This is a genomic window from Vibrio clamense, assembly GCF_050337905.1.
Taxonomy (GTDB): domain Bacteria; phylum Pseudomonadota; class Gammaproteobacteria; order Enterobacterales; family Vibrionaceae; genus Vibrio; species Vibrio cortegadensis.
Genome location: NZ_JAKJTJ010000027.1, coordinates 57,672 through 152,769, shown reverse-complemented (window position 1 = coordinate 152,769; position 95,098 = coordinate 57,672). Strand labels below are relative to the sequence as shown.

Annotated in this window: 77 protein-coding genes and 1 pseudogene (1 of these 78 running past the window's edge); 32 read left to right on the top strand and 46 right to left on the bottom strand. The window is 41.6% G+C overall.

Annotated features, from left to right (window positions below):
- From L4C39_RS15790 to L4C39_RS15780, 3 genes are all read right to left on the bottom strand, one after another.
- A partial coding sequence (locus L4C39_RS15790; RefSeq protein WP_429746819.1) for a VCBS domain-containing protein occupies nucleotides 1-2,255 on the bottom strand: 2,255 nt, incomplete at its 3' end.
- 503 nt (nucleotides 2,256-2,758) lie between these two features.
- Entirely contained in the window at nucleotides 2,759-3,985 is a 1,227-nt protein-coding gene (gltS, locus tag L4C39_RS15785) for a sodium/glutamate symporter (protein WP_171755624.1), read from the bottom strand.
- Between the two features lie 297 nt (nucleotides 3,986-4,282).
- Complete coding sequence (locus L4C39_RS15780) at nucleotides 4,283-4,639, bottom strand: YibL family ribosome-associated protein (protein ID WP_171755623.1); 357 nt, start codon at nucleotides 4,637-4,639, stop codon at nucleotides 4,283-4,285.
- 225 nt (nucleotides 4,640-4,864) lie between these two features.
- Between L4C39_RS15780 and L4C39_RS15775 the strand changes: the two genes are divergently transcribed.
- The 3 genes from L4C39_RS15775 to L4C39_RS15765 all read left to right on the top strand — a co-directional run bounded on the left by L4C39_RS15775 (nucleotide 4,865) and on the right by L4C39_RS15765 (nucleotide 8,267).
- On the top strand, nucleotides 4,865-5,632 hold the full coding sequence (locus tag L4C39_RS15775) for a DUF4344 domain-containing metallopeptidase (RefSeq protein WP_429746816.1): 768 nt from the start codon (nucleotides 4,865-4,867) through the stop codon (nucleotides 5,630-5,632).
- A gap of 237 nt (nucleotides 5,633-5,869) precedes the next feature.
- Nucleotides 5,870-7,531 carry a methyl-accepting chemotaxis protein gene (locus L4C39_RS15770; RefSeq protein ID WP_371729804.1) on the top strand — a complete coding sequence of 554 codons (1,662 nt, stop codon included), beginning with the start codon at nucleotides 5,870-5,872 and terminating at the stop codon, nucleotides 7,529-7,531.
- 232 nt (nucleotides 7,532-7,763) lie between these two features.
- Complete coding sequence (locus L4C39_RS15765) at nucleotides 7,764-8,267, top strand: prepilin-type N-terminal cleavage/methylation domain-containing protein (protein WP_017052373.1); 504 nt, start codon at nucleotides 7,764-7,766, stop codon at nucleotides 8,265-8,267.
- A 188-nt stretch (nucleotides 8,268-8,455) separates the two neighbouring features.
- Here L4C39_RS15765 and L4C39_RS15760 read toward each other — a convergent pair whose 3' ends face one another.
- Both L4C39_RS15760 and ohrR read right to left on the bottom strand, forming a co-directional pair.
- Nucleotides 8,456-9,691, bottom strand: a complete 1,236-nt coding sequence (locus L4C39_RS15760) for a RidA family protein (RefSeq protein WP_017052372.1) — start codon at nucleotides 9,689-9,691, stop codon at nucleotides 8,456-8,458.
- Nucleotides 9,692-10,381: 690 nt separating this feature from the next.
- Nucleotides 10,382-10,828: a transcriptional regulator OhrR gene (gene ohrR, locus L4C39_RS15755; RefSeq protein WP_113798692.1), complete on the bottom strand. Its 447-nt coding sequence runs from the start codon at nucleotides 10,826-10,828 to the stop codon at nucleotides 10,382-10,384.
- 140 nt (nucleotides 10,829-10,968) lie between these two features.
- On the opposite strand from ohrR, the gene ohr reads away from it, so the two are divergent.
- The 3 genes from ohr to L4C39_RS15740 all read left to right on the top strand — a co-directional run bounded on the left by ohr (nucleotide 10,969) and on the right by L4C39_RS15740 (nucleotide 13,326).
- Nucleotides 10,969-11,391, top strand: a complete 423-nt coding sequence (gene ohr / locus L4C39_RS15750) for an organic hydroperoxide reductase Ohr (RefSeq protein ID WP_429746813.1) — start codon at nucleotides 10,969-10,971, stop codon at nucleotides 11,389-11,391.
- 96 nt (nucleotides 11,392-11,487) lie between these two features.
- Entirely contained in the window at nucleotides 11,488-12,417 is a 930-nt protein-coding gene (locus L4C39_RS15745; RefSeq protein ID WP_113798690.1) for an NADP-dependent oxidoreductase, read from the top strand.
- 243 nt (nucleotides 12,418-12,660) lie between these two features.
- Nucleotides 12,661-13,326: an SDR family NAD(P)-dependent oxidoreductase gene (locus tag L4C39_RS15740; RefSeq protein WP_429746811.1), complete on the top strand. Its 666-nt coding sequence runs from the start codon at nucleotides 12,661-12,663 to the stop codon at nucleotides 13,324-13,326.
- Here L4C39_RS15740 and L4C39_RS15735 read toward each other — a convergent pair.
- From L4C39_RS15735 to L4C39_RS15715, 5 genes are all read right to left on the bottom strand, one after another.
- Nucleotides 13,323-13,685 carry a ribosome recycling factor family protein gene (locus tag L4C39_RS15735; RefSeq protein ID WP_429746809.1) on the bottom strand — a complete coding sequence of 121 codons (363 nt, stop codon included), beginning with the start codon at nucleotides 13,683-13,685 and terminating at the stop codon, nucleotides 13,323-13,325. The genes L4C39_RS15740 and L4C39_RS15735 overlap by 4 nt on opposite strands.
- 140 nt (nucleotides 13,686-13,825) lie before the next feature.
- A complete protein-coding gene (locus L4C39_RS15730; protein ID WP_429746807.1) occupies nucleotides 13,826-14,179 on the bottom strand; it encodes a rhodanese-like domain-containing protein in 354 nt (117 codons plus the stop codon).
- A gap of 337 nt (nucleotides 14,180-14,516) precedes the next feature.
- Nucleotides 14,517-15,731: a quaternary amine ABC transporter ATP-binding protein gene (locus L4C39_RS15725; RefSeq protein WP_261889994.1), complete on the bottom strand. Its 1,215-nt coding sequence runs from the start codon at nucleotides 15,729-15,731 to the stop codon at nucleotides 14,517-14,519.
- On the bottom strand, nucleotides 15,724-16,623 hold the full coding sequence (locus tag L4C39_RS15720; RefSeq protein WP_429746804.1) for an ABC transporter permease: 900 nt from the start codon (nucleotides 16,621-16,623) through the stop codon (nucleotides 15,724-15,726). The genes L4C39_RS15725 and L4C39_RS15720 overlap by 8 nt, the downstream gene beginning before the upstream one ends.
- A gap of 97 nt (nucleotides 16,624-16,720) precedes the next feature.
- A complete protein-coding gene (locus L4C39_RS15715; RefSeq protein WP_429746802.1) occupies nucleotides 16,721-17,710 on the bottom strand; it encodes an ABC transporter substrate-binding protein in 990 nt (329 codons plus the stop codon).
- A 439-nt stretch (nucleotides 17,711-18,149) separates the two neighbouring features.
- Here L4C39_RS15715 and L4C39_RS15710 point away from each other — a divergent pair, with 439 nt between their 5' ends.
- Nucleotides 18,150-20,057, top strand: a complete 1,908-nt coding sequence (locus L4C39_RS15710) for a bifunctional metallophosphatase/5'-nucleotidase (RefSeq protein ID WP_429746836.1) — start codon at nucleotides 18,150-18,152, stop codon at nucleotides 20,055-20,057.
- A gap of 115 nt (nucleotides 20,058-20,172) precedes the next feature.
- Here the strand turns inward: L4C39_RS15710 and L4C39_RS15705 are convergent, their stop codons facing one another.
- From L4C39_RS15705 to L4C39_RS15660, 10 genes and pseudogenes are all read right to left on the bottom strand, one after another.
- Nucleotides 20,173-20,976 carry a LytR/AlgR family response regulator transcription factor gene (locus tag L4C39_RS15705; protein ID WP_371729808.1) on the bottom strand — a complete coding sequence of 268 codons (804 nt, stop codon included), beginning with the start codon at nucleotides 20,974-20,976 and terminating at the stop codon, nucleotides 20,173-20,175.
- 54 nt (nucleotides 20,977-21,030) lie between these two features.
- Nucleotides 21,031-22,083: a sensor histidine kinase gene (locus L4C39_RS15700; protein ID WP_371712376.1), complete on the bottom strand. Its 1,053-nt coding sequence runs from the start codon at nucleotides 22,081-22,083 to the stop codon at nucleotides 21,031-21,033.
- Complete coding sequence (locus L4C39_RS15695) at nucleotides 22,083-23,393, bottom strand: hypothetical protein (RefSeq protein WP_429746834.1); 1,311 nt, start codon at nucleotides 23,391-23,393, stop codon at nucleotides 22,083-22,085. Before L4C39_RS15695 ends, L4C39_RS15700 begins: the two co-directional genes overlap by 1 nt.
- A gap of 73 nt (nucleotides 23,394-23,466) precedes the next feature.
- On the bottom strand, nucleotides 23,467-24,240 hold the full coding sequence (locus L4C39_RS15690; RefSeq protein ID WP_429746799.1) for an outer membrane lipoprotein-sorting protein: 774 nt from the start codon (nucleotides 24,238-24,240) through the stop codon (nucleotides 23,467-23,469).
- Nucleotides 24,233-25,576 (bottom strand): ABC transporter permease, encoded by a 1,344-nt coding sequence (locus tag L4C39_RS15685; protein WP_429746797.1) that lies wholly within the window; start codon nucleotides 25,574-25,576, stop codon nucleotides 24,233-24,235. The genes L4C39_RS15690 and L4C39_RS15685 overlap by 8 nt, the downstream gene beginning before the upstream one ends.
- A 98-nt stretch (nucleotides 25,577-25,674) precedes the next feature.
- Nucleotides 25,675-26,331, bottom strand: a pseudogene (locus tag L4C39_RS15680) (ABC transporter ATP-binding protein); the annotation flags it as partial.
- A gap of 29 nt (nucleotides 26,332-26,360) precedes the next feature.
- Complete coding sequence (locus L4C39_RS15675; RefSeq protein WP_429746832.1) at nucleotides 26,361-27,020, bottom strand: hypothetical protein; 660 nt, start codon at nucleotides 27,018-27,020, stop codon at nucleotides 26,361-26,363.
- 336 nt (nucleotides 27,021-27,356) lie between these two features.
- Complete coding sequence (locus tag L4C39_RS15670; RefSeq protein WP_113798670.1) at nucleotides 27,357-28,073, bottom strand: YebC/PmpR family DNA-binding transcriptional regulator; 717 nt, start codon at nucleotides 28,071-28,073, stop codon at nucleotides 27,357-27,359.
- Between the two features lie 94 nt (nucleotides 28,074-28,167).
- On the bottom strand, nucleotides 28,168-28,377 hold the full coding sequence (locus tag L4C39_RS15665) for a DUF3283 family protein (protein ID WP_017053874.1): 210 nt from the start codon (nucleotides 28,375-28,377) through the stop codon (nucleotides 28,168-28,170).
- Nucleotides 28,378-28,656: 279 nt separating this feature from the next.
- Nucleotides 28,657-28,854: a PA3496 family putative envelope integrity protein gene (locus L4C39_RS15660; RefSeq protein ID WP_113798668.1), complete on the bottom strand. Its 198-nt coding sequence runs from the start codon at nucleotides 28,852-28,854 to the stop codon at nucleotides 28,657-28,659.
- Nucleotides 28,855-29,213: 359 nt separating this feature from the next.
- Here L4C39_RS15660 and L4C39_RS15655 point away from each other — a divergent pair, with 359 nt between their 5' ends.
- Genes L4C39_RS15655 through L4C39_RS15645 form a run of 3 tightly spaced genes read left to right on the top strand, consistent with a single transcriptional unit; the run spans nucleotide 29,214 to nucleotide 31,459 of the window.
- Complete coding sequence (locus tag L4C39_RS15655; protein WP_113798666.1) at nucleotides 29,214-30,038, top strand: ABC transporter ATP-binding protein; 825 nt, start codon at nucleotides 29,214-29,216, stop codon at nucleotides 30,036-30,038.
- 9 nt (nucleotides 30,039-30,047) lie between these two features.
- Nucleotides 30,048-30,980, top strand: coding sequence for an ATP-binding cassette domain-containing protein (locus tag L4C39_RS15650; protein WP_429746794.1), 933 nt, complete (start codon nucleotides 30,048-30,050; stop codon nucleotides 30,978-30,980).
- Nucleotides 30,977-31,459, top strand: coding sequence for a transcriptional regulator (locus L4C39_RS15645; RefSeq protein ID WP_113798662.1), 483 nt, complete (start codon nucleotides 30,977-30,979; stop codon nucleotides 31,457-31,459). The genes L4C39_RS15650 and L4C39_RS15645 overlap by 4 nt, the downstream gene beginning before the upstream one ends.
- 320 nt (nucleotides 31,460-31,779) lie before the next feature.
- Here the strand turns inward: L4C39_RS15645 and L4C39_RS15640 are convergent, their stop codons facing one another.
- Nucleotides 31,780-33,756: a replication initiator protein RctB domain-containing protein gene (locus L4C39_RS15640; protein WP_261889998.1), complete on the bottom strand. Its 1,977-nt coding sequence runs from the start codon at nucleotides 33,754-33,756 to the stop codon at nucleotides 31,780-31,782.
- Nucleotides 33,757-35,194: 1,438 nt separating this feature from the next.
- Between L4C39_RS15640 and L4C39_RS15635 the strand changes: the two genes are divergently transcribed.
- The 3 genes from L4C39_RS15635 (at nucleotide 35,195) to L4C39_RS15625 (ending at nucleotide 39,655) form a co-directional block, all read left to right on the top strand.
- Nucleotides 35,195-36,412 (top strand): ParA family protein, encoded by a 1,218-nt coding sequence (locus L4C39_RS15635; protein ID WP_113798658.1) that lies wholly within the window; start codon nucleotides 35,195-35,197, stop codon nucleotides 36,410-36,412.
- Between the two features lie 7 nt (nucleotides 36,413-36,419).
- The gene (locus L4C39_RS15630; protein WP_429746791.1) at nucleotides 36,420-37,394 is read left to right on the top strand and encodes a ParB/RepB/Spo0J family partition protein; all 975 of its coding nucleotides are present in this window, start codon (nucleotides 36,420-36,422) and stop codon (nucleotides 37,392-37,394) included.
- Nucleotides 37,395-37,486: 92 nt separating this feature from the next.
- The gene (locus tag L4C39_RS15625) at nucleotides 37,487-39,655 is read left to right on the top strand and encodes a tRNA(Met) cytidine acetyltransferase TmcA domain-containing protein (RefSeq protein ID WP_429746789.1); all 2,169 of its coding nucleotides are present in this window, start codon (nucleotides 37,487-37,489) and stop codon (nucleotides 39,653-39,655) included.
- A 380-nt stretch (nucleotides 39,656-40,035) separates the two neighbouring features.
- Here the strand turns inward: L4C39_RS15625 and L4C39_RS15620 are convergent, their stop codons facing one another.
- The gene (locus L4C39_RS15620) at nucleotides 40,036-40,104 is read right to left on the bottom strand and encodes a hypothetical protein (RefSeq protein WP_353958745.1); all 69 of its coding nucleotides are present in this window, start codon (nucleotides 40,102-40,104) and stop codon (nucleotides 40,036-40,038) included.
- Between L4C39_RS15620 and L4C39_RS15615 the strand changes: the two genes are divergently transcribed.
- A complete protein-coding gene (locus L4C39_RS15615; protein ID WP_429746829.1) occupies nucleotides 40,084-41,760 on the top strand; it encodes a flagellar assembly protein A in 1,677 nt (558 codons plus the stop codon). The two genes, L4C39_RS15620 and L4C39_RS15615, sit on opposite strands and share 21 nt — an antisense overlap.
- Before the next feature lie 95 nt (nucleotides 41,761-41,855).
- Here L4C39_RS15615 and L4C39_RS15610 read toward each other — a convergent pair whose 3' ends face one another.
- The 6 genes from L4C39_RS15610 to L4C39_RS15585 form a co-directional block, all read right to left on the bottom strand.
- On the bottom strand, nucleotides 41,856-43,970 hold the full coding sequence (locus L4C39_RS15610) for a type I secretion system permease/ATPase (protein WP_113798649.1): 2,115 nt from the start codon (nucleotides 43,968-43,970) through the stop codon (nucleotides 41,856-41,858).
- An 18-nt stretch (nucleotides 43,971-43,988) separates the two neighbouring features.
- Nucleotides 43,989-45,899 (bottom strand): bifunctional diguanylate cyclase/phosphodiesterase, encoded by a 1,911-nt coding sequence (locus L4C39_RS15605; protein WP_136995004.1) that lies wholly within the window; start codon nucleotides 45,897-45,899, stop codon nucleotides 43,989-43,991.
- Nucleotides 45,900-45,904: 5 nt separating this feature from the next.
- On the bottom strand, nucleotides 45,905-46,579 hold the full coding sequence (locus L4C39_RS15600) for a transglutaminase-like cysteine peptidase (RefSeq protein ID WP_371712380.1): 675 nt from the start codon (nucleotides 46,577-46,579) through the stop codon (nucleotides 45,905-45,907).
- Nucleotides 46,580-46,729: 150 nt separating this feature from the next.
- A complete protein-coding gene (locus tag L4C39_RS15595) occupies nucleotides 46,730-48,121 on the bottom strand; it encodes an HlyD family type I secretion periplasmic adaptor subunit (RefSeq protein ID WP_017053860.1) in 1,392 nt (463 codons plus the stop codon).
- A 124-nt stretch (nucleotides 48,122-48,245) separates the two neighbouring features.
- Nucleotides 48,246-49,496, bottom strand: a complete 1,251-nt coding sequence (locus L4C39_RS15590) for a sigma-54-dependent transcriptional regulator (protein WP_429746785.1) — start codon at nucleotides 49,494-49,496, stop codon at nucleotides 48,246-48,248.
- Nucleotides 49,496-51,340: a sensor histidine kinase gene (locus tag L4C39_RS15585; RefSeq protein ID WP_429746783.1), complete on the bottom strand. Its 1,845-nt coding sequence runs from the start codon at nucleotides 51,338-51,340 to the stop codon at nucleotides 49,496-49,498. Before L4C39_RS15585 ends, L4C39_RS15590 begins: the two co-directional genes overlap by 1 nt.
- A gap of 200 nt (nucleotides 51,341-51,540) precedes the next feature.
- On the opposite strand from L4C39_RS15585, the gene pdxH reads away from it, so the two are divergent.
- A complete protein-coding gene (gene pdxH, locus L4C39_RS15580) occupies nucleotides 51,541-52,176 on the top strand; it encodes a pyridoxamine 5'-phosphate oxidase (RefSeq protein WP_017053857.1) in 636 nt (211 codons plus the stop codon).
- A gap of 146 nt (nucleotides 52,177-52,322) precedes the next feature.
- Here the strand turns inward: pdxH and L4C39_RS15575 are convergent, their stop codons facing one another.
- From L4C39_RS15575 to L4C39_RS15565, 3 genes are all read right to left on the bottom strand, one after another.
- Nucleotides 52,323-53,060, bottom strand: coding sequence for a PAS domain-containing protein (locus L4C39_RS15575; RefSeq protein WP_429746780.1), 738 nt, complete (start codon nucleotides 53,058-53,060; stop codon nucleotides 52,323-52,325).
- A gap of 371 nt (nucleotides 53,061-53,431) precedes the next feature.
- A complete protein-coding gene (locus tag L4C39_RS15570) occupies nucleotides 53,432-55,249 on the bottom strand; it encodes an SUMF1/EgtB/PvdO family nonheme iron enzyme (RefSeq protein ID WP_429746778.1) in 1,818 nt (605 codons plus the stop codon).
- A gap of 195 nt (nucleotides 55,250-55,444) precedes the next feature.
- Nucleotides 55,445-56,548, bottom strand: a complete 1,104-nt coding sequence (locus L4C39_RS15565) for a PEGA domain-containing protein (protein WP_017052377.1) — start codon at nucleotides 56,546-56,548, stop codon at nucleotides 55,445-55,447.
- A gap of 421 nt (nucleotides 56,549-56,969) precedes the next feature.
- Between L4C39_RS15565 and L4C39_RS15560 the strand changes: the two genes are divergently transcribed.
- The 5 genes from L4C39_RS15560 (at nucleotide 56,970) to L4C39_RS15540 (ending at nucleotide 63,958) form a co-directional block, all read left to right on the top strand.
- Entirely contained in the window at nucleotides 56,970-57,797 is an 828-nt protein-coding gene (locus L4C39_RS15560; protein WP_429746776.1) for a helix-turn-helix domain-containing protein, read from the top strand.
- A 183-nt stretch (nucleotides 57,798-57,980) separates the two neighbouring features.
- Nucleotides 57,981-61,133: a bifunctional proline dehydrogenase/L-glutamate gamma-semialdehyde dehydrogenase PutA gene (gene putA / locus L4C39_RS15555; protein ID WP_429746774.1), complete on the top strand. Its 3,153-nt coding sequence runs from the start codon at nucleotides 57,981-57,983 to the stop codon at nucleotides 61,131-61,133.
- 20 nt (nucleotides 61,134-61,153) lie between these two features.
- Nucleotides 61,154-61,891 (top strand): 1-pyrroline-5-carboxylate dehydrogenase, encoded by a 738-nt coding sequence (locus L4C39_RS15550; protein ID WP_429746772.1) that lies wholly within the window; start codon nucleotides 61,154-61,156, stop codon nucleotides 61,889-61,891.
- Between the two features lie 86 nt (nucleotides 61,892-61,977).
- The gene (putP, locus tag L4C39_RS15545; RefSeq protein WP_429746827.1) at nucleotides 61,978-63,468 is read left to right on the top strand and encodes a sodium/proline symporter PutP; all 1,491 of its coding nucleotides are present in this window, start codon (nucleotides 61,978-61,980) and stop codon (nucleotides 63,466-63,468) included.
- A 235-nt stretch (nucleotides 63,469-63,703) separates the two neighbouring features.
- Nucleotides 63,704-63,958, top strand: a complete 255-nt coding sequence (locus L4C39_RS15540; RefSeq protein ID WP_113798629.1) for a hypothetical protein — start codon at nucleotides 63,704-63,706, stop codon at nucleotides 63,956-63,958.
- A 25-nt stretch (nucleotides 63,959-63,983) separates the two neighbouring features.
- Here L4C39_RS15540 and L4C39_RS15535 read toward each other — a convergent pair whose 3' ends face one another.
- The 3 genes from L4C39_RS15535 to L4C39_RS15525 form a co-directional block, all read right to left on the bottom strand.
- Complete coding sequence (locus tag L4C39_RS15535) at nucleotides 63,984-64,193, bottom strand: hypothetical protein (RefSeq protein WP_371712367.1); 210 nt, start codon at nucleotides 64,191-64,193, stop codon at nucleotides 63,984-63,986.
- A gap of 404 nt (nucleotides 64,194-64,597) precedes the next feature.
- A complete protein-coding gene (locus L4C39_RS15530; RefSeq protein ID WP_429746770.1) occupies nucleotides 64,598-65,302 on the bottom strand; it encodes a DUF445 domain-containing protein in 705 nt (234 codons plus the stop codon).
- Between the two features lie 278 nt (nucleotides 65,303-65,580).
- Nucleotides 65,581-67,053, bottom strand: a complete 1,473-nt coding sequence (locus tag L4C39_RS15525; RefSeq protein ID WP_429746768.1) for a C69 family dipeptidase — start codon at nucleotides 67,051-67,053, stop codon at nucleotides 65,581-65,583.
- A gap of 362 nt (nucleotides 67,054-67,415) precedes the next feature.
- Here L4C39_RS15525 and L4C39_RS15520 point away from each other — a divergent pair, with 362 nt between their 5' ends.
- On the top strand, nucleotides 67,416-70,139 hold the full coding sequence (locus tag L4C39_RS15520; RefSeq protein WP_429746766.1) for a DUF2339 domain-containing protein: 2,724 nt from the start codon (nucleotides 67,416-67,418) through the stop codon (nucleotides 70,137-70,139).
- 78 nt (nucleotides 70,140-70,217) lie between these two features.
- On the opposite strand, the gene L4C39_RS15515 is transcribed toward L4C39_RS15520, so the two are convergent.
- Nucleotides 70,218-72,068, bottom strand: a complete 1,851-nt coding sequence (locus L4C39_RS15515; protein ID WP_429746764.1) for an ABC transporter ATP-binding protein — start codon at nucleotides 72,066-72,068, stop codon at nucleotides 70,218-70,220.
- A 146-nt stretch (nucleotides 72,069-72,214) separates the two neighbouring features.
- Complete coding sequence (locus tag L4C39_RS15510) at nucleotides 72,215-72,388, bottom strand: hypothetical protein (RefSeq protein ID WP_429746762.1); 174 nt, start codon at nucleotides 72,386-72,388, stop codon at nucleotides 72,215-72,217.
- Between the two features lie 36 nt (nucleotides 72,389-72,424).
- Between L4C39_RS15510 and L4C39_RS15505 the strand changes: the two genes are divergently transcribed.
- Nucleotides 72,425-72,808: a DUF3319 domain-containing protein gene (locus L4C39_RS15505; protein ID WP_429746760.1), complete on the top strand. Its 384-nt coding sequence runs from the start codon at nucleotides 72,425-72,427 to the stop codon at nucleotides 72,806-72,808.
- 83 nt (nucleotides 72,809-72,891) lie between these two features.
- Here the strand turns inward: L4C39_RS15505 and L4C39_RS15500 are convergent, their stop codons facing one another.
- On the bottom strand, nucleotides 72,892-73,446 hold the full coding sequence (locus tag L4C39_RS15500) for a peptidase M16 family protein (protein WP_429746825.1): 555 nt from the start codon (nucleotides 73,444-73,446) through the stop codon (nucleotides 72,892-72,894).
- Nucleotides 73,447-73,632: 186 nt separating this feature from the next.
- Nucleotides 73,633-75,594 carry a glycogen debranching protein GlgX gene (glgX, locus tag L4C39_RS15495; protein WP_371711632.1) on the bottom strand — a complete coding sequence of 654 codons (1,962 nt, stop codon included), beginning with the start codon at nucleotides 75,592-75,594 and terminating at the stop codon, nucleotides 73,633-73,635.
- A gap of 457 nt (nucleotides 75,595-76,051) precedes the next feature.
- Here glgX and L4C39_RS15490 point away from each other — a divergent pair, with 457 nt between their 5' ends.
- The 3 genes from L4C39_RS15490 (at nucleotide 76,052) to L4C39_RS15480 (ending at nucleotide 79,244) form a co-directional block, all read left to right on the top strand.
- On the top strand, nucleotides 76,052-77,323 hold the full coding sequence (locus L4C39_RS15490; protein ID WP_170961634.1) for a carbohydrate porin: 1,272 nt from the start codon (nucleotides 76,052-76,054) through the stop codon (nucleotides 77,321-77,323).
- A gap of 107 nt (nucleotides 77,324-77,430) precedes the next feature.
- Nucleotides 77,431-78,303: a MalM family protein gene (locus tag L4C39_RS15485; protein WP_240697150.1), complete on the top strand. Its 873-nt coding sequence runs from the start codon at nucleotides 77,431-77,433 to the stop codon at nucleotides 78,301-78,303.
- Nucleotides 78,304-78,377: 74 nt separating this feature from the next.
- Nucleotides 78,378-79,244 (top strand): alpha/beta hydrolase, encoded by an 867-nt coding sequence (locus L4C39_RS15480; RefSeq protein ID WP_429746757.1) that lies wholly within the window; start codon nucleotides 78,378-78,380, stop codon nucleotides 79,242-79,244.
- 134 nt (nucleotides 79,245-79,378) lie between these two features.
- On the opposite strand, the gene L4C39_RS15475 is transcribed toward L4C39_RS15480, so the two are convergent.
- Together L4C39_RS15475 and L4C39_RS15470 are read right to left on the bottom strand one after the other, a co-directional pair.
- Nucleotides 79,379-80,353, bottom strand: a complete 975-nt coding sequence (locus tag L4C39_RS15475; RefSeq protein ID WP_136994988.1) for a DHH family phosphoesterase — start codon at nucleotides 80,351-80,353, stop codon at nucleotides 79,379-79,381.
- Nucleotides 80,354-80,728: 375 nt separating this feature from the next.
- The gene (locus tag L4C39_RS15470; RefSeq protein WP_429746755.1) at nucleotides 80,729-83,503 is read right to left on the bottom strand and encodes an amylo-alpha-1,6-glucosidase; all 2,775 of its coding nucleotides are present in this window, start codon (nucleotides 83,501-83,503) and stop codon (nucleotides 80,729-80,731) included.
- 360 nt (nucleotides 83,504-83,863) lie between these two features.
- Between L4C39_RS15470 and L4C39_RS15465 the strand changes: the two genes are divergently transcribed.
- The 4 genes from L4C39_RS15465 to lpxL all read left to right on the top strand — a co-directional run bounded on the left by L4C39_RS15465 (nucleotide 83,864) and on the right by lpxL (nucleotide 87,130).
- A complete protein-coding gene (locus L4C39_RS15465; protein ID WP_429746753.1) occupies nucleotides 83,864-84,169 on the top strand; it encodes a hypothetical protein in 306 nt (101 codons plus the stop codon).
- A 665-nt stretch (nucleotides 84,170-84,834) separates the two neighbouring features.
- The gene (locus L4C39_RS15460) at nucleotides 84,835-85,218 is read left to right on the top strand and encodes a hypothetical protein (protein ID WP_141707842.1); all 384 of its coding nucleotides are present in this window, start codon (nucleotides 84,835-84,837) and stop codon (nucleotides 85,216-85,218) included.
- A 379-nt stretch (nucleotides 85,219-85,597) separates the two neighbouring features.
- A complete protein-coding gene (locus L4C39_RS15455) occupies nucleotides 85,598-86,035 on the top strand; it encodes a TetR/AcrR family transcriptional regulator (protein WP_017052397.1) in 438 nt (145 codons plus the stop codon).
- A 159-nt stretch (nucleotides 86,036-86,194) separates the two neighbouring features.
- Nucleotides 86,195-87,130, top strand: coding sequence for an LpxL/LpxP family Kdo(2)-lipid IV(A) lauroyl/palmitoleoyl acyltransferase (lpxL, locus tag L4C39_RS15450; RefSeq protein WP_017052398.1), 936 nt, complete (start codon nucleotides 86,195-86,197; stop codon nucleotides 87,128-87,130).
- An 85-nt stretch (nucleotides 87,131-87,215) separates the two neighbouring features.
- On the opposite strand, the gene L4C39_RS15445 is transcribed toward lpxL, so the two are convergent.
- Both L4C39_RS15445 and L4C39_RS15440 read right to left on the bottom strand, forming a co-directional pair.
- Nucleotides 87,216-87,986, bottom strand: coding sequence for a ferredoxin--NADP reductase (locus L4C39_RS15445; protein ID WP_429746751.1), 771 nt, complete (start codon nucleotides 87,984-87,986; stop codon nucleotides 87,216-87,218).
- Nucleotides 87,987-88,309: 323 nt separating this feature from the next.
- Nucleotides 88,310-89,200: a LysR family transcriptional regulator gene (locus tag L4C39_RS15440; protein WP_429746749.1), complete on the bottom strand. Its 891-nt coding sequence runs from the start codon at nucleotides 89,198-89,200 to the stop codon at nucleotides 88,310-88,312.
- 151 nt (nucleotides 89,201-89,351) lie between these two features.
- Between L4C39_RS15440 and L4C39_RS15435 the strand changes: the two genes are divergently transcribed.
- Nucleotides 89,352-89,735, top strand: coding sequence for a MaoP family protein (locus tag L4C39_RS15435; RefSeq protein ID WP_017052401.1), 384 nt, complete (start codon nucleotides 89,352-89,354; stop codon nucleotides 89,733-89,735).
- A 90-nt stretch (nucleotides 89,736-89,825) separates the two neighbouring features.
- Here L4C39_RS15435 and L4C39_RS15430 read toward each other — a convergent pair whose 3' ends face one another.
- From L4C39_RS15430 to L4C39_RS15420, 3 genes are all read right to left on the bottom strand, one after another.
- Entirely contained in the window at nucleotides 89,826-90,251 is a 426-nt protein-coding gene (locus L4C39_RS15430; RefSeq protein ID WP_170961633.1) for an ATP-dependent zinc protease family protein, read from the bottom strand.
- Nucleotides 90,252-90,298: 47 nt separating this feature from the next.
- Nucleotides 90,299-91,204: a 30S ribosomal protein S6--L-glutamate ligase gene (gene rimK, locus L4C39_RS15425; RefSeq protein WP_017052403.1), complete on the bottom strand. Its 906-nt coding sequence runs from the start codon at nucleotides 91,202-91,204 to the stop codon at nucleotides 90,299-90,301.
- A 364-nt stretch (nucleotides 91,205-91,568) separates the two neighbouring features.
- Nucleotides 91,569-92,768, bottom strand: a complete 1,200-nt coding sequence (locus tag L4C39_RS15420) for an MFS transporter (RefSeq protein WP_429746747.1) — start codon at nucleotides 92,766-92,768, stop codon at nucleotides 91,569-91,571.
- A gap of 83 nt (nucleotides 92,769-92,851) precedes the next feature.
- On the opposite strand from L4C39_RS15420, the gene soxR reads away from it, so the two are divergent.
- Nucleotides 92,852-93,295, top strand: a complete 444-nt coding sequence (gene soxR / locus L4C39_RS15415) for a redox-sensitive transcriptional activator SoxR (protein WP_113798586.1) — start codon at nucleotides 92,852-92,854, stop codon at nucleotides 93,293-93,295.
- A gap of 57 nt (nucleotides 93,296-93,352) precedes the next feature.
- Here soxR and L4C39_RS15410 read toward each other — a convergent pair whose 3' ends face one another.
- Nucleotides 93,353-93,742 (bottom strand): VOC family protein, encoded by a 390-nt coding sequence (locus L4C39_RS15410; protein ID WP_371729834.1) that lies wholly within the window; start codon nucleotides 93,740-93,742, stop codon nucleotides 93,353-93,355.
- Between the two features lie 301 nt (nucleotides 93,743-94,043).
- Between L4C39_RS15410 and L4C39_RS15405 the strand changes: the two genes are divergently transcribed.
- On the top strand, nucleotides 94,044-95,098 hold the 5' portion of the coding sequence (locus L4C39_RS15405; RefSeq protein WP_429746744.1) for an SgrR family transcriptional regulator. The gene runs 796 nt beyond the window's last position; the window shows 1,055 of its 1,851 coding nt (coding positions 1-1,055); the start codon lies at nucleotides 94,044-94,046; the stop codon falls past the right edge of the window.

Here is a 95,098-nt window from a genome sequence, read left to right as displayed (position 1 = left end):
TACTGTACTTTGTCATTGGCGACGGAGTAATCCCAGTTGCCTAATTCATCAATGGTGATACTGCCAAGTGCGTCAGTGGCAGGTGCGACACTGCTAATATCAAACTTCGCTTCGTCAGTGCCATCAACATCAGTGATCTCCAACTTGCCCGAATCACTGAGCGTTGGGTTGGCGGCATCTTCAATTACGGCACCTGTATCGACACCCGTAATGACTGCGGCATCATTCACGCCCGTAATGGTAACGGTAATAGTATGCTCAGTGCCGTCTAGCGACTCTACGGTGAACAGTTCGGATTTAGTCTCACCTTCACCAAGATATTGCACTTTGTCATTGGCGACGGTGTAATCCCAGTTGCCAGACTCATCGAGAATAAAGCTACCTAATGCGCCCGTACTGGCCACCACGCTAGTGGTATCAAACTTCGCTTCGTCAGCGCCATCCACGTCAGAGATTTCCAACTTACCGGAATCACTGAGAATTGGGTTGGCGGCATCTTCTGTTACTGCACCAGTATCAACACCTGTAATTTCAGCGGCATCATTCACACCCGTAATGATCACTGTAATGGTGTGCTCAGTGCCGTCCAACGATTCAACGGTGAACACTTCTGATTTGGTCTCACCTTCTCCGAGATACTGCACTTTGGCATTATCGACGGAGTAATCCCAGTTGCCAGATTCATCAACGGTGATATTGCCTAATGCACCCACACTGGCCGTTACGCTAGTGGTATCAAACTTGGCTTCGTCAGTGCCATCAGCATCGGTGATCTCTAGTTTGCCAGAGTCACTGAGCGTTGGATTGGCGGCATCTTCAATTACTGCACCTGTATCGACACCCGTAATGACAGCGGCGTCATTCACGCCCGTGATGGTAACGGTGATGGTGTGTTCGGTACCGTCTAAAGATTCAACGGTGAACACTTCGGATTTGGTTTCACCTTCTCCGAGATACTGCACTTTGGCATTATCGACGGAGTAACTCCAATCGCCCGCTTCCGTTAAAGTGAGCGCACCAAGGGTTCCAGTTGCAGCAACCACGCTATTAGTTTTAAAGCTGGCTTCATCATCTCCATCGAGATCAGAAATGCGTAAAGAACCACTGTCTTGCAGAAGCGGTAACGATGTATCCTCCGTTACCGCACCAGAATCATCCCCAGAAATAGAAGCCGGATCATTTAGGCCTTGAACCGTGATCGTCACTGTTTTTGTTTCACTCACACCGCCCTCATTATCCGTAGCGGTATAAGTAAACGTTAGCTGACTACTTTCACCAGCCGCAAGAAAGTCAAAATCAGTACCGGGATCGAAAGAATATGAACCATCAGAGTTAAAGGTAAGCTGGCCTTGGGTTACATCATCAACGACTTGGTATGAACTAATCGTCCCATCAACATCAGTTGCATCAGACACTTGTGCTGTAAGAATTTGGTTTTCATCTGTGGTTTGAGAAGAATCAGAGGCAACTGGGAGATCATTAATTGGGTTGATACGAAACTGAACTTCACCTTGCTGGATAGAGTTATCTTCTCCTTGATTATCATCGACAGAATAACCAAAGGCACCAGCGTCATCACCCGGAACATAATCATCTGGAGCGTCGTATTGAAGGCTATCAAATTCTGCAAGAGTCAGCTCTTGGCCGATAGAAATCGGGGTTCCGTCGGCAAGGGTTATTTGCCCTAAATTGGGCAACTCAGTCACGGTTATAGTTAATGCATCACCATCTGAATCGACTGGTAGGGTGAGGTTTAACGCGCTGTCTTGTGACTCCTCATCAAAAGATCTGATTTCCGTTGCCGCGAAAGGCGTCGCATTAACGAGTAAATCAAGGAGTGCCAGACTCTGAGTTTCTGAAAGCGCGACTTCTGAATTCGCGGTTGTTTCAAAAAACGTTTCGGCAAGCGTCTCTAGTAACGTTGCTTCAATTGATGCAGCCAAAGTTACGCTGGAACTCAAACCTGCACCCGCTGCTGCCGCTTGTTCTTCATTTAATGTAGGGTCAATACCATCTTCAATATCTTGTAGGATTTGGGCTATATCATCCCCAAGTGGAAGCGGTTGAATATCATTATCTTCCCCTACAATTTCGACATTTAACGACGAATTATTATCTGGAGTAGTCGTTGTGCCAACAATTACATCACCAGCGCTTGGGGATACACCATCTGCGAGAATCAATAATTTGCCATTTTTGTCTATAACGAGTGTATTCGAGACACTTTCCAGCATTGAAAGTAATTGAATTCCCATATGTCCCCTTAAACGCCTCTGGTGCGTAATTTTATAAAACTAGCTAGTATAACCTTCTTATATAACAATTTTATCATTAAATAAAATCATAAAATTTTCACTCTGTACAAACACAAAGGTATGGAGCAAACAGACAGAGCTACTAGCATAATTTCTTTTGTCTTAATTAATCATAGCAAAAATCAAACCACTCAAACCAGAAGTGCAATCACAAGCATATCAAGGTCAGCAAGGCACTGAATTTAAAATTAAAATTATTTACAAGAGCGGAGACGGGAAGTTCAACGGTTAATGGTAGCTTCTGATTAGAAGCCTTTCTCTGGATTCATGCCACTATTTACCTTCCACTTTCGCAACAGGATTTTTGAGTGTTACAAACCAAGAATCTTAGTTCTTCCTAGCCCTACCTCATTAATACCGGCCTATAAAAAAAGCTCTGCTAAATCAGCAGAGCTTTTATGTTTTGTATCCTAGCCATTTTAATCAAAGGCTAAATTTACCGCTTATCCAATAAACGAAATGTAACCTTGAAGAATGATCAGGTTTACGATATCAATAAAGAATGCACCGACAATAGGCACCACCATAAATGCTTGTGGTGATGGACCAAAGCGATTAACCAATGAGCCCATATTCATTACAGCAGTTGGTGTAGCACCTAGACCAAAACCACAATGTCCACCAGCCATAACCGCCGCATCATAATTTGAACCCATGACTTTGAATGTCACGAAATAAGCGAAAATACCTAGAATCACCGCTTGAACAGCTAAGATCATTAAGAATGGAATCGCTAAATCGAAGATGTTCCACAATTTAAGGCTCATTAATGCCATAGCAAGGAATAAAGACAAAGAAACAGTACCGAGAATATCCACCGTTTCGGTATCAATCTTATGAGCTTTCGTCACTTCCATCACGTTGGTAATAAACACACCGATAAACAGTGCATATACAAAGTCAGGAATCATTAACCACTTGATCTCAAAGGTACTTACCCATTGTTCAAGGTACTTAGCACCCGTCACACAAATAAGAAGAATAAACAGCACTTCAATCACTTTCTTTGCGGTGACTTTATCTTCTTCATATTCGTTATAGGTAACTAACTCAGGAAAACGTTCATGTGTGTGAGTTCCAGTACCGTAGTCTGATTCAAAGTTATTTTTATCGATCAACTTCTGCGCGACTGGGCTGCCAATAATACCGCCAATAATCAAACCAAAGGTCGCGGAAGCCATCGCTATTTCTAAGGTATTAGACAAACCGTAATTTTCAGCAAAGGTTTGTGACCATGCGGCACCAGTACCGTGACCACCAGATAGAGTGATGGATCCAGCAATCAACCCCATTAAGGGATCGAGTCCTAAAGCGGTTGCCAATGACACCCCGACACCGTTTTGAATAATGATGTATACCGATGCAATGCCTAAGAAGATAAAGACCTTCGCACCACCTTTCATTAACTGAGTATAGTTAGCGGCAAGCCCTACAGTGCTGAAAAACATCAACATGAAGGTATTTTGTAATGGTAGAGAAAATTCAAGATCTAAGCCATTGAAGTGCAGCACAGTGATAATAATGGCGACAATAAGTCCACCAACAATTGGCTCTGGAATGTTGTATTTCTTTAACGTAGGAAGCTTAGTATTAACAAAGTGGCCGAGAAATAGCACGCTGATGGCAATAAGAAAAGACTCTAATGCCCCTACTGAAATTAATTGATTCATATAACCTCTTATATTTGCTCAATCATCATCCTTAATGAGAGTTGTTGTAATAGTTAAGTACCTTGGCTGGTATGTGTCCTCAGTTTGGTGTGGTTATTTCAATCGAAATGAATAAAAATCACACCACAGTACAAAGTTAATTGCGCACAATGTTACGCGCACGTTAGGTATGTATCAGCGATAGCCTGTTTATGATCTCCCTCATAACGCCTTGGCTACGCCTGTATGCTTGTTTACTCATAAGTAAAAAAGCAAAAAAGGAGCTATTAAGCTCCTTTTTTCGCACAATCTAAAGAATTAAAATGCTTTAGGTGCAAATCCTGTCATTTCTTCAATACGTAGCTCTTTGCCTAATTTGGTCATTGGATGAACAATGATTAGGTCTTTCACTGATTTTTTCAATTTACCAATATCAGCTTGCTCTGCTTTAGTAATTGCACGCTTGAAAGGCATATCAACTAAACTTTTACGCTCTTGGTTCACGTCATAGCTCTGCTTATGCTTAAGCTGTGCAACTTTTTTGGTTAACTTTTTAATCTCTTCTTCAAACTGACGGACCACAGGGCGATCTTGACGAGTTTTAGCGGCAGCCATTTTGTGACGGCACTTATCTAGACGATTGTTAATTTCTTGAAGTTCGTTTTTAACACTCATAAAAATACCCTAAGTTATGCTCCAAATCGGATCGGGCGCGGATTATAGCACATCGTCTTCATCTGCCGAAATTTATCTTCACCTCAGCTTTAAACGAAACATTTCTCCAAAAATCAATACCGTTAAATGATGTTGTTTATAAAAAAAACTCACCATACCGCCATTTGTTTAAATGATAATAATGCGGTATAGCTATAACATTGAAAATAAAAGGGACTGATTTTGATGAAACGATTATTTAGCACGATCACTTACTCTTGTTTATGCATTTCTCCTGCCCTCGCAGCCAAACCAAATATGATCATTCAATTTTCGGCTCCTGACAACTCTGCAGAGCAGGTAGCGAAACAGCAAATAGAAGCTAGTGGCATCAATCAAACGGTAATAGAGCTGTCCAATCAATCCTTCCCTTTCAATAAGACATTAACCATTCAATATGGTGGTACTGAAGGGCCATTATATGATCCTGATAAACATACTATTTATATCCCCTACCGCTTTTATCAAGAATCTTTATCTTACTTTCAAAAAAATAAGTATGAGGAAAAATTTCAGAAATCTGCGCAACTGGGGGCAATAGACACTCTACTGCACACTTTATTGCATGAGACCGGGCATGCGTTTATTGCTGATCAAGATATTGCAATACTAGGAAAAGAGGAAGATGCGGTCGATAACTTCGCGACTATCCTGATGCTTAACTATGTAGATCAAGGAGATGATGCAGCAATCAGTGCCGCTGATATGTTCGCTTTCGAATCTGACGACAGGCCTGACTATTATGATTTCGGTGAGTATATCGATGAACATAGTTTCGATTTGCAGCGCTATTTTTCTACCTTATGCCTAGTATACGGGAGTGATCCAGAGAAGCACCAAGCACTGCTCAATGAAGTAGAAAATGATTACTTAACCGATCGTAAAGACTTTTGCACCTTCAACTATGATCAGATCAATGGCAGCTGGCATCGCTATTTCCTACCGTCAAACTGATCACCTATTGAACTATGATACAGTGACGCGTATCACTGTATCGAATGTTACACACGCTTCTTATCTCTTGAAATCAGCCTCGATTTCTCACTTCAAACAATACTCCTACAACTTTAGTTAAAGTTACATTTCCTTCACATCTATATTACTTATAACTGGGTAGACTATATTTAAAATATAAAAAATAGCTCATTGATTGAGTAATGTCAGCCTTATTACATTTTTCAGGAAGCAGTTATGAACCTCACTATACGTAAACGCCTTTATATACTCTCCATGATTCCATTATTTGTTATTGCTATCAGCATGATGTCTCTCACCTACAACGAACTTAATAAGCTAAATCGACAGCAAATTGATTCGACCCGAGACAGCATGATGAACATGAAAAAAGCGGAACTAAAGTCCTATATTCAGATCGCTCAGACAGCAATCACGCCCATCGTAAATTCAAATGGAACACTTGAAGAAGTTATAGCAACGTTAAAAGAGATCAAGTTTGGCAAAAGTGGTTATATCTTCGGGTACACCTCTAGCGGGATCCGAGTCATTCAAGGTCAATCCACAAAAGGACTTGGAGAGAATTTTATCAACCTTCAAGACAAACAAGGTAACTACCTTATTCAAGATTTGATTAAAAATGCTAAGCGGGAACAATTTACTACCTATTACTTCCCTAAGCCGGGAGAGACACAGCCTCTACCGAAACTCAGTTTCTCTGCTTATTTTCCACAGTGGGATCTGATAATAGGTACTGGGTTTTATACTGACGACGTCGATAGAGCGGTTGAAGAGATGCAACTTCTTTCGACTGCCAGCATGAATCGAAGCATTACATCCATTGGGTTATTCTGCCTTGTTATTGCCATCATTGTCGCGCTATTCGCAGTATTGGTGAATCGCAGTATAATGCGTCCATTAGAGCAGTTTGATTCCTCAATTCGCTCATTTGCCAGTGGTGATGCCGATTTAACAGCCCGCATGCAGGAATCTAATGTTCCAGAGTTTTCTGAACTCACTAAAAATTTCAACACCTTCGTTGCCAGCCTTCAGTCAATCATCTCTAGAGTGAGCCAAGTCGGCCAAGAAGTCGTCGATGAAACGAATAATATGAGCAATCGTGCAGCACAAGTGGATGAACTCGCCTCAAGTCAACATACCGAAACCGACCAAGTCGCCACCGCAATGACAGAAATGACGACGACAGCTCATGAAATTTCTAACAATGCACATCAAGCAGCTCAGTCTGCTAAAAACGCAGAAGATAATGTCGATCAAGCAAGTGCGATTGTCCTTTCAGCAGCCGATTCCGTGCAAGCGTTGGCAAACGAAGTCGCTGAAGCAAACAATGTGATCTCTAGACTTGAAGGTGATGTGCAAAATATCTCATCTTCTTTGGAGGTGATCCAAGATATAGCAGAACAAACGAACCTCCTTGCTTTAAATGCCGCTATAGAAGCAGCACGAGCTGGCGAACAAGGACGTGGATTTGCCGTAGTTGCCGATGAGGTTCGGAAATTAGCCAGTCGCACACAAGATAGCACAGGCGAAATCCATACGATGATCCAACAACTTAAAGCGGCGTCAGACAACGCAGTCACAGCCATGGATTCTAGCCAAAGCCGAAGTGTCAAAGCCGTTGATGAAGCGAATTCTGCCAGTCTAGCGTTGGCCAAAATCAAAGAGTCAATTGATACCATCATGGATATGAATTCATTGATCGCGACCGCCACAGAAGAGCAAAGTGTTGTCGGACAAGAGATATCTGAGCGTATAGTGGTGATTTCTGACCAAAGTAACCAATCAGCGGGGCTTGCCAATGAAAATCGCTCTGGCAGCCAAGAATTGAATGGTAAAGCGCGTGAGTTATATAACTTGGTTGACCGATTCACCGTTTAGAATACTGAATAAAATATGCTGATATAACAAAAAGCCCAGATCTGAAATTCATATCTGGGCTTTTTTATCAAACCCGGAACATTGAAGGAAAAATTAGATTTGAGATAAAACCAAAGTTGTTCATTCATCTCTTCAGGTTCTCTTTACAGCTGATATCAACCTATTCTCATTTGAATTAATGGTAGTATAGTGCTCATATATTCACCTTTCTTTGTATTTTAATGGAATAAACATGAAAACCAGAGGATTTACCCTTATTGAGTTAGTCGTCGTTATTGTCATTCTTGGTATTATTGCAGTCACAGCACTACCTCGATTTTTAAATATCCAAACCGATGCAAGAATCAGCACCATCCGTTCAATGCAAAGCAGCATGCAATATGCCAATGAGCAGGTTCATGCCAAAGCTTTGTTAGGCTATGTAAAAGTGAGAGATCCAAGTTCATCAAGCACTCGACTCACTTTTCTTGATCTCAACAAAGATGGGATTCAGCAAGAGCACCAAGGTGAGTGGGACTTAATCTATAACTACATAGACAATACACACATAGACGATGCAATCATTATTGACGGTAGCTTTTCAACCCAAGAAGAGGGGGCGGCTAACTTGTATGTAGGTTATGATAAGAGTAGCTCTGGGGATGTAAAAAGTGGTAATTGCTGGGTTTTATATACTCAAGCAACGGCTGGAAATAATGAATTACCAGAGTACCAGCGCGAGACTTCTGGATGTTAGTTCATTCCTATCGATCGAAAAAAGCCACAATAATAGTGGCTTTCAATAAAGCGTCATTTCTGTAACCAATCCCGTTAGCTAAAACAGTAGGATCACTGAAACGCCCCCTTCTTTCCATTTCGAATGCTACTGAACCGTAATTATGCTCATCACAATTTAATCACGATTCAGCCGTAATCGAATACAGATTATGCTTGTGGAGGCGTACCTTCACAGTTAGAAACAACAGCATCAATTTGTACTAGAGCATTCATTGGAATCGCTGAAACACCAACAACTGTTCTTGCAGGAAGGTCGCCTTTGAAGAACGTTGTGTAAACTTCATTTACAGCGTCGATATCTTCGATGTTTTGAAGTTGGATGTTAATTTTCACAGTGTCGTCCATTACATGGTCAACACTTTCAATGATTGCTTGAATGTTTTTCAGGCACTGTTCAGCTTGAGCTTTTACATCACCAGCAACGATTTCATTTGTTTTAGCGTCAACAGGTAATTGACCAGCAATATGATTGTAGTGAGAGAATGCAACAGTGTGCGAGTATGGTGCTGCTGGAGCATTGTCTGTATTGTTCGCTTCGATAACAAGAAGGCTTGTATCTTCAGGAAGTTGTGGTGGAGTTCCGTCGCCATGTGACACAGAAGTATCGATTTGAACCAATGCGCCCATAGGTAAAGCTGATGCATTAACAACAGTGCGTGCTGGAACGTAGCCTGGGAAGAATTTAGCACAAACTTCATTCACGATAGCAGCATCTTCGATATCTTTAAGGAAGATTGTTGTTTTAACGATATCACCCATCACGTGACCAATGCTTTCTAGGATTGCATTGATGTTGTTCAAACACTGCTCTGTTTGCTCTTTAACGCCACCAGCAACCAATGCGCCTGTTTTTGGATCAACAGGTAATTGTGCTGCTAGGTTGTTGTAGTGAGAGAATGCAGCCGTTTGAGAGTATAAACCCTTAGGTGCATTTTCAGTATTTCTTGATACTTTAATTAGCGCGCAAGGTGCTTGAGGCGTTGTGCCTTCACCGTTTGAGATAAGAGCATCAATCTGTACCAAAGCATCGCTCAGAGGTAATGCAGCGACTTCAACTGTTACACGAGTTGGAAGATCGCTTTGGAAGTAAGATGTGTAGATTTCATCGATAGCTTCAATATCTGCGATATTCTTAACAAAGATATTCAATTTTACTACGTCGTCCATTACGTGGTCGATACTTTCTACAATCGCTTTAATATTGTCTAAACACTGTTTTGCTTGATCTTTTACAGTGCCAACTACAATGTTACCTGTTTTTGGGTCTACAGGTAATTGAGCTGAAATATTATTATAATGAGAAAAAGCTACTGTTTGAGTAGATACAGAACTTTGTGGTGCATTTTCAGTGTTTCTTGAAAACTTAATGATATCGCCGCTCATTAGACATTTATCCTTTTTATAGAGTACAGAAATACGTCTTTATTTTTAATAGATCGTATTGGAATGAATGATTAAAGTGGCGCTATGTTAAGTAAAATTATCTAGGGGAAATGTGATAAATGTCCGAATATCATTTCACTAGAATGCCTAGAAATATGGCATAAATAGTCATTATTCGATTAATTATCCGTAGTTTCACTCATATTCGAGCTTTAATGTCAGTTTTCACTGTGAACGATTCGCTTATTGTGAATATAATCTCAGAGAGATAATGGCTTCTTCTTATGGTTTTTGTTCATTTTTGATAATTCGATCACGATAAATTCCATTTAATCCAAAATAACACTCAATTAATGCGTAGTTTATGTCGTTTTAAGTGAATAAATTCCCCAACGCGTCTAAAAATTATATTTATGTTAATAGAATTCATTCGTTAATTAAGTAATTATTCATGTCCATTATTATCAAAGTGTTGATTAATATTTATTAACTGGCTATTAAGTCGACATCTATATTTATTATTAGATGTGGAAGGAGATAATAGAAGAGTATAAGGATGTAAATATAACAATATATAAACATCAAACTATAAATAAGCCGAACATTTAACACATAGCGCTAAATCTCAGCACCTAATGAAACACATTAATCAGGGCAAGGTCGCCGCTCACCCCGATTCAACTTTTTCATTCATCCGCCAGTTAAGTTTGCTAACAGTTGCTCACAGTCCTTCTTCAGCTTAAGAAGATCATCAATATTCATTTTGGACATGCACAGCATTTCGCTAGGAACACTTTTAGCCTGCTCACGTAACTCCGCCCCCAAATCGGTCACTGATATCACTCGAACTCGCTCATCTTCCAAACTACGTGTTCGAGTGACGTAACCTTTCACTTCTAAACGTTTTAGCAGTGGCGTCAGTGTTCCTGAATCTAAATGTGTTTTATGGCCGAGCGCTTTAACATTCATCACTTGCTCTTCCCACAGCACCATCATCACTATGTATTGCAAGTATGTGAGATCTAGCGCTTTTAGAAGAGGTTGGTAAGCTCGCCCCATCGCGTTAGAAGCACTATATAAAGCGAAACAGACCTGATTATCCAAACTTAGGTACTCATCTTTTCCTTGCTCACTCATGTAATCACCAATAAAAATTAATTAATTGTGCGCAATATACTTGCGCACTTATATTATTTCAATTAGTATTAATGAAAATCAAGTTGCGCACAACCTAATTGTTAGCAATTAAAATGACTATCTATCATAGGACTCAAAACATGACAGCACTATACACAACTTCAGCAACAGCAATGGCAGGTCGCAGTGGTCAAGTAAGCACAGATGACAACATGCTTTCTCTAGCTCTTAGTTACCCAAAAGAGATGGGCGGATCTGGCGACGCGACGAATCCAGAGCAACTATTTGCAGCGGGCTACTCGGCATGTTTCTCAAATGCAATTTTACATGTTGCCCGTGAAACTAAGGTGGCGATCAAATCAGCACCAACAACGGCTACAGTAGGTATTGGTCCTAATGAAAACGGTGGCTTTGCGCTAACGGTTAGCTTATCTGTTGAGCTTGATCTTGACCAAGAGCAAGCAACCGCTTTAGTTCAAACCGCTCATCAAGTATGCCCTTACTCAAATGCAGTGCTTGGCAACATAGATGTTCAACTGACGGTTAACGGTTTCGCAATTTAGTCGACATTACCAAAGTACAAAATCAGATACGGGTGCTTTTCTTTGCATACCACTCGTATCAGTAGACTCACGAAAAAATGTTAAAGGGAATAATCTATGCGCGCAGTCCGAATTCACCAATATGGTGGCACTGAAACACTAAAGCTAGAGAACATTACTAAACCAAAAATCAATGATGATGACATTCTGATTGCCGTAAGATCAGCAGCGATTAACCCGGTGGACTGGAAAATCCGCGAGGGCTACTTGCAAGCATTCATTCCATATGAACTACCTGTAACGCTAGGTTGGGATGTCGCGGGTATTGTGGTGGAAGTCGGTTCGAAGGTCAGTGAATTTAATGTTGGTGATGAGGTATTCAGCCGCCCAAACATTGCTCGTGATGGTAGTTATGCTGACTATATTGCAGTAAAAGCAGACGAAGCAGTTTTAAAATCCCCTAAACTGAGTTTCTCAGAAGCCGCCGCTTTACCGTTAGCAGGGATCACGGCTTGGCAATGTCTTGTAGATGTTGCCAATGTGCAACCGGGTCAACGAGTTCTCATCCATGCTGGTGCTGGTGGTGTGGGTCACTTAGCCATTCAAATCGCAAAAGCAAAAGGCGCGACGGTGATTGCTACGGCTTCTGCTGCGAATCAAGATCTGCTAATAAACCTCGGAGCTGATCAAGCGGTTGATTACGCAAAATCATCGCTGAAAGAGCAAATTGAGCCCGTAGATATTGTTGTTGATACCATGGGTGGCGATGTTCAAAAGCACTCGTGGGAATTACTGAAAGAAAATGGCATTCTTGTTTCTGTGGTTGATCAACCTGATGAAGAGTTGGCACAGGCACATAATGCTCGCGCTGCCTTTGTCTTTATTGAGCCAAGCAGTCGCATATTAAAAGAGCTAAATAGCCTAGTTGAAGCCGATCTTCTTAAGCCTCTGATCGAGCATCACTTTACTCTTGAGACGATTGTTGATGCGCACTTGCAGAGCCAATCAGGCCGAACTCGCGGTAAGATAGTCATCGATATTAATTAGAGTCACATCTCTATTTTTTAATTGATTCAGATAAGAACTTGATGACCACTCCATCTCCCTATGCAGTATGCAATGGAGGATGGAGTGACGACCTTCCCTCATTTGTCCTTCTCTTATCTCTCCTCAAAACCCTAAATTCCTTCGATAATAAATTAAGAAATGTGAACTGCCACTCTCTTAATAGAAGAAAACGCTCCACTGACGCGATACATTAAACACTCTTTACATTACCTGAGATATTTCATGATTCTAATTACTGGAGCAAGTAGTGGGTTAGGCGCGGCACTGGCTAGTTTATATAGCGATGATAATGAGAAATTAATTCTAACAGGACGCAATCAACAACGATTAGAGCAGATAAGTGCACCACTAAACCCTCAGGTAACCACTCATGCGAGTGACTTATGTGATCCTCAAAGCGTTGCCGAGCTATTCGATACGATAGAAGAGGCTCCTGATACCGTGATCCATTGTGCTGGTAGTGGGTACTTTGGAAAGATTGAAGATCAAGAGCCAGCAGCAATCAAACAGATCCTTGATAACAATGTCACTTCGACCATTCTTTTTTTGCGAGAGTTAATTCAACGTTATCGTGATCATAAAGTTAATGTTGTCGTCGTTATGTCCACCGCCGCCCAAGCAGGAAAAGCGGGAGAGTCGACATATTGCGCGGCTAAGTGGGCTGTCCGTGGATTGATCGAATCGCTAAGGCTTGAGCTTAAAGATTGCCCAATGAAGATTATTGCCGTGTATCCAGGAGGTATGGCGACAAGCTTCTGGAAAACCAGTGGTAAAAATCTCAACACCTCAAGCTTCATGACCGCAACAGAAGCCGCATCCATGCTAAAACAAGCTTTAGTCGGTACTGAGCATGGTTACATCTCGGACATAACGATAAACCGAGGCTAGTCTAAATCTAAGCTTTCAAAAGCATCAATGGCTAAGCGAGCTTCAGAAATGGTACAGCCAGACACTGTCATTAACTGATTAAGCGTGATATTTGGGTTGCACTCTATTAACTCGGCAAGACAAATATCCCGTTTTGGCAGTGCCTTATCGATTGCTTGCTTCACCCATAAATAGTGCTCATCTGATAACTCATTTCGAACCTGGGTGAGCCGATGTTCTTTACCTAAAAGAGTCCAGTGGCGAGAGCGTCTGATCCGTTTTAAGCTACAGTCTAAATTTGATACGAGATCAGAAAACCATAATTTATCATGGACTCGATGCACGAAACTGTTCAGCGGGACGCTAATTTCGCTCTCCAAAACGGACCTCTCATATTCGTAATCGTATCTATTTGCAACGCTTATTCATTACCGCTCTGGTTTACACCTGAACAATCACTAACTCGTCCAGGAAATACACACTATGTTCTTTCCTTTACACCAATAGTGATTATTTAATGTTAAGGTTTCGCTGCTAGCATTTCATTGAGTCCACCACCATTATGCAAATTGGTAAAGCCAGCAGCTTGTAAGTGTGCTTCTGCTTGCCCTGAACGATTACCGCTACGACAGTAAAGCACGATTAATTGATCTTTATCGATGTGGGCAAAAGATGAATTAATGGTATTTAGTGGGTAATTCACCGCAGCATCAAGATGACGAACATTAAACTCTTGAGGTGTTCGAACATCTACCAACAAGGCTCCATCGCCAATTAATGCCCATGCAGAATCTGCACGCTCAGATGCAATACTGGCGCTTGTGGTAAACAAAATCGCACACAATGTCATTAAGCTAGCTAAAAGTCTCTTCATAAGCCTCGACGCTCCTTCAGCAAGTACAGGTAATTATTGGTGTTGTTTCTCGAACACCAACTATAACGTTAACCATGATTGAAATATATCAGGCAGATTAAATACTGTTGCAATAGAAAGTGATAACGGCTGAAATTCGGAAGGTGAGGATGGGAAGTGATCATCAAGGTTTGTCACCTAAAAGCGCTCAATATTGTTAAGAGTACGATCAAATAGGGCGAGTTGTGCTTTCAAACTGACTATCGCAGTAAAAGTTCAACACGCCCTAGTGGCCAAGTAAATTAAAATGAATACCTACATTCAGTAATCAGTTCATCAATTTATCAATTTATCAATGCTATGACGCTTTCTCGACATCAGGTACAGGTTCACTCGTTTCAGAAAAGATATCAGCAACGGCACTGCGCTCCAACTCACCTTTTAAATTACCCTCTTCATCAACCACTGGTAACGAGTAGTCGCATGACATCGTATCTGGCAAGATCTCTTCAATAACGGCATCAGGTAATACAGCCGGAACTTCTTCATACATCTCATCGCTAAAATCATGTACTGTCACATCTTCAACAGCATCTTGTAAGCTCTCTTGAGTGACCAAGCCTTGATAGCCTTCATCGGTAACATGATAACCATAATCATGCTTCGATTTTTTCATTTCACTTAACGCACCTTCAATGGTTTCAGCAGTAATACGCAACGCAGGTGGCTGCATCACCGTTTCAACCGTCAACGCTCGCGCTCGGTTGACATCTTTTACAAACGCCTCAACGTAATCATCAGCTGGATTAAGAAGAATTTCATGTGGAGTACCTTGTTGTACCAATACGCCATCTTTCAAAATTGCAATGCGATCACCAAGTCGTAAGGCTTCATCTAAATCATGGGTAATGAAAACAATAGTTTTATGCAGCTTCTCTTGTAGTTCAATCAATTGATCTTGCATTTCACTACGGATCAAAGGGTCGAGAGCCGAGAAAGCTTCATCCATCAATAAGATTTCAGCATCAGTACAAAGTGCACGAGATAGACCAACACGTTGCTGTTGCCCACCAGAAAGCTGCGATGGATATTGTTGTTCATACCCTTTCAAGCCTGTTGTTTCTAGCCACTCTTCTGCTTTTGCTAAACGTTCACTTTTATTAATGCCTTGAATCTCTAAACCATAGGCAACATTTTCAATCACCGTACGATGTGGCATCAACCCAAATCGTTGAAACACCATCGACATTTTATGGCGTCGAAACTCTTCCAGCTCTTTCGTATTCAGGCTCATGACATCAATGCCTTCAACGATAATTTTCCCTTCAGTGGGATCAATCAATCGGTTGAAATGGCGAATCAAGGTTGATTTACCCGAACCCGATAACCCCATGATAACGAAGATCTCACCTTTTTCGATTTCAAGATTAATATCTTTCAGGCCAACGGTATGACCCGTATCGGCAAGGATTGTATCTTTGCTTTCCCCATGTTTAATACGGTTCATGACAGATAAAGGTTTCGGCCCAAAAACTTTAGATAAGCCACTGATTTCAATTAAAGGTTTAGTCATGTTTAAGATCTCCCAAATGGGCATTGGTACGTTTTGCGTATGCTTGCGATGCTCGATCAAACAAGATGGCCAGTGCCACTATCGCGAAACCATTGAGTAATCCCAAAGTAAAATACTGGTTGGTAATTGATTTTAGTACTGGTTGACCCAAGCCTTTAACACCAATCATTGAAGCGATAACGACCATAGAGAGCGCCATCATAATGGTTTGGTTAATACCAGCCATAATGGTTGGCATTGCAAGTGGCAACTGAACGCCCCACAAGCGCTGTTTCTGACTAGCCCCAAATGCAGTAGCCGCTTCTAACACTTCTTTATCAACCAAGCGAATACCAAGGTTGGTCAAACGAATAACTGGAGGAATCGCGTAAATAACCACAGCGATCAAACCCGGAATTTTACCGATACCTAACAGCATCACCACTGGGATCAAATATACGAAGGCGGGCATGGTCTGCATCACATCAAGCATCGGAGTAACGATTGATTGAGCGCGGTTAGAACGAGCCATCGCAATTCCAATAGGAATACCGAGCAAAATTGAGACCAGTGTACATACGGTGATAATGCTCAAGGTTCTCATCGTATCTTCCCACATGCCAAAATATCCAATCAGCAGTAGAGAGCCTACACAGCCAAGCGCAAGTTTCCATGAACGACTTGCCGCATAGACCAACCCGGTACAAATGGCTAAAACGATAAACCAAGGTGTCGAAAGCAGGAGTTTTTCAAACCAAACAAGAAAAGTGAGGAGCGGATCGAATAGTGACTCGATGAATTCACCGTACTCACGAGAAAATTCACGATAACCACCATCCAGTGTTTTTTTGATTGTTCTTAGAGTAGAACGATCCATTTCTGGAAAGCTAGTGAACCAATTATTATCAGACATGTTATATCCTTTTATACCGGAGCCACGATTGGCTCCGGCTTACTACTAAAACGGTACTTCCTGTAACGCTGCTAAAATGATTCTTTAAACCAGTAAGCTATAACGCACTTTCAATTTTCTTCGCCACATCGGCAGGTACCCATGCATGCCAAATTTCAGGTGACTCGGTTAAAAAGTGTTGCATCGCTTCCACACCATCGGCTTGGTTGTCTTCCATCCATGCAAGAAGTTCATTCATTTTTGCATTGGTAAAACCACGTTTAGAAAAATAGTCGTAAGCTGCTGGAGAACGTGAAGCGAATGCTTCGGTTGTAATGGTATGAACAGGAGAAGGCGGATACATTGTGACGGTTGGTGTCTCACAGTCTTCTTTCGTCACGCAGTTAGTAAAAGCATCTACATCGACACCGCTACCAAAATCAATTTTAACCATGTCGTACTTACCTAATACCGCAGTTGGTGCCCAGTAGTAACCAAACCACGCTTCTTCACGTCCGTACGCTTTCGCAATGGAACCAGATAAACCAGCACTAGAACCAGGGTCAACAATCGTGAAACCGGCTTTTTCTAGGTTCAGAGCTTCAAACAAGTTTCCAGAGCTAATCTGACAGTTCCAACCAGCGGGACAAGTATAGAATGCAGAAGTATCTGGATCTTCTGGGTGCTTAAATAGTTTGGCATGTTTACGTACCCCTTCAATGGTTGCCATTTCAGGGTATTTATCTACCAAGTAAGCTGGGACCCAAAAGCCCTCTTCACCACCATCGACAAGCGCCGAACCAGCGAATCTAAGTCTCTTCTCTGCGACACCCTTATCCAGAGCATCTTTCATTGAGTTACTCCAAAACTCAGGAGCAACATCAGGTTGACCTTTTTCGATCATTGATGTGCCTGTTGGCATCGTATCACCAGGGATCAATTCAGCATCACACCCGTATCCGTGTTCTAAAATAAACTGGTCAACATTGGCAATTAAACTAGCAGAACTCCAGTTCATATCAGCAATCGTTACGCTTCCACATTCACTTGCTTGTGCGCCACTCGCCGCTGACATTAATAGCAACATTGCACTTAGTTTGTATTTCATTTTGAGGCATCCTTTCTCTTAATAACATATATAGGGTAACTGAATAAGTCATTACTACTCAAACCATTTTTTATTACTAGTGCAATTTAAGACCTGTAAAAACAGTCTAACCCTTGATACAGAAAAAATGCAAACTACTGATTTAAAACAAGTAAAGTTGATGAGATATATTCACAAAAATCCATTAACAATTTCGTAAACGACAAAAAATACTTAGAGTTCGATGTAATTCTCAGGTGAATTTTATCCACTAAATTGTAATTAGGTTAATTAATAAACGAGTATTCAATATCTGTTTTGTTTGCGATTACTCTCACAAACTTGCAATGAAAGACATCCCGTTGCATAAAAAAAGAGACCACCGTCGACTCAATTATCTTTAATTAGAATTATCATTTGCCAACTCTAATTCCGATAAAAATAAGCAGTGATCCCTATGATTAAAAAACACTTTTTAGCGTCAGCCATTCTCCTTTCTCTTGCAGGCCAAACTTTTGCAGCCGATGGCGATATGGTCGATGTCACCATTTTAGGTACTTCTGATATTCACGGACACTTCATGCCGTGGGACTATGCCGCAGATAAACAAAACATGCGTGGCAGCTTGAGCCAAATTGCAACCAAAGTGAAAGCGATTCGTAACGACCAAGATAATGTCATTCTTGTTGATGCTGGCGACACTATCCAAGGCAACTTTGTGGAGACATTTAAAGATGAACCCGTCGATCCTATGATGCTTGGCTTTAATGAAATGGATTATGACGTCTGGGTGTTAGGTAATCATGAATTCGATTTCGGCTTAAAAGTTTTCAACCGATCTCTTTCTCAATTTGAAGGTACAGCACTTGCAGGAAATATTGAGCGAGCTGATGGTAACCCGTTCTTACCTTCTTATAAAATCATCGAAAAACAAGGTATTAAAATTGGCGTTATCGGTATGGATACTCCGATGACTCAGGTGTTTGCAGAAGGAACGAACCGACTTGAAGGTATGACGTTCACCAATCCTTCATTGGAAGTAAAAAAAGTCATCAAACAGATTGATGAACAAGTCGATGCGATTGTTCTCGTTGCCCACATGGGCTTAGACAATGAGAACAATATTGAAGCAACAGGCGTCCGTGATATTGCCAATGCTAATCCGGAACTCGATGCGATTGTGGCTGGACACATGCATACGCGCATTGATAAAGAAGTAGTGAATGGCGTAATCGTAACGGAACCAGATAAATATGGTCGTGCGCTTTCAAGAATTGACCTTCAGTTTGAAGAGAAAGGCGGCCAATATACGCTCGTCAATAAAGACAGCTTCACCTATAAGATAAAAGGGATTGAATCAGATCCTAAAATGGAATCTCTGTACTCTCCTTATCACAAGCGTTTACGTGAGAATGCAAATCGTGTTGTCGCACAGCTAACAGGAGTTGATCTTGTTCCTGAAAATGAAATCAAAGGCATTCCTCAAGTTCACATTCAAGACACTGGCGTTAGTGCTCTCTTCCAAGAAGCCAGTATGTACTATGCGCCAAAAGCAAATGTCATCGCACTTCAAATCGACAATGATCGTGCAGAGTTAGATGTAGGTGCAATTAAAGCGAAAGATATCGCTTACAACTATCAATATGCTGGTGGCGAGATCACAGTTTACGAAATGACGGGCAAAGCACTCAAAACCTACATGGAGTGGTCAGCAGGGTATTTCAATAGCGTAAAAGAAGGCGATATCACTTATAGTTTTAATCCAAAGCGACGCGCTTCCAAATACTCGACCAATGATTTTTTTGCTGGAGTGACTTACACCATTGACCTTACTCAACCGGCAGGCAAGCGAATTACTGATCTTAAATTCTCAGATGGCAATATGATTACTGAGGCGACTCCAATTCGTCTTGGGATGAACAGCTATCGCATGGGGCACCTAACCAAGTCTGGTGGTGTATTAGAAGGCCAAAAATTCCCAGTTATCTTTGACACTGAAGTCGAATACGGTGAAGACGAAGGCACTATCCGTAATTTAACGATCCGTTACCTAACTGAAGTTAAAAACGGCCAGTACCAAGGTAAGCCAATGAAACGCTGGTCACTGAGTGGTTTAAACGGTTTTGAGCAACAGCGCGAAGTGGTAAAAGCATTGATTAATGATGGCACTATTTCAGTTCCAACCAGTGATGATGGCCGCTACACAAACATCTCATCGATTAATGTGAAAGATAAGCTTTTCGCTACTTCAGGTGAGTTGGACCAATATCTGACTCAGATGAAACAGAAGCTATCAAACGCTGAATCAGAGAGTGAAAAACTGAACATTCAACGTGATATTGCTATAGCAAGCGCACTGAATAAGTAACTATTCTTTCGCTTTAATGGTTTAGACGCCTCTTTTAGTCATATAGAAGAGGCGCTTTCATTTCTGATACCTGTCGAGGAGCAAACGTTAAATGTCGATATGAAAATATCGCCAGTCACATCCCTTTAAATAACCCTTGAGATGCGCGACTGACCGGAAGTTTTTTTCCAGCAATAACCACATTCATTCTGCCTGCTAAATCTTTTTTCACTTTATCAATCGCAGCAACATTCACGACTGTCGAGCGGTGAATTTGCCAAAACTGATGAGGATCTAACTGTTGTAATAGCTCTTTTAAGGAAGTTCGAATAATGAACTCTTGGCATTGTTGATCCGCTTCTCGCTTGAACACAGAAACGTACTTATCTTCTGCTTTGAAATACAACACATCAGAGATTGAGATCAGATGTAAATCATCTCCCGCGTTCGCTTTAATCCACGTTAGATATTCAGGCACTGCCGGGGTTGAAAGTTGCTGTAATTGAGTCATCAAAGCGGAGAGATCGGAATTATCGGCTGGTGGCTCTTTTGCCGATTGAATCTCCGACAAACGTGACTTTAGTTTTTCACAGGTGGCGATCAGTCTTGATTCTGATAAAGGCTTGAGTAGGTAATCCACGGCACACTGTTCAAAAGCTTTAACCGCATATTCATCATAAGCGGTAACAAACACCACCAGCGGGGACTGAGGCATCTTCTGAAGTTTTTCGGCAAGCGCAATGCCATCAAGCTCTGGCATACGAATATCAAGGAAAACCACATCAGGTTGATGATCCTCTATCTGACGCCATGCCTCTCTACCATTTTCAGCACTGGCAACAATATTCAGTTCAGGCCACGTTTCAGCAAGTGTCTTATTTAAGTGATGCCTAAGCAAAGCTTCATCATCAGCAATAATCGCGGTATAAAATTGTGGCATGTTTGCTTTTTCCTTAGCAACCGAATGGTGTGATTGGGTAATTAAAAGTGTGGGCTAACCATCTAACTTATCACAGGGAAGTACTAATATTGCGCTCACGCCTCCTGAGCTTTGTTCTTTTACACTCATTGAAGCTTGTTCTCCAAATAAGGTCGTAATACGCTGACGAATATTGTCTAGACCTACCCCACTACCCGAGGTCTTCAGATTAGGATTGAACCCTGCCCCGTTGTCACTCACAGTAATCATTATCTGATCATCAGATTGACGGATCTCAAGCGCGATATTTCCCCCTTGCGCCAGAGGCTCAATACCATGAGTTAATGCATTTTCCACTAGAGGCTGGATTAGAAGTGGAGGTAAGGATCGGCTTACATCTACGGTTTCTGTTTGAATAGAAAACGTTAAACGTTGCCCTAGCCTAACTTGTTGAATCTCTAAATACGCTTGTACCAATGCCACTTCTTGCTCGATAGTCGTCTGCTGGTGGCGAGTGCTATTGAGCGTAGCGCGGAGCAACTCTGTCAGTTTTTGCAGCATCAATTTAGCTTTATCGCTGTCCGTTTCAATTAAGACACTAATGGTTGCTAATGTATTAAACAAAAAGTGCGGTTCAATCTGGCTTTGTAACTGCTTTAGCTGGCTGATCACTAATGCTTTTTCTTGTTCTGACTGTTTCCTTTTCATCGCTTCGAGTTCGCGCTCAGCAACCAACTGCTGTTCTTTGGTGTAAAAATAATAAAAACAGACGATGGTGAAAATGAAACCTAAAAATACAACGGGTCTCAACTGAGCAAGTCCAGTTTCTGAGCCGATGACATCCTGAATCCAGTACTGAGCATTCCAAGTACCAAAAAGCATAGAAAAACCCAGAGAGCAGATCACTTCGATGCGACGAGGTAATGCAGGGAAAACAACATCAATAAACTTAGCTGAAAAAATGGCACTATAGCCAAAGCCACAACTGATCATCAAGTGCTGATAAATTAAGCCTCCCCATACCGATTGAGTTGCAAACGCTATCACGACACAAAATAGTGTTGTGAATAGTGCCGTTCTTAGCCATGTTTGGCCACTTGATTCTCTATCCACTTTAGCGTTGATCATTAAAATCGTCCTTTTAGATTAAGTAGAATCATATGTTTATCTGGCAAGTTAGCGTAAGCAGAACTCGACTTTCCATTTAAGAAGCGTGCTGCAAGTTCCAAATCAACCGATGCCTCCCCCGTATCCATCAAACCAACGTTCAACCATTGTGTGGCGATAAAACCCGTATCTTGCGGAGAATAAAGTAGATCAAATGTAGGAGTCACATCTTGCAACCAGTTATAACCTTGGCTCCACTCCCACTGTGACCACGCCGAAGAATCAAGTGTCCAGTGAAACATGACATTGTGCTGGACCAAATTCGCCTGTTGATACGCTTGGGTATAAGAGGCACTAATTGGCGCGGTTAAAGGACTCTGATTCAGTATGTTTGCTTTATTCATTGCCTTTTGCCAATCAGAATGACTCCATGCTCGACTATCGTACCAATATTCCAAAACAACACTATTGCCGACCTCATTTGCCCAAGTCAACCCCACTAAGGCTTGCACGGCTTCCCCTTGTTGATCCAAATATACTGACTGAGTCAATGATTCAGGTTGGCTGTACCCTAAACTATCACGCTGATAAACCAGCGAACCGTGAAACTCCCAAGCCAAACTGAGTACCGATACAACACTAGCCCCCAGCAAGCCGTGACGAACATCATCATAATACGCGAGCCACTGATACTCGGTTTCATCCAACATCGCGTATCGACGGACCCCAACGCCTTGCTGCTGCGATTGACGCTCAATATCATTGGTTGGTTGAGAAGACCAAGATGAATCGGTATATAACAGAGTCCATTCACCTGTCGCATCGAACAAAGAGACAGAAGCGACTCCCGTGCCCTCTTCAGCGACAATACCAACCGGGTTTCGACGGTAAGGTTTGAACACATCAAGTGGCCGATAACCGTAGCCAACCCCCCAATCGAGACGAATTTTCCCAAGCGTGATATCTGCGTACTGTTCACTCAGCCCAATAGAATCTAATGAGAGTTCACCTTGCCAAAATAGCTCTCGCACCACGAACTCAGCGTCAATATCATTGGTTTCGATTCTTGAATCATTCGAGTGGGCATAAATATCCGTTGCCTTGATTGCAAATAACCCCAACCATTGCTGGTACGTCGCTTCAACATCTAGCATGGCATTGAGGCTTTGATGCTTACCTGTCTGTACAGCTGTCGATAGCGTATCTTGGTGATCAATAAGTCCCTGTAAAAAAATGGAATCCCGAGACTGAACGCTTTCAGCACTCACTTGCCAATCCCAATCAAAGTTAAGCTCTGAATCGTTAGCACTCACCCCTGAACTGAACAGCATCAAAGCACAGGTTAAATTTCGCCCTAATAGATAAAAACATGAATTCAAGTCCCTACTCCTTACACTTAATTCGCTATAGATCCGATACACTATTACGAGATAAATAGGCGGGGTTGTAATACTTATCATCAAGGCTCTGAACTGAGATATCTTGGTACTCAATGACCGTTTTTTTACTCGGTTGGATCTTATCGAGTAAGGTCATCGCGACCACGCTGGTTAACCCATCACGTAACCCTTTCTTAAACCATGCTTGCTTCGCCATTTTTCCCGATCTCAAGTACAGATCAGCCTTGATTGGAAAATCACGTTCCGCGCTTAACCAAAGAGTAATCACTTGATAGCTTGCCCCTTTAGTGATGGCGGTAAGTTTGAGTTGGTGTGCGCTCACTTCTTGTCCTGAACCTGTTTTTATTTGCTCTGCATTGACCCACTCACCTTGATAATCTTCACTCCACGTTAGCGTAGAAATATCTCCGACAGAGGCTTCTCCAAGCAATTTTTGCATGGGTGTAATCCGAATTGGGCGACGACTTTTCGGCATGAGAAGCCAGTAATTGTCCTCTTTCATCAGCATTTTTTGCCCCGCTTCTACTGGCGATTTAAATACCACCAGAGACTCTCGGTTTGGTCGCGTATAGACATTGTACTGGCGAGTACTATCAAGCTCGTCATGTTTATAAAGGCTGACAAAAGAGATCACTTTAGACGCGCCAGGCTGAATTCGATACTGATCAGCATTCGCGATCATAGTCGTGACAGCTTGCTTGTCTGGCGTTGACGCTGCCAGTGCATGTCCAGAAATCAGTAGCGTACTCATCAGTAGTACAGATGAATAATTAAACATAAGTTAACGCCTCCGTGATAGGTTTATTGACTCCTTTTCTTGCTGACAAAAATGCCGCAATAATACAAATGGCCATCACCCCTACGGTTGCCATCAGCACAAGTTCATAGGAGAAGTAAATATTCAGTGGGTAGCCTTCCGTTCTTCCCGGTGGTGGCGGCATTTGAACATCGACCACCAGCAAAATAACACTCACTGCGGCCGTTGATATTGCGCCAACCACACTGCCGATTAAGGCCAGTAATCCCGCCTCGCGTAAAAAACCACGCACAATTTCTGATGGGTAACTTCCTAGAGCCGAAAGCGTACCTATTTCACGGGTTCTTTCGGTTACGGACATGGTCATGGTGTTGAACAGTGCAACAAAAACGACTAACGCCATCACCGCTCCCATGATCCCAAAAATACGGTCATAAAGATCTTTCACTTTCTTATAGAAAAAAGCGCGATCTTGCCAAGGGGTGATCTCAAGTTCTTGACTCAAAGCGATGTCTCCTTGCTCCTGAGATCTCTCTTTTAAGTTATTTAATTGAGCATCTAAACGTGCTTGTACGGCTGCTGTTTGAGAAGTTTCAAATAAGAACACAGACAGAGTGCTGACCTTTTCTGATGCTAAAAGCTCTTGCGCACTCGTAATATGCACATACAACTGGCGCTTATCGAGATCAGGCACGCCAGTAGAGTAGACACCACGGACTTTAAAATCGAACGCATTCAACGCCCCATCGCTGGTGGTCGCGAGCAGTGTTACCCAATCCCCAATCGACACTTTTAAATTACGCGCTAAATCAACACCAAGCATCACTTCAGGTTCTGCTGCATCATAACGACTCGAATTCACATCAGAGAGCGTGCTTCCCTCTCTCATATCCAAAAACGGCCCTTTCATATCAAACTCACGCTCGTTCACGCCGGTTCCCATAAAGATGGTCGACTTGGTGCCATTCGAGACTAAGCCACTAAAATAGACCCGAGGTTGAACACCGCGAACCGCTTCATCGCCGATGATATGTCTGATTAAGGCTTGCGTATTCTCCAAGCCATTACTCAATGGCATCTCTTCATCTTGTTCAAAATAACCCGGTAGACTCAAGGTTAAATGACCTGTGTCTCTCGCGGTAGATTCTTGCAAAGATTCGTAGGTATACAAACCAAAGCCACCAGCACTAGTAAGAGCAAACACAGCAATCGCGATGATCAACACGGATAAAAGGCTACGACGACTATTCCTGCGTAAATTGAGCCATGCAAGTCTTAAAGAGGTAGGGAGTAATTTGATCCTCTTCGGAGCAACATTAATGGTTTTTGTCCGTTCAGAATCCGTTGATTGACTCATAACATCCCCTCCATTACATTCACTTGATGTTGATCTAACTGACGCTCGACGCTCTGAGCGTTCAATGATTGGTGACTCATCAGTGATGACTCTCCATGATTAATCCTTCCATCCAGCAATTCAATACTTCTATCGCAGCGTTGCGCCATACGAGGATCATGAGTAGCGACAATGAATGTGGTGCCCATTTCATGGCATAAGGTCTTCATAATATCGATGATCAAATTCGCGGTTTGGCTATCTAAGCTTGCTGTCGGTTCATCGGCGATCACTAAAGCAGGTTTATGAACCAATGCGCGGGCAATCGCCACTCGCTGCTGCTGCCCTCCAGATAAGTTATCTGGACGATGGTGGATGAATTCCCCAAGCCCTACCTTTTCTAACATCAACTTCGCCTGTTCATCTTGCTGTAGCTTATTCACACCATTCAGATGCAAGGGATAAGCGACATTTTCCAACGCTGTCATTACGGGTATTAAGTTGAATTTTTGAAAGACAAAACCGAAATTATGACGGCGGATCTTGGCGGCGGCTAAACGCTCTTTCGGGTAATCGATCCCGTTTAGAGAGAGCTCTCCTTGGTATTCCATATCCAGCAAACCTAGGATATTCAGCAGCGTGCTCTTGCCTGATCCAGATGGTCCACACAGTGCAACCATCTCACCTTGCTCAATGAGCCCATCAACGCATTGCAATGCCGGAACTGACTGCCTGCCTAGTTGGTACTTTTTCGCAATTTGATTAAATTGAATCATAGTTAACTCCCAATATATGCCAATGACCCTTAACCACGACTTTGACCGACGAGTGCTCTTGCAGTCTCAGTTTCTAAATTCTGAGGATCCTTAGACTCCATCAGTGCCATCCACTTTTGTGCTTGATCCAGATCATTTGCTCTTAATGATGCTTGAATCGCATAACGATAGATCCATGCCGTTGCCGCAAAAGGTTGTTGCTCAAATTGAGGCTCCATCAGTAGTGCTAAATAAAGATCGTAACCGCGTTCAAAATGATTAAACATGTCTGGTAAAGAGGAGTAAGTAACCGCTGCCATTGCGCGAGTCAGATAGCTCTCAGGAATCCCCTGAATACGTTCTTGCTGCACAAGAGGGATAAGTTGACTATCGAGTAAGGTAAGTCCCTTATTTATCGTTGCGAGCCCTTTCTCAACGTATTTCATTTTATTCCAAGGTAAGAATGCATCCCGTCCTTGTAATGTTTCAGTGCTGCCTAAATAGACCAAATTGAGTGGTGTCGCGCCTTGCTGTTTAATCAGCGAGTTCAGTTGCTGGTGTACTTGCTCAACTTTTTCTTCATCCCCTTGTGCTGCTTGGTTATATAAGTTGATTAATTCCGCTGGTGGGTTCGCCTTCGCAAGGTTACTTCCTAACAATACGAAGCAACTTGCACCAATAACGGCTGCTGTCAGTATTCGGCGAGCCATATTTCTAAATGGTGAAAAAATTGAAGATGATAAATTGATGTGATTGGCCATGATTGCAGTCCCTTTCAAATATTGATGTTGAAAGGTTACCGACAAAAATGGAATGCCGCAGTACAGTGCGACGAATGGCAATAAATGAGGATGAACGGATTGTACTAAGCGCGAATGGGATTCTAGGGAAGTAAATACGCCCCACCCTTTATATTACCCCTGATGGCTCTGCCACATATGCAGCTTGACGATCTCAACGAAGGTATTCAGACAGAAGCATGATCAAGGTGAAAGTGAAACACAAAAAAGCCGAGCAAATTGCTCGGCTAAAATAGAGATGCGTTATTACAGCTCAGCGTTATGGTAAACCTGCTGAACGTCATCACAGTCGTCTAGCATGTCTAAGAATTTTTGGAACTTCTCAGAATCTTCTTCAGCAACCGGCGCTGTAGTTTGAGGAACGAAAGTGATTTCCTCAACATCTAGTGTTAGGTCTGGAAACGCAGTGTTTAGTGCTGTCTTCGTTTTGAAGAACTCAGTCGTTGGAGCGAATACAGTGATCACACCGTCTTCTAGCTCAACGTCTGTTACGTCTACATCTTCCATCATTAGCGTTTCTAGGATGATCTCATCATCTTCACCAGCAAACTGGAATACAGCTTGGTGAGCGAACATGTGAGAAACAGTACCTTCAACACCGATTTTCGCACCCGTCTTAACGAAACATTGGCGAACATCTTGGAAAGTACGGTTACCGTTGTCTGTTAGGCAGTCAACGATTACGCTTGTGCCACCAGGGCCGAAACCTTCGTAACGAGCTGGCTGGAAGTCTTCACCACCACCACCGTTCGCTTTATCGATCGCTTTGTCGATAACGTGTGCTGGAACTTGGTCTTTCTTCGCTTTTGCGATTAGGTGCTTAAGAGGTAGGTTCATGTCCGGGTCAGAACTGCCATTCTTAGCCAGTACGTAAATCTCTTTACCGTATTTAGAATAAACTTTAATTTTTGCGCCTGCAGTTTTCGCCATTGAGGCCTTGCGCACTTCAAAACTTCTTCCCATCGGGATCTTCTCTCTGATTCAATTTAACAGGGCAGATTCTAGCAAAAAGTTAGATCATTAAATTCCAACTAATGCAGAAGAAAAAGCGTTTCGCTTATGCGACGCCCATTACTCGCTTGTATTTGTCAACAGACTGCGCAAACCATACTTTTTCTTGCTCATCGACAATTTTGTTGGCTTGCTCGGTGATTGCTTCAGGACCCGCTTTAGCTTGTTTTAATTTCCAAACTAAAAACGATGCCTGTTTATCCAGCTCGATCTTATTTTTCTCATCGGGAGGAAGCAATGACAGGTTAATCGACATAGGCAGCCCATTCAGTAATACATTTGGGCTGGAAATATAACATAGAGCAATTAAGATTTCAGAGTAGAAAATACGATTAACAGCAAGAAAACCGCACCTTTTCCACTTCTTTTTATTCTAATCGCACTCAATTGAACAGCAAATCAGCAGAATGAATCTTAATATCATTGCACCATTACACGGCATCAAGCTGATACATTTTCCTTCAGGCAACAAAAAAGGTGGACTCGGCCACCTTTTGAATTCTCGTTTACTGCAACGCGGTATCTCTATATTTGATTAATGAAGTAATCCTAATTCTCTCGCCTCATCCATACTCAAACCACTTTCTCGAATCTCTCTCATCGCTTCAATGCGTCTGCGAGCTTCCGCTGATTTTAGTTGACGTTCAGGCTTACGGTTCACTTCTTCTTCCGTGATATCCCACGTATTTGCAATATTTGTCATTTCGTCATGGTTGATTGAATTGATCGACATGTTTTCCTCCGAAGCACCATGTAGCGGACAGGTAATCTGTAGCAAATGTGGTTTTCGTTGTTAAGACAATCTGTACTGAAATGTGATGATTCCGACGCTTCACAAACCTAATTAATAAATGCCTCATTTAAACTTTGCCAAAAGCATTTTCTGCAATTACATTTAAAAGATTCCCCATAAGAAATGTGGTTTGATCCAACTCTCATTTTCCCTCTCACCATTCTTCTTCTCCGCTGAAAATTCGTGTAACAACTCAAGATAAATTTCGAGCTACTTCATTATTTTTGTGCTCACCGCTTTCACTAAATTCAACACATGCTAATGATAATGGTTATCAATATCATAACTGGGTATTTATCATGTCTGTGGGAAATTCAGATACACCACTTCTCGAAGTGAAGAATTTATGCGTCGACTACATCACCGATGATGGTGATTTCAACGCGGTCAAATCCGTCAGCTTTAGCATTGGCCAGGGTGAGATTTTTGGGCTAGCCGGAGAGTCTGGCTGTGGCAAAAGTACCATCGCGTTTGCTATTAACCGTCTGCATAAGCCGCCCGCGTTCATATCTGGTGGCCAAATACTCTTTGGCGGACAGGATCTGTTGAGCTTATCAGACAACCAATTGAATACCTTACGTTGGAGCGAGATTGCTATGGTGTTCCAGAGTGCGATGAATTCACTCAATCCCGTGTTAACCATTGAAGAACAATTTGCCGACGTGCTGCGCCATCATAAAGGAATGGGCAATAAACAAGCGAAAGATCGCGCAGAAAAGTTACTCGACTTGGTCAACATTCCGCGCCACCGACTCACCGAATACCCTCACCAATTCAGTGGGGGAATGCGCCAACGTTTAGTCATTGCCATTGCCCTCGCACTTAACCCTAAACTGATCATCATGGACGAGCCAACAACGGCTCTAGATGTGGTAGTACAGCGTGAGATTTTACAGCAGATACACCAACTCAGAGAGGAGTTTGGCTTCTCGATACTCTTCATTACCCACGACTTGGCATTAATGAGTCAACTATGCGACCGCATTGCCATCATGCGTCACGGCCAAATCGTTGAAGTCAACCAAGCCTATAAGATTCGTAACAATCCACAGCACTCCTACACCCAAAAACTATGGAGTTCTTTCCCTAATATTCACGAACATGCTCACGCGACAGCCTGCTAGGAGAGCTCTATGTCACAACCTATTTTTCAAGTAAAAAACCTCGTTAAAGAATTCACTGTCGGCGGTGGATTTGGCAAAGAAGAAATATTCAGAGCCTTGCACGGCGTAAGCTTTGACCTATATGCAGGAAGAACGTTGGCACTGGTTGGCGAGTCTGGGTGCGGGAAAAGCACATGCGCGAGGCTGATGACCAAGGTTTACCCTGCAACTGAGGGAGGGATCCTATTCAACGGCAAAGACATTTCTACACTCAACAGCCGCAAAGACATCTTGGATTACCGCAGCCGTGTGCAAATGGTGTTTCAAGACCCATTTGGCTCACTCAATCCTACTCACACCATAGAGCACCACTTAACGCGCCCGCTTAAGATTCATAAGCAAGTCGCCAATAAAGCGGCTCTAGAAGAACGCCTTAAAGAGTTATTAACGCTGGTGGAGTTACCCGTCGAAACTCTCGCGAAATACCCTCATGAACTCAGTGGCGGCCAAAGACAGCGGGTTAACCTAGCCAGAGCGCTTGCGGTTGGGGCTGAAGTCATTCTTGCCGATGAACCGACCTCGATGTTGGATGTTTCAATTCGACTTGGCGTGCTCAATCTCATGCAAAAAATGAAGAAAGAGCTTGGGATAGGCTTCTTGTACATTACTCACGACCTTACGACCGCACACTACATAGCAGAAGAAACCGCGGTAATGTATAAAGGACAAATCGTCGAATGGGGATCAACCCAGTCGATCTTAACTAACCCGCAACACCCATATACGAAATTGTTGATCTCTGCGGTGCCAGATCCCGATCTGCCATTTGGTGAACTCGTAAAAAATGAGCCAAACTATTCCATAGACGCAGATCGTATTCGAAAACAGAGCAGCGAAATACAGCATGAAATTAAGCAAGTCGCAGATAATCACTTTGTTAAACAGTGGGATAATGTTGCATGAATGAACTTGACACTTGGTTAGAGCCCGTCGGCGATTGGTACAAAAACCGAAAGCATGATCAAGTGGAATGGTTAGAACCTTTGATCTTAACGCCTCCAGATGCACTCTGGGGGCCTTTGATCACGGATGAACAAAGCAAAGGCATCGCATGTTGGTTAGACGGCTGCCTGCGTATCTTTACTTTCTACCGAAATTCAAACCAAAATCCACATCATCAAGAAAAAGCCTACCAATATCTGATGTTCGCTTACAGCAAGCTTCAGGCGGTATGTTGTGACACGAGAGCGGAGCCGGATTTACAAGAGTGGTGTACGCAGAGAGTACAGCATTTGTGTGTACTCGCTTTGGAGTTTGCGAATCAACAGCAAGGGTCGCGCTGGTTACAAGAGTCCGAAAAATTGATCGAATCGCATGTCCGCTTTATGACAAGCCAGTCTCAGAACGATGATCAAGGTAGTGTGAAACATCAGATTCACTGATCATCCCCTATAGATCCAATATCAACTCATCAAAATGACAGTCCACTTAAAACAACAAGATCCATTGAAAGTATGATCTGAACTTGATCATGCTTCGGCATCTAATAATGTAAAATTTTGATTTTTAATGGTGAATGGAATTTAGGGCAAAAAAAAGCGAGCTCCGAGGAACTCGCAAAATCAATTCAGAATGAATGTAACAATATGAGCCAATCTATTAATTCATCAGAAAGGACAAAAGGTTGTCTATTCGGGATAAATAATAAGCAAGTATCACATTGGCTATGTCAGTTCATCGTCAAGGTTATGTCTGATTATCATCAAATACCAATCGCCACTTCATCCAATGCGCGGAAAACGGCTTCATCTAAATGTCCATCAAAGACTTGCTTGCAAATTTTACGTCGAACCGCCAAACCAGAAATTAAGCGTTCAATAGAGAGGTGCTTGTTTTCACTTTGATCATTATAAAGTTCAATCATCTTACTCAATGTTTCGTAAGGAATAACTTGTTCTCCTACGCGAAGCCAATCTAACTTATCAATAAGCTCTGAACACTCATCTTTGATTGAGTTAGGTGAATGGCCTGTCATCGCAGCTAAAGCCATTATGCTGCGTTCTAGCGCCTCTGGAGAGGTGTATTTAGAGAGTGTGATCGTAATTTCGTCAGCGTTGATTTCAACCAAGTGTTTTCTTTGCTTAACTCGACGACCAAGTTTGCCACGTGGAGATGGCGATTTACGTTGAATTGGTTCAAACTCTCCATCAATGATCTCTGAAAGCTCTTCGAGTTTCTGTTTAGACACCATTTCATTCCGCAGCGGATTTGGCAGGGTTGGCGCCATGTTTCGCTTACCTGCATTCGTGGTACGAGCACGTGAATAACGCAATACTTCTTCCACATCGCATTTGATATCGACTTGATAATCTGTTGGCTTGCCTTTTTCTTCGATCGTCTCGATCGTTAAGTGGTAACCCCACAAATTTACGACAAATAGATCATCTGACTTTTTACCTTCAGACAGCCTTTTCAATTCACGGATCAAATCCATTGAAAAACGACGCCATTCGATATTTCTAGCCAGTTTTTGGTTCAGTTCGCTGAGTAACATACTGTCAGTATGACGACGTGCCATACGAGTCCTAAAGTACGAATACAATTGGAAAACAAGCGTATGTTGTCTCAAGATTTCTGGTGGAAATAGGAAGAAATAATCACGAGTCATTAGCTCTTCATAGAATGATGGCTCCCAAACTAAGATATATAGGTTCGGTTTAATGCGTATTTCGCCGTCAGAGCCTTCTGTAGGGGCTTCTTCTGATGCAGTAATAGTACGAGCTAGAAATCTAAAACGATCGCTCTTAAAGCCTTCTGGCATGTTTTCACTTAACCATCGGCCAGTGAGTTCATGCAGTTGAAAATCGGTGAATTCAATTCTGTCGATACTGTCTCGAATCGAATCACGTGCAGGACCACTATCCTTCTTACCTCTAAGAGATAAAATATCAGTAATATACAGGGGCGTTTTATTTGGCGTCGGTTTCGCATCAAGGTGGTAGTCATCTTGATGATGATCGTGATATTGAACAGTGAGTGTAAACAACGCGAAAAGCGTCATAAGATCATCAACGGTCATAATGTTTTTAGATGATCTTGTTTCGATCACAGCTCTAGTGCCTGAGATCGATACCATCGATTTCTGGTAACTTTTTCGAGTTCTTGGCGGAGCAAGTGCTTGATCTATGATTCCGGCCCAATTCGTTGGAGATACAACAAATTGATCGGCCTCATCTTTCATGCTTGGTGGTGTGTTCAACCCATGTTCATTGAGTAAACGCTTGTTCACCTTCGTTTGGGCTAGTGCTTTAGAACGTTTCTGTTTTTCGTTAAATTTAGCAGATTCAGTGATCAAGCTTGTTGCACCCAAAACAGAAATCAACTGATTTGGATTTACAAATTTATGTAACATCGTCTTACCAGCAAGGCCCTCTTCGAAGCGAACTGGTGTTTGTGAGAATAAACCGATATTCACCGCTGCTCTTAATCTTTGCTGTAAAGCTGCTCTTGTTAGTTGACCTTCGGTTGCTTCAACAATGTCTGTTGTTGAAACATAACCATCTTTGCTGGTAAAACTCCTTAAAGAGATCAAATTAAGCAATTCAATAATGCTTTTAGTTACTCCTTTGAAGTGTTGATATTGTTCTATCCAATCAACAGCAGCTTCAGAAACTTCAAACATGTGACCATCTTTATGGCTACGCGGGGCTTTAATTAGAATTTTTTGCACAGAGGTCATGATTAGATCCGTATCACACTAGCCGTAATGTCATTATAGTTCCCAAAGAATAAAGAAAAATAGATCATAAATAAAGAAAAAATTTATTGTTTTTAAATAACTGATCTTTCTGATTAATATGATTATATTGATAATATGATCTAATGATCTGGACGTGGATTCGCTTGTAAGCCTTTGTAAATAAAGAGGTAAAATAAATGGCCTTCAGAAGCATGATCATAAGATGATTGAAACGATGATCATTTAAACAGTGAAAAGATGATCACTTAAATCTAGAAGCATGATCATTAAAGCAAGTAAAGAATGATCAAGGTGATTTCGAAACAATGATCATCTGCGCTACACATGTTATCCACAGATCTTTTTTATCCACGACAGATATTTTTTACTTATCCAACGCGATTGACCCTAATTTTCATTAAAACCGATTCAAATGCCTGGGAAACATGATCATGATAAGTGGATTGGAGGGGATTTCCATTCTAGTTGGTTAAGTTTACATCAAATTTGACTTTGGATTTCTGATTTTTGGTTAACTTGATATTTGTCTTTATATTGAAAGCATGATCAAGGACTTATTCTATTGATTTCTGGTGAGGTAACTCTACGTTGATGTGCGTATTATCGAGGCGATTTATCATGAAGCCTTATTCTATCTGCATTTGCCCGTAGTTTGTGGTCAGAAACTCATGCTTCCGTATATTTATATGGTGATCATTGTTCCGAATGTTGATCATTAAGTTATATGATCAACGTTCTGTGTGTGTTAGGTAATATTTCCCTTGATCATCGTTCGATAATGCCGTTAAACCCCCGTAAGCATGATCAAGGAAGCTTTCATGATCATGCTTCCTAATTTTTGACAGGATTTACACGGTTTAAAGCTGATCTTAGTTGTCGTTGTCTGACTATGACGTTGCTGTTTTTTTAGATTTCTTGTCGTAATCTTTAGGTTTTTTGGTCTGTTTATTATGAAAATGATGATATTTTTACGAGTAACGAAGCGGTTTATGATTAATTTATTAGGCTTGTGACATGCTATATTTTATAGCTTGTGTGTTTTTGTGTGAAAATTCACCAGGATAGTTTCTTATGCCGATGACTGAATGTGCGACATATTGTTAGCTGGCGGTTCTTTCATGCTTAAAGTGAAAAAAGTTAGAAATACATTAGCCGTAAGTTGTGAAGGAAAAGTAATCGTTCCGATGATTGTATATTTTACACTGTAAATGAGTGACGCTGTAACACTTTCGTTTTATGAGTTTTTGGAGCTTGTTCTCCTAGTAAATTTGTGCATAAATAGTGAGATTTCACAGTATTTGACGTTAATGTTTAATATTTATTGTGATTAAGCTCAAAAATGTATGTTCACCTTTTTGTTGTTTTGCTTTTAATTTGCTGTACAATTTGTTCAAGGTATTTTTAACGGAATTTGGCAATGAAAAGAGAACAAACAATAGAAAATCTCTATAGGCTAGCCGAGCAAACACAACAGGTTCAAGCTGATCGCATTGAAATTGTGCTAGAAGAGCGTAGTGATGATCGTTTTCCTCCGATGTCTAAGGCATTAATGGAGACTCGTTCTGGGTTAACTCGTCGAAAATTGGATGATGCAATCAGTAAATTAGAAGCTCAAGGGCATCAATTTACGAAAAATAATGCCAATCACTACTCTATATCACTGCAAGAAGCGCACATGATAATGGATGCTGCTGGCGTTGATAAATTCCACCAGCGTAAAAAACATGGCAATAATAAGCCTTGGGTTATTAATGTTCAGAATCAGAAAGGTGGGACAGGCAAGTCAATGACCGTCGTTCACCTTGCTGCGTGTTTGTCTTTGAATTTAGACAAACGTTACCGTATTTGTCTTATCGATTTAGATCCACAAGGCTCTTTACGTCTATTTTTGAATCCACAAATTAGTGCTTCTGAGCATGAGAATATCTACTCTGCTGTCGATATTATGCTGGATAATGTTCCCGAAGGTGTCGATGTTGATGCTGAATTCCTACGCAAAAATGTGTTGTTGCCAACTCAATATCCGAACTTGAAGACGATTTCTGCTTTCCCTGAAGATGCGATGTTTAACGCTGAAGCTTGGCAGAACCTTTCTCAAGATCAATCACTAGATATTGTTCGTCTGTTAAAAGAGAAACTCATCGATAAGATTGCGGACGATTTTGATGTCATCATGATCGATACCGGTCCTCACGTTGACCCGCTGGTTTGGAATGCGATGTATGCCTCTAATGCACTGCTTATTCCATGTGCGGCAAAACGACTGGATTGGGCATCAACTGTGAACTTCTTCCAGCATCTACCTACGGTATACGAGATGTTCCCTGATGACTGGAAGGGCTTAGAGTTCGTTCGTTTAATGCCTACCATGTTTGAAGATGATAATAAAAAGCAACTTTCAGTACTGACTGAAATGAACTATTTGTTGGGTGATCAAGTTACGATGGCAACGATTCCACGTAGTCGAGCATTTGAAACTTGCGCGGATACTTACAGCACCGTTTTTGATTTGACGACAAGTGATTTTGAAGGTGGTAAGAAAACCTTAGCGACCGCTCAAGACGCAGTCCAAAAGAGTGCATTAGAAATTGAACGCTTATTGCATAGTAACTGGTCGTCATTGAATCAAGGGTAATTAGAATATGGCTATTAAAACTTCTGACTTGAATGCTAAATTATTTGGTAAAGCAAATAAGCGCCGAGTTGTCACTCCTCAAGAAGCACAAACCGCAGCAAAAGATAAGACTCAGATTATTGAGTTGGCGGTGGCCGGAGAGGAACTTGTTTCATTCGAATTGATCCGAATCCCAGCGAATAGCATCACAGAAAAGACGGTTGTTTTTGCGGAAAATGCCCGTGAACAATCATTTTTAAATGAACATGCTTTGTCTGATGTTTTAACGACATTGCGTGAACGTGGACAGCAATATCCTGCTGTTGGTCGTAGAACTGAAGATGGAAGAATCGAAGTTCTAGACGGTAGCCGTCGTCGCATGTCATGTATTCTTGCGGAAAAAGAGTTTTTAATCTACGTCGCTGATGATATCAATGCCGAACGCGCTAAGTTTTTGTCTGATGTTGCAAATGCTCATAAGCCACTTTCTCTGTATGAGAAGGGTAAAGAGATGCAAGCTAAGCTCGATAGTGGTGAAGTGGAAGATCAAAAAGCATTAGCAGCAATGTTTCAATGTAGCGAAGCATTAGTGAGTGGGGCACTGAAAGCAGCGTCATTGCCACTCGAACTGTTGCAAGCATACCCAAATGTGGGTGACTTGGGGCGTCCTACAATTGTTAAGTTACACAAGCAATTTGGCGAGTTAAGCACACAAGAACAGTCAACTTTACTTGATAAGTGTTTATCTGAAGACGGCTTTGTTTGGCAACGTAGCCAAGCTCAAGGTGTCGCTCGCTTAACAAAAGATGTGACTGAAACGATTGAAGAATGGATCTATCAGTTATCGCCACCTAAGAAAAATGCGACGACAGCAAAAGTAGAGTTTGTAAAAGGCAGAGCGAGCTATAGCCGAAAAGGTGCTAATTTAGCGTTGAATTTGAAAAAAATTGACGATGCGACCATGCAGGAAATTCTAGATTTTGTTCAAACAAAATTAAACTAGTTTCAATATTTTACTATGTTCTCAAAAGCCGCCAAGTGCGGCTTTTTTTATGTCTTGTGATAATATTATCGTAGACTAACTTGAGAACCCTTATGAATTCACAACAATCCTTTCTAATTGATCTTGTCGATATCGCAAAGAAAAACAATCACCGTTATGGTGTTGTGTTAGATGGCGACGCCCGATGGCAAGATACGCTTCTTTCATACCACTTGGCGGATACTTTACAATCCACTCAGTTAAACGAACCTACATTTTTTCAGCTTGGTGGAACAAAGAGAACAAATTGCGAATCTGTTAGTTTTAAACAAGGTAAACGCTTTTTAGGGAGAGAGTGTCAGCGGTTGATCTGCGACTTTCGCGATGGGTTTGATGCCAATAGTTTTAGCTCTGCGCTTGGTTCGTTAGTTGGGGGAGGGCTGTTATTCATCTTAATCGCAGAAAATGAAGAACAGTCTATCGCGCAGCATTGGTTGAAGGGTTGTTTGTCTCAACTCTATTTGATTGATTCAGAGGGGGGCTTGCCAGCTCTTCCTTCTGTCATTGTTGATGATGCCCTAGGTGATACTCCTCTTTCTATTCCTACGCCCTTTCGCCAGCAAACGGAAGCGATAGACATGATAAAAAATGTCGTGTTCGGACATCGTAAGCGGCCACTCGTATTAACAGCAGATAGAGGCCGTGGTAAGAGTAGTGCACTTGGTATCGCTGCATCTCAGTTGATGAGTGAACGCCCTCTTAAGATAATGGTCACGGCTCCTAATTCTCAAGCTGTTGCTCCTATTTTTGAGCATGCTTTTAAGGGCTTACCAAGCTCCACTTTTATCACAAAGCATCATTTGCAGACCTCATCGTCATCACTTGAATTTATTGCGCCCGATGAGCTTCTAAACCGAATTAACGAGTGTGATGTATTGTTTGTTGACGAAGCCGCGGCCATTCCATTACCCATGCTCAAAAGATATGTTCAGCATCATCACCGAATTGTTTTTTCTACCACAGTTCATGGATACGAAGGGAGTGGGCGAGGCTTTGGACTAAAGTTTCAAGCGTGGCTTAATGAGGTAAGACCGGGTTGGAAGCCATTTTATTTAGAGCAGCCTATTCGTTGGAATGTTGGTGACCCTTTAGAAAAGTGGCTCTTTGATAGTTTTCTTCTCAATGTCGAACTTGAGCCGATAGATGTTGAGCGCTCTAAGCGTTGGATTGAAGAACAGAGCTTAGAGAGGATGAGTTGGCTACATTTGGATAAAGCTAAGTTAATTGGGGCTAAGTTAGTTGAAGCTGCGCTTAGCCGTCATGCTGTTCCTGAAGTGGATATACTGAATGAACAGTGTCATGGAATCCATAATCCTCTACGGGCGTGTTTTGCATTGTTGGTTAATGCCCATTATCAAACAACACCAAATGATTTGATCCAACTTCTAGCCGATGACTCAATTCATCTATTTGGACTTTTTTCTGGCACAGATTGTATTGGCTGCCTTCTTGTTGTTGAAGAGGGAAATCTCTCTGATGATTTAATCGATGATATTCAACGTGGCAAACGACGACCTAAAGGACACTTAGTCCCAACGACTCTTGCTAACCATCTTGGAGCCACTGTAGCGGCGAAGCAGAAGTGTTTGCGTGTCATGCGTATTGCGGTTCATCCTGAGTTGCAAGGATACGGATTGGGTTCTTTCATGCTTAATAAACTCGAATCTTCAACTCTTGATTTTGATTATCTTGCGACGAGTTTCGGGGCGACTCAGCAACTTGTCTCATTCTGGAATCAGGCTGGATACGAAGCATTACATATTGGTCATCAACGCGATCAAGCAAGTGGTTGCCACTCTTTACTCATGGTTAAGCCGTTTGGTGCAGCCACTGAGGTTTGGTACGAAAAATCACATCAACGGTTTATTCAGAATCTGAGTTATCTTGTTTCCGATTCATTATCTGCAATGGAAGTGGATTTGGTTCTCACTCTCCTACCATCCCTTTCTATTGATTCAATTTCATCTGATGAGATTCATCTTCTTGATTGCTATATTTCAGGCGGTGGTAGTTTTGATGGGATTGCAGTTATCGCGTCTAAGTTCATTATAGAGATGTCGCTGAGTCACAAAGATGAAATCAGTGATTTGCTCATACTGAAAGTGATCCAAAAACATCGCTGGGTTCAGTGTTGTGATATGTTGGATCTGTCAGGCAGGAAACAGGCTGAGCGTTATGTTCGAGATCATCTCCAGTTATTGCTCAATTTACACTGTAAATAAATAGCCGAAGGGGCGATTTACACTGTAAAACGCCTCGTTATTCTAGAACGTCACTGCGCCAATAATTAACATCAAAAGTTTAACCTTATTCCTATCTCATCTTGATGCCACTTCAGTACTAACCTACTCAAAGATTCACCGATGGCTAATGATCTATTGGCATATTTATGACGTCAATAATTTGTAAAAAATACGAATACTCAATAAGTTGAGGAAAGTGAAGAGACAATAGATACGATTAATCATGGTATAAATCGTATCCAATCAATGCGCATAATTATTTCGTTTTTTCCACAATGAAAGTAAGTGATGTAACGCTGATTATTGATATGACAGCATTCTAACTATTTTATAATTTGGATAGACTGATTCCATAATGTCTAAGTTGTCTGTATGAGAGCGTAAATATGTGGAATAAAGTTGTCTCTATGTCTGAAGACGATAAGCAGGTCATTGCGAAACTGCCATCGACGGTTGTCGTTGAAAGCAATTTCGATCAGACAGGGTTAGATGAAGCGCTTGATGCTTTAGATGCCCAAGACTTATGCTTATTAGAATCAGAGGTAACTCGTTTCATTAATTGCGCAAAAGATGGTAAAGGTGATGCTTATGAAGGTTTCGTCATTGCTGAGTCTCGTAATGCGACATCGGTTGTTGAAGTCACTGATAACGATATGCTTGCCACCATGGTGATTACAGGTGCTTATCGTGGGCGAGGTTTACGTGGTAACGAAATTGTTCATGCGCTCGCAACTGCTCATGTAACGAAAGGCATAAATAAGTTAGCCCTAAAAAAAGTCATGGCCGTAAGCGCAAGTTTAGCTGGAGGTGAGGTTTTCAATCAACCCGTTGCTCAGGGGAAAATGCCGATTCAAGGGACTGACAGCCAGTTTATCCCTTTGGTGGATGATGTTACTAAACAAGTTCTTAAGCCTCAGGGCGATAAAACTAGCACTGGTAAGTTGGATATGCGTAATCTAGGTGAGACGATTACGGTCGCTGAAAACGAACAAGTAATGAAAAGAATCCCGTCAACAAAAGGTGAGGCTGGATTTACTGTTCAAGGCAAAATTATCCCGCCTCAGCCAGGAAATGATGTCGCACTCCAGCCTGGTAAGGGGACTCATATCTCCCCAGATAACCCCAACTTATTACTCGCAAGTTTTGCTGGTATGCCGCTAATCAAGCCTAAAACCATTGATGTAGATAACGCCATGTGTGTGAAAAATGTAAGCGTGGCTACGGGGCATATAAAATTTAAAGGTAGCGTCGTTATTGCTGGAGATGTCGAACCGGGGATGATTGTCAAAGCGACGGGTTCAATCACTATTGGTGGTTTTATTGAGTCGGCCGATGTTCGTGCTCAAGGCGACATACAAGTAGGAAAAGGGATCATTGGTCACACCGTAAGTGATGGTGAGGAAAAAACCTGTCACGTGAGATCTAGCGGCTCAATAACGGCTAACTACGCTCAATTTTCAGATTTGCAAGCGGGACAAGATATAAGACTCAGCGTGCATAGCATGAATAATGAAATTCGCTGTGGTCATGATTTAATTGTTGAAGACGCTAACCAAAAGCAAGGTACCTTAAACGGTGGTTGCGCTAAAGTTGGACGCAAAATTCAATGTGTGCATTTAGGTGTTGAAGGGGACAATGCAACAAAAGTTATCCCTTTTGCTCGATACGACATGTATAAAGAGAAAATAGCTAAGTACAAAGAGCAGTATAAAATCGCGCAAGCTGCAACAATGGATGTTATTCGTAAAGAGATGGAGTTTAAGAAAAAACCAAAAGCAGAGCGGAGTGATGAAGAGGCGCACATTATTGAACAGATGAAAGCTCAAAATAGTGTGACTTTGGAAAAAGTGAAAAAACACCTTGAAGGACTTGAGTTAGAATTTGATGGCTTACTGGAAACAGCGACGGTAGATGTGATTGATAAGGTGTACACCCGAGTGAGTGTTCATTATGGCGATGAGTTTATTACGACGAAACGAGTACATGGGCCGAGTGTTTTTTCATTTAATCATTACGAGATATCTTGTGAGTCCAAGTTGGCAGAGGGAAGTGACGCTGAGTCAGATGACGATATTTCGATGTAATCAATACTTAAAAATAAAGCCCTTATCAAGTGATAAGAGCTTTATTATCAATAATTTTTTAGATACCCATATTAACAATACAAGTAAGATCAGAGTTAACTTGCTGCTTTTACTTTCCCTCTCTTCAAATCAGCTAATACTTGCGTTTTTGGTCCATCGGCAATGATGTTGCCTTTTTCCATAACAATAACGCGGTCGACAATATCTAACATTGAAGTTTTATGAGTAATTAGGATTAATGTCTCACTTGGCATTAATTGGCTCAACTGGTGCTTGATATGCATTTCAGAGCGATTATCCATGGCACTTGTGGGCTCATCCAATAGCAAAATTGGAGGTCGACCTAAAAATGCTCTCGCAATGGCAACGGCTTGTCGCTGGCCTCCTGATAATTGCAAACCACCTTCGCCAACTTGTCGCTCTAAACCCGCAGGGTCTTGTTGAGTAAATACCGTGACCCCAGCTCGGTTAGCGGCATCCATTACATCGCGATCGTCCACTAATGTTCGGCCTAAAGTAATGTTATCTCGAATCGAGCCGAAGAATAGATTACTGTCTTGTGGAACACAGCCTATATTGCGTCTGACATCTACGTGATGAAGTTGCTCAATATCGGTCTCATCAATCCTTACATGACCCTCTGTTGGCTTATACAGGCCCATAATCAAGCGTTCTAGCGTTGTTTTTCCTGAGCCTATTCTGCCAATGATGGCGACCTTTTCTCCTGGGGTAATGGTTAAGGAGAGCCCGCGAATGGATGCGACTGGCGAGTCAGGGTAATGGAAAGTAACATTATCGAGTTCGATTTTCCCTTGAATGACTGGACGATGAATGTAGCGTTTTCCTTCTTCTTGTTCATCAGGCATGGACATCACTTGTTCAATGATGGTCATTGACGATTTAGCTTGGTTGTATCGCGTTGATAGTAGGGATAGTTGAACCAGTGGGCCAATGGCACGACCGCTTAACATGGTTGCTGCAATCAGCCCACCCATTGTCAGTTCGCCTTCAGCAATGAGGTAGACACCTAAGATAATCATTCCCACATTTGTGCTTTGTTGAACAAACCCTGCGGCATTTTGGATGCTGTCGGTTAAGCGACGGCTTTTAATATTCCAGTTCGCCATATGAGCGACGGCTTCTTCCCAGCGGTACTGAAACTGGCTCTGCGCACTAAGAATTTTAACCGTTTCTAACCCTGCCAAGCTTTCTATTAAATTGGCGTACTTCTGTGAGGCAAGTCGGGATCCCTCTTCAATGGTTTTCTTCAGCGGGCCTTGGATCAGTAAAGAGTGGATAATTAAGATGACCACACCAACGATGGGTACTAATACTAAATTGCCAGCCATCAGCCAGATTAAGCCTAAAAATAACAGAGCAAAGGGCAAGTCGATCAACGATGACATCGTCGCTGATGTGAAAAATTCACGAATGGATTCAAATTCTTGTAGATGGCGAGCGAAAGCCCCAACGGATGGAGGTTTTGACTCCATGCGGATCCCCATCACTTTACTGAATAGTTTGGATGAAATCAGAATGTCCGACTTTTTACCTGCAACATCAATGAAGTAACTTCTGAGTAACTTTAAGCACAAATCAAAAGTGAATATGACAAAAATACCACTCGCGAGTACCCACAAGGTTTCAAATGCAAGATTAGGGACGACTTTGTCATACACTATTCGTGTGAACATAGGAGCGGCTATCGCAAACATATTGATTAAGATTGAAGCGATCAATACATCACGGTAAATGTTGCGTGATTCCCATAACGTACTCCAAAACCAGTGACCTTCTCTAGTTTTGAGTACTTCCGGCGAACGTTCATCATAACGAAACTGTTTTTTTACTAGAAAGTACCGTTCAGTGTATTGCTCTTCAAGTTCAGCCAAAGGCAAGTTCACGGGGATCATGCCAGATTCATGGGTGATCACCTCCGCTTCCTGCGTCTCTTTGTTTATATTGATGAGCACACACGCTCCACCGTTCTTGAGAAGTAGAACAGCAGGAAGAATGAGAAGAGGAATGTCCAATAGTTTGGACCGGTTTTCTTTTGCTACTAGGCCTGCGCGTTCTGCTGAACGCGGAAATAGGAAAGGCGTTAACCTTCCGTCTGTTAGCGGTAGGCCATTGATTAGCGCTTCAGGTGAATTCGCTAGTCCGTAATAACGGCTAACATAGATAAGCGAATTGAGTAGCGGATCTTGCATTCAATTGAACCTTAATTCTTATTTATCAACGATGAAGCCTTGGAACACTTCAACAAAATTTTCTGACAAGAAATCTAATTGGGTTTGAGTTTCCACGCGTGATGCTATGGTTGTTATCCCTAAGTTATGTGCTGTTCGAGAGATGGATGTCAGTGTGAATTTCTGTTTTTCATCGTTTAAGTGGTGAGTGAACAAGTAATCCAATTTCACGTAATTGGGTCTGAATTCATTGATGTAATCGAGAGACTGGAAGTTACGACCATAGTTGTCTACTCCAAAATCAGCGCCAGCAGTACGAATAGCATTACACAATAACGCGGTGTAGTGGGGGGCATTAACAAAGCAATTTTCAGGGATCTCAAAATGTAACTTGTTTGCAATGGAGGCGTGTTTGACCAACATCTTGCTCACCCAACGAATGAAGCTTGGCTGAGAGACACTGCTTTGGGCAAGGTTAATTGCGATAGGACAGTCAAACTCACCATTATGTAATTTTTCAATAATTGACTGGATAACAAATTCATCAAAGATGTGACTGGCTTGAAGTTGCTCAAGAGCGAATAAATACTGATTGGCGCTGTATCGCTCACCATCTTTTTCTATTGATGAAAAGACTTCACGATGGAATGTTTTTCCCCAGCTATTGTTGGCTTCTTGGAATCTGAAATTGACCCAACCATTGTGAATCGCTTCTTCAACAAGAGTTTTCCACTGTTGCTTACCGAGGATGTTTTGTCCTTTATCACTGCAAATTAACGCGTATGGTAGAGAGGGATCTGCTTTTGCTGTCGATAACGCATTATCGACTAAAGATAAAATTTCTGTGGTTGTTTTCGGGGTACGGTTAAATGTCACACCCAGCGAGATCTTAGGATTTGCCATTCCAGTAGGATCGGAGTCCATACTGCGCACGCAATTGATGATGCTGTCAGAAACAATTTTTAACTCACTCTCATCCATATTTGGCAGAATAAAACCAAATTCATCGGAAGAGATCCTTGCGATGGTTGCACCTGTTGAGGTAATCGTATGTTTAAGCTGTGCAGAGAGATCATGGATAAGAAGATCGCCTTGTTCATATCCTTTTTCATCATATTCATCTTTAATGAATTGAGCATGTAAAACGGCTAGGCCACCAACGGCTGATTCAGATAACCATTGGTTAAGTTGGGCGAGATAAAATGCACGGTTTCCAAGTTGAGAAATAGGATCAATGTAAGCTCGGTCTCGTAATTTTTGAGCTTCTTTGGCTTGAGCTTGAAAAGCAATCTCAACTTGCGTCGACATGTGGTTGATACCGTCAACAACAGAAATGAGATCTTTGGTGTTTGGCCTTTCTAACGGTTCACCAAATTGATTGTTGGCAATTTGGTCCATTTTGTTGACGATCTGTTTTAGTGGAATTAAAGCGTGTCTTAAAATCAAAGATATCGAGATTAACCCTATGAGAAAGATGCCACTAAAAACGGTGATCAAATCGATAAATGCTTTCCACAGTTGTAAGTAGGCAGGGCCGGGATGACTGACGATTTCAACTTCCGCAAGTTGCATCCATCCGCTGGTGACGACTCGGCGATCATGTATTTTTTCAAATAAAGGAAGGTCAGTGAACCAAGTTGGAACCTCTTTCGAACCGACAGGGTATGAACGGAGAATTTCTTCACCTGAATCTAGAAAAATAAGCCTGACCACTGAATACGAACTTCCATCAAACAGGGCATTGATTACTGATTCAACGGCGACAGTGTCATTGTCTTTTAAGTAAGGGGCGAGTGCCAAGCCAACGGTATTGATTGTATTATTTACTTCAGAGCGTTGCTGCTGCTCTAGGTTATCGCGAGTGGTATTGAATTCGATAATGAACACTGACGCTATGAGCATCAAAAATACCGCTGTCATCCCCACGACAAGTTGTCTATATAAAGTCATAGTGCTTACTCATCATAATTTATAATTGGTTTATTTAAGTTTAAGTTTCGCTCTCTAGAGCGTAAATCGTTCCACAAGCTGAGCCTTGATGACTTACCAGCTAATTTTCCGCTTGAGTTCTTTGACTTCATTAGCCACAAGTTTTTACCGTTAAAGCTATAAATCGGTAGTAAATCTGGGCGTGAAGACGCTCGTTTTATTTCAGGATTAATGTTGTCTAAAATCAGAGGCTCGGCGCTGGGTTTTGAATAATAGGCTAATACCATATGAAACTGATTCAGTTCTATTGCTTTAACATACACCAAACGAAGTTTCTTATCTGATACACCAAGTTCGAGTAATGAAAAGTATTTGGCGATAGTAAAATCCTCACAATCTCCAGCATTACTACCTAGAAACTCTAGCGGTGTTGCCCAATAATCTTTTTTTCCCCATAAATCGATATCATTAACAAAATAGAGTTGATTGAAGAATCGATTGACTGACGTTAGCTGCTGTTTTTCTGGCAACTTATGAAACTTCGCGATCTGGTTTCGCCAAGTGTTTACTCTTTTCCCTGCCCGTTCACCATAAGTGATAGTGACAGCGTCAATCCACTGTTGTTCTTTCGTGTTTAATGCTAGCGATGTAAAAGATGCTAATAGTATTGAAAATGAAAGAGCTGCTAGCTTAAGTTTCATTTAAAAGTCACTGTATCCACGAAGTTAAGGTTAGTTATCACGTTGTTCTCCTTTAAGGCTTCCGTCGAATTCATCAAAAGATAGAGCTCGATGTCCAATCTATTTTTTATTTAGAGTATTACTCTTTTAAAGCATCATTCTTTTAAAGCATTATTCTTTTAGAGCATTAGTCCGAGCGCTTAAGATTGGCTTGAGTAGATACTCCAACACGGTTCTTTTTCCAGTGATAATGTCGATGGATGCGGTCATTCCGGGAATAATGGGTAACTCTTTATCATGACCAAAGTTGGTTTTTTCGGTACGAACTCGCACAATGTAAAAGCTGTTCCCTTCTTCGTCTTGTGTTGTATCTGCACTGATATGTTCCAACACGCCTTCCAAACCGCCATATTTAGTGAAGTCATAGGCGCTAAACTTCACTATTGCTGCCAAGTTAGGTCTTAAAAAAGCGATATCTTGTGGGGCTATTTTAGCTTCAACCAGCAAGGTATCTTCAGTGGGAACGATTTCGACGATATCCATCCCAGGCTGAATTACCCCGCCCACCGTATTGAAGTTCAGTGTTTTTACGGTGCCGGTAACGGGTGAGATAACATTGGTACGGTTAACTCTGTCTTCCAAGCCCACTGCTGATTCTGTGATGGCAGATAACCTGTCTTGCGCGTCATTGAGCTTCTCTTGCTGCTCTGAACGAAATTTTAGTGCAGCATCAATTCGGCTAAGCATCGCCTCTTTGATTGCAGATTGCAGAAGTGGGATCTTCAATTCGCTAGAGGTCAGTTCACGTCTAGTATCGTTCACTTGGCGTTGAAGTTTTAGTAACTCAATACGCGGTACCACGCCTTCTTCAGCTAATGGTTCCGTAATTTCGAGTTCTTTCTGTGCGAATTGGTAGCTTCTCTTGAGGTTTCTGGCTCGGGCTTGAATTTCGATCAGATCTTGTTGTCGCTGAATGACTTGTTGATCAAAAACTGACAGTTGGTTACGTAGACTATTAAGATCTTGTCGATATTCAGCTTTTTGGCGACTAATTAATTTCGGCTGAAGTTCGCTAAATAGAGGAGGGAAAGCGAGTTTTCCATAATCAATTTTTACGCTGTCTTCCCAATTCTTTTGAGAAACTTCTTCATTGATAACCACACTGCTTATTGAAGCTGAAAGTTGTAAAACATTCGCCGTTAGATTTGATACTTGCTGTTCTCGCTCACGGTAATCCGACCGAAAACGAGTGTCATCGATCAGTAATAGAGGTTGTCCTTTTTGGACTTGTTGCCCTTCATGAACCAGTATCTCTTTAACTAAACCACCTTCAAGGTTTTGAATAATTTGGATTTGAGATGAAGGCACCACTTTTCCTTGGCCTACGGTGACTTTATCTATTTCTGCCCAAGAGGCCCAAAGCCCAGCAATAATAAAGAATAGAACCATGATCCATAGCATCAATCGTGCGCTAGTCGGAGTATTGAGAAGCAATGCCGCGGTTTTGTCATCTACGTAATCAAGCTCATTCTTTGAGAGCTTGTCGTAGTTTTTATTACTCATGTGCGTTCCTTGTCAGCATGCATCGTTTAAGTCTCAACGATATTTTAGGCTGATTTTAACAAAATGTTAAAGTTTTTAGGTAATTACCTTATTATACAACAGCCATTGGGATTTTATTAAACCTCTAAGTTTTAAAGTGAGATTTATCTAATTGGTGTTTTTTCAGTTTGTCATAGAGCGTTTTTCGTGAGATTTGCAACTCTTGTTGGATTTCTTTCAAACGGCCGTTATGTCGTTGCAGAGCATCCATTAGTAGAGAGTGTTCAAAACGCTCTGTTTTCTTAGAAAATGAATCGCTCTCCGTGGTTAACTCAGACAACAATACTTCAGGGGATTCTTCCGCAGGTTTTAGAGCTCTCATCTCAGCATAGTGACGTAGCTGTTTGATGTTTTCTGGCCATTCGTAGCTTTCGAGTTGTTGAATTTCGTAGTTTTTAATGGTGGGAGGCTGTAACTGATATCGACTTGCCGCCCCACGGACAAAGTGCTTAAACAGTAGACCAATATCCTCACGTCTATCTTTCAGTTCTGGTAATGAAAAATGATACAAAAGGGAGGTCGGTTGATTCTGTGATGATTCAATTTCTTGAGGTAGTGTATTGGTTGCAAGAATGAGGCGGCAGTTGTGCATGTTAATTGTCAGTAGTTGTTGCCAATGCGCAAGGGTTAGGATTTCCGCGGAGTGAATGTAAATCGTTCCTCCCTGGTAGTGGTCCGCAAGCTTAGAAATAGAATCAATCAGCTCGCACTCTTGTAATTCGCATAACGTATAAGCCGAAAGGGGATAAAGCTCAGCTTGTGGCGATGAATGGATGTCATGGGTGTACTGCGCGGCGATACGTTTACCTGTTCCAACTTTACCAACAAAAATGATCGGTAGTCTGGGTTCGAGTTCTATCAGCTTGCGCCGTAAATCGATAATGGCTTTGGAATGACCGATGAGTTTTGGACCAACCTGACTCTGCATCTCTAACTCTTTTTTTAACCAAATGTTTTCTCTGACTAAAGTGAGCTTTTCTTGTGCTTTATAAATGGAGGCGAGAAGCTTTTCGGTTGAAAAAGGTTTTTCTAAAAAATCGCATGCTCCTGATTTCATCGCGGTTACAGCCGTCGATACATCGCCATATCCCGTGAGCACAATAACTTGGAAGTGAGGGTTGTTACCTAGCAACTGGGTCATGAAATCGAGCCCTGTCATCACTGGCATGTGAATATCTGTTATCACAATCGCTGGCGTTGTCATATCAATCGTGCTGAAAACTTCAAGGGCATTAGGAAAAGTCACAACATGGATCTGTTCAATCAGTAACGCTTGAGAAATCGCATCTCGGATTGCTGGCTCGTCATCGATTAAGTAGATGGTTTGATTTGGCATTATTCTTCCTCCTTTATATCCGATCCGTGATTTGACCGAGCAAGAGGTAGCCGAATAGTAAATGCTAATCCGCCTTCTTCTCGGTTATGGGCTGTGATATATCCATGATGCGCTTCAATAATTCGCTTCGTAATAGTAAGCCCGAGCCCTAACCCTTCTGGTTTTGTTGTGAAAAATGGGTCAAATAGCGTGGTAATTTCTGTGTCATTTATCCCCGGCCCATTATCCCAAAAATGAAGGTTGCCTTCTCTGTTGTTCACCTCCCACTCAATGCCGATTTGTGGGTTGTGCGACTCTGTTAAGGCTTGCAAAGCATTGTGGATTAGGTTGACTAATACTTGCTCTAACTGAACGGAGTGAATTGCCACATATTGGTCATTCGCAATTGCGGGAATACGCAGTGTAACGCCTTGGCGTATTGCTTGAGTGCTTAGAATACTGATAGCGTTATTTATCGCTAAATGCACGCAAGCGGAACAGGTATCGCTTTGGTTGCTTTTACGAGTAAACACTTTTAAGCGGCTAATAATGTCCGCGACGGTTTGATTGAGTTCTACCATTTTGTTGAGGTTACTCGTCACTAAATCTAGGTGCCCCATCTCTAATAGACGCAGGCTGTTTTCACTGTAAGTCCTCATTGCGGTAAGAGGTTGATTAATTTCGTGGTTGATACTGGCTGATAGTTCTCCCAATAGCGCTAATTTTGCCGCTTGAGTCAGTTCATGCTGAGTCTGTTTTAGTTCATGTTGAGATTGCTGATATTGAAAAATTGTATTTTCCAACTGTTCATTGGCGTGTTGTAAAAATTGAGTACGCTTTTCTACTTTACTTTCTAGTGCTTGGTTTAAGTTTAGCAGTGCGTTTTTTGCGTGATATGTTTGTCTCCAGTACCAAGTGACCACGATGAGCAGGCTATAGACCAGCAGATAGATAATAGCGACCTCACTGGTTGCTATCAGTAGTTGACTCTTTGGTTGTAGTGCTAAAATTTGATAGCCGTTTGTGTTCGATGGTTGAGCGTATAGATAGTGGTCATTGGTTGAGAGTAGTTGCTCGGTTGGTAGAGTCAGATCTGCTGTGAAAAGTGGACTAATATTTGGCTCTGTGAGCAAGCTGATTTCTTGCACGCCATATTGACGTGTTGACTGCAGTACTTGGTGTTGTTTTGCGTTTAAAGGGGATACTGATTGATATAGCCACGGAGCGAAACTGCTTAGAAATACGATGTTGTTGCTATCAATCACCATTATTTGCATGTTATCAGTACGGATCAGCTGCTCTATATTTTCCAAGCTGACTTTCACCGTCAAAACGCCAACAATGGTTTGCTTAAAGAAGAGTGGGGATGAAAAGTAGTAGCCACGTTTATTTGAACTGATCCCTAAGCCAACGTATTGGGATGACAGCCCCTTTATTGCCTGTTGAAAGTAGGGACGAAATGCGTAGTTATTGCCAACAAAGCTATTGGGCTGATCATGATTACTTGCCGCAATACTGACACCGCTCAAGTCGTTAATGTAGATGGTGTCTGCAAGGCTTTGAACGGACCACTCTTCGAGTAATTCATTGAGTGTTTCAGAGCTTAATTTCCCCTCAAAGTAAGCCGCTATTCGTGGGTCGTGATCCAGTAAGTTGGGTATTTGCTGAAATTTGGCGAGCTCAGAATCTATCTGTTGGTAGGCTTTCTGAGCGCTTGCGTTGAACTGTTTTTGTAGCTGTGTTTGCTTGTATTGAGTTACGCTGAAAAAGATCAATATTAAACTGACGAGACCAATGATGACTGATTTGATGATGAATTGTGAATTGGTCGATAGCGATGATGAAAACGTCGATAACTTAGACAAATAAACCTCGAAGATATGCCGATCATGTGGGTGTTTATTTAGCTTATCAGTTTGAGCCACATATTAACGCGATCCAGCTATCAAGGGCTTCCAGTTTGTAAGTGTTTGTTTGTCTAAGAGTTGGTTTGGGGAATTTCGATTGTTACTTGTGTTTCGTGATATAACAGCGCAAAATCTAAAAAAAATTCTAAGGAGTAGAAATGGAACTGACAGATATTCGTCGTGAATACGCACAAGGCGGTTTAAGACGAAAAGACCTAAAAGCCGATCCTATTGAGCAATTTAATTTTTGGTTAGAACAGGCGATTAACGCCAAACTTACCGATCCGACGGCAATGACGGTTGCGACTGTGGATAAGGATGGTCAGCCATTTCAGCGAATAGTGTTACTGAAAAATGTCGATAAAGAGGGATTCATTTTTTACACTAATTTAGGTAGCCGTAAAGCTCAGCATCTGGAAGATAATTGCAAAATTAGCCTTCACTTTCCATGGCACCCTTTAGAAAGACAAGTTCATATTACTGGCACGGCTGAAAAGTTATCGGCATTAGAGAATATGAAGTATTTCTCTTCTCGTCCTAAAGAGAGCCAACTCGCGGCAATCGCAAGTAAGCAAAGTAGTCGTATTTCTGCGCGCGGTATTTTAGAAGGGAAGTATTTAGAGCTGAAGCAAAAATTTGCCAAAGGTGAAATTCCGGTACCAAGCTTTTGGGGTGGTTTCAGAGTTAAACCTGAAAGTATTGAATTTTGGCAGGGTGGAGAACATCGCTTGCATGACCGATTCCTTTTCTCTAAGCATGATCAACAGTGGGATATTGACCGCTTAGCGCCATAGCTCTAAGCGCCATAGTTCTATAGCTGCGAAGTTATGCTGTGTCATCGTTTTACATTGTAAATCGTCGATTATTAAGCCTCAAAGTAACGTTGAAAAACGAACTCGTGAGGCTTTTTTATTGGACGCTATTTAGATCGGTTTTCAGGCTAATACTGCTCACTGAGGCATTCATTGTTTAGAACGACAGATAATTGGGTTTTTAATAAGCTTTTTGGAATGACAGAGCCAAAGCCAGCATCGAGGGCTTTATCGATGAGTTGCTCTTTGCTTTTGGCATTAAATTTGGTTTTAAGCTTCGCAATATAGCCTTCAACCGTTTTAACTGAAATCGCCATCGCACGAGCGATATATTGCGGCTTTTTGCCATACAACAATAGAAATAGAGATTCGGACTCTCGCTGTGTTAGAGGCTCTATCAGCTCCTCATCTATGACATTAAACCCCACAGCTTGGCGGTTTGTGCGTTGAATTCCAGTGGCACGACAAATCCAATGGCCTACTTCTAAGATGGCAGTATCCGTTAGCTCCTTGCCAAAGAAAATAGTTCCTATCACCTCATTGTTTTCATTGTACCAAGGTTTCTTGGTAAAAATATGAGCGTGCCAACGCCCGTCAGGGTAAGGGTGAATATCTAAAATCTTTATTGTCTTTCTTGTCGCGATAACAAAAGCATCCTGACGTTGGAACTCTGCTGCACACTCTATGGTTGGGCTTGGCATTTCAAAATCACTGCGGCCAATACATTGGTTTGGCTCCTCTACACCAATAAGCTTTGCATAAGCTTCATTAGCATAAACAAAAACAGAATTAAGATCCTTACACCCCCAGCATCCTGGAAGCTGGTAAAAGAGAGAGATGAGAGTGGAATCGAAATCTGTAGACACAATAAAATACCGTTGGAAAATTTAACTTATTGTATCAAAATCAGTGAGTTATTGTATGCAGTCAAATGCAATTTTTACAGTGTAATGTCTTGATGGTGATTATTTGAACATTATGGCCCATTTTGGACAAAAAAAAGCCAGCCTGAAGAGGGGCTGGCAAATACAAGAATTAATCTTGTCGACGTGTAGAAGAGGTTCCACATTCCTAGCACATGTATTGCAAAAAATGTAGAGGTATCTATTAGACACCATGAGCGATATAACATTCATTACCTGCCCATGTGGGTAATGTAAAACAAGTTTGATATTGAAGTAAGGGGGGAAATCCCCCCTTTGGCTATCTTTCTGGGAAGGGTGAGCGTTACGGTTGCCTAGAGTTGGCGTAACACTCGGAATCCGACATAATTGGCTGCCATCGTAGGTGCTAAGTAGAGTTCGCTTTGTGCTTGAGCTTCATTTGGAGAGAAGCTCCAAGCGCCACCTTTTGCGACACCTTTGTTATCTTGTGTCCACTCCCAAACGTTGCCCACGACATCGTATAAGCCATATCGGTTGGCTGGGAATGATTTCACAGGCGAGGTGCTTACATTCGACCATGGTGTTCCGCTCCAACCTGTATTGGCTTGGCCTTCATCAAAGTTATCTCCCCACCAGAAATTGGATTTAGAGCCGGCGCGAGCGGCTACTTCCCACTCGTCACTGCTTGGTAGACGGTAAGTAAAGCCCGTCTCTTGTGAAAGCCAGTGAGTGTATGCTGTTGCATCATTGCGGCTGATGCATACAGCAGGAGAGCTTGCTGATTGCTTAAAGCCAGGGTTACGCCAATAGCTATCAGAAATAGGAGTGACTTCTGATTGGGCTACAGCAGTACAAATGTTCTGCAACTCTGCATCTGTTTGATAATTCGTTCGTTTTATGAAAGTTTCAAACTGCATCACTGTGATTGGGGTAGAGGCAATAGCGAAAGCATGATCAAGGTTATATTGCTTCTCTCCATGCTCCCCTAATAGGAATTGTCCAGGCTCAATGACGACCATTTCAGGTGCTTTGGCGTTGCTACCAATGGCGTCTGCGAATTTATGGCCTGTTTTTAACACATTCTCTTTCTCACGTAAGACGGCACGCAGCGTATGATCTGATTTAATTCTCAGTTCTTGATTAAAAGAGCGGTAGCCCTCTTTCTCTATGGTGATCATGTGTGGTCCTACAGGTAGCATCACTTCCAATGGTGTGCTGCCATATTTCACGCCATTCACCGACACGGAATCATTATATTGATTAGAGCGGATCGATAAGCTAACCCAAGCAACCTCTTTTTCAGGTGCTTTAGCAGATTCTTCTCCTGGCGCAAAACAGTACTGAGAATCGATGTTTAACAATTTACAGGGGGCGTTGGTTGCAGGACGAGCTTCTAATTCAACATCGACAACTGTCTTATGCTTGTTATCACCATAGAAGCTAGCATTCACAATGTTATGGCGTAATACGTGAATGCTTAGAGAAGCCGAGGCGATATTTTGTTTTACAAGCGCGGGTTCTGAAGTGCTTTCAACTAACTCGCTTTGGAATTGTTTTACTGCTTTTTGCAGGGCTAAATCTGTCGTTTGCCCTGAACACTGCGCCAGTGTCATATTTGATTGGCAGGTGTTAGTAAAGCTTACTTTTTGCTTGCCACTTTGGTGCAACTCGCTTTTAAGTCGATCAGCTCGAGATCTTAGCTGTTCATTATCTAGCTGGGCGATAGACTGCTCAATCACGGCTTGCTCGGCCTTTAATTGTGCAAGCTCTAGTTCAAGTGCCTGTTTATCTTGTGCGGCTGTTAACTGTTCGCTTTGGTTTCGTTTTACTTTTGACCAAGCTTCTTGGTAAGCCGATTGTGTTGGTTCTAAATCAAGCTCGGGCTCATCAATCATTTTGGCATAATCACGTTCAAGGTTTTGTTTGGCTTTTGCCAATATTGAACTGTATTGATTGTTTTGTTCGATAAGTCGATTAACCAGCTCTTGCTGATTCGAAACTTGATTACTTTTATCAGCAACGAGCTTTTGAGCTGCTTCAAGTTCAGAGTGCTTAGTAAATAACTCGCTCTCTATACTAAGCACATTCGATGTTGGTGCTTGAGCATAAGTGGAGGTCATTACTAGGCAAGGTGCAAGAGCAAATAAGAGAGCAGGTAAACCTTGGCGCATTATCATTCTACTTAAGTCATATTTCTGAATATATGGTTATTCTAAACGAAAACGCCATTTTGTCTGAAGTCATCTGAGATATCTTCGTGACAAAATGGCGTTTTAACGTCAGCTTTGTGAGTTTTGGCAAAGAATTGAACAAAAATTGCTAATTAAACACTCACTTGTAATACATAAATATTGGGCTAGTTGGGTTTAACTCTCTTTATTAGGGAGTAGTTTTACCCAAACAGTGTCGTTACCGTTGAGTGTAATCACCCGATTGTATGTTTCGTAGCCTTGTTTTGATACCGTAATCTGATGGCGGCCATTTGGTAGTACGATCTCGACAGGAGTACTGCCGTAGTCGACGCCATTAATGGTTACTGAATCGTTATATTGATCAGAACGAACCTTTACATTAGCCCATTGCTTATCATTTTTTTCAGTTTTTGCCGCTTGGTCGCCTTTTAAGCAGTAACGCGGAGAGACATTCAGAAGTTTACAGGCTGCGATTGCTTCAGGTTTCGCTTGCAGTTGTGCTTGCATTTGAGTGAAGTAAGCGCTGTTTCCTGAGAAGCCACTTTTGATGATTTGGCTCTCTTGAACATGAATATTAAGTTGCACACCTTGAAGGTTTTGTTTCGCTATATTGGATTCGGTGAGCTTTGAAAGCATGTTTGAACGGAACGTTTTCACCGCTTTCTGTTTGGTTAGGTGCTTACCTTGGTTAGCACATTCACCTAGTGTCATGGTCGTTGAACACGTTGTTGTATAGCTTGTTTCAAGAACGGCACTTTCACGCAGTTCTGTTGCTAAACGCTTAACACGAGCTTCTACTTTCGACTCTTGTAAGTTCGCTAGCTCATTGTTGCTTCGTGCTTGCTTTTGCTTCAGTTGAGATAAGCGCATCTCATTTTCAACGATTGACTGTTTACTCTCTAGTAACTGAGCTTGGTTCTCTTTTACATTGGTCCAAGATTCTTGGTATTTCTTCTGAAAAGAGACAAGATCGGTGTCTGGATCTTCAAGTAAACGGCTGTACTGTTTGTCTAACGCTGATTTAGCACGATTACGTTTCGCGTTAAAATCTTCACCATCACGTTTTAATTTAGCTTGTTGATTGAGAAGTTGTTTAAGATTCTCATTCTCAGCAGAATACTCTGATGAAAGGGTATTAAGTTCGTTCTGCTTTATGTCTAGCTTTTCATCGATAGCCGTAACAGGATCGACTTGAATTAGCTCTTCAGCTGATACCGATGTAGATACCCAGAAAGGAGTTAACGCTAATAAAAGCGTAGAAATGCGAAATGTGCTCATAGGTCCCTGCAGTAAGTTGTATTGAAAAATACGCAGATAGTTACATCGGCGAAAAGATATTATTTTGACGACTATGTATTTAAGCCCATAGTTTAGGCAAATATGAACGCTAAAAAATGCAGCAGAACGCACAAAAAGTGTAAGGTGCTTGAATCTGCATAAATTTTTCTAGTGCTATTTTGAGCTGTACGCAAAATTATGCAAGTGTCAGCGATTAAATTAATGGATTTATAATTAGTTGATTGCACATTAACCGTAATTAATGTGCACTTGATCATTGTTCCGAGAGCTTTGGTGATCAGAAATTAGTGAACCTATAAGTGTGTTGATGCGTATTTTTGTGGAAAAGGATCGATTTTTTAGTGCTACAAAGCTTCTTGTTATATCATCTATTAAGCACGCCACATTGGAATCGAAACAGATGAAAACCCCTGCGACTCAATCACCTTCTTTAATTGACGATATCGCCAAAGATTTGGCACCTAGGCCAGCAGAGATAGTTACGCTACCTTCACACATGGATTGTCATGAGCATTCTTACAGTCAAGTGGTTATCGGCTTGAAAGGGCAAGCGGAGTTTGAAGTCAGCGGGCGGGGTAATCTCGTTGGGCCAGGACAGGGTTGTGTGGTTACCGCAAGTTCTGATCATGCCTTTGGCGGGGTGATCGGGCAGTCGGATATTTTGGTGTTAAATATGCCTATTGCCACCAGTGATGATCCTTTAATGCTTGATAAGATCAACCAGCTATCTCGAGCTGATACCTACTTTCAATTAGATAGCCAAATTCAGAAGTTGATCAGAATGTTAGTGCTTGAAATGCAATCTAGCCCGGATGATCTTTTGCTTAGCCGAGCTTGTAACGATACGGTTGTTGCGTTGCTACAAAGGCATATTTCAGTGTTTGAAACCTCAGCTAAAGAGTCCCGTTTTGATCTTGAAGCGATCGATCGCTATATCGAACTCCATCTCAGTCACAAAATTTCTGTCGCCCAGCTTGCTGGTAGCGTATTCCTTGGAGAGAGCCAATTTCATATGCTGTTCAAAGATCAGATGGGGATTACCCCTCATCAATATGTTTTAGGTAAGCGAATTGATATGGCAAGAACGTTGATTGAGCAGGGGTCGTTAAGCTTAGGACAGATCGCTGAATTGACCGGATTCTCTGGACAAAGCACTTTTACTCATACTTTTACACGCCTTCAAGGGATCTCCCCATCTCGATACAAAAAGCAATCTTCTGTTAAATAAGTCATTAGTTACGGATTAATATATTGCCAGTTCTTATGTGATATTGTTTATACTTTGTTAAAAAAGCGAGTTTTTAGCAAAAAACTCGGAGTTTTTGACAAGTAATCCTCTTCTGCTCAAAATACACTGCCAGCCATTGTAGAAACTCCGATATTTTTTCGGATGTGAGATTGAGGAAAACGCATGTTTACTGCTACTGATGTGTTAAAACCAGAGTTTATTGAGCAACCGCTTGATAAGCTGTGGTCACTGATCTCGCCATTATATATGGTGGATGAGTCCCAATGGCTAAAGCAACTTTTACCGCTAGCTATCCCTTCAGAACAAGAAAAATCAGAGATTTCACTTAAAACGACTCAACTGATTGAATCTATTCGAGCGGATAAAAAGTCGATCCAAATGATTGATGCACTACTTCTTGAGTACAGTTTAGATACGCAAGAGGGCATTCTATTGATGTGTCTAGCGGAAGCGTTAATGCGTATTCCTGATTCGGCAACCGCTGATGCTCTCATTCGAGATAAATTGACCGTTGCAGATTGGAAATCTCACCTCAAAAATTCAGATTCTGTTTTCGTTAATGCATCCACTTGGGGCTTAATGTTAACAGGCAAAGTCGTTGGGTTATCAGACCAAGATTCTCCAAGCCCAGCACAAGCGATGAACCGTTTAGTTAACAAGCTATCAGAGCCTGTAATTCGAAATGCCATGCATCAAGCAATGAAAATTATGGGGCACCAATTTGTATTGGGACGCAGCATTGCTGAAGCGCAAAAAAATGGCCGTGCCATGCGCGATAAAGGCTTCACTTACTCATATGACATGTTGGGTGAAGCGGCATTGACCACTGCCGATGCAAATAAGTACTTCAAAGATTATTTGATGGCGATTGAGGCTGTGGGCCGCGATGGCTATCAGTCAAAGGCATCGGCAAAGATGGAAAGTCCTGCCCCGTCGGTTTCTATTAAGCTATCCGCTTTACACCCACGCTATGAAGTGGCGAACGAAGACCGAGTTCTAACGGAATTAGCCGACACTTTAGAGCAACTATTACGCCGCGCCGTCGAGTTAGATGTTGCGATTACGATTGATGCCGAAGAAGCGGACCGTTTAGAACTGTCGCTGAAACTGTTTGAGAAAGTGTATCGCAGCGATTTGGTCAAAGGATGGGGCAAGTTTGGTCTGGTTATTCAAACTTACTCTAAACGTGCCCTTCCGGTGTTGGTTTGGATTAATGCGTTAGCAAAAGAGCAGGGTGATCAGATCCCATTGCGCCTGGTAAAAGGGGCTTATTGGGATAGCGAAATCAAATGGTCGCAGCAAGCAGGCTACGACAACTACCCAGTATATACTCGTAAAGAATCAACGGATGTTGCATATTTAGCTTGTGCTCGCTTCCTACTTAGCGAAGGTGTTCGCGGCAATATTTTCCCTCAGTTTGCAAGTCACAATGCACACACGGTAACGGCTATCGCAGTGATGGCACAGCATAAAGAGTTTGAATTTCAACGTTTACATGGCATGGGCGACTCGCTTTATAACCATGCGATGGAAGCGTACCAACAGTCAGTACGAATCTATGCACCAGTCGGTAGCCATAAAGATTTGCTTCCTTATTTAGTTCGTCGTTTATTAGAAAATGGTGCGAACAGTTCATTTGTTCACCGTTTGGTTGATGCTCGCTGCCCAATTAGTGAGCTGACTCAGCACCCTGTCGATATGCTGTTAAGTTTCGATACATTGAACAATACAAAAATCCCATTGCCTACAGATGTTTTCCCCGAGCGGAAAAATGCCTATGGGGTGAACGTTGATATTGAAAGTGAAGCCTCGGTGTTTGAAGCGCAAGTGACAAGCTTCTTAGATAAACAGTGGTCGGCAGGCCCTGTGATCAATGGTTCAAGTCATTTCGAAAGCATGATCAAGGCAGAAGATCATATTGAAACGATCACTGCACCTTACGATCGTCGAATTACGGTTGGGCAGGTTGCTTTTGCAAACCTTGATCATGCTTCCGCTGCAATCGAAGGTGCGGAAACGGCTTTCGCGGCTTGGCAGTTGGCGAGTATTCAAGATAAGAGCGCACTATTAGAACGTTTAGCCGATCTTCTCGAAGAGAATTTGGCGGAGTTGGTGGCGATCTGTCATCAAGAAGCGGGCAAAACCATTCATGACAGTATTGATGAAGTTCGTGAGGCGGTGGATTTCTGTCGTTACTACGCGAAGCAAGTCGATAATCTCGCGCAATTCAGCATTGAAGGATTTGATGGTGTAACACGCATCGCTTCACGTCAGGGTCGTGGTGTGTTTGTGTGCATTAGCCCGTGGAACTTCCCTCTGGCTATTTTCTTAGGCCAGATCACCGCTGCTTTGGTTGCAGGAAATACGGTTGTTGCAAAACCTGCCGAGCAGACGAGCTTAATTGCTGCTCGCGCGGTTGAATTGATGCAGCAAGCAGGATTTCCTGAAGGGACTATTCAGTTACTTCCTGGACGCGGTGCTGAGATTGGCTCTGCTTTAACATCTCACCCTTCAATTGCTGGCGTTGCCTTTACTGGGTCTACGGCGACGGCGCAACGAATTAATGTGACATTGGCAGAGCGTGATGCTGCGCCAGTTCCATTCATTGCTGAGACTGGTGGTCAAAATGCGATGATCGTTGACAGTACGGCATTACCTGAACAAGTCGTTCGTGATGTTATTCGCTCTTCATTTGCTTCTGCTGGCCAACGTTGTTCTGCGCTTCGCGTTTTGTTTGTACAAGAAGATATTGCAGATCGCATTGTGGCGCTTATTCAAGGTGCGATGAATGAGTTAAGTGTTGGTATTCCATACCTACACAAAACGGATGTTGGTCCTGTGATTGATGCAACCGCTAAGACTAAGTTATTGGCCCACTTAGAGAGCATGAATAACTCGCAGAAGAAAGTGGCTCAGTTAGAACTGGGAGCCGTCTGTGAGCATGGAGACTTTGTCCCGCCAAGTGCTTTTGAAATTGATGATATTTCGTGTTTAAAAGAAGAGCAGTTTGGTCCTATCCTGCATATTGTTCGTTTTAAAGCGAGCGAATTAACGAATGTGGTCGAACAAATTAACCAGACGGGCTTTGGCCTAACCATGGGCATCCATAGCCGAAATGAAACGACTTACCGCTGGATTGAAAAACATGCGCGTGTTGGAAACTGTTATATCAACCGAGATCAAGTAGGAGCAGTCGTTGGTGTTCAACCATTTGGAGGCCAAGGACTATCAGGTACAGGGCCAAAAGCTGGCGGCCCGCACTATTTGTACCGTTTCACTCAGGTTAAATTTGCTGATCAATCAGCGTCTCACTAAGAAAGCACAGGAGAAATATCATGGTTCATCAAGTGACAGGTTTTTCAGATGCTTTTTTAGCATGGGAACAGTGGAATTTAACCAACTTTGATTATAAGTGTGAGCAGTTACTTTCACTGAAGGCTCAATTAAGTGAGGTTTTACCTAGCTTAGCGCCAGTGATGTCATTTCACATTCAACAAGCTTCAACCTTGCTCGCAGAGAGTCACCAATTAATTGGGCCTACGGGTGAAACAAACGAACTTTACACCGCTGGGCGTGGTGTCGCGGCTCTTGTTTTTGAACAAGATTTCAATGGGGATACGACAGCTCAACAAGCCATAATTGCTCAATTTACTGCGGCACTGATTGCTGGAAACAGCGTGATGTTATGCAGTGATGATATGGCGCTAAACCAAGGAATTCAAACTGCCATAGAGCAGTCTCGTTTCCCTAATAACCTGATTCAAGTCGTCTCTTACGATGCCTATCATCAACTGCTCGCATGTGATGTGCGATCGGTGGGTTATGTCGGAAACTCGGAGATTGAACATAGTATCAATCTTCAATTAGCTAAGAGAGAGGGGGCCATCGTGAACTTAGTGTCACAAGTATTGGTTTCTAATCACTTAGCGTCGGAAAAGGATCTGGCGACATTGACTGTTGCTCATGATCCACACTTATCGCTGCGCTTCATAACGGAACGTACGAGAACTATAAACATAACAGCTGTGGGCGGTAACGCGACCTTGTTAGAACTTGGAAGTGACGCTCACTAACTTTCTTTATTACCTCTCCTCTTCAAACTATCTAAAGAAGAGGAGGGGGCATGGAAAGCGATCTTTAAGAAGAGGACCATCAAATGATAGAAAATAGCTTTGCTATCACTACCACATTTATCGCGTATCTAATTATGATGCTTGCGATAGGCGTTATCGCTTACAAGCGTACGTCAAACTCAAGTGATTATTTCTTGGGTGGCCGTTCACTAGGGCCGTGGCCAGCTGCACTTTCTGCTGGCGCATCAGACATGAGTGGTTGGTTATTGCTTGGCTTACCAGGTTACGCTTATGCAGCAGGTATCGAGGCATTTTGGCTTGCGGGTGGTTTATTAATTGGTACATGGGCAAATTGGCTAATCAGTGCAAAACGCCTTCGTACTTACAGTATTACAACGGATTCATTAACACTGCCTGAGTTCCTTTCTCGCCGTTTTAATGACAGTACAAAACAGATTCAAGTGATTTCTGCTTTCTTCATCCTTTTGTTCTTCCTTTTTTATACAAGCTCAGGCTTGGTTGCAGGCGGAAAATTATTTGAAACAGTATTCGGCCTAGACTATTCGACAGCCGTTATTATTGGCACAGTATGCGTGGTTTCTTATACTTTGTTCGGTGGTTTCTTAGCCGTATCATGGACGGACTTGGTGCAAGGTTTGCTGATGTCTGCTGCTCTGCTGATTGTCCCAATTGCTGCGATGCAAGGGGGCCTTGGTCAACTTGGTGATGATCTGTATGAAATTAACCCTGAGTTACTGACTTTCTGGAATGATTCGAAAGGTGAGCCTTTAACGGCTGTCGCGATTATTTCGCTTGTTGCTTGGGGCTTGGGTTATTTTGGTCAGCCGCATATCTTAGCGCGTTTCAAAGCAACCCGTACTAACAAAGACCTTACTTCAGCGCGTCGTATTGCGGTGATTTGGACGGCGTTATCTATGGCTGGTGCTATGCTCGTTGGTCTTGTTGGATTGGTGTATGTGACAAATTCAGGCGCGGGTGAATTGGCTGATGGCGAGAAAATTTTCATGCTATTGGTGAATGCTATCTTCCACCCTGTGATTGCGGGTATTTTACTTGCAGCTATTTTGGCGGCCATCATGAGTACTGCGGATTCTCAACTGCTTGTTTCTTCTTCAGCTCTTGCGGAAGATTTCTATAAACAGGTATTTAAGAAAGATGCATCATCTGAAGAGATTGTGCGTGTTGGTCGTATCGCTGTCATCGGTATTTCACTTGTCGCATTGGTACTTGCAATGACTCCTGATAGCTCGGTTCTTGGTCTTGTTTCTTATGCATGGGCAGGCTTTGGTGCGGCATTTGGTCCAGCCATTATATTGAGCCTATACTGGGATCGTATGAACCGAAACGGTGCGCTAGCAGGTATTATTATTGGTGGCGTTACTATCGTGGTTTGGAAGCAGATTTCAGGTGGTTGGTTTGATGTTTACGAAATCGTACCGGGTATTATTTTCTCAACATTAGCGATTGTTGTTGTGAGCTTAATGACTGCGGAGCCAGAGAAGGCAGTCATCGAACAACATAAGAAGTTTAAGAAAAACCTTATTGAATTAGATTAATTTTAATATTTGAGGTTGTTGCATATCTGCCCTTGCGAGTGATCGCGAGGGCTTTTTTATTTCAGAAGTATGATCAAGGGAAAGATAGGTTGCACGTAAGTCTCATTCTTTGAAAAAACAAGGTTGTTTTTTGAACATAACGCACGTTTTTTGTATTTTAACTTTTTAACTAGGAACAAAATTGAACAGAATGTGTCAATTATCATTAACTGATTGACATATTTAGGGGAAGGAAATGCCTGATACATATTGTTCGACATGCCAAAAAGTGACAGCACACAAGGCGTTGATGCGACGCAATACGGACCATGATAGTGCTAATGGCGGTGTCTTACAGTCATTTCAACAGTTAATGAATCAATTTATTAATGGTGAGCATTACTACAAATTAGAGCAGCAGTTGTTTTGCCGTTCTTGCAATTGTCAGTCCGTGTCACCTGCGGATCGTTCGACGTATGCACGACTTGCTAATCATGAAATCCACTTATGAAGCGATAAAGTCGTACTCAATTAGTTTAAGCTGTGGTTGTACTCTCATCTTTTGAGTCAGTAGCAACCTCTACTTGTTCAATTGATACAGGCCAGCCATATTCGGTGTACTCTTTATAAAGAGTTTCAGCGATGTCCTTTGATACCGTTGCCTTAGTCCAATTCCCAATTCCAAAAGGTTTGTAAGATATTATATAGGTAACCATTGATTCTTCCTTAACTGCTATTTGCTTCATTATTCATGCTTTTCCTATTTTGCTCTTTTCAATTTAGCTCAAAATCGTTCTTTAAAGGTTCAATGTAAATAAAGATAATGAATAGGTTGATTATCATTTGATAAATTGACCGTGTCATAACGTGTTGTTTTGTAAAATATTTGAGTGCGTACTAGGTTTGTTAGAGAGCATGAGGGAATTGAACCGTATTAAAGTGGGTATGAGTTTCATTTTCAGATGAGCTCACAGTGGTATGCTGAATCTTTAGAGGTGTGCTGTTATACCTAACCTTTCTAATATAGGCAGTTTTTTTAATATACAAACTCTTTTGCGATAGGGTCGGAACAAGAGAAGCGGTAATGGATCTTAAAGGGAGCAACATTGCTGCCCCTCTAATTATAAACCGAAAGCCGAGTGTACTTTGATTAAGCGGCGAGTGAAGAAATAACCCCGATTAGACCACCGAACACCCCTCCCCAAACTACTAACCAACCTAAATGCTGTTTAATCATTTTTTGGACCATCTCTTTGACTAATTTCGGTGTGAGCTCATTTAATCTCTGATCGATGATGTTTTCAATATTGATTTTGATCTCGTCCATCATGGCCGGAGATTCTAGCTGCTCTTTCAACGCCTCTTTTACTGACTCGCTTTGGCTAATTTCAATGACTGATTCTTGCATCTTTTCTACAAATGGTTGCTTTAGTGGCTGTAGTGCTTCCGTACCACCAACCATTGCTAACATGCCACCAAAAGAAGAGTTCGCGATCACATCAATAAGTGAGTCGAAGGTTGGGTTGAAATTTATTTTTGATATCACGGGCTGCAAATTTAAACTTTTACCGCTCGCCATCTCTTTGTTTAAAAATCTATCAATATTCGACTCTGTGAAAAATTGCTCCATCATTAATTGTTTGATCGCCGCTTTGAACTCTTCGAAACGAGCGGGTATGACCCCTGACCCGTATAGACCCGGTACTTTCTCAAATAACATATGAATGGCAAGCCAGTTTGTTATTGCTCCAGAAAAAGCGAATAACCCAGCATAAAGTAGAGTCGTGTTGTTTAGTTGGTATCCAGCCGCGAGAAGCGATATGGAGATCAGGTTGGTCAGTAAACTTTTGTTCATTTTAAATCTCGATAGATGTTATTAAGTGAGATTTTAAGGAAAAAAAGAATCGTAGGAAAGAGAAGATGGATAACTGCGAATAGAATCGATGAAAAAGGTCAGATCCCTTTCGGAATCTGACCATCCAGAACGCGCAAGCAAAGGGCGTTTGGTCTCTTTTGCGTCTATCAATTTAGTCGCTGAAGATGAGCATGTAAACGAACAAGCGTACGATACTATAAATAATAGGCCAACATTTTGAAGTTGGTCGTTATTTGACCGCCTCTGTTACATTTTATCTATAGATTCATTATCTTTTTGAATTCCTCATCTGAATATTTTTTCTCTGTACTTTTTGTTAGATCTGTCATCATTTTATAACGAATGTCAGTCGCCATTGTGAGCGTGCGCTGCAGTTGCCCAAAAGAGTAATCAGATGCCATATCCAATGCGGCTTGTTTATCTGTTTTGTAGAGCGATTTCAATGTGGTGTCTAATTGGCTGACTTGTTTGTAGAGTTTAGTCTCTTCTTTATCCCAAATCTCTTTAAGCATTGGCAGATACTTGCTTTGATTAGCTGAAGCAAGGGCGGTTAAGCTTCTAAATTGCCAGTAAGCGGAGTTGTCAGTGTAAGTATCACCACCAGTCAAGTAAGGCGTTGGGTACTCTTGAAGGCTCGAATAAAGAGGCACGAGAACGGATTCAGGTAACACACCAAAGCTCTGCCAAATTAGCCCTTGAAGTTCATATGGCATCTCTGGACGTAACTGTATGATATGAGATTCAAGTTGGCGTTCTACTCTGATTGGTCGTTGGCCTTTCTCTTCCAATGATGTGCCTTTGTATGTCGCACTAAGTACTTCTGCTACATCTTGAACGGAAATTTTTTCATCGGGCTTCATGAATAACGGGTACTGATCTTGTCGAGTCGGCTGGCTTTTTGACTCTGTTAACATCTTCTGACCTAGCCATTCGCGATCGATGTTATAAACATCCCCCGTGACTCCGAATGCTTTGGCAAAATTAAATGATTTGGCATCAGGATTGTCGAGCAGTTTATGCTGGTTCACAAATTCGACTAGCCCTTTCGAGTGCATGACGCTTTTACTATTAAGGTTAACTCCGTGAATTCGTAAGCCATTGGCGATCATCGCATAGCTGTCATCTGGAACTTTAACCGCGATCCAGTGATGTCCAGAGCCAATTTCGACTAACCAAACTTCATTGATATCGGCAATATATAAGCTATTACCTTCACCTGCACCATACTCTTCAATATATTCACCTAGTAATGTTACCCCTTCTTTTGCTGTTTTAGCTTGAGGTAAAATTAATGTTGGAATTATGGCTTCAATGACACCATCATCAATTAGTGGATCTGCCTTTAGCGCTTTTTCATTTATTTCCGCGCTGGTGGTTGCTGATATTGCAACGTTATATTCATTAATACCACGCTCTTCATAAAATTTACTTTGGCTATCAACAGTATTTGCATCCCAATCTGGAATCGCGGAGTATGCGAAGAACTCTTTTGGCATAGGAACTTCTAGACCATTACCTAACTTCCAGGTCTCTGCCTCATTTTTTTGAGCAGGACGGTATGCTAAGTGTTTGTTCCAGTTATTGATTCCGAAGTCTTCATTACGTGCGATCATAATGCTGCCATCAATAGATGCGCCTTTTCCAACAATTAAACCCGTACACGCGTCAGCGCTAATAGTAAATGTAGAAAGAATGGCAGCAGATAAAATGGATAAAGATATTTTGTTCATTGTAAATCTCCAGATGTGGAAAAGCCCAAACGAATAAAAATTCATTACTGTTGATAAATATGCATTTAATGTTGATTGTTTCGATTAATGTTCGGTTTGGAGTGTATATCTCTATTGATATAAATATTGTCTAGAGGATCACGCTATCATTATTCTTTTTATTGGAATAATTAATTTTTGATGTCGAGGTTGCTTGATGGAATATAACGGTTGTAGTTCGGTATTTATTCAATTCTCTTTGTCGAGACATAATAAAGCTAAACTATGTTGGTACAATGAAATATTAATATCAGTCATTCGATGTACTGTATATTAATCTTGTAGATTAAATGCTTAATAGTGATACGTCATAGGAAGCTAGTATGGATGAGGTTGTTCTGATTATTGGATTCGTGGTGATAGCGTTGCTTGTGAGCCCTATCGTTGCCATAAGAGCTTTGATAGAAACAAAACGCTTAAGATCGGCTTTGTCTCAATTGAATGAAAAAGTGGATCGACTAACGGAGCTGAAACGTGGTGTGTATACAGAAAGGCAATCTTCAACCTCTAAAGGGGACGATGTGTATCAGCGAGAAGCGGAGTCATCGATAGATACTGCTGATAGCTTAGGAGTGAATGAAAGCTCGTCTATCGTTGAATCATTGCAATCAGCCGCCAATGACACTCCTGAAGTTAATCTAGAATCGAAAGTTATCGTTTCAAACACCACTAACAATTCACGTCGTCCTCTCAATCCATTAGAAAATTGCAATCAAACGGAAGTTGGATTTGGACAACAGATTGTCGCCCACTTAAAACGGAACTGGTTAGTATGGATCGGTGGGTTAGCTCTTGTATTTGGTATCGGGTATTTAGTGCAGTTTGTTGGAAGTCGAATTGAAATCTCACCTCAAGGGCGCATTACCGGAAGCTTGATATTGTCAGTGGCTATTGTTGGTTTTGCGGAGTGGTTACATCGACAAATACAGGCGAAGAGGTGGCGTCTTGCTGATATTCCTAATCAAAATTATATCCCAGCAACGTTTGCAGCCGCAGGGATGACCGGTATTTATCTCACGATTGTGTTCGCAACGGTGATGTATCAACTTGTTCCAGAGTCATGGGCTTTGGGGCTTATCGCATTAACCGCTTTGGTCTGTTTGACTTTAAGTTATCGGTTTGGAAGCTTAATGGCGATCTTAGGGCTAATTGGTGGTTATACGGCTCCTTTCTGGGTTGGTGAAGGGACGCCTAATTTCTATGTGTTCATGAGCTATATCAGCATGGTAACGGCTGCTGGATTATATGTGCGCCCGCGAATGAATGTTCCTTGGCTGTCTTTGTTTATTAGCTTGGCTCATATTGGATGGCTTGGGCTGATGAGTTCCGCCATTGAAACCGATAATTTAACACTTTGGGTTTCGCTATTTTATCCCTTATCCACCTATTTATTAGTGCTTGTGCCTCATCAGGGTTGGGCGCTAAAAGTACCGTTTCGCCAAAGAGTACCGCGGACTTGGTATCACCCTGCAATCATTGCGGGGATGATTGGCGCGCTGATACTTATTGCAGAATCACATCTTCCACTGAGTAATTTTACGCTCTTTTCTTTAGCTATCACTCCCTTTGTCATGTTGCTATTGCCTGCTGTTCGTCGAGGCTATTCAAGCCGTGAGTCCCAATTATTATCATTGGTTTCAACGGTCATTCTCACTGCTGTATTGCATCTACATTTATTGAATACGCCAGAGTCCCTTTTATCAGTGCTTGGGGTGTTAGCTCTCTGGACTGTGCTTCTTGTATTGCGTTCTTATAGACAGTTTTCAGCCAGTTATCGTTCCACATTCAGTTATTGGTGGGCGGTATCTTGCGGTGCATTAATGCTAATTGGTGTATTGGTTTATGTGGAAGGAAATTATCCAGACAGATTGTGGCTAACAAGTCTTTTTGCTCTTGGCGGATGCTTAGGACTCGGTGGATTGGCAAAAATGGAACCAAGATTGCGTTCGGACCTTTCAGCGTCAATTCATGCTGTACTGTTGGTACTTAATTATATTTGGTTCTATGGCGAGGTGTTCACTGCTCTATTAGCGTTACAAGTTTTGGCAATGACTCTTCAAATGGTTCTTTCTTATGCTGTGTTGCGTGATGTTGTCGTTAAGATTGCCGTCTCACTATTGCTCACTCGTTTAAGCTTATTACCTGTGATTGAGTCGTGGCAACAAGGGCTTTCGCCACAAGGTTGGGTCGCGGTAGCAAATTGCTTACCTGCGATTGTCATTTTAGGTTTCGCATTAAAAATGATGCGTGAGAAAAGCATTGCATTAGCGGATTGGTTTGAAGGCGCACTCGTTCATGTCATTGCTATCTTTGTCTTAATGCAAAGTCATTACTGGCTGACTGGTAGCTTTGTAATATTCGATAAACTTGATTTAACGAGTGTGAGTTTCTGGTTAATAGAGGCGCTTGTATTGGTTGGTGTCTACAGTTACCGCCAGCAGTTTAGTCATACAATGCATTATTTCTATCTATGCTACCGTTACGCTCTATTATTGGTCGCTCTGATATGTATGTTTTTACTCAACACTCAGTTTATGCCGTTATCGGCAGATACCGTGTCGGCTACAGCGATACCACTGTTTAATGGTTTATCTCTGGGTTGGTTACTTCCAGGCGCCGCGCTTATTATTTTAGCTCACCGAAATTGGTGCCCTGAGCCGGTACAACCTCGTTGGTTATATGTTGTAGGTGGTGGGTTGCTCGCGTTATGGCTTGCATTATCAATTCGTCAATTTTGGCAAACAGAAAGCATGTCGATATTGGAAACAACCAGCATGGCGGAATGGTTAACTTACTCTGCTGCATTAGTCATTTTGGGAGCGTTATGGACCTACATTGGTGTGGTTCGTCAAAAATCTGCTCATCAAACTTATGGCTTAATTGTTGTGGGGCTTGCGGTGGTGAAAGTCTTCATTTCTGATGTTAGTTATTTGGATGGTATTTGGCGAGCGGCAAGTTTCTTAGGGCTAGGCTTAGCTCTTATTGGTCTAGGGTGGCTGTTCCAAACACTTAAAAAGCGTCATGGCGAGGCTGAACTCGAAAAGTAGTGGCTGACTAAAAGGTAAAAAAATGGCGACCATAAACGGGTCGCCATTTCAATTAGCACTAACTAATGGTTTGCATTACTAGTTGCTTCCACTGACATCTAAGTTCTCGCCAATAAAACCACCAGTTTGATGAGCCCAAAGTTGGGCGTAGATGCCACCTTGGTTGATTAACTCTTGGTGTGAACCTTGTTCTACGATATTGCCTTTATCAAGCACGATTAAGCGATCCATTGCGGCAATTGTCGATAGGCGGTGAGCAATGGCGATAACCGTTTTGCCTTCCATAAGTTCAATTAAGCTCTCTTGAATGGCAGCTTCGACTTCTGAATCTAATGCAGAGGTTGCTTCATCTAGAACGAGCAGTGGTGCATTCTTGAGAAGAACTCGTGAAATCGCGATTCGCTGACGCTGTCCGCCAGACAGTTTAACACCTCGTTCACCCACTTGAGCATCATAGCCAATATTTCCGAATGGGTCGGTCAGCGTTTCAATAAATTCATGAGCGTGAGCTTGTTTCGTCGCAGCAAGTAAAGCATCTTCTCCGGCATCGGGTTTGCCATATAGAATGTTTTCTCGGATCGAACGGTGCAGTAAAGAGGTATCTTGAGTGACCATTCCGATATTGCTACGCAGTGAATCTTGAGTGACATCGGAGATCACTTGATCATCAATACGGATCTGACCGCCTTCAACATCATGGAATCGGAGTAATAGGTTAACTAAGGTGGATTTACCTGCGCCTGAACGTCCCACTAAACCGACTTTTTCTCCGGGCTTAATATTGAGGTTAAGGTTATTGATCACCCCTTTATTCTCGCCATAATTGAAGCTGACGTTATCGAATACAATGCCACCCTGAGGTACTTCTATAGATTGAGCATCGGGCTTGTCTTGTATATCGATAGGCTTTGATAGCGTTTTCATACCGTCAATTACCGTACCCATATTCTCAAACAGTCCGCCAACTTCCCACATGATCCACTTCGACATACCGTTAATACGCAAGGCCAAACTGATCGCGATCGCGATGGCACCGATAGTGATCGCACTGTCCATCCACAGAGCAATAGAAATCGCGGAGATGGAGAACACAAGTAGATAGTTCGCTAGTTCAACACAGACGTTAAAACCTGTGACTAAGCGCATTTGTCTATGAACCGTATCTAAGAATCCTTCCATTCCCTCTTCTGCGTATTCTGTTTCACGTTTACTGTGAGAAAACAATTTCACGGTCGCAATGTTGGTGTAACTATCGACAATTCGCCCAGTCATTAGTGATCGGGCATCCGCTTGTTCTGACGAAACGGCTTTAAGCTTAGGAACAAAATAGAATTGAATCCCAAGATAAATCCCTAGCCATATCAGCATTGGTGCCATAAGTCGCCAGTCCGATTGCGCAAGCATAAAAATGATGGCAGTGAAATAGACGGTCACGTAGATAAAAACATCGACGGCTTTCATTACCGTTTCTCTAACGGCGAGCGATGTCTGCATTACTTTGGTTGCAACGCGCCCGGCAAAGTCGTCTTGATAGAAAGAGAGACTCTGCTTTAGTAAATAACGGTGAGCCAACCATCGAATCGACATTGGGTAATTGCCAAGCAACGTCTGGTGGATAAGCAATGAGTAAGCGGTGATCATGATTGGCATGATCACGAGCAGCAAAATGCCAAGACCAATCAATGTGGAGCTATTTTGCTCTAAAAAGGTGTCGGGGTTACTCGTCGATAACCAATCAACTAATTGTCCCATAAAGCCAAAAAGTGATACTTCAATTATCGCAATACTCATACTCATTACTGCGAGAATAGCTAACGGTTTTTCGAATCCTTTGGTGTAATGAAGACAAAATGCCAGAATCCCATTGGGGGGCTGTTTAGGATCATCTTGTGGGAAAGCCTGAGTAAAGCTTTCAAATAACTTATACATATTTAATTCCTAACGTTATTTTTACTATTACGAAAACGTTCAAATTGGCTTCAAGATGGAGGAGGCAAAGGAATCGCGCGGATTTTCGTAAATTAGATAGGCTTATCCTATATGCAATATGTTCGGAATGTAACCATTTGATTGCATTATTCTTGGTATTGATTTACGTCGTAATCGAACTTCTGCTTTCGTATTGAACGACTGGTGTTGACGTGAGGGTGGGTGATAAATGACCAGATCAATATGACAAATGCAATATGATAAAAAACCGTGGTACAGATCTTTTTCTGTTCTGCTGTACGGTATATAATCCAACCCAACCAATATCCGTTATTAGAATTAAAAGATTATATATCATGGCCATTGCAAACTATCGGGGCTTTAATTTTAAGCTTGCTAATCAGTCAGCAAGTGTATGGAAGGTTAAGATCAAAGGGCAGATACTGACTGGTAATATTTCTGAATTAAAGAAGAGTATTGATTGGTGGTGCGATACGGCATCTGTTGTCGACCCTCAAGAGTTTGCACTCCAAAATGAACGGTACAAAAAAACCAAAGCTCAGTCGAGAAATGAACACTACAACGGTTTTTTGATTAAGAACGACAGTGATGATGAAAAGACATGGTACTGCATGTTCAACAGTCGGTTAATTAAAGGAACAAAAACGGCGATACAAAAGCATATTGATGCGTATTTAGTTGCTAAACAGAAGGCTGAAGCGGGTTTAAAATCAAATTGACCTTGTTCTTTCTGCTGGATAAGTGGCATTGGTTCTGGTGCTCAATGCCACATACATATTTGCGAGTAATTGAGCTTAGTCAGTTAACTTTTTGGTCGCAGAATATTTTTGCTTTGCCAAGAGCTGCTACCAAAGGCCATCTTTGCTCTGTTGGATAGATCTTCTTTACTAATCCCTTTTGCTGTTCCTTCCAAATCTAAGAATTCATCAAAACCATAATTGTGAACCAGATAGCGAGTCATCGACCAAGTGTAGAGTTTCTGGTTGTTTAATTCTGAAGTCATATCCTTCATTAACTGTTTCGCAGCGATCTCCACTTCTTGATTAGACACACCAAGCTGAATGTCCGAAACGACCTTATCAATGGCCTTTTCTATCATGGCTTCATTATGTGGAGTAACTTGTGCTCCGATTAGCCAGTCGCTGTTTGGCTCACTATCTTCCATTAAAGTCATAACAAACGGGGCGTAGTCTAAGCTCAACTCTTCGCGAACGTAGGCCGTTAGACGCATTGTGATAATACGCTGTAGCATATCGTCCATAAAAGTAGTTTTTGTCGACCTTACTTCGGGCTCAGTCGAAATGACTCGCAATAGATACTGAGAGCCTTTTTCGGTTTTGTTTGAATAGCTGTTTATGCGCTTCTTGTAACTGCCTAATTTATAAATTACCGCAATGTGTCAATTGTGTTGTTGCTTGTTTTTAATTATCGTTAAATGTTTCCATTCTTCAGTTTTTAGAGGTGTAAAAAAGGCGAGATATAAATCATCTCGCCTTTATGTTTAGACTGATACTATTCGAACAGACTGATAGTACTGACCCTGCTAATTTTTAGGTCGAAAGTGTAATATAGCCATTGAGGTTGGCGACAACAGAACTTCTCCTTCTGCGTGTCCATGCTGTACATTTCTCAAGTTGGTATCACATATGGTTTCCCAAATTTGATTTTTATCATTTGGTAACTTAAATCTCGCAGGAGCGCTGGTTTGGTTGATTAAGTAAACCATTTCAGCACCATCGCTATCAATACCCAAATGCAGCGCAACAGAGCTCAAACGGTTCCAATCATCATGTTCCATTAAGGTTCCATCAATACGACGCCAAAAAATGCGGTTATTGTTTCTACCTTCTCCACTAAACGCTTTAATGAAAGGCACCATAAACTCTTGGCGTGCCCTGATCATTTCCGATAGCCAGCCTTTGAAATAATCTTTTCTTTCATTGCTCTCCCAATTTAACCAGCTGGTTTCACTGTCTTGGCAATAAGCGTTGTTGTTGCCATTTTGGGTATGTGATAGCACATCAGCCGTTAATATATGAGGAATACCAAACGCAAAAATTAAGCTCGCCATGAAGTTACGTTTTTGTTTTTCACGGGTAGCGATAATAAGCATGTTCTCAGAAGGACCTTCTACTCCGTAGTTTTCTGAGCGGTTATCTCCATGCCCATCTCGATTGTGTTCGCCATTCTCTTCATTGTGCTTATGCTTGTAGGAAACAAGATCTTGCATAGTGAAGCCGTCATGGTAGGTAATGTAATTGACGGTCAGTTTATGAGGCCAATTGGCGGCACTGTAGAGATCGCGCGAGCCCATTAGTCGAGTGGCAAACTCTTTTAAATAGCCTTGATCACCACGCCAGAAGCTACGGGTAATGTCACGCAGTTTATCGTTACATTCATTCCAGCCAAGAGGGAAATTGCCTACTTGATAACCATTTGGGCCTATATCCCAAGGTTCTGCAATAAGTTTGGTTTCGCGTAGGGTTGGATCTTGGGCAACAGCTTTGAAAAAGGCCGCTTCAGGGTTAAAATTGTCCCCTTGTCTACCTAGAGTTGCGGCTAAATCGAAGCGAAAACCATCAACTTTGAACTCTTTGACCCAATAGCGAAGAGTATCCATCACAAGGTTGAGTGCTGGTTGGTATGTTAAATCAACGGTATTACCGCAGCCTGTAAAGTTGGCATAATGGCAACCGTGTTTAATATATACACGTGAATCTAGAGCTTTCCAGTTGAATACTGGCCCACCTTCACCGCTCTCCGCCGTATGGTTATACACCACATCTAAAATGACTTCGATGCCATTTTTGTGCAGTTCCCGAATGGCTGTTTTTAGCTCAGTTACCGCATCATTTTTAGCATATCTAGGGTCAGGAACCATGAATAAATATGGGTTATATCCCCAATAATTAACCTTATCCATCTCTAATAGATGGGGCTCATGCATGCATGCCGCAACGGGTAATAGTTGGATAGAGTTAATATTTTGTTGTTTGTAAAAGGCGAGCATTTCGGGGCTGTATAAGCCTAAATAAGTGCCTTTTTCGCTTTCATTTAAATTTGGATTCAGCTTAGTTAAGCCTTTTACATGAGTTTCAAAAAGAACGGTGTCTTCTTTGGGAATTCTTGGTTGCTCAATACCTTGCCAATCAAACTTATCGTCAATGACAACACATTTTGGCATAGAGAAGCTTTTTTCTGAGCTATAAGGTGTCTCGTAGTGGAGTGCTTTATCAATGGCTTTAGCATAAGGGTCAGATAAAAGGTGTAATCCCTTTTCTGTTTCAATAATGTAACCATATTTTTGCTGTGCTTTGATGTTTGGAATATGGGTATAACGAATCCCTGCATATTCACCTTCTAAAGGGAAGGTTTCAAACTTATCTTGCTCATCAAATAGAGCAAGTTTTATCGATTTGCATTCCGGAGCATAGATGGAAAAATTACAGCCATTATTGTTGAGCGTAGCGCCAAGTGGATAAGGGCGAGAGAGCGTTTTTGTCATGTTAGGAATTCTTTTTCATTTACTACACGGATAGAACTATTAGTAAAAAGCTTTGTCTCAACAAGGTCAAGCACCTTATTTAGATAAATGTTTATGTAATTAAATTACATTTTTATGAATGGGTTTAACAAAACTATGACTTAGTTATCGTTTTGTCAGGGTATCCGATATAAATCGATCGCCTCCTCCCCCCTGTTTGTGTGATCAAAGCTAAATAAACGTCATTCTGTAATTTATCTCATCCCTAATCATCCCCCTTAAATTTAATTAAGGTGGAGGAAGTCAGCCTTCTCATCCTTGCCTATTATGGACCTCGTTGAAACAACCGGGGACTTGTTCCCATCTTACCTCTTTTTTCGATGCGACCTGTTTACTGCCTTTACAGGATGCATCGCAAAAAGAACCAAAAAATTATAAGTCGTCCATAAATTATAAATCATCCTTGATGGAGTTAAGAATGAATAAAGTAAGTTTAATTGCTGCTGCAGTGGCATCTACATTAGCTGCGGGTTCTGCATTCGCTGCTGCTACTGATACTGTAACTGATGGTTGGGAAGTACATGGTTACATGTCTTCGAACGTTCGTGTTGTTGATGGTACAACGACAGATACTGAATTTGGTCGCCCAGACTACAAAACAGCGGGTACTCACGGTAAAAGTACAAACCAAGTCGAATTCACAATTAAAAAGCACAGTGAATACGAAAATGGTGTTTGGGCTGATTATGTAGTTCGTACCGAATTTGGTAACGGTAACTCTTACGCTTATTCATCTGATGGTGACGAAGCTGTACGTGATGAAGATGGCTTTGCTGTTAAAGAAGCATTTGTTGAGCTAGGTGGTATTCTAGGTGAAGACACTTCTATTTGGGGTGGTCAACGCTTCTTAAACCGTGCTGCGGGTATTCTTTCTGGTGAGTTCTGGAAACAATCTTCAGGTATTGGTGCGGGTATCCAAACTAAACTTGGTGGCAACACTGCTGGTATCGCTTATGTAATGGCTGATTCGATTGATGCTTTTGGTGATAAACATAAAACTGAACCACGTACTACATTATCTTCAATCGATATGTATTACTACGGTGTAGATGCTGGTATTGGTAGTCTTGATTTTGACCTAAAACTTGGTAAGCAAGTGTTAGATGGCGAAAATGATGACGGCGTAGGTGCTTCTGTAACATTAAATACTAGCTACTATGGCCTTGATGGTTGGACTCAAAACGCAATTGCTTACGGTTCTGGTGTAATGCAAAACCGTGGTGTGAACTTTGGTAACTGGTCTGGCGGCAATGATGACGCTGAGTCACTATTCCTAACATCTTACGGTGTACTGAACATTTCAGATAAAGTGCAACTAGGTACAGAAGTAGCCTACTTTACGGCTCTTGACCAACTGTTTGGTGCGGAAGGTCTGACTCGTTACATCGTAGCTGCTCGTCCTTCTTATAAGCTTAATGATAATGTTCGTTTAGAAGCAACAGCTTCATACGGCCATGAAGAAGGTGATGAAGGTTACTGGGGTCGTACTGGCGATGCTGTAGAAAGCAACATCATTAACCTTGAAATTGCAACTGCATTTACAGCTAACTCAGACTACTTTGGTCGCCCACAAGTTAAGCCATACATCAGCTACATTAAAGCCGATGATGAAGCAAGTGCGGGCATTATTGGTATTGAAAACGGCGATGACCAATTTGTATTCGGTGTACACACTGAAATCTGGTTCTAAATCGTTTAGTATTAAGGGCAGCCTTTGGGCTGCCTTTTTGACGTTATGCCCTACAAGTTATAGTTGATGGTTATAACCCACAAGCAACCTATAGTGAGAAAACAATGATTAATAAAAAAAGCTCTATATTAGCCGTAGTGTTAGGTGCCTTACTTAGCGGTTGTGCTTCAGATGCTCAAGTTAAGCTTGAATTGACTCCCCCAACGAATTCTGAAGTTTGTTGTACCACCTATTCTGAATTCCCTTTTGTTCAGCTACAAGATAATGAAGATATTAAATTTGATATCGATTTAGCATCTCCAGTCGGTTCATTTGTTTCTGGTAACAGCCACTTTGCCGCATTTCGCTTCAGTGATCGCTCACAAGAAGTCAAAATCGAATTAGCAAGTCGATTCATTGATGACAGCGTATTTGCTCCGACCGCTCTATTACTTGATGAAAATTTTCAAGTGGTCACTCAATATAAATTAGAAGACTTTCAAACACTGCCATCAAATGCATTTACCAGTACTCGTTACATCGCGAGTTTTCGTGCGGATGCGGCAAAAACGCCATATCTAGTGGTTTACACGCCAGCAGATTTACTGGGAGAAAGCGTTAAGGTTGATCACCCAGCAAAAGTTCGAGCGAAAGAGTTTGGCGAAGTGATGCCGATGGTAACGGATCCTGTTTATACGCATCAACTAGGGGGTAAGTTAGAACTTGAAGTTGAAACGCTTAAGTTGCGCCCATTTAGAGCGATTTCTAAAACGGTTGAACAACCTGTTAAAGTCGTTAAACAAGAACCCGCTGCTAGCGTAGTGAAAGCGAAAACAGCCATTGCCGCTCAACCTGAATCGACGAAGTTTTACATTTCTGCCATTCAAAATGCTGTGAAGTCTAATGATATTCCAAAAGCGCTTAGCTTATTAGATGAAGCGAAAGCGCTGAATATTGAAGGTGCGCAAGAAGCGTTCGTAAAAGCCGTCAATTCAAAATAATTTCACTCAATAATGTGCCTCAGTTTTACTGGGGCATTTTTTTATCTAAAGAAAATGTATTTATGAGGAAAATCATGTCTCATTTTGATCCTAAGCGTCTGCACTGTATTGATGATTTTTTTATGCCGCAACTGAATCGACATCGTGGCATTCATATCTACCTGCCCAATGGTTATGACGATTCTAGCTTGAGTTATCCTGTGATTTACATGCACGATGGTCAGAATGTTATCGATCCTCAACGTTCATCTTATGGCGACAGTTGGCAAGTCCCAGCAACCCTTGACCGTATGCAGAAGAATGGTGAGATCACAGGTTGTATTGTTGTTGCCATAGATAATGGCGCTGAATGCGAAGGGATGGGACGTTTTAATGAGTATTCACCATGGATTATGGACCAAGAGTTCGACTTACCCAGCCGTGACTCCTCGATTTACAAGTTAGGTGGTGAGGGTAAAGCTTATTGTGAGTTCATTGTGAATACATTAAAGCCTTATATTGATACGCACTTTCGAAGTTTACCTCAGCGTCAACATACCGCGCTTGTGGGAAGCTCAATGGGAGGGTTGATCAGCTTATATGGGGCTGTGGAGCATTTAGATTGTTTCGGGTTCTGTGGGGTGTTTTCTCCTGCTTTTTGGTTTAACGAGGCGAAGGTTTTTGAATTCATCCGCAAGAAAGAGACTCAATCGACAAAGTCAAAACTGCCATTAAGTGTCTATATGGATATGGGAACAAACGAGACGAGTGATGATAGCCGATTGGACTTCTCTGAGGTTTACTTGGATGGCGCGCGGAAAATGAAAATAGAGTTAGAGACCAAGCATTCAAACGTTAGTCTAAGTTATCAAGAAGAAGAGGGAGCGGTGCACAATGAGCAAGCTTGGGCAAAACGTTTCCCTGATATGATGGCTTTTTTTGAGGATACTAGGACAAGATAAGCGATCTCTGTCTTTGTATAAATTGAAGCGCAGCGAATTACCGCTGCGTTTTTTATCGAGAAGTATGGTATCAGGCGCGAGTCGTTACTTAATAGCGATTTGATGGATTTGTAAATGTGGAGGCATAAAAATCATTAGCATAAAATAAGCTTTGGCCGAATAAGATTGTAAACATAATCTAGCTCTTGTGAGAGTTGGTACATTTCATTGATGATCCCACCTGCCATATGGGCATGGCCTCCACCGAAGCCTATACCTGAATTATTCAGAACACTTCGAATTATTTTTTCTACATTATTGTTTGGACATTCTGAGCGTAACGACAAAAAAGTTTTACCTCTATTTCGTGCACTCAAAATGACCACATCTATTTCATCAACCCCTAATAAGAAGTCACCTAATACTCCTAACATATTTTTAGGGCATCCATCAGGCAATACAGCGAAAGCACAATTCTTCTCTCTTTTCATGGAGGACAGTAAAGCGTCAAACAATTCTAATTCTTGGAATTCAAGTTGATTTCTACAGATACGATTAACCATCTGCATGTCAGATTTAGATTGGAGTTGGATTAATGCCTTCATATCTGCATCGCTGACAGAGCGTGTAAAATTTGCCGTATCGAATGTAAGGCCAACAAGTAAAGCCGTCGCTATTTTCTTTGGTATATCGAGTGAGTAGTAATTAAAGTAATCGACCAGGATTGTTGCAGTTGAGCCGTAGTTTGGTCGTATATCTGAGTACCAAACAAAGTGGGGAGCTTTAACTTGGTGATGATCAATAATGGCTACTTCTAATCCGGGAAGATCGGTTACGTTTTTTTCTCCTATACAGCCATCAACAATGATTATTTTATCATTGGGTGTAAGTGATAATTGTTTTGGGCTGACGGTTGGGATGTTTAGCCAATCAATCAGATTACGTAACGATATCCGATCTATATAACCTTGGTAGGTAATAAAAGGAGAAAACCCGAGCTTTTTTAACAGGTAAGCAAGAGCAAATGCTGATGAGATTGCATCATGATCAGGAAAATCGTGTGCTTGTACTATAATTCGTTCATCGACCTGTAAACGTTTTAAAAAATTATCGAAATTGACTAAATCCATTAGTGCCTCATATCCGTTGGTTTCCAAACTCTGGTCAGCCTTTGTGAGCCTGATTTCTCTTTTTTGAGCTGGTTGAGTTTATATTGGATAATGCCCATTTAGGGAGCAGCGTTAGGTACTAATACATATCCAATTGATTTAGAAAATATATATCAATATCTGATTATTTATAGTGACAGTAAGAGAGTTATGTCCATTAGCTTGATAGAACTCTCATTATATTTTTACTTTATGACTATTTGAGTAGCTTACTGATAGTTAAGTTAATATTAATCATGAGGTTTAGTTAACGCAGCGAATTACCGCTGCGTTTTTTATCGAGAAGTAGTGTATTGAGAAGTATTATATCGAACAGTATGACAGCGAGAATCTATTCTAGTCGATTGCCACTTGGTGGGCTTGATTCTCAATTTTGTCTTTTAGGTAGTTAGGTTTAGACATTGATGTCGGCTCTATTTCCCAATTCGGTTGAGTGAACTTAAGTTTAGACACTGAGTCAGAATGAATTGATGTCTCTATCTTTGTTTCTAGGTTATTGATATCCGATTTGAGCTCGCCCGTTTGAGCATTAAACTCAACCTTGATCGTTCCAACTAATTCACCACTCACCTCTATTCTACTGCCTGTTTGACACTCTAAAATCAGCTTCAGAGCCATTGACTCTTTCTGTGTTGATTGGAATGTGAAATGTTGAATATCACCACAACGATTAAAGCTAAGGTTTAAGTTATCACCACAACCAAATGGTAGTGTGGCAGTGAATTCATGCCATGTTGTAGGCAGTTTTGGGTGCAAAACAAGTTGGTCGTTTAAGAGGTTCGGTTTAAAGCCCAGATAATCTTGCTGTGCATTTCGAGCATATTCAGAGACAGACCAAGCTTGAGCAAAAGTCCCACTTTCGACTAGATCTGCGTCGTCTTTTTGCCAAGCGTCTAAGTTTTCACTCATTGTGCCAAGATGGCCTTGGTCGGTTATTTGTTGGCCGAGATTTTTACTCAGTTGGTATGCTAAATTTTCACCACCAAACATGGCTAGGCTAGATACAGTAAAGCCAGCATTCCAGCCCCAAATTGTCCCATTATGGTAGGCGCTGTCCTTATGGTATTGGTTCTGTTTATCGTGATATGGGTGAAACAGCTCATCACTTTGGCTCAGAGAGCAAATGCCCCAAGGAAAGAGAAGTTCAGAAACAGCATTCGAGACAACATTCGATCCAATTTCAGGGCTTAGTAGTGGCTCTTGTAGCGGAACGGTTAGCGTCATGAGCTGGTTTGGGCGAATGCTATAATCAGCTTGGCCGTCGGCTTCAATTCGATCCGCCAATGTTTGGGTTTCTTTATTCCAGAATAGGGACTCAAAATTGCTTCGAACTTGTTGGAGTAGGGAAGCCCAATGCGTTTTAGCGGCTACATCCTGATTGAGTTCGGCAAGTACAATGGCCGACTGTAGACTCGCATACCATAAGGCTTGGATATCATTAGCGCGATTTCCACGCGCCGACCAAGGAATTTGACCGTCGATTTTTGCATCCATCCATGTGTCTGGATCTCGATGCGTCATTAATCCATTTTCATCTAAGTAACATTTTTCGATGCCTTCAACAAAACGTTTTACAACAGGGTAGATCTCTTGAGCAAAGGTTAAATCACCGCTGTAGTTTAGATATTCCATAACCTCACGGATCATCCATGGAGTACCATCTGTGGTGTTATAAATCATATTGGTAAGGCTGGTCACTCGGTTGGGGACTCGGCCATAATTTATCGAATTTTCATCTGTCATCTGCATTGAAGCAAAATTGGTGATGATCTCCTTCGCTTCCGAGAATTGGCCGTTAATTAGGCTTGTTCCAGAAAGTGCAATGAAAGTATCTCTTCCCCAGCAATCTTTAAACCAAGGTAACCCTGCCCAAATGCCTGCCCCAAATTCATGGTTAACAAAGGTACGACTGGCTAGTCGTGCCCACATTACTGCACGGTTATACTCAATATCATTGGTCCAGAGATAATTCTTACATAAGAAGTGATAAATCGAGTATCGGTTTAAATTGACCAAGTCTGAATCGATCGCTTGTTCTGCCAAACGAATGGCAGCAGATTTTGATTCAGCAAAGCAGAGGTATACGTCAAACTGTGTTTCGTTGTTCAAACTGTGGATGAAGAGTTTAACGTTGTTACCGGACAGATGAAGAGTTGAGTCGAGTTCTGGGTGATCGCTGAAACTTACTTCATTGAATGTACATGGTTTATTGGCTGTTATTGCAATGTGTTGAGGAGCGCCGTCTGGACAAAGGCTTGCTGGCAAAGAGTAAACGATGCCATGCTTAAACGTGGAGATCTCGGATTGGTTGAATGCAATATTGAGTTCTGGAACGATGGACAGTGCTTTTGGTTGATGACTTTGTACGGAAAGGCAGGCTGTACGTTGTCCTGAGATAAGCGTGAACCTATCTGTCGAGGACTCGTAGCGGTGCTCAAGCCCGTATGCCTGTAACCTAGCGTCAAGTGCTTTTGTCTTATCGTTAATCTTACCGTCAATAAAGCTCGCAAATGTGCCTAAATACCAGCCTTGGGAGTGGCGATATTTTCCTGCATTGGCAAAAGTATGCGTTTTACCTTCGTAATAACCATCTTGGTTGTCACCAAATACAAACGGAAAGGGTGACGATTTGCTAATTTCTATTTGAGCAAAAAGTTGATCACTAGCTAAACAGTTGTGAACTGGCGCTGGTGGTTGTCGAGGTAAATAGTGAACGGCGTCTACCTGATAAGTAAGGTGATCACGCAATGCTGTTGGTTCAATATTCTCTTTGCTTGCGCTTACTGCAACGGTAGCGTGCTGCCCTGTGAAGGTGACAACGACATCAAAACGCCCTGTTTGTTGTGGTTTGAAATGAAGGTCGTTACCAATTCCTTGAGTGTTTACGAGCGGTGTTTCTTTATTCACAATCAGTAATGTTGTATCGATAGGGTGGCCGGAAAAAGTCCATAATGCTGTGCCATCTTGATCTGTGATCTTAAATGCGTGTGTATCCGATGAGAGGCAAATTGTGGTGCTGAACTGCCCAGTAGCGGCTTCAGATAGCGGTGAATCGAGCCCCCAACCATTAAAAGTTCCCTTAATATACAGGGTAGGTGATGTCGTTATCATATTAATAATCCTCAAGTTATCGGTGAAGAGTAGCGAAATACTGATGGAATAAGAAATAGTTAAAACCGTTGTTGATATTGGAATTGCTGATATCAAATTAGTGTTAGATGTCGATTATGAAATATCGATATATTAAAGTTGTGAAGTTATTACTATTCAATAACTTAGAGAAGTGATGTTTGTTGAGGAAGATTTTGATCGCTCACTCTGCGTGATGGGTGATTTGTAAATACGTGATGTTCATCAGAAAGTTTTTCCGTCTTATTTCTCATCTTTATAGAAGATAAGCCCCTCTAATTCGACATTAAATTCACATGGTTTTTGATACAATTAATGTCCGATTCAACCGAGGAGATCTCTATGCAAGTTAGTGGAAATCATTACAATTCTGCCTCTGTTGGGGGAGCATTCAAAAGTAATAACTCAAATCAATATGCTATTGGAAATCAAGTCAAAATTAACTCTGCAGCAAACTATATTGATAAGGCTATCAGTGCGAATGCAGAACATATTGAAGCTAAAGTTGAAAATCAGTATGACGGTAAAGTTATTTCAGTTAAAGATACTGAATCAGGCGTTGTTTTAAAGCGAATAAAGGCCAGTGATGTACTTTCAACAATGGATCAAAATCCTTTCAAAGGTAATTTTCTTAACCAACGAGTCTAGAGCAAGTAATGTAACTCGCATATGGTTTGGTCCTACATATCATCATCTGTTTTCTCCCTGTTTATCACAAACTGTTAATCTGATAAAAATAGCAATCGTACGGTAAAATCCAACCAGAAAAGGAAGCCTTCCTTTATTGTTGTTCTTGTCGGAAGCGATGATTTTTATACTTTTTTGTTTTTGTAAAAAATTATTTGGAATATAAAAAACGATAAAAACAGATCCAGAATTTACACTAAACGCTTTTTCCTTAACAGTATGTTAATGGTTTGTTTTTGTGTTTTTGAATTTATATTCAGTATGGTTCTTTTTAATTTACCTCATGAGCGGGTTTTTACTAGGTTTCTGTAAGTTTTATTGAATAAAAATCCCCCTCTATAAAATGCGAATATCAAGTGTAAATTAAATAAATTAAATAAATTAACTATTTACTCTTAGTTGTAACATTTATAAAGTCAAGTTAAATGATGTACTGTAAAGTTATGATAAAGGGTGTTGTACTTTAATGGTTTGGTTTTTGTTGGTATCATATTGCTACTGTTGAAAAGCAAGTGGCGCTAGGATGCGATGTAATTTACCTATGTATAGGGTTACAGGATAGTTTTTACATTTAACTGAAGCATAAGTATGTAGTGATACTTTTTAATCAAGGCGCAATGATGAATATGAATACTAAAAATTACATTTTGGTTGAAAAACAGCCAGTTTTAACTGAAGACTATGTTCGCTGGGCTATATGGTTTGAAGAGAGTGTTCGCAAAGGCACTAGGCATGTTGAAGTTAAAGAAATTCCAGCACGTAAGCCCTTTAAAAAAGGCAGCGCTAAGATGATACGTAAAATTAACCACTTTAGAGCTCAACCAATACTTGTCAGCACTATTTTTCTTGGGCGTGATTGCTCAGATAGTGGTGCGGCCCCGGCATTATTTGAAACGAACGTGCATGGTGGTCGATTCGATCGATCTCAAGAGAATTATGCGTCTTGGGAGCTAGCCGAAAAAGGTCACTATAATATCGTTGAGAGGATCACAAAGAGTATGGTTGTATAGTAAGCAACACTAACTGACGTAACGCTATACTTGCAGTAGAAAGCACGAAAGCAGAGTCGTAATTGAGACTATTTTTGTACATTTTTTCATTGGCTTGATGACAGTGTGTGCTGCTTGCAAATGGAAGCCGCTTCATGCTTGTTCGATTGGATACTTTATAACTCATATCTTCCAATATGAGTTTAGTTGTCGCTTAATGGACCGTTCTATTATTGCGTCTATTCGAGTCGGTATTATTTGATTCTGTAAGCTAGATGTACGTTTACTTTCGAATCGGATAAGGTTATTCATCACAAAATAGAAGTAAATATCTTTTAATTCATATGATTGCATCATGGGATAAAGTTCGGGTAGTATTGAGCTAATTAAGGAGTTCAACATGCCACGAGTCAGTCAAGCGGAAGCGAAATTAACTAGACAGAGAATCATCAACGCCTCTTTGAAAATCGTCGTTGAAGACGGTATTGCAGAGTTATCATTTGCTAACATAGCCAAGAAAGCTAAAATCAGCCGATCAGGAATAAATGCTCACTTTAAACGTAAAGAAAACATTTATGAGGAGCTAAGACCTATTTTAAAGGGGATGATCTTAGAGCCATTAGATATATCATCACCTGAAATGTTTTTAGATTCTTGGATTAAGGTTATTGATGAAGATCAGGCATATAGAAAAATGCTAGTGAACTCTGATCGTGTAATGGGTGGGCAACGAGCCGCTTCTGATCTCCTCACTATTATTGAGGGTGATCGTACCGCAGTGAGAGATGCTGTTTATTATGCTCTGGGCTATGCTTTAGTTAATTACCCCTCTAATTAGTCAATAATGAAGATATTGAAGTCATTTTTAACCATAGATATCTATGTGTTGGAAGTGGCTTTTTTTATATCAGGCATTTGGTTCAATTCTGTTATGGAGTAATATGGCTCTACTGTTATTGTGTGCGTTATACGAATAATAAGGAAACACTTGTCTATTATGAAATCTTATTCAGCCCCTAAATTCACCATCAAACTGTTATCTCCAAAATATTGGGGAGTTTGGCTTGGGTTTGGTTTATTGGCACTTACCGTTACCGTTTTACCTTATCGCTTATTAAAACGGTTGGGATTTTACATTGGCTCACTGACTCAAAAATTTGCACAGAAAAGAGTGTCGATTGCAGAGAAGAACCTCTCTTTAGCTTTTCCTGATATGCAAAAAGATCAGCAGAAAAAGATATTAGAAAGTAATATTAACAATTCTGGTTTAGCGATCATTGAAACGGGTATGGCTTGGTTTTGGCCGGACTGGCGAGTAAGAAATCACGTTAAGTTAGTGAACACAGAACAGATGAAACAGCTTGAATCTGAAAAGCGAGGCGTTTTGGTTGTTTGTGTCCATGCCTTGAATTTAGAGATGACAGCCCGCGCATTCAGCTTGTTTGCTCCTGGCTACGGAGTGTATCGACCTCATAATAACCCAGCTTATGATTTCATTCAGTTTTGGGGGCGTACACGCTTCGGGCACCAAATGGTGGATCGTAAAGATGTAAAAGGGATGATGAAAATTCTCCGCAAAGGTGGGCGACTTTGGTATCTTCCTGACCATGATTATGGATTTAAAAATTCTGTTTTCGTTCCGTTTTTTGGAGTAGAACAGGCGAGTACGACTATGGGCACAGGTGTTTTAGTCGATGCAACGAAATGCGCTGTTGTGACAGCTTCTAGCTTCAGAACGGATGAGTTGTATACCCTAGATATTGATGAAGATATTAGTCAGCTATTCCCAAGGCGAGATACTACAGGAGCCGCTGTTGTTATGAACAAAGCGGTAGAAAAAGTGATCATGAAAGGTGTGGATCAGTGGATGTGGATGCATCGGCGCTATAAGACCATGCCCGACAATAAAAACAACGGTTCACGCTACCGTTAGATGAAATGGGAGTGCCAATGTGCACTCCTTTTTTATTATTGGCACTATTTAACTTATCTAAAGCTCGCTTACCTGCTTACTGTCGCTACCAATAATTTTCACTACTGAATTGTCCCGATTTTTTACGTAAATGTTTGGTTAATCCAAGTTCTTTTAGGGCGTCGCTTGTGTGTCGAACCATTGCTGGATTTCCACAAAGATAGAAGAAACTGTGTCTTTTACTGATGGGCAGTTGCGTAGCGCGTTCGAGCTCGCCTCTAAGTAGCAACGTTGGGATTCTTCCCCGTAAACTTCCGGAGACATGTTCTCTAGAAATAATTGGCACATATTGTAGTTTTCCCTTTAGTCGAGAGGTGAGTTGAGAAATGCGCTGTGAATAAGTAAGGTCATTTTCTGTTCTAACGGCATGAACCAAAATTAAATGGTCAAATCGATCTTCTAGTCCTTGGGTCTCCAACATAGCTAAGAAAGGACCAATTGCTGTGCCTGTTGAAAGAAGCCATAAATCTTTTGCTGTCGCTGGTATTTCATCTAGTGTCATAAAGCCACTGGGATCCTTTCCTACATATACCTCATCACCAATACTTAATTTGTGTAACTTCGGCGAGAGCTGGCCATCGGCGTCTTTTATGATAAGGAACTCCAAATTTTGATGACCTGCTTTATGCTCAGGGTGATTGACCATTGAATAAGCGCGACGTATCAATTCGTCACCATTGAACACAGCCAGTTTAGTAAATTGACCAGCAAGGTAGGGTGAAACTGGAGCTTGAACATGTAAACTAAACAGTTGATTGTTCCACTCAACTCTATTCATCACCTTCCCTAATACCAAACCGTGTGGAATGTCAGTCATATTGTGTTCCTTATGAAAGTTAACCAATACCAACCACTATTTTTTGTGTTTATATTTTAGTGTCTATATAAAGATAGCACTTTCCATGCCACACATGAGAATACTTATCAATTAAGGTTTATTGATGGTTACCGGATAGATTTTGTCATAATGACACTCTTTGGTTGAGTCATTATGACTGCTTTAAGTTATTTAGAACAAAGGAGCAGGAAAGAGTAGGTAGGAAACGTTGATAGGGTAGATATGATGAGTGACCTTTTCTCTTCGCTGTCTCGATATTTATCGCTTAACAGCGAAAAGATTGAAAAAGGTGCAATGACAGATTAATTGATGGTCAGTTCACCTGCTTGCTGTAGAACATAGGCATTGGATGGGTCGATTCGAGTGACGAGTTTTTCAACTTCGCAAATCGCGTCTATGGAGCCACTGTTTTTACGATAGCTTAAATAGAGTGGTCGCTTCCATTGCTCAACACCAGAGACACGGTATAGCTGCTCAGATTCAATAAAAGGCTCAACCATAGAGGCTGGCAGGTAAGCACTTCCTCTTTTTTCTAAGATAAAATCTAGTGCGATACGTCCGGTGGATGTTCTTAAGTAGGCGGGCGGAAAAGTTGGATGGCGCTCAGCGTGCTCAGATGAGAAACGAGATCCCCAGTCAACATAAACATACTTACCTTGCATCACTTCTTCTAAACTAGAGTGATCGGTTGAAACTAAAACAAGATCTAAATCCGCGACTTTATGGCAATGAAATTCATCCGCTTTGAGTGGGTCAAATCCGAAAGCCATATCCAGAGTTCGCTCAAGAAGGTTCCGATTTAGTTGCTCTCTGCTTAACACTTCCGCCATGAACCCGTAACCTTCGAATGAGTCGGTCACAATGCTAAGGCAGTTCTGCAGGTAAGCGTCCCAAATATTTGGGGTGCCACCCAGTGTGAGTTGTAGAACCTTGCTGCTTTCAAGTGAGAGTTCAAATTTAGCTTGTTGTAAGGTTGACACCATCACTTCCGCATACCCAATCAAACGTTCGCCTGAACTCGTTAGTTTGATGTTATTCCTATCTCGGGTGAACAGTTTAGTATCGAAATAGCTTTCCAATTGTTTTATTCGAGCACTAACAGCAGCTTGTGTTATGTATAAATTTTCGGCTGTGCGTCCAAAGTGTTTAATTTTAGCAAGCTCTAAAAAAGTTCTAAAAACTTTAACATCCATGGAAAATCCTCATGTGCGTTTGCTAAAGAGTAGCAAGGAATTATTGTGGTTACGATTAAAACGTTTTGTTTTTATTTTTAATTGTTTAGCGGTAATTTTACTCAAGATTTATTCCACTAATGTTCTTACTTAAAGAGTGCTTGAGGCTGACATGTCAGAAATTATTTTTCGTAATGGCAAAAAACGTTTTTATGATAATGTAAAATTTCCCCGTGGCTTTGCAAAGTCCGGAGAATTCACCTTGGTTGAAGAAGATATCCTCATTACTTATGGCGACACAATGCTAGGGTTAGAACTTGGTGAAATAACCCCTGAAAATGCTGAAGAAAAACACTTTATCAAGGTACTCTCTCATCCTGGGAAAGCAAAAACCAAGCTTGAGAGAGTATGGTTAAAGTACATTCAATTGGCTCGTGGCCGTAAACGATTCTTCACATTGAACAGTACAAAGAAATTTGCAAATGCAGTTAGCATGGATACTGTCAATGACGATGATTATGAGCCTGATGATACGTTGTTAGTGTCTGGGTCATAAGATTACGATAATTAGGCTTAGACAGAAATCTAAGCCTATAAAAGTCGAGATAAGCGAAGCTTGAGATAAGATTTCGTTTGTTGAAGTTACTTAACTACCGAGCATAAACTCTTGGCTTGGATCAACCAAAATCTTGTCTGCCATGCCTTGCCTACCAAGCAACATCATATAAGTCATCTCTTGTCTATTACTCAACGTTAACTCAATGGGCCAAATTTCGCTGCCTAACTGTAGTCTGGTCGTGATCACACAACGATGTTCGACATCCCCATTTGATGACTTTATTTTTCGGCAAGCTTTGAGTGGCGCTTGGCATTTTACAATCTCTTCTAAATGGTAAATGTCTGGGTGTAACTCAAACTCTACAAACTTCTGACCGTCTTTTTTGAAGCACACCAAATTATCAACATGCAGTGACGATGTTTTTGCGCCTGTATCGGTTCTCACTTGAAGGTGATTGACCCCAAAATCCGGTAAGCTACATACTTCCACATTGCCAATAATAAGTTTTTTCATCTTTTTTCCGTTGCTGTTCTTTTCAAAATCGTTGCTAGAAATCGGCATTAGCCTTTTCCACGAGTACGAGTTGCATTTGGTTTCGCGTTTTTTTCAATGAACTCAAAAATCATATTTGCGACATCTTTGTTGGTTGATTTTTCAATGCCTTCTAAGCCTGGAGAAGAGTTAACTTCCATAACCACAGGCCCATTTTTAGATTGTAAAATATCAACGCCACATAGGTTTAGTCCCATCGCTTTTGCTGCATTAATCGCGGTTGCACGCTCTTCTTTGCTCAATTTAACCAAATGAGCGGTACCACCACGATGCAAATTAGAACGGAACTCGCCTTCGCCCGCTTGGCGCTTCATTGCTGCAATCACTTTATTGCCAACCACAAAGCAGCGAATATCTGCACCGCCAGCTTCTGCAATAAATTCTTGAACCAAGATGTTCGCCTTCATGCCCATAAAAGCTTCAATGACGCTTTCTGCTGCTTTGTTGGTTTCCGCCAACACCACACCAATCCCTTGTGTACCTTCAAGAAGCTTGATCACCAGTGGTGCGCCACCAACGTTTTTGATCAAATCTTGGATCTTGTCAGGGCGACTTGCAAAACCAGTGCGTGGCAGACCAATACCTTTACGGGAAAGCAGCTGCAATGAACGTAATTTGTCACGAGAACGGCTGATCGCAACCGATTCGTTTACACAGAATGTGCCCATCATTTCAAACTGACGCACAACCGCCGTGCCGTAGAACGTAATCGATGATCCAATACGTGGAATAACAGCATCGTATTTCGGCAACACTTCCCCCATGTAACGGATGTTCGGGTTACTACTCGTGATATCCATATAGCAATGTAGTGTGTCGATGATATCTACTTGGTGACCACGAGCCTCACCCGCTTCTTTAAGACGGCGAGTTGAGTATAAATTTTCGTTACGAGAAAGAATTGCAATACGCATTTTTTTTTCCTAGGTAGTTGCGAAATTAACGGCAATGCCAGAAAGGCTCACCGAGTTATTGCGAAAATTAGCCATTATGACAGTGGCTGAATATTGTGAAACATCATCGTAGGAGATGATTTAGGCGCAACTTAGGGCAGATCAAATGGAAAGAGAAACGAATAGTTTTTGTGGTATCGACAAGAATATTTTATTGATAGTGAAAATCATTGAAAAAGCTGGCTTCAATCATATTGGTCGAAGGTTAGTAATGCTATTCGTTGAAATTTTTTCGTTGAAATTTAAACGCAGCAACAGAAAACGGCCTGATATATTGCTGCGTTTGATGACACTTGTCTCGATTTGATGGGCTAGTTTTGATGGGCTAGTGAGAGAGCGCGAGTTTTCGATTTTTATCCAGTTTGCCTCCTAACTTGAGCATGCCTAAGCTAGCGAAAAACATAATGAAACCCACAATAGTAAAGCCCAAGCCAATGTTGTCTGTATGGGCTAGAAATGCAATCAAGACGTAACTCAGACTCTGTGCAAGAGTGGAAAACATCGCAAGCCCACCATCGATGCGGCCTCTTTGTGCCATTGGAACCACATGGTGCATCCAATTGGTACGGGCGATCCGATTCAGCGCATTAAACAGACCAAAGAAAGCGGTGAAGGCTACTATATATAAGGGCTGTGTCACTAAGCTCATCGCTAATAGGATGAGGGAAAGCACGAACACTGAATACTGCATAATAGATTGTTGCGAGTATAGGGTGAGAATTTTGGAAATAACCAGCCCTGTCATTAATGAGCCTAAACCAAACGCGACATTGTACATCGCAAACCAATCTCCAGAGACCCCCAATCGTGCGAACCAGATGGGAACTAACTTGCTGAGAAAAGTCAGTACTGGGTATGAGAGGCAAGATATGAGAATGAAGCCATAAAATATGGGTTGCTCAGTAAGAAGGACTTTGCTCTCTTTGATTTGGCCTAAAAAGGAACGTTTGGTGGAAGGGCTAACTTGGCGGTGGTATGGCGTGATGAGATAGCTTAACGCGGCGAGGGAAGAGGCGACAGCCGCAAATAGAGCGAACTCCACCATTCCCCATCGTTCCAAAAGAAGAATACCTAAAGCGCCAGCGCCAAGAGTGGTCCCTTGCATAACAATTTCTTGATACCCCGAGATTTTTGCATATTGATCCTTGGCGTAGTTTTCTTGAGTGAATGCATTATTGGATGCCCAAGCGACGTTGCTGGATAGCCAAAAAATTACCTGTGATAAGGCGAGCAACCCATTGGACTCGATACCTAACCAATAGATGATACAAACGATAGCGGCAGTAAGCGCTTGAATGATTTGAACGAGTATTAGAATGCTTTTCCGAGAGTGTTTGTCGATAAAGACTGAAAAAAGGGGGGTTAAGCAAAAGGATAAGCCAGTACAAAAAAGGGCGATTAGCGCGACAAACGTGCCCATATCTGGCTGTTGTAGCATGATCCAAGGTAGGGCCATCATAAATAAGCCCGAACTAATACCATCGAAGAATCGGCCAGACAAATAGGTGATTGTTTTATTTTCCATCAAATATTCCATGTGATTGAGTCCATTGGCTGCTACTCTAAAACCTCAAGTTAACTTTAGGTCAACGACTTTTTGAGGTTTATATGGATATGAGAATTGGAGAAGTTGCTAAGCGGGCTGGGGTCAGTGTGCCGACATTGCATTTTTATGAAGAGAAGGGGTTAATCTATAGTTCTCGGAATCAATCCAACCAACGCCGTTATGATCGCCAGATATTGAGAAGGATCGCCGTAATAAAAGCCGCTCAAAATGTGGGGCTGACGCTTCAAGAAATATCAGAAGCGTTAGGGCATCTACCTAAACATAAAGCGCCAAAGCGGGAAGAGTGGGAGCAACTTGCTAAAACGTGGCATCAAGCATTGGAAGAGAAGATCGCACATTTAAAAAACCTTCAGACCCAGCTTGGAAGTTGCATTCAATGTGGTTGCTTGTCATTAGAAAAGTGTGCGCTTTATAACCCTGAAGATTCTCGCGGTATTAAAAAACCGGGGGCTAAGCTGGTACTCCCTCAAAGTATAGAATCATGATGGATTGAGGCGGAGGTAATTGATTATCCTCCCCCCTCATTGATGCAAACAAAAAGACTAAGCGGTTAACTCTAGTCGGTTGCCTTCTGGGTCAAGCACCACACTTTCATAGTAACCGTCTCCTGTTCTTCGTGGCCCATCAAGCACTTCATATCCATCATCAATAAACGCTTGTGTCATAGCATCAACTTTCGCTTCACTGCCGACATTAAAAGCAATATGGGTGAGGCCGATAAATTGTTGGTACACATCTATCTCTAAAGTAGGGATGGAATCCATCTTCATTAATTCGATTCTTGCTCCACTATCGAAATGAATAAAATACGAACTGAAGCCCTTTTTCGTATTGGTGTATTTATCATTTGAATTTGCATTGAAGTAAGTTAGGTAGAAATCTCTCATTCGCTCAAGATCTTGTGTCCAAATCGCTATGTGTTCAATGTTCATAATGTTGCTCCGTACTTAGGGTTATGTATCACCATAAGGGGCAGTAATAACAGCGATCTAACAGGATGATTCGGGGGTGAGGAGCATATCGAGTTAAATCGCTGTGATTACTAGCCCTTAGGCTGTATTTGTTGGTGTTAGTATGCTGTTCAAATAGGAAGTAAAAAAGAGATGGTGTTTAATTTATTTGTTCCTTATATTGGGTTTTATATCTGGTTTAAGTTATAAAACCGTTGGGTAAGGTATGTTTTATCTATATCTCAGTTAAATAGGGAAGTTATTTTCCTTAGGGGTTCATGAAATGTCTGATTTAAATTTACTAAGATACTATTCACGCTTAGCGGGTTTGGGGGTAGAGCAGGAGCTTAAGATCCCACTTAGCGAAGTGGCGGAAAGCTTTATTACCAGCCCAAGACATGCGCGGACGTTACTTGGTCAAATGCAAGATTGTGGATGGCTAACTTGGTTGCCGAAAGCGGGACGAAACCAAAGATCGACACTATTACTTAATTTAAGCGTTGATCGCTTGAAAGCAAGATTGGCAACAGAGCGAATTCATTCTGGGCAATACGAAAAAGCGCTGTCGATACTGGATCATGATCAAGCGAGATTTAAACAGTTACTGCATACCACCTCTGGGGCATCGATCCGTGAAGGTCGCTTGCATATACAGTTAACTTATAAACGCCGATTTGAGCGTTTAGTACCTCACCTTTTACATCGAAATAGTGAGCGTTTTCTGCTTCGCCAACTTTATAGCGGTTTGGTGAGTTGTAACCCTTCAGGAAAGGTATGTCCTGAACTGGCGCATCATTGGGAATATGACCCTGAGCGATTGACTTGGACCTTTTACTTAAGACCAAGTTTGACTTTCCATAATGACCAACCGATCGACGCCAATACGGTGGTCACCATGTTCGCCAGATTGACACAAAAACATGAAAATCAAGCAGAATTGCAGCATGTTATCGACATTGTTGCCCCTCAACCACATTGTATTGTTTTTCAGCTCTCTCAACCGGATTTTGGTTTTGCTGGGCTTTTAGCGGACGTGAAATATTCAATTCAGCCACCAAGCCAGTTATTTGAGTCGTCGATAGAAAAAGTGGTAGGGAGTGGTCCTTTTGAGGTTGTCGAGCATAGTGAAGAGAAGATCACGCTTAAAGCTTTTGAGCGATTTTACGGTTGCCGAGCATTGACTGATCAGGTGACGATTTGGCATTTGGATGAAAAATTAGCGGGATTAAACTTAACGGACTCAAACTTAGACAAAAACGCTCTAAATACAGAAGCTTTGGGGGAAAGTGTCGCTCAGTCATCAGGCTCTTGTGAACATTACGTTTCTCAAACAGAAGA

What these genes read in the sequence shown, in the direction of transcription:
- L4C39_RS15530 (WP_429746770.1), bottom strand. Translation starts at nt 65,302, where the DNA reads ATGAACAAAAGTTTACTGACCAACCTGATCTCCATATCGCTTCTCGCG.
- L4C39_RS15630 (WP_429746791.1), top strand. Translation starts at nt 36,420, where the DNA reads ATGGCTATTAAAACTTCTGACTTGAATGCTAAATTATTTGGTAAAGCA.
- L4C39_RS15665 (WP_017053874.1), bottom strand. Translation starts at nt 28,377, where the DNA reads ATGTCGATTAACCTGTCATTGCTTCCTCCCGATGAGAAAAATAAGATC.
- L4C39_RS15515 (WP_429746764.1), bottom strand. Translation starts at nt 72,068, where the DNA reads ATGTATAAGTTATTTGAAAGCTTTACTCAGGCTTTCCCACAAGATGAT.
- soxR (WP_113798586.1), top strand. Translation starts at nt 92,852, where the DNA reads ATGGATATGAGAATTGGAGAAGTTGCTAAGCGGGCTGGGGTCAGTGTG.
- rimK (WP_017052403.1), bottom strand. Translation starts at nt 91,204, where the DNA reads ATGCGTATTGCAATTCTTTCTCGTAACGAAAATTTATACTCAACTCGC.
- L4C39_RS15740 (WP_429746811.1), top strand. Translation starts at nt 12,661, where the DNA reads ATGATTCTAATTACTGGAGCAAGTAGTGGGTTAGGCGCGGCACTGGCT.
- L4C39_RS15540 (WP_113798629.1), top strand. Translation starts at nt 63,704, where the DNA reads ATGCCTGATACATATTGTTCGACATGCCAAAAAGTGACAGCACACAAG.
- L4C39_RS15770 (WP_371729804.1), top strand. Translation starts at nt 5,870, where the DNA reads ATGAACCTCACTATACGTAAACGCCTTTATATACTCTCCATGATTCCA.
- L4C39_RS15520 (WP_429746766.1), top strand. Translation starts at nt 67,416, where the DNA reads ATGGATGAGGTTGTTCTGATTATTGGATTCGTGGTGATAGCGTTGCTT.
- L4C39_RS15600 (WP_371712380.1), bottom strand. Translation starts at nt 46,579, where the DNA reads ATGAAACTTAAGCTAGCAGCTCTTTCATTTTCAATACTATTAGCATCT.
- pdxH (WP_017053857.1), top strand. Translation starts at nt 51,541, where the DNA reads ATGGAACTGACAGATATTCGTCGTGAATACGCACAAGGCGGTTTAAGA.
- L4C39_RS15625 (WP_429746789.1), top strand. Translation starts at nt 37,487, where the DNA reads ATGAATTCACAACAATCCTTTCTAATTGATCTTGTCGATATCGCAAAG.
- L4C39_RS15730 (WP_429746807.1), bottom strand. Translation starts at nt 14,179, where the DNA reads ATGAAGAGACTTTTAGCTAGCTTAATGACATTGTGTGCGATTTTGTTT.
- L4C39_RS15670 (WP_113798670.1), bottom strand. Translation starts at nt 28,073, where the DNA reads ATGGGAAGAAGTTTTGAAGTGCGCAAGGCCTCAATGGCGAAAACTGCA.
- L4C39_RS15595 (WP_017053860.1), bottom strand. Translation starts at nt 48,121, where the DNA reads ATGAGTAATAAAAACTACGACAAGCTCTCAAAGAATGAGCTTGATTAC.
- L4C39_RS15565 (WP_017052377.1), bottom strand. Translation starts at nt 56,548, where the DNA reads ATGAGCACATTTCGCATTTCTACGCTTTTATTAGCGTTAACTCCTTTC.
- L4C39_RS15640 (WP_261889998.1), bottom strand. Translation starts at nt 33,756, where the DNA reads ATGACCTCTGTGCAAAAAATTCTAATTAAAGCCCCGCGTAGCCATAAA.
- L4C39_RS15570 (WP_429746778.1), bottom strand. Translation starts at nt 55,249, where the DNA reads ATGCGCCAAGGTTTACCTGCTCTCTTATTTGCTCTTGCACCTTGCCTA.
- L4C39_RS15705 (WP_371729808.1), bottom strand. Translation starts at nt 20,976, where the DNA reads ATGCCACAATTTTATACCGCGATTATTGCTGATGATGAAGCTTTGCTT.
- L4C39_RS15715 (WP_429746802.1), bottom strand. Translation starts at nt 17,710, where the DNA reads ATGAAATACAAACTAAGTGCAATGTTGCTATTAATGTCAGCGGCGAGT.
- L4C39_RS15780 (WP_171755623.1), bottom strand. Translation starts at nt 4,639, where the DNA reads ATGAGTGTTAAAAACGAACTTCAAGAAATTAACAATCGTCTAGATAAG.
- L4C39_RS15720 (WP_429746804.1), bottom strand. Translation starts at nt 16,623, where the DNA reads ATGTCTGATAATAATTGGTTCACTAGCTTTCCAGAAATGGATCGTTCT.
- L4C39_RS15605 (WP_136995004.1), bottom strand. Translation starts at nt 45,899, where the DNA reads ATGACTTTATATAGACAACTTGTCGTGGGGATGACAGCGGTATTTTTG.
- L4C39_RS15550 (WP_429746772.1), top strand. Translation starts at nt 61,154, where the DNA reads ATGGTTCATCAAGTGACAGGTTTTTCAGATGCTTTTTTAGCATGGGAA.
- L4C39_RS15420 (WP_429746747.1), bottom strand. Translation starts at nt 92,768, where the DNA reads ATGGAAAATAAAACAATCACCTATTTGTCTGGCCGATTCTTCGATGGT.
- glgX (WP_371711632.1), bottom strand. Translation starts at nt 75,594, where the DNA reads ATGACAAAAACGCTCTCTCGCCCTTATCCACTTGGCGCTACGCTCAAC.
- L4C39_RS15775 (WP_429746816.1), top strand. Translation starts at nt 4,865, where the DNA reads ATGAAACGATTATTTAGCACGATCACTTACTCTTGTTTATGCATTTCT.
- L4C39_RS15765 (WP_017052373.1), top strand. Translation starts at nt 7,764, where the DNA reads ATGAAAACCAGAGGATTTACCCTTATTGAGTTAGTCGTCGTTATTGTC.
- L4C39_RS15690 (WP_429746799.1), bottom strand. Translation starts at nt 24,240, where the DNA reads ATGTTTAATTATTCATCTGTACTACTGATGAGTACGCTACTGATTTCT.
- L4C39_RS15645 (WP_113798662.1), top strand. Translation starts at nt 30,977, where the DNA reads ATGAATGAACTTGACACTTGGTTAGAGCCCGTCGGCGATTGGTACAAA.
- L4C39_RS15460 (WP_141707842.1), top strand. Translation starts at nt 84,835, where the DNA reads ATGAATACTAAAAATTACATTTTGGTTGAAAAACAGCCAGTTTTAACT.
- L4C39_RS15615 (WP_429746829.1), top strand. Translation starts at nt 40,084, where the DNA reads ATGTCTGAAGACGATAAGCAGGTCATTGCGAAACTGCCATCGACGGTT.
- L4C39_RS15475 (WP_136994988.1), bottom strand. Translation starts at nt 80,353, where the DNA reads ATGGATTTAGTCAATTTCGATAATTTTTTAAAACGTTTACAGGTCGAT.
- L4C39_RS15660 (WP_113798668.1), bottom strand. Translation starts at nt 28,854, where the DNA reads ATGTCGATCAATTCAATCAACCATGACGAAATGACAAATATTGCAAAT.
- gltS (WP_171755624.1), bottom strand. Translation starts at nt 3,985, where the DNA reads ATGAATCAATTAATTTCAGTAGGGGCATTAGAGTCTTTTCTTATTGCC.
- L4C39_RS15535 (WP_371712367.1), bottom strand. Translation starts at nt 64,193, where the DNA reads ATGAAGCAAATAGCAGTTAAGGAAGAATCAATGGTTACCTATATAATA.
- L4C39_RS15590 (WP_429746785.1), bottom strand. Translation starts at nt 49,496, where the DNA reads ATGCCAAATCAAACCATCTACTTAATCGATGACGAGCCAGCAATCCGA.
- L4C39_RS15700 (WP_371712376.1), bottom strand. Translation starts at nt 22,083, where the DNA reads ATGATCAACGCTAAAGTGGATAGAGAATCAAGTGGCCAAACATGGCTA.
- L4C39_RS15455 (WP_017052397.1), top strand. Translation starts at nt 85,598, where the DNA reads ATGCCACGAGTCAGTCAAGCGGAAGCGAAATTAACTAGACAGAGAATC.
- L4C39_RS15465 (WP_429746753.1), top strand. Translation starts at nt 83,864, where the DNA reads ATGCAAGTTAGTGGAAATCATTACAATTCTGCCTCTGTTGGGGGAGCA.
- L4C39_RS15610 (WP_113798649.1), bottom strand. Translation starts at nt 43,970, where the DNA reads ATGCAAGATCCGCTACTCAATTCGCTTATCTATGTTAGCCGTTATTAC.
- L4C39_RS15435 (WP_017052401.1), top strand. Translation starts at nt 89,352, where the DNA reads ATGTCAGAAATTATTTTTCGTAATGGCAAAAAACGTTTTTATGATAAT.
- L4C39_RS15410 (WP_371729834.1), bottom strand. Translation starts at nt 93,742, where the DNA reads ATGAACATTGAACACATAGCGATTTGGACACAAGATCTTGAGCGAATG.
- L4C39_RS15440 (WP_429746749.1), bottom strand. Translation starts at nt 89,200, where the DNA reads ATGGATGTTAAAGTTTTTAGAACTTTTTTAGAGCTTGCTAAAATTAAA.
- ohr (WP_429746813.1), top strand. Translation starts at nt 10,969, where the DNA reads ATGACAGCACTATACACAACTTCAGCAACAGCAATGGCAGGTCGCAGT.
- L4C39_RS15685 (WP_429746797.1), bottom strand. Translation starts at nt 25,576, where the DNA reads ATGAGTCAATCAACGGATTCTGAACGGACAAAAACCATTAATGTTGCT.
- L4C39_RS15675 (WP_429746832.1), bottom strand. Translation starts at nt 27,020, where the DNA reads ATGGCTCGCCGAATACTGACAGCAGCCGTTATTGGTGCAAGTTGCTTC.
- L4C39_RS15725 (WP_261889994.1), bottom strand. Translation starts at nt 15,731, where the DNA reads ATGACTAAACCTTTAATTGAAATCAGTGGCTTATCTAAAGTTTTTGGG.
- L4C39_RS15650 (WP_429746794.1), top strand. Translation starts at nt 30,048, where the DNA reads ATGTCACAACCTATTTTTCAAGTAAAAAACCTCGTTAAAGAATTCACT.
- ohrR (WP_113798692.1), bottom strand. Translation starts at nt 10,828, where the DNA reads ATGAGTGAGCAAGGAAAAGATGAGTACCTAAGTTTGGATAATCAGGTC.
- L4C39_RS15655 (WP_113798666.1), top strand. Translation starts at nt 29,214, where the DNA reads ATGTCTGTGGGAAATTCAGATACACCACTTCTCGAAGTGAAGAATTTA.
- lpxL (WP_017052398.1), top strand. Translation starts at nt 86,195, where the DNA reads ATGAAATCTTATTCAGCCCCTAAATTCACCATCAAACTGTTATCTCCA.
- L4C39_RS15695 (WP_429746834.1), bottom strand. Translation starts at nt 23,393, where the DNA reads ATGCTGTTCAGTTCAGGGGTGAGTGCTAACGATTCAGAGCTTAACTTT.
- L4C39_RS15505 (WP_429746760.1), top strand. Translation starts at nt 72,425, where the DNA reads ATGGCCATTGCAAACTATCGGGGCTTTAATTTTAAGCTTGCTAATCAG.
- L4C39_RS15760 (WP_017052372.1), bottom strand. Translation starts at nt 9,691, where the DNA reads ATGAGCGGCGATATCATTAAGTTTTCAAGAAACACTGAAAATGCACCA.
- L4C39_RS15445 (WP_429746751.1), bottom strand. Translation starts at nt 87,986, where the DNA reads ATGACTGACATTCCACACGGTTTGGTATTAGGGAAGGTGATGAATAGA.
- L4C39_RS15525 (WP_429746768.1), bottom strand. Translation starts at nt 67,053, where the DNA reads ATGAACAAAATATCTTTATCCATTTTATCTGCTGCCATTCTTTCTACA.
- L4C39_RS15635 (WP_113798658.1), top strand. Translation starts at nt 35,195, where the DNA reads ATGAAAAGAGAACAAACAATAGAAAATCTCTATAGGCTAGCCGAGCAA.
- L4C39_RS15560 (WP_429746776.1), top strand. Translation starts at nt 56,970, where the DNA reads ATGAAAACCCCTGCGACTCAATCACCTTCTTTAATTGACGATATCGCC.
- L4C39_RS15745 (WP_113798690.1), top strand. Translation starts at nt 11,488, where the DNA reads ATGCGCGCAGTCCGAATTCACCAATATGGTGGCACTGAAACACTAAAG.
- L4C39_RS15470 (WP_429746755.1), bottom strand. Translation starts at nt 83,503, where the DNA reads ATGATAACGACATCACCTACCCTGTATATTAAGGGAACTTTTAATGGT.
- L4C39_RS15480 (WP_429746757.1), top strand. Translation starts at nt 78,378, where the DNA reads ATGTCTCATTTTGATCCTAAGCGTCTGCACTGTATTGATGATTTTTTT.
- putA (WP_429746774.1), top strand. Translation starts at nt 57,981, where the DNA reads ATGTTTACTGCTACTGATGTGTTAAAACCAGAGTTTATTGAGCAACCG.
- L4C39_RS15430 (WP_170961633.1), bottom strand. Translation starts at nt 90,251, where the DNA reads ATGAAAAAACTTATTATTGGCAATGTGGAAGTATGTAGCTTACCGGAT.
- L4C39_RS15490 (WP_170961634.1), top strand. Translation starts at nt 76,052, where the DNA reads ATGAATAAAGTAAGTTTAATTGCTGCTGCAGTGGCATCTACATTAGCT.